The following is a 103,171-nucleotide window of genomic DNA, read 5'->3' as shown; positions in this document are numbered from 1 at the left end:
CGCGGCTTTGCCGCGCCGTCAGCGACTGATATCCGTGCCTTTCCGCCCGGCGGCCATACCGCCGATGGCGGCCCAAACACCGCGTTGCGGGTTTGGCATCAGATTGGCGGGCACAGCCCCATAACCGGCCCCGCCTTGCTGCGCGCCGCACAGGCGTCCCAACTTCGCCGGATGGCGAAAACGCCGTGCCCGCAGGGCAGCAAGAACCAAAGGAGCATCCCTCGCCGGGGAGGCGAAATCGCACGCCGTACAGGCGTCCGAAACTCCGCCGGAGGGCGGAACCTCGTGCCCGAAGGGCAACAATGCTAATCAACCCGCGCCGGGAAGGCGCATAAAGCGAAATTACGCCTCCCAACACCTCACGCGCCACCCATCACCCATATCCTTCCATTGCGGCGCTTCCTTGCGGCAAATGTCCTTTGCCTTGGGGCAACGCGGGTGAAAGCGGCATCCGGCGGGCGGAGCCAAGGGGCTTGGCAGCTCGCCTTCCAGCGCGGCAATGGGTTCGCCCCGGCGGCTCCCGGTGGGCATGGCAGCCATGAGAGCCTGCGTATACGGGTGCGCCGCACCGTCAAAGATGGCATCAGTGGGGCCTTCTTCCACAATCTGCCCCAGATACATGACCAGGATATGGCGGCACAGAAATCCCACCACCGCCAGATCGTGCGAAATGAAAAGATAGGCTGGCCCGAACTGCTCCTGCACTTCGCGCAGGAGGTTGAGCGCCTGCGCCTGCACCGAGGCATCGAGTGCGGAAACAGGTTCGTCGCACACAACCACATCTGGCCGGGTGATGAGCGCCCGCGCCACGGCAATGCGCTGTCGCTGCCCCCCGGAAAACTCGTGCGGATAGCGGCGGCCCGTGCCTTCAAGCCCCACGGTAGCCAGCATGGCCTCGGCCTGTGCATGGCGTTCCTCGCGGGAGACGCCGCGCGCCGCCAGCGGCTCCGCCACAGAATTGCCCACAGTGAGCCGGGGATTGAGGGACGAAAAAGGATCCTGAAAAATCATCTGGATGCGCCCGGCGGCCCAACTGTCCGCCCCGGCGGGGGGCAGGAAGCGGCCATCAAGCAGCACCTGCCCCTGAGAAGGGGCCAGCAACCCGCAGGCCAGACGCCCGAGGGTGGATTTGCCGCAGCCGGATTCGCCCACCAGACCAAGGCTTGCGCCCTTGGCGAGGCTCAGGCTAACGCCGTCTACGGCAACCAAAGAGCGCCTTTCGCCGAACAGCCCTCGCCGGATGTCAAACACCCGTGAGACATCCTCCAGCCGCAGCAGGGCGGATGCGGAAGACTGGTCCGGCGCAAGCTGATTCAGCATGTTTTGCCCGTCACGCCTGCGGAGCTGAAAGTCGCCATGTCGTTGTACACGGAGGCAGCGCAACGCAGCAGGTTATAGGCCACAGCGCCGCCCGTTCCTTCGCCAAGGCGCATGCTCAGGTGCAGCAGCGGATTGTTGCGGGTTTCGCCGCCGGTCAGCTTGGAGAGCGCGCGTACGTGGCCCGGCTCTGCCGAGGCGTGGGAAAGCACGGCGTAGTCGGCAAGCTGGGGGCAGATGTGCAGGCCCGCCACATAGGCCGCGCTGCATATAAAGCCGTCAACCAGCACGGGCAGGCGGCACGAGGCTGCGCCAAGCATCAGCCCGGCCATGAGAACAATTTCAAATCCGCCCAAGGCGGCCAGAATATTGATGGGGTCGTCGCCTTCCAGCATGGAAGCATTGACTGCCAGCGCGCGGCGCACGATTTCGGTCTTGTGGCGCACCATGTCGGGGTCCGCGCCAGCGCCGGGGCCGGTCATCTGCTCGGGGTCAAAGTGCAGCAAGGCGCAGTACAGGGCCGTGCCTGCCGTGCTGTTGGCAATGCCCATTTCGCCCACGCCGAGGCAGCGGTAGCCATTATTCGCAAGCTGGTGCGCCAGTTCCACGCCCATGCGCAGCCCCTTGAGGCATGTTTCGCGGCTCATGGCCGGGCCCTGGCTCATATCTGCGGTGCCGTCGCCCAGACGGCGCTCAATGAGGATGGAGTGCGGCTCATAGGGGCCGCCATCGCAGCCTGCGTCCACCACGCGCAGATCCATGCCCGAGGTCTTGCACAGAACATTGACCGCCGCGCCGTTGTTGAAAAAGTTTTGCACCATCTGGCGCGTCACGGCCTTGGGAAAAGGCGAAACGCCCTGATCGGCAACGCCGTGGTCGCCAGCAACAGTAAGCATGATGGCAGGGCTGACGCTGATGGGCGCTTGCCCGCCGCTCATGGCGTAGAGCCTCTGGGCGAGGTCTTCGAGGCGGCCAAGGCTGCCCTGCGGTTTGGTGAGGTCATCCAGATGAGCCTGGGCATCGTCCAGGTCTTTCTGAAGAAGGGGCGCAATGCGCAGGCCGGGCAAAATCAATTCCAACAGGTCGGATTGAGTGGTTTTCATGCCGCTTATTTATCCTTAACAAGGGGCGTGCGCAAGACGGGACGGCTCGCCGCTGTGCGGAGTAAATCCATTTGGGGGCCTTTACGATCGCGTCAACGTGCTTATGTTAGCGACGAGGTAAGGAATTTATATGAAAATCAGACCCATCTATATACAAAAAAATCTGCCTTGCCGTGGGAGTTCGCGCCGCAGACGGGTAGAAGAGGCGGCAGTTGAGGGAAGTTTTGCCCTGCGCCTGTTTTTTTTGATGCTGGCAGCGGCGCTGCTGCTGTGCACACCTTCTCGGGCTGGGGCCGTGGCGGCGGACAGCCCCCGCATGACCCCTGTGGTGCGCGCCGTGCAGGCAGTTGCCCCGGCGGTTGTGAACATAACGAGCACACATATTGTTGAAGGGCAGCGGCTTTCGCCCCTTGAGCAGTTTTTCGGACCGGGCTTTCCCGGCTTGCCGGGTTTTGATATGCCCGGCGGGCGTAAAGTGCGGCAAAAGCGCGTCAGCCTTGGTTCTGGCGTCATTGTAGACGGAGAAAAAGGCCTTGTGCTCACCAACGCGCATGTTATCGCGGGTGGGGACGAAGTCATGGTGCATCTGCTGGACGGCAGGGAATTTCCCGCCGCCGTCAAAGGGGCTGACCCGGATTTTGACATTGCCGTGCTCCAGATCAAGGGAGCGTCAAAGCTGCCTGCCGTAAAGCTCGGCGATTCAGGCGACATCATGCCGGGCGAGACCGTCATCGCCATCGGCAATCCCTTTGGTTTCAACCATACCGTCACCACGGGCGTGGTTTCTGCCCTTGGGCGCACTATCCGCAACAAGGACGGCGCGTTCACCGACCTTGTGCAGACTGACGCGGCCATTAACCCCGGCAACAGCGGCGGCCCGCTGCTGAACATCGAGGGGGTGCTCATAGGCATCAATACGGCCGTGGATGCACGCGCCGAGGGCATCGGTTTTGCAATCCCCATCAACAAGGCCCGCCGCGTCATGCACGACCTCATGAGCGCAGGCCGCGTGGCCCCGCTCTGGCTGGGCCTTGATTTGCAGGATGTGGACGGGCAAACGGCCATGGCCCTGGGCCTCAAAGATGCCGGCGGCGTGCTGGTTACGGCGGTGTTTCCCGGTTCTCCCGCTGCCAAGGTGGGCATAGCGCCCGGTGACATACTTGAAACCATAAATTCTTCACCTGTGCGCGACAGGCGCGATTATCTGGATATTTTGCGCAACCAGACAGCCGGAACCCCCTTGCGGCTGCAACTGCTGCGTGAGGGCGGGCAGTTGAAGATCGAGGCTACCCCCGAACCCTTTGGCGATGTGGAGGCCCGCGCCCTGCTGGAGCGTCGCTGGGGATTCAGCGCAGCGCAAACTGCGCAGGGCGTGGTGGTGCGGCAGGCCAGGGCAGACGGCCCGGCATCTTTTTTGCGTCAGGGCGACCACATAACAGCGGTGGGCGCTGCCGAAACCAGAACCATGGAAGATTTTTTACAGGCTTTCAGAAGAGAGCGCATGTCCGGGCAGATTTTGTTGCAGGTTGTGCGCAACGGCAAAGGCTATTACGCGCGTCTTGTGCCATAAGGCTCATAGGCGTTTTGTAACCAGTTGTTGAGGCAAAATATTTTTTAAAAAACTTTTCCGCCTGCACTGGAGCGGGGCTTGATATTCCTGTAGTTGTTGCACGGTTGGCTATTTTCCAGCCGACACTTGACAGGGTGGATGCCTAAAGCTATCCATTGCACAAGCGGAATTTAGCCGCTTGAAAAATCAAGCAAGTCAATGCAAATTTGGAGGACACCATGGGTTATAATGTTAATGTTGACGTTGACAAGTGCGTGGGCTGTGGCGAATGCGTGGACGTGTGCCCCGTTGAAGTTTACGAAATCAAGGACGGCAAGTCCGAAGCCGTGAACGCCGAAGAATGCCTGGGCTGCGAATCCTGTGTGGAAGTTTGCGAAGTCAGCGCTATCACCGTTGAAGAAAACTAGGAATTGCAGGGGTGCCCAAGCGGCATTCCCTTGCTGATTCTGCCGAGTTTTCATTGTGCCGCCCGGCGCGCACGCGCCAGGCGGCATTTTCATAAGGCACAGGCCGCTTTGACGCCAGAGCATCCTGACTTTGAGAATGTGCATTCTTAAAGTTTCAAGACGCCCGCTAAGGCGCTTATCAGCGCATACAAACCGCGCTCACGCCTCTGTGGCGGACGTCTGCTCACGCAGCCGCCAGGGCGATTTCTGTGTGAAATCGCCTGTTCTCCCTCATGTCTTCCGCACTACCGCAGGATAACCATGATCCCTGATCTGAGCTCTATTTTTACCCGCTATGAAACATTGCGGGCCGAAGTTGACGACCTTTTCGGCAGGGTGCGCGGGGCCTTTCCCCAGTGCGTAGTCTGCAAGGAAGGCTGTAGCGATTGTTGCCACGCGCTTTTTGATCTTTCCCTTGTTGAAGCCATGTACATCAACAAGGCATTTGAGGCCGCCTTTGGTTACGGGCCGCAGCGCTCCGCCATTCTTGAGCGCGCTTCTGATCTGGACCGCCGCGCCACGCGCATCAAGCGCGAGCTGTACCGGGCGGAAAAAGACGGCGAAAGCCCCGAGGCCATCATGGAACGCGCTGCTCAGATCAAGCTGCGCTGCCCTCTGCTGGATGATAATAACCAATGCCTGCTGTACCACGCCCGGCCCATTACCTGCCGCGTGTACGGCGTGCCCACGGCCATTGCCGGGCAGGGGCATGTGTGCGGTTTTTCCGCCTTTGAAAAGGGCAAGCCATACCCCACCATCCATATGGACAAGATCCAGAACAGGCTTGAAGACCTGAGCAGGGATGTGGCCACAACAGTGCAGAGCCGCTTTAAAGAACTGCACGACGTGTATGTGCCTTTGTCCATGGCTCTGCTAACCCGCTACGATGAGGCCTATCTGGGTATTGGCCCGGCCAAGAAAGAAGAGGCCTGATCGGGCGTGAAAGGAGTTTGAAATGTACGGCAGCATTCCCGCCACCGTCTTTCGCGATGGAACGCCGCAGCAGCTTACGGATGAGCAGGAAGGTCTCAAGCGCGAAATTTATGAGCGCATGAATCCGCGCCGTCGTAAATTTGTGGACCGCATCGGCTATGAAAACTGGGATCCTTTCCAGAAGCCCAATGAGCCGCTTGATATGCGGACAGATGTGTCCAAGCGCACCACGCAGCAGCTGGTCAACGAATTTCTGAAAGACGCGGCCCAAAAAGGGCCGTATGGCAAGGCCTACAGCAAGGGCGCTACCGAATGCGCCCTCGGCGTGGTCAATAAGGACGAAAAGTACATGGGCATTTTTGATTTTTGCCGATGGTACTATGATCTTTTGAAAAAAGAGGGGCACATAGCATGAAAGCTCGCTACGATGACCTGGATGAATACATTGCCGATCTGAAGGCGGAAATCGCCCAGAACGAGCAGTGCGCTACCCATTACTACAATCTTGGTCTGGCCCTGCTGACCAAGCGCGACTTTGTGGCTGCTGAAGAAGCCCTGCTGAACGCGGTGCGCAATTCGCCGCATCTGGCGGAAGCCTACGTGCAGCTTGGCGGCATTTGCCTTGAACGCGGCGATCTCGACGGCTGCCTGCGCTATAATGAGGAAGCCGCCAACTGCCGCGCCAAATTCCCGGTGCCGTGGGGCAACATTGCCTTTGTGCACCTGCAACGCGGCGAGCCCGACAAGGCCATCACGGCCCTGAACAAGGCCCTCAAGTGGGATCCCAATTTTGTGCAGGCCCGGAATGCGCTTTCCACCGCCTATTATATGAAGGGCGACTTTGCGGCTTGCGAAACGGCCTGCAAGGAAGTGATCAAGCTGCAGCCCGGTTTTGCCCCGGCCTGGAACAATCTGGCGTTGGCGCAGTTTGAAATGGAACAGTACGCCGATGCCGCAGAATCCGCCAAAAAGGCGCAGGCTCTGGGTTTTGAAGTGCCGGAAGGCTTTCTTGAAGAGCTTAAGGCCAAGGGCGTCTAACTCGCACCCCGTGCAATGAATATCCGTCAGGGCCGCTGGAGAAATCCGGCGGCCCTGACTGTTTTTCTGGGGGCCGAGTATTGTTCAAAGTCAGCACTGCAAAACAAAAAGCCCACCGGCATATGTCGATGGGCTTTGAACGCACATAAATTTTGTCTCAGGCGGTGTCGCCGTCCGTAAGCTCACTGCACAGGGCCGCGCCATTGCTCACGCCCGCCAGCGCAACCTGAAAGGCCTCCACGTGTTCGGCGGGCAATCGCAGTTGCAATCTGGCCTCAGCCTGATAGTCTTCACTTTCAAGGCGGGCTTCGTAGGTTGGCAACATGCGGCGCAGGGCATCAAGGTGTGCGTAGGCAACCGTAAGCTGCAAACTGGTTTCCGGCACTCGCTGCCTCACGGGCAGGTCGGCCAGATTTTCGCGTACACTGTCCTGATAGGCCCGCACAAGGCCGCCGGTGCCAAGCTTGACGCCGCCAAACCAGCGGCTCACCACTACGCACAATTCGCCGATGCCGCTGTGCAGCACAATTTGCAGCATGGGCCTGCCAGCTGTGCCGTGAGGTTCTCCATCGTCAGACGAGCCGATCTGCGCCGTGTTCCCCGGCGCGCCAGCGGCATATGCCCAGCAGTTATGCGTTGCATCGGCGTGCTGGCGGCGTACCTGTTCCACAAAGGCCCGCGCTGTTGCCGCATCCGGCGTATGGGCGCACTGGGCCAGAAAGCGGCTGCGGCGGATAACGATTTCTGTGCTGTGCGGGTGTTGGGGCGCAACATCAGGCACGGCATAGCGCGTCATTCGTCGTCACCGCATCTTCTACAGGCGGCGCGCTGGGCGTCGTTCAGAGGTGGGCAGAATTCGCGTATGCAGTCTTTTGCATTGGGGTAGCGCAGGGTCAGCTCTTCCGGCTGACCGAGGCGCAGGTCTTCCATGTCAAAGCCCGGTGAAACCGTGCAGCCCACAAGCGCAAACTCGCTGCCTGGCGCAGGCGTTGCGCCAAACCAGCAGCCGCCGGGAATGGTAAACTGCACGTGTTGCCCCGCCATAATATTCGGGCCAAGAATCACTTCGCGCGGTTGCCCGTGGGTATCAATACAGGCCAGGCGCAAGGGGCCGCCAAGGTGGAAATGCCACAGTTCATCCTGCCGGATGCGGTGCAAACGCGAATATTGCCCCTGCTCAAGCAGAAAAAGAATGGCTGTAGATACGGGTCTTGGCCCTATAAAACCACAGGGCATTTCATCCGCCGTAAGAATTTGCGGAGCTTCGTATGTGCGGTGATAGAACCCCCCTTCGGGGTGGGGCCGCATGCCGAAATGGGATATGATTTCTTGGGCGTTCATAGGTTCCTTTTAGCTTGTCACAGCGTTCTGCGCAACGGTATCAAGGGCTAAAGGGCGGGCCTGTAAAAATAATTTTTTGTAAAAAACTGCTTTACAAGGCAGCAAGAATTCTTTAATTAGGAATTGTTCCTGATAAAAATACCAACTTCATTGAGGAGAATACCAATGAGCACCACACAAGAAAATTTGATGGCGGCCTTTGCCGGCGAATCCCAGGCCAACCGCAAGTACCTTGCCTTTGCTGTCGCTGCCGACAAGGAAGGCATGCATCAGGTTGCCAAGCTGTTCCGCGCTGCTGCGGCTGCTGAAACCGTTCACGCTCATGCCCACCTCAAGAATGCTGGCAAAATCGGCAACACCATGGCCAACCTCAAGTCGGCCATCGAAGGTGAAACCTATGAATTCACCACCATGTATCCCGACATGATCAAGCAGGCCCAGGCCGAAGGCCAGAGCGCAGTTGCCAAGTATTTTGACTTTGCCAATCAGGTGGAAGAAATTCACGCCAAGCTCTACAAAAAGGCTCTGGAAAATCCCGCCGCTCTGCCCGCCACCGATTATTACGTGTGCAAGGTTTGCGGCTATACCCACGAAGGCCCCTGCGATGCATGTCCTGTGTGCGGCGGCGGCGCGGCTGCTTTCTTCAAGGTTGAAGACTAGCTCTGCCTTTGCGGCGCATGGCGGCACATTGCGGATAAAATTCGCATAAACGGGCTTGACGCAGGCTGGCAATAGCCGTTCTGCCTGAAGGTCTGGCATGTCTCGATGCGCTCGATATGCGCCGGAGCAAACTGATATGTTGATGCAGCAGTTTCTCCGGCGCATGTTGCATGGAGAGTGGGGCAGTGTTTCGGCGCTTGCGGAAATGTGAGCGTCCGCACCTTTGCGGAGTGGCCTGCAAGGCGCAAAACGCGCCTTTTTGATTTGCAATTTAGCTCGAAAAGGGGCACTATCCGGCTGGTGCGCGGCCCCTCCATTGGCTGGCGTTGCAGCACCCCCTGCGTTGCGGCTTTTTGGGCTTGCGGCGCTGTCTTCGTTCATTACGTCCGCGTGGAGATCGTTGTTATGCGTCTTCTTGTCCGTCTTAGCCTTCTTGTGCTTCTGCTTGCTGTGGGCGGCATGGTCGCCCTGCCGGGCACTCCCCAGTGCGCCGAAAAAAAGGAAACGTCCAAGGAAGCCCCCAGTAAGTTTGATGCGCTCAAGCGCTTCAGCCAGGTTCTTGATCTGGTGGAGCGTTATTACGTGCGTGATGTGACGCAGGGCGACCTTATCAATGGCGCAGTCAAAGGCATGCTTCAGGGCCTTGACCCGCACTCCACCTTTATGAACGCCGAAGAATACAAAGAAATGCAGGAGACCACTTCCGGCGAATTCTTTGGTATTGGCATAGAAATTTCCATGGAGAACGGTCAGGTTACGGTGGTGACTCCCATTGAGGACACCCCCGCCTACCGGGCCGGGCTCAAATCTGGCGATATTATTCTGTCCATCAACGGGCAGCCCGCACAGGAACTCTCGTTGCAGGAAGTTGTTTCCCGCATCCGTGGCCCCAAGGGCTCGGAGGTGGAGCTTGCCATCCTGCACAGCGATGCCAAGGCCCCGCAGACTGTCCGCCTTGTGCGCGATGCCATTCCGCTTATCAGCGTGAAGTCCAAGAAGCTCGAGGACGGGTATTACTGGATTCGCCTCACGCGTTTTTCTGAGCGCACCACAGAAGAGCTGCGCGACGCCCTTAAGGCGGCAGAAAAGGAAACCAAGAATTCCGGCGGCATCAAGGGCATTGTGCTTGATCTGCGCAACAACCCCGGCGGGCTGCTTGATCAGGCTGTAAGTGTTTCTGACACGTTCCTCGACAAGGGCGTCATCGTTTCCATCAAGGGACGGCGCGACAATACCGACCGCGTGTACGAAGCCAAAAAGCAGGGCGACGATATCCACGCCCCCATGGTTGTGCTGATCAACGCTGGTTCCGCCTCCGCCTCTGAAATCGTGGCTGGCGCTCTGCGCGACCAGAAGCGCGCCCTCACTGTGGGCGAACGTTCTTTCGGCAAGGGATCAGTGCAGAATATTATTCCGCTCTCTGACGGCTCCGGCCTCAAACTTACGGTTGCCCTGTACTACACGCCCAACGGCAGCTCCATTCAGGCCGAAGGCGTTGTGCCTGATGTGGAAGTGCCGTTTGAAGCCCCCCGCACGGACGACAAGGATAACTCCCGTCTTATGGTGCGCGAGCAGGATCTGAACCGTCATATTGAAAACGGCAAGGACAAAAAATCTTCCAAGGCCAAGAACGGCAAGGAAGATGCCGCCGAACAGCTCGCGCGCGACAACCAGTTGCGCATGGCCCTGCAAATGGTCAAGAGCCTCCCCAAGATGCGGGAAATCAGGAATTAACCCCGTAACCGCGTAAGGCGGGCGGGCAGGAATAAACAGGGTGTTGCCTTTGCGCGACACAAAGTTATCAGACAGCCTTCTGGCCGGGCCCTTGCGGTTCGCCGGGGGGCTGTCTGCGTCTGCACAGCTTGCCGTGGGCGGCTTGCTGTGGCTTTTATGTAGCTTGGCCATATCCTGCTGGGTTTATTGGCAACTGGAAGCCCCGGCCCAGAAGCAGTCGACTGCGTCAGGCGCGGCTTTGCCCTTTGCTGTTGCCCACAAATCCGCAGGTGCACATGCCAGTGGGCCGGGTTTTGACAGGGCGCTGGCTCTGGAATGTGTGGACGCGCTGCTTGCGCGCACGCTCCCGCTGGCCTTGCCTCAGGCGCAGTGGCAGCAGCTTCCTTTGCAAGAAAATTTGCCTGTCGAAACTTCGCAATTGCCCTCCGGGGCAACCATTCCTCCCATTTCCACCACTTCCGCCGGGCAGGCGGCATATGCCGCTACATCTGCAGGCACGGCGGATCTGCGGCAGTTCATCGTCAGCGGCCCATGCGCGCCGCTGCGTCTTGGGCTGGCTCTGCTTCAGGGGCTGCGCGATCAAAATCCTGTTCTGGAAAGGGCAGGAGTGCGCGCCGAGGTGCGCTGGACGCCACAAGGAACCCTTGAAGTCCTACTCAATCATCTGGTATACTATGTTGTTAACTTCCCTGGTCGGGAGGGGCAGCTTTCAGATTTGGCACAACCTCTGCCGCCGGAGACCCTGGCTATTGTCATTGATGACATGGGCCAGAAGCTCGAATCCGCAGAAGCTCTTTCCTCGCTGCCATTCCCGGTGACTCTGGCCATCTGGCCCAGGTCGCCTCATGCGCAGGAAACCGCCGTGATTGCGGCATCCCGGCGGCTTGATTGCCTCTTGCACCAGCCCATGGAGGCCCTGCCACGGGCCATGCATGGCAGGCCGGACCCTGGCCCCGGAGCGCTGCTCACCAGTATGAGCGCGCAGGAGCTGCAGACGGTGCTTGAGGAAAATCTGCGGATTTTACCCTCGGTTGTTGGCCTCAACAACCACATGGGGTCAGCTTTTACTGGTGATATTTCGTTGTGCAGAGCACTGTGCAGTATGCTTGGCGGGCGAGGGCTCGCCGTGCTCGACAGTGTGACGCGCCCAGACCCCCATCTGGCACTTGCAGCCAGAGAAGCGGGGCTGGTCAGCCTTGCACGCGATGTTTTTCTGGATACGCGCCGCGACACTGCGGCCATTCTGTCTGCGCTGGACGCGGCGGCAGCCCGCGCCCGTGCTCAAGGCATGGCTGTGGCCATTGGCCATCCTTATCCTGAAACCCTGCGCGCTCTGCGCGACTGGCAGGACAAGGACGGCGTGGCGGTGGTGCCCTTGCGGCGCATACTCTGGAAACTGGCCCAGGATGGAGCCGCCGTTGCGGCGCGTTCGTATCCTGCTAACAACAACATGGAAAAGGAGTAAGCATGCAATCCACTTTCGCCATTATCAAGCCTGACGCAGTTTCGCGCAATCTGACCGGGGAAATTCTGGCTGCCATGGAAGCTTCCGGCCTCAAAATAGTGGCTCTCAAGCGTTTGCGCCTTTCCAAGGCCCAGGCTGCGGGCTTTTATGCCGTCCACAGCGAGCGCCCCTTTTTTGACAGCCTGACCGACTACATGTCTTCCGGCCCGGTGGTTTGCGTTGTATTGCGCGGCGAAGACGCGGTGCCCCGCTGGCGCGCCCTCATGGGGGCCACCAATCCGGCTCAGGCAGAGCCCGGCACCCTGCGTCACAAGTATGGCCAAAGCCTGGAAGCCAATGCTGTTCACGGCTCGGACGCCGCTGAAACCGCGGCTTTTGAAATAGGCTACTTCTTCAGCGGACTGGAAATCACGGAGTAATATTATGGCGCTCAAAATCGGCTGTGTCGGATGCGGCAACATGGGCGGGGCCATCATGGCCGGGCTTGCCCGCAAGGGCGGCTACGAACTGTGCGGTTTCAACAGAACCGCTGCACGCATGCGCCCGCTTGAAGAGCTTGGCGTGCGCGTGATGGAAAGCCCCCGGGCTGTGGCGCAGGCCGCCGACGTGCTGGTGCTGGGCGTTAAACCCTATCAGGCGGCAGAGGTGCTTGCGCAGATGCGCCCAGGGCTGACAGCCGGGAAAACCCTGGTTTCCGTTGCTGCGGGCGTGAGCCTCCAGCGCCTCACCGAGGCGGTTGAAGGGCGTTGCCCAGTGGTGCGCTGCATGCCCAATACCCCGGCCCTTGTGGGTATGGGCGTGTTCGCCCTCTGCTTTGACGATCCTGATCTGCCCGAAACCAGCAAGGCCGACATTCAGGCTTTGTTCGGCGCGTTGGGCGTGTGCGTGGAACTGCCGGAAAGCAAGTTCACAGCGTTCACAGCTCTTATCGGAGCAGGGCCTGCCTATGTGTTTGCCATGATGCAGGGGCTGGTGCAGGCTGGCGTTACACTTGGTTTTCAGCACAAGGAATCGCGCGAGATGGTCACGGCCCTTTTTGGCGGATGCGCCAAAATGGCCGAGCAGAGCACCTCGCCCATCATGCAGTTGCGTGACGATGTCTGCTCCCCCGGCGGAGTGACCATCGCGGGCGTGAACGTGCTTGACCGCGCAGGCCTTGCAGGTCTGCTGGTGGAATCCGTGCTGGCCGCCAACGCGCGCGGCAAGGAAATGGAAAGCTGAGGCCCTGCGCCTGCCGTTGGCCTGTCGTTTGCTAGTACGCCTGACAGGGGATGGAAATAAAAAGTCGGCTGTTGTTGAACAACAGCCGACTTTTCTGTTTGCAAATGATGGTGTCGGGGCGGCGTGGGCCACCCGGTCATGCCCTAATGATCCAGGCGGATGTCCAGGGTGTGACCATCTTTTGAAAGCGTGAACTTGGGCTGAATCTTGCCCGTCAGGTCAATGACAATGCGTGTTTTGTCATCGCTCTTGCCAATGCGCACGTTGGTCACCGCAGGGTTCTTGGGTACGCCGGGCGCCTTGACCTGCCACTTGCCGTCCAGGTCAATAACCAGACGTTCAGGGCCGCTGAGTTGCATATTTTTGTAGACAATGGGCGCAGCACCCACGAGGCGCACTGTTGCGCCCTTGTCGCGCGCAAGAACCACAAACTTGGTGATGTTCTTGTGCTGCGGCGCGGCCTTGGCGGCTTTCTCCTTCGCGGGTTCTGCCGCTGGTGCTGTTTTTTCCGTGACAGGGGTCACAGGCTTGGGCTGCACCACTGGTTTGGCAACGGCTGGCTGGGGTTCGGCAGCGGCTACATTGCTTGTCGGGGCGCTCTTTTCCTCCGGCTTCAGGCTGGGGATGGGCGCGCGGGCCGGGGCTTCGCCGCTGGCGTTGAGATCAGGAATGCCGCTCGGGGTCTGCGGGGGCAGATGCAGGGAAGGAGACGTGGCGGACTGGTTGCCAGCATCGGCGGGCGGGGCCGCATCCGGGGAGGTGACAGGCGCGATAATGCCTGCGGGGTTTGCTGGTTCAGGCTTGCGCATGCGTTCATTGAGCATGATAAGCGCCATGCCCAGAACACACACTGCCACAAGAAGACCGAGAATTACTTTGTTCATGCCAAAAGGCTCCTGCCAATGACTTGGGTTGGAACAGCGGCTCAGCGCTGGGGCGTGGGCTTGCCAGCGCTGCGCGTCCGTTTGAGTTCGCGGATGTGTTCCAACAGCTTGAAGTAGAGAGGCTCTCCGCTGGACATGCTCAAAGCCGTGCCGATGTGGGTGGCGGCTTCGTCATACAGGCCAAGCGAACAGAGAATGCGCGCCAGGTTGAAGTGGGCGTGATCGTCCTCGGGGGCCAGTTCCACTGCCTTGCGTGAAAAAAGCAGGGCGAGGTCGGGCTGGGAATTCTGGCGCAGACGTACGCCAAAATCACGGAACATATGCTTGTGGGCGGGTATGATGCCGTCCTTGGTCTGCGCCAACTGCTCAAGGGCAAGCAGTGCTGCCTTGCGCTCGCGCGGGCGTTTGAGGCGCAGCAATGTCTGGCGAAAAGTCTCCCGCAGCTTTGACTCCACCATCTTGGCCTTGCGGGCGGCTTCAAGGTCGTAGGCCCTCTTGGGCGCGGCAGCGGCAGCTGGCGCTGGGCCTTCGTCATAGTGAACAGCGGTGACGCCGGTGGCGGTACGGGAAGGAAAGGGAATAAGCCCCATGTCGGGCAGCTCGGGGGCCACTTCCACCGATTCGGGCAGTTTGGCCTTTGAAAGCGTCTGGAGCGGCGTACTCCCAGCTTTGGCTTTGGGTGCTCCAGCCTTGCGGGCAGGTTGTGCTGCCGCAGCATCCGGTTGTTGGGGGGCTGGCGCGGGCGGGGCAGATTCAAAATGGCTGAGATCCGGCGTAATCACCGGCATAGCCAAAATATTATGCTCTGCCTTGAATGACTGGGAAAAGGTTTTTGCGTTTATGCGCTCCACTTCTGTCACAGGCTGGAACGCGGCGTTGAGTTCCTGCACCGCAAAGGCTCCGTCTGGAAGCTCCCAGACGAAGTAGTGCGTTTTGCTGCGGCTCTCTGTCCAGTCGGCAGAGAATGAGAAGACGCCAGAAAATTTTGAGCGACGCATGTGCAAAATGTACATTATTTGCGTCGAATAGCAAGATTCGCTTCTGGCCTTTACGGGGCCGGGTCTTTGGGCTAGCATAACCCCATGCACGAAATGTCCATAGCACAAAGCCTGTTGCAGATGGCTGAGGATGAAATAGCCCGTCAGGGCTGCACTCGTCTGGAAGTTGTGAACGTCACGTACGGTTCGCTTTCTGGTGTTGTGCCCGAGTCGCTGCAATTCTGCTTTGAAGTCATGGTGCAGGGTACCCCGCACGAAGGCGCGCGCCTGGAGCTTACCGAGCTTCCGCTACGGCTGCGCTGCTCCGCATGCGGTAAAGTTTTTGGCGGGGAGGGGCAGGATGCTCTCTGGCTGCCGTGTCCCGATTGCGGCGAGCAGTTCGGACATGTGGTTGAGCAGGGCAGGGAACTCTATCTCAACCGTCTGGAAGCCAGCTAACCCTTTTGCCCTCTGGCTCTCCAGGGGGCCGGTTTGCTCCTTTCACTGCCGTCTTTGCCTTTTCTTATCTTTCTGGCTCATGACCACGCCGTACCGACGGCAAGCAAGGAGAATTGAATGCAAATTCCTGTGGTTCGCAATGTATTGGAAGCCAACGAAAAAATGGCCGATAACGTGCGTCGGCTGCTTACCGAAAAGGGAATATTGTCGCTGAATCTCATCAGCTCGCCTGGCGCGGGTAAAACCACCCTGCTGGAACGCACCCTGAGCGATCTGGCCGGAGAATTCCGCATGGCGGTGGTGGAAGGCGACCTCCAGACAGATAACGATGCCCGCCGCGTTGCCGCCACAGGCGCGCAGGCCGTGCAGATCAATACAGACGGCGGCTGTCACCTCGACAGCAACATGATCCTTACCTCGCTGGAAAGCCTTGACCTCACCGGCGTGGATATCCTTTTTATTGAAAACGTGGGCAACCTTGTGTGCCCTGTGGAATTTGATTGCGGCGAAGACGCCAAGGTCGCCCTGTTGAGCGTTGCCGAAGGTGACGACAAGCCGGAAAAGTACCCCCTGCTGTTCAACCTTGCCAAGGCAATGGTGCTCAACAAGGTCGACCTGCTGCCCTACGTGGATTTTGACCTTGCGCGCGCCCGCAATTTTGCCACAAAGCTCAATAAAGATCTGGATATCTTTGAGGTTTCCTGCCGCAAAGGCGATGGCCTTGAAGGCTGGTACAACTGGCTGCGGAACATGCGCGCCGCCAAGAAGGAAGGCAGGCTTTAAACAGCCCCGGCCTGACACAGAAAATTCAAAAAGGCATCCCCGGCTCTTGGCTGAGGATGCCTTTTTACGTTCAGACCGTCCGCTGACAGGCTCTGGAATATTCTATCGGTAATTTATCTTGATTCTTCGCTTTCCTGATAGGCGGCAACATCCACCACAAGATTTTTTGAAGCCGGGCGCAGGGTGATGGTGAACAGCTGCACATCGCTGCTCGGGGCATCGGCATCCGCAAGCTTGGGCAGCATTTCTGTGGGAGCGAGCATGATGGTGGCTTCGCCCTTGCTGGCAGACATGAAATACTCAAGCACCTGCCGCAGCATGTCCTTTTGCTTGTTCAGATCCATGGACGGCATTTGGGTAAAGTTGATATCCAGCCCCGGCAATTCAGCCTGCCATGGGCTGTATTTTTGCTCGTAAAGGGCGCTCAGCAGTTTGTCCAGGGTTTCCTGATCCAGCTTGCGGCGCAGTTCCATGTGGTCAAGCACAAGGGGAGTCTTGCTTGAAGGCTTTTCCCCGCGCTGGGCAGGCTCGAGCCGCGCGGCCCAGACCATACCCGCAAAGCCAAGGCTGGCAAGCACGGCATCGTTGTCGTCACGTTGCGGCGTGGCGCTCAGCAGAGTGCAAACGTCCTTCATGGGCATACCGGGGCGAAAACGGTCAAGCGCGCAGACCGGGCCAGCATCCGGCCCCGGCAGCAGGCTTTGCGCTTCGCCGGTCAGGCGTTGCTGTTCTCCCTTGGAAATGGCGAGTTCCAGCACGGGTTTTTCGCTCATGCGCAGGGTCACGCTTTGCGCCTTGGCCAGCGGCACATCTTTGAAAATCCACAGGGCAAGGCCTGTGTCCACGCGCAGGTTGGTGACCGCGCCGGGGTTTTCAATGTCGTCCCGCCCGGCGGGAGGCATGTCGAACCGCACAAAATGCATACTGCGGCCAGTCTGAAAGCCCATGCTCAGAATATCCTCGCCTGTGGCGTTGATGATGGTGAGGATTTGCGGTTCAGGGCCGGGTTTTGCTATATGGGCGGCAGAGGCCGCGCCAGCAATGATCGCTCCGGCCAGCACAAGACAGATGGCCGCGTATATGCGAAGAAACCATACATCCTTGGTCATGGCGTACTCCATGTTTGTAACTTGTGCCAGCATGATAGCAGAGCGCAGGGCAGGCCCGCAAGCGGCCACGGAAGCTCTGGTTGCAAAAGACTATATAGGGCAGTGTTTGCAATGATCTGTCGTGCAGATTACCGGCGTACTTTACGCCAGCGCCATGCATTGATATGGTTGCCCGCGCCGACGTTCTTTCTGTCCCTCCCTGCGCACGATTATCGCAGCAAACCCCAACATCCGGAGATTCCATGCCTCCTGCTACCCGTCAGCCTTCATCCGATCAGGCAAATGATAAAAAATGCCTGTGCCTGCGCCCTTCGTCCTTGCTGGCGGCAGGCTTTCTGGTGGTGGCGGCAGTGGTGTTGGCATACCTTGGCGGGGTTATGAGCGGCAGGGCTTACTGGAAGGCCCACCCGCAACCCACTGCGGTCAGGTCGGGCTCGTCTGCGGCAAGCGCCCCTTCATCCGCGACCACGCCGGACGATGACCCGCATGCCGTGGACGGCGATCAAGCCTCCAGCGCGGATGCGGGAGCAAGCGAACCCAAACAAAAAGTGCTGGCCGCCGAGGAACTGCGTTTTGCCAGAGTGCTGCGTAACGATGCCGCCACGGGTGATGCCCCGCTCAAACCCTTGCCGCCCATGACGCCAGTGCAGCCCAAACCTGCAGGCGTGGCTCAGGCCGGGGTTGCGCCAGCACAGCAAGGTGGTGTGCAAGGTAGCGCGGCAGGGCAGCAGGCGGCTCAAGTCGGCATTGCAAGACCGCAGACCTCTGGAATGTACGATTATGTATTTCAGGTGGGAGCATTCAAGGATGCGGACGCTGTGGACTCTTTGCGTCAGCGTCTGGAGGGCCGGGGAATGCGTACAAAGATGGAGCGCTCGGGTAAACTCTATGTGGTGCTGGTGCTGCTGCGCGGCGATGAGGCCAGGGCCGCAGAGGTGCTGCGCTCCACAGAAGGCATGGGGCTGGGCAAGCCCATACAGCGCAGCCGCAAGCCAGTGCTGCAACAGTAATTTTTTGTCTTTTACCCCGGCCTGCCCCGTGCCGTTTATTGCGCTACGGGCAGAAAACGGGGTTCAATGCTGCCGCGCACGGCATGCCGCAGGGGCAGCATTGCGGGGTTTGATCCCCCGCGCAGCGCGGCCAGCAGGTCTTCTGCCCGGTCAACGTCGCCACTGCACAGCACGGCCATGTATACGCCTGCCTGTTGATCCGCTCCCACAATACAGGCCGTGTCCACTCCCAGCGCGTCTTTTCCTCTGAAAACATACTGGGCATCAGCCCTGCGTAGAGGCTCCCGCACTCCGGCGGCGGCGCGCAGCAATCCTGCCACGTCAGCCGCATCCGGCGGCCCTGCGGTTTTGCCCACCATGATGCGCACATGGACGGCCTCTTCCGGCCCGGTGAGCGCAAGCACCCACGCTCCGGCCAGGGTTGACGGGGCTTCGGCCTGCCAGCCCTGGGGCGCTTCCAGTGAAAACCAGCCGTAGTTCTCGGCCCTTGCGGTCTGCGCTGCTGCCATCAGGGCCAGCCAGATGGCAGCAACGCAGACCGCCCAGATTGCAGGGCGCACTGTGAAATGAAAAGTCATATGAGCCTTTTGCACTGCGTGCTTAGTCGTTCATTTCCACCTTGGGGGGCTGCCAGGTTCCCTTGCCCAGCGGCAGCACGGAGAGCCCTTCGGTTTCAGGCCAATACAGGCGCATTACAAGAAAGATCGGGCCGTCCGGCGCGGGCAGCCAGTTGCTTTCGAACGCTTTGCCAGGGGAATCGCGCTGGATCAGGATGGTAAGCGAGCCATCGGGATTTTTTTTCATGTCCGGCAGCATGGGCGAATTGATCAGGTAGCGGTCAATGGGATTTTTTATGAGCAACTGGGTATTGCCGTCGTACATGGTCACAGACCAGAAAGCCTTGGCCGGAGGGTATTGCCCGGCGGGAATGGTCATGCGGTACTTGTGCTTGCTTCCGTCAAGAGGGCTGCCGTCAGCCAGCGTTTTGGTCATGGGGTACACGGCTTCTTCGGCATCATTGCCGTAAATGCCCGCCTTGGCCCCGGCCGCCCGCATCAGCCAGTCCCCGTTAAAGAACTCCCTGTTGCCAAAGGGAGAACGCATCTTCCAGCCGTTCACGCGAAGCCCCGGCCTTGTGATGGAGGCATCGACCATGCCAGCGCCTTTTTGCAGACCGCGCAGCAGTGCTGCCTGCGTATCCTTGGGCAGGGCATCAAATACAAAGGGTTTGCCTGCGATCACGCCAATACTGGCAAGCTGGGCGCGGATAGCGACTTCTTCCGGCCCGGCCGGGGCAAATTGCAGCGCAAAGGCCAGATAATCAAAAAATTCCGGCTTTACAAAATCCTGCCCGATGTTGGGGAAGGGCGGCATGGGAAGCGCCGGGGGCGGCGTTTGGCCCAAAAAGGCCGAGAGGGGTTTTACGGCGTAGCCTGTCTGGAATTTCAGCACATTTTCAATATCTGCGGGGTTGAACATCTGGGTGCGGAACAGGGCCATGGCAAACTGCGCGTTGGAGCGGAACACGCGCATGCCCGCAGGTGCTGCGCCCTTCCATTCCGGCCCTGCCACAAGATAGCTGCCCCCGCCGTTGCCCGTTGTTCTGCTGCCTATGTAGCCAAAGTTGAAAGTATTGGCGTCCACAAGCTGCACACTGAAATACCGCCCGTCCGTATCCTTCGGCACGGTAATGACCACCGGTTCGGCCCTGAGGTCAAGACAGGCAAAGGAGTAGGGCGTGTCGCTGTTGGGCGTGATGACCACGGTATCCTTGTAGGTGAACACCCGCGCCCCGTTGCGCAGGGCGTTGAAGGGCGCTTTGTACTGCGGGGACTTGGTGTCAACGGAGTATTCGTAGGTGACGGCGTAGTGCATCACTATGGGCAGGCCATAAACAAAACCTTGCGCGGCAATGTTTTCTACCGCAGCGGCATCGGGAAATTCCTTTGGCTGTTGCGCGGCGGGGCTGACCGGGGCGTACAGGATCAAGGTGAGTGCAAACATCGCTGTAACCCTCATAACACTGGCGATGCTGAAAACAGGCGAATGGTTTGTCATGATGTCCCCGGTATAGTTTAAGACGTGTTCCTGGCAGCATTTTGCTGCTTCTTTTGCATGCCCCACAAACTCGCCGAAATCAACTATTGTATTGTATGTGTTGTGCCGCATGGACAAGCCCCCCTCCTCTAGCTATTCTGCCAGGTAGCGGGGCAACTGCCCCGTCATAAAATTATCTGGCGCGGTACTGCTTGCGGTGAATGCAAGCTGGGAGGAATATGACTGTTCCCCGTAAGATTCTGATTTTTTGCGCGGCGCTGGCTGTGCTGTTGCTGGTTGTATTATTGTGGAAGTGGCTGCGGCATGATGGAGATCAGCTTGTGCTGTATGGCAATGTGGATATACGGCAGGTTGACCTGAGCTTTCGCGTTAACGGGCGCATTGCAAAAGTGCTTGTTGACGAAGGCGATGCCGTCGCCCCCGGTCAGGCACTGGCCCGGATTGACGATGATCTGCTGACCCAGCAGCGCGATCAGGCCGCCGCAGAACTTGAAAGGCAGCAGGCCTCCCTGTTGCGTCTTGAGCGCGGCTACCGCGTGGAAGAAATCGCTCAGGCCCGCGCTGCGGTGAGCGGCTCTGCCGCCCTGGCAGAAAACGCGCAAATCAACCTGAACCGCGTGGCGGCCATGCGCGTTTCCAACGCTATTTCGCAAAAAGATCTGGACAACGCCCGCGCCCAGTACAGCGAGGCCAGCGCCAAGCTGCGTTCCAATCAGGACCAGCTGGACATGCTGCTTTCCGGCTACCGGGAAGAGGAAGTTCTGGCGCAAAAGGCCGCTGTTGCCGCTGCTGCCGCAGCCCTCAATCATGCGGAAATCCAGTTGCGCGACGCAGTGCTTGCCGCGCCGCAAAAGGGCATTGTGCTGACCCGCGCCCGCGAGGCCGGGGCCATAGTGCAGGCCGGGCAGACCGTGTACACCCTCACCCTTGCCGACCCCCTGTGGCTGCGGGCCTATGTGGACGAACCCAATCTGGGGCGCGTCAAACCCGGCATGCCTGTGAAGATTCTGGTGGACGCAGCGCCAGGAAAGAGCTTTCCCGGCACGGTGGGCTTTATTTCGCCCACGGCGGAATTTACCCCCAAGACCGTTGAAACGCGCGAGGTGCGCACGGCTCTGGTCTACCGGCTGCGCGTACAGGCGCAGGATCCGGAAAACGTCATGCGGCAGGGCATGCCCGTGACAATTATTTTGCAGGATACGCCCGCGCCATGAGCGACAACGCCGCCGATGCCCAGGCCGTCTGCCTGGAGGGGTTGGTCATGCGCTTCGGCAAGGGGCGCGAGGCCGTCACCGCTCTGGACGGCGTGAACGCGGTCATCCCCGCCGGGCGCATCACCGGGCTGGTGGGGCCTGACGCGGCGGGGAAAACCACGCTCATGCGCATCATGGCGGGTCTTATGCCGCCAAGCGAAGGGCGCGCAAACCTCTTTGGGCAAAGCCCGGCAGAGCTTATGCGCAGCCAGCCCAACAGCATTGGCTACATGCCGCAGCGCTTTGGCCTGTATGAAGATATTTCCGTCATGGCCAACATGCGGCTGCATGCCAGCCTGCGCGGGCTTGAAGGGGCAGAACGCGACCGCGTGTTTGAAAAGTTGCTGGGATTCACGAACCTTGCCCCTTTTACCGAGCGCCTTGCGGGCAGATTGTCTGGCGGCATGAAGCAGAAACTGGGCATCGCCTGCGCTCTGCTAGGGGCGCCGCGCCTGCTGCTGCTTGACGAACCCGGCGTGGGCGTTGACCCGCAGTCGCGCCGTGAACTCTGGCGCATGGTGCAGGATTTGAGCCAGGGAGGCATGACGGTTGTGTGGTCCACCGCCTATCTGGACGAGGCCGAGCGCTGCCCCGGCGTGATCATGCTGGACAGCGGGCGTGTACTGTTTGCCGGGCCGCCGGAGGAACTCACCGCGCGGGCCGAAGGGCGGGTTTTTCTGCTGCGGGCCGATGCGGGAATGCATAAAAAGGAATTGACCCTCTGGACCATGCGCTCGGGCATTGAAGATGCCCTTATTCAGGGCAGCCGCATCCGGCTTGTGCTGGCGGCAAATGCCCCTGACAATCTGCGGCGCGAGGTGTTGGCCCGTGGCGGCGAGGCCGTGGCCCCACGGCTGGAAGACGCCTACATGAGCGCCGTTGGCGGCATCAACCAGAGCCCTTCGCCCTACGGCAAACTGAATGTGTCCCACAACGGCGGCAACCACGCGGGCACTCAGGGCAGTGGCGGTGGCAGCATTGCTCTGGCGCCAGAGGGCGCGGCAGGAGCGCCTCCCTCGGCTGCCGCTTCGTCAGATGCGGCTTCGTCCTTTGCTTCCGCTGATTCCGGCCCGACTTTTTCCATCTTGGCCCGCAACCTCACCAAACGGTTTGGCGCATTTGTGGCGGCGCGCGATATCTCCTTTGATGTGCGGCCCGGTGAAATTTTTGGCCTGCTTGGGCCCAACGGGGCGGGCAAGTCCACCACATTCCGCATGCTCTGCGGGCTTTCGCGCCCCACATCCGGCAGTTGCGCCGTGGACGGGGTAGATCTGCTGCGCGCGGGCAGCGAGGCCCGCTCGCGTCTGGGCTACATGGCGCAGAAGTTTTCGCTGTACCCGGATATTCCCGTGCGTGAAAACATCAATATTTTTGCCGAGCTGTATGGTCTGTCCAAGGAACGGCGCAACGCCCTTTTGCCCGAGCTGGCCGAGGCGCTTGAATTGCAGCCCTATCTGCGCAGCCGCACAGGCTCGCTGCCGCTTGGGCAAAAGCAGCGGCTGGCCCTGCTGTGCGCCACCCTGCACGAGCCGCCCGTGCTGTTTCTTGACGAGCCGACCTCTGGCGTGGACGCGCGCACCCGCCGGGATTTCTGGAAGCACATTTCCGCCATGACCACAGCCGGGGCCGCTGTGCTGGTGACGACCCACTTCATGGAAGAGGCAGAATACTGCGACCGCATCGCGCTGATCTACCGCGGTGCCATGATCAGCATGGGAACACCGGACGAACTCAAGGCATCCTGCACCGAGGTGGAAGACCCCACGCTGGAAGAAGCCTTTATTGCCAACATTGAAAGATACGACAGGGAGCATCCGCAGTAGCAGGCCGCGAGACAGAAGATTTTTTTCGTAAGGTTCTGCTGCCCGATCCACAACAAACGGCCCGGCACACATGCAAAGCAATATCTGGTTACGACAGCTTTTTGCCCTGGTGGGCAAGGAATTTCAGCAGATCGTGCGCGATCCCTCATCCTATCTTGTGGCCGGGGTTTTGCCTTTCATCTTTCTGCTGCTCTTTGGCTACGGCATTACCCTGGATGCGGGCGTGCTGCGGGTGGCTGTGCTGGATCAGAGCGGCGGGCGGCATTCTTTGAGCCTTGCGGCGGATTTTGCCCACTCCCCGTGGTTTGCCACGCGCCCTGTGGGAACCATGGCCGAGGCCGGGCGTATGATGCGCGATTCTGTGGTGCAGGGCATACTGGTGATCCAGCAGGATTTTGACGAGCAGCTTGAGCGCGGCAGTGCCGGGGCCGTGCAGGTGCTCGTGGACGGTTCAGAACCCAATACGGCCCAGTATATCCAGAACTACAGCCAGGGGCTGATTATGGCCTGGCAGCGCACGGCCTTGCCGGATGGCGTTGCAGCAGCGCTGCCCATCAATATTCAGCCGCGCTTCTGGTACAACCCTGCTGCCAAGAGTGTGCAGTTTCTTGTGCCGGGGGCCATAACCGTTATCATGACGCTTATCGGCACACTGTTGACCTCCCTGGTATTTGCCCGCGAGTGGGAACGCGGCACCATGGAGGCCATGTTCGCCACGCCAGTAAGCCGCATGCAACTGCTGCTGGGCAAACTGATTCCGTATTTCTGCATGGGCATGTTCAGCATGGCCCTGTGCGCGGTGGCGGCGGTGACGCTCTTTGCCGTGCCGTTTCGCGGCTCCTTGTGGGTACTTGTGCTCTTGTCGTCCGTATTCATGCTGAGCGCGCTGGGTCAGGGGCTGCTGATTTCCGTAACACTGCGCGGGCAATTGGTGGCGGCTGAAGCGGGATTGTTCTCCGGCTTTTTGCCCGCATTGCTGCTCTCGGGCTTTGTGTTTGACATCAACAGCATGCCGCCCGTGCTTCAGGCCCTGACGCGGCTTTTGCCCGCCAGCTACTTCAATACCTGTTTACGTACCATTTTCCTGACCGGGGACGTGTGGGGCGTGTTTGGCCCCAGCCTGCTGTTCATGGGGCTGCTGGCCTCGGTATTGCTGGGGCTGGTGTACCGCAACCTTGTCAAAAGGCTGGACGCATGATGGTTAGGATAACGCTGCCCCGTCTGAACCTGCGGCGCATGGCGACCATTGTGCGCAAGGAGCTGCTGGTTCTGCTGTGCAACAAGGTTTCGCGCATGCTCATTATTGTGCCGCCGCTCATGCAGATTGTGGTGTTTGGCTGGGCGGCCACCATGGAAGTGCGCAATGTGGATGTGGCCGTGCTCAACCATGACAGCGGCAACTGGAGCCGCGAGATCGTACGCAGGCTACAGGGGTCGCATACCTTCCGCAGCGTGACATTTCTGGATGGCGAGGCGGATATTCGCCCGACTATCGAGCGGCAAAAAGCCCTGTTTGTCATGGTGTTTGATGATGAATTTTCCCGCAGGGTCGATGCAGGTGCGCCAGCGCAGATGCAGGTGATACTTGACGGCAGGCGCTCCAATGCGGCGCAGATTGCCTCCTATTATCTTGAAACCATTGTGCGCGGCATTGGGGAATCCACGCCACGGGGGCAAATGGCGCTCGGCGCTGCAACTGACGCAGGCGGAGCGCCCAAGCTGGATGTGCGCGTGCGCTGCTGGTTCAATCCCAATCTGGAATTTCAGTGGTTCTTTTTGCCCAACCTTATAGGCATGCTGGGCTTTATGCTGGGGCTGGTGGTGACGGGGCTTTCCGTAGCGCGGGAGCGCGAGGTGGGCACCTTTGACCAGTTGCTGGTTTCTCCGGCCACCCCTACGGAGATTGCCCTTGCCAAATTAGTGCCGGGTTGTCTGGTGGGGCTGGTGCACGGCACAATTTTTCTGCTCATATCTATTTTCGGTTTCGGGGTGCCGTTTACCGGCTCTCTGGTGCTGCTCTATGTGGCCATGCTGGTTTTTGCCATGGCTTCGGGCGGGGTGGGGCTGATGGTCTCGTCGTTATCTGCCACGCAGCAGCAGGCCTTTCTGGGGGCCTTTACCGTAGGGGTGCCGTGTATTCTTATTTCCGGCGCGGTTACGCCCGTCATCAACATGCCGCCATTTTTGCAATACGCCAGCCAGCTGAACCCCATGCGGCATTTTACCACCATTGTGCAGGGGGTTTTTCTGAAAGATATCACCGTGGCTGCGGCAGCGGTGAGCCTTGGCAAGATTGCCTGCATCAGCGCGGTGGCTGTGGGCGTTGCCGTGTGGATGTTCAAGCGCAAGGCCTGAGCGGGTGGTCTAAGCGCCCCTCATAAGGCGTGCATAAATCAGGCTGGCCGTGTGCTGCTGACCTCTGGCGTGAAGCTGGTGCAGAATCAGGATGAGGTCAGGCTTCCGGCGGTTTTTTGGCGGAAGATGATTGCGGAGAGCGCGCAGGCAGCGGGGCTGGTTTTTTTGTGGGGGCAACGGTGCTGCGCGGCGTGCGGTGGGCCCTGCCCACGATAAGGGCAATAACAACAATGGAATAGAGATAGCCGGTAAAACCCACAAGCACTGTGGCATTTTTGGCAATCCAGGTTTTAGGCGTAATATCGCCGTAGCCGATGGTGAGGATGGTCACGTAGCTGAAGTAAAACAGGTCGTTGGCCGCTTGGTCGCCCGCGCCCAGCCCTTTGAAAGAACCCGGCTGATGGAACTCGATGGACAGAAACAGAAAATAGCCGCAATAGCCAATGAGCAACAGGCCGCACACCGCAGCGTAGACGATTTTGGTCGTAAACATCTGCGCGTGGGATATCTGCCGGAATACCTCAAACATGATGCTGCCGAAAAAACACAGATAGAGCAGCAGCAATTCCTCTTTCATGGTCTTGATAAAAAACAGATCCATGGCCCGGCCCACAATGAGCAGTGCGCCGAAAAACAGGACAAGCCGCAGAATGCGCGGTTTGAACTCAAAAAGTACAAGAGCAGCAAGCAGCTGGATAGGCAGATAGATTGCCTGCGCCGTGCCCCGGTAGATGTTTTCTGGAAATATGATGTTCAGAATGAACACGCACCACAGCGAGAGCATGAGCAGTTCAAAACGATTTTCGTAAAGTCGGGCGCGCAGTGCTCGTAGTTTCAGCATACTATCCTCATCTCGCGCATACTACAGGTATGAATCTTCTCCGGCAAGAGGGCGCGCGTCCTTATCGCGCAGATATCCGCCGCCCAGGTATCCGCAGCATGGCGTGTGGACAGGCAAGCCGGAGAGCCGTACACTCCGGCATCCTAGGAATGCAATGGAGACTGCCATGCCCCAGAAATTTATCCGGCTTGTTATGCGGGGTTTACCCCTGCTTGTGCTGACGGTTCTGCTTGCAGCGCAGGCGCAGGCCGCGCCCCTGACAACAAAATATTACAGCCTTGATCTGCCCGCGGACTGGGTGGTGGTGAATGGCCCCACCAAGGTGCAGGAAGCCGTGCAGGTTGTGATGGGGCAGAAGGATCACAAAAGTTCTGCGCTCATTATTGTGGGGCCTGCCAATGCTGGCGAGGCCGAGCAGGCCGCCAGGGGCAATGCCAAACGCTTGCAGGGTTCAACGCCTGTTTTTCGCAGCAATGGCCAGTGGGAATTTACTTTTGAGCAGAAGGGCGTGAAGGGCTACGGCATTGTGCGCGAGGATGCGCAGTCCAAGCTTTTGCTCATGCTCGTGATCAGCGGCGATGCGCGCATGGCAAACTTTGTGTACAGCATGCGCGGCCCGTACCGGGCCTTGGTGCCGCAACCGCCGCAGCTTCCCTGATGTGCAGATGTATACAGGTTTTGGCCGTCCGCAGGGGCGGCTTTTTTTGTCTGAAATCTCTGGCAGGCGGGGATATAAAAAAAAGGACTTGCGGATTTCTCCGTAAGTCCTTTGATTCTTTGTGGAGCCCTTGAGCAGGATTGAACTGCTGACCTCATCCTTACCAAGGATGCACTCTACCGACTGAGCTACAAGGGCGTAGCAACGAAGAAAGCTTCTATCCTAACCGTAGGTGATCGTCAAGCATTCCTGCGCAATTTTTTTATTTTTATGAAAAAGCACAGGGTTGGAAGGCCAAAATCACCGGGATTACGCCTTCAGCATGCCGTGGATGGCGCGAAAAAGCGCGCGCCGGGCCTGCGGGGAGGTGTTCTCCGCAGTTTCCTTGCGGGCGGCAAGGGTCATGGTCATGAGTTCATCCTGGCTTGGCAGAGCGGCCTTGCCCGTGGCCTCTGGCTCTTCTGCGTCCTGCTCTGGCAGTGCCCTTGCGGTCAGCAGGGTTGCCACCAGGCCCGCAAGTTCTCCCTGGTCAGCGCTCAGCAGGCGGTCGCGCCACTGCTCTGCCTGATGCAGGGCCGCGGTGGCTGCTGCTGAGACCTCGCGACGGGCATCCAGCATGGCGCGGATGGGCGCGGGGTCAATCTCGCGCATGACGCGGCCAATAAACTGCATCTGGCGGCGGCGGCCTTCGTGGTCGCCTATGCGGGCGTAAAGTTGCAGCGCTTCCCTGAGGTCTGCGGGCAGGTCAAGGTTTTTGACTTCCTGCGGGCCAAGGCGCGTCAGCTCTTCGCCCATGTTTTGCAGGGCAAGGCTCTGGCGTTTTTTTTCAGAGCGGCTGGGCGGCAAGTCAAAGCCTTCCGCCTCGTCGCTGGATTTCCATTGGTACTGTTTTTTGCGCGGCATTGCCTCTCCGTCAGATATAGATGCCCAGCAACACGCCAGCCAGCACGACCGGCGAAATGATGCCGTTGATGGTAAAAAAGGCCGTGTTCACATGGCGCAGATCCTGCGGCTTCATGAGCCTGTGCTCCACAAGCAGCATGACGCTGATGCCGAACCACACCACGTACCATGGCCAGGAAAGCCCGGCGGCAAAGCCCGCCAGCAGCAGAAAGATGGACGTCATGGCGTGCGAAAACGCGGCCAGCGTCAGGGCCGTATCCGGCCCAAAAGAAGCAGGCACGGAATGCAGCTCAAAGGCCACGTCAAAATCCATGTCCTGAAATGCATAGTAAATGTCAAATGCCGCCACCCAAAAGGTAACAGCCCAGAACAGCAGCACAGCCGCAAGGCCAAGGCTTGCGGGATTGACCGAAAGCCAGCCAGCCAGCGGGGCAAGACCCAGCGTCGCGCCCAGCCAGAAGTGGCACAGGGCCGTAAAGCGCTTAAGCAGGCTGTATATGGCCGCAAAGAGCAGCGCAGGCACGGAAAGCCACAGGCAGACAGTGTTCAGCGCCGCGCAGGAGGCAATAAAGATAACTGCCATGAGCGCGCAGAAGGCCCATGTCTGCCCCTTGCTGATAACGCCCGTTACCAGGGGGCGACCCTGTGTGCGCGGGTTGTCGCGGTCAAAGGGCAGATCGGCCAGCCGGTTGAAGGCCATGGCGAATGAGCGCGCCGCGATCATGCTGATGGTCAGAAAAATCAGGCTGCGCGCAGAGGGCAAGCCGCGTGCTGCCAATACCGCCCCTGCCCAGGCGTAGGGCAGCGCAAAAATGGAATGTTCAATCTTGATCATCCGGCAAATGTCGCCAAACTGGCCAAAAGGCGTGGAAAGCCTCATGCCGGAACGCGGAAAAAAGCCCATGTGTTCTCCTTAACCGCCGCAGTCGGCGGGGTCGCCCTGCAATTTGGCAAGGGCGTGGGGCAGGGCGGGCAGTACGGCGGCAAGGTTTTCCACAACGGCCTTGCGGCTGCCCGGCAGGTTGATGATGATGCTTTGCCCCAGTGTGCCCGCTGCCGCGCGCGAAATAACCGCGTGGGGCGTTTTGGCAAGGCTGGCGGCCAGCATGGCCTGAGTAAAGCCCGGCAAGGGCGTATCGAGCAGGGCGGCAGTGGTTTGCGGCGTGATATCACGCGCCGAAAGCCCGGTGCCGCCGGTGGTGCATATAAGGTCAAAACCCTGGCTCAGGGCAAGCTCCGTCAGCAGGGCGCGCAGTTGCGCGGCTTCATCCGGCAGCAAAAATCCCTGGCTGTGGCTCAGCGGCATGGCGGAGCCGACCATTTCAGCAATGGCGGGGCCGCTCAAATCCAGCCGCTGGCCGCGCGCGCCTTTGTCCGACAGGGTTATCCAGGCAAGGCTGTAGCCGGTTTTTCTGGCGGTTACTTCCAGCGGGCCTTCGGGCAGATCCGTCAGAGCAGTCAAAAACAGGCACTGCACCGCGTGGCTCGCCTGCCACGGCTCCTCCCCGTTGCCGCCGGGGGGTGCAGTGTTGGGCGGCAGGGGCATCCAGGCGCGCCCTGTAACCTTGAGCAGGGCTGTGCCGCAGGCCCCGCAAAAGCATGTGCCCACCCGCAGGTGGGGCATTGCCCATGGCTCGGGCATCATGAGGCCGTGGCTGCGGCAAAAATCGGTATCCGTGGCGGCAACAGGCAGCAGGGGCAGACATTGGCCCCGCTTGCAGGCGTGTACGTGCAGCAGGATGTTCATACGTTGCTCCGGGGAACTGGCCGATGGCTGGTATCGGATTGGAGTGGGCAATAGATTATTGTAGCCGTAAGCGCAATGGGTTACAAGTCTGATACGCGCCTGCGTTTGCGCAGCCAGTGAGGCCTTTCGCCTGCGCATGGCGCGTCCGCCGCCCCGGCGGCCCCCCAACGCTGTACGGCAGCGTCATTTCCGTGTATTTTAAGGAGTATCCCCATGAGTACCCGCAGCCAGGATCAGACCCAGGACCTGAAGGTTCTTGGCACAGGCCGCCTTCAGTCCCCGGAGGGCGGCCCCAGCGTAGCCCTGCTGGAGGCCTTTCCCAACTGCTTTCCCCAGCGCCCCTATGTGATCAGCATCAGCTTTCCCGAATTTACCTCGCTCTGCCCGGTGACCGGCCAGCCTGACTGCGGCACCATCACGGTAGAGTACATTCCTGACGAGCTGTGCGTGGAATCCAAGAGCTTCAAGCTCTATATGTTCGCCTTCCGCAATCACCAGTCGTTTATGGAAACCATCACCAACAACGTGCTGGAAGACCTGCGCACCCTGCTCAATCCCTGCTGGTGCCGTGTCAAGGGGCTGTTTGCGCCGCGCGGCGGCACGCGCATCCACGTGTTTGCCGAAACCTTCAAGGACACCATGCCCGAAGAGCAGAACCGCCTTGTGCGTGAAGCCGTGGCTGCGTGGAAGTCCGAACCCGATCCGCACCGCCCGTAGCTGTAACACTTTTGCTTCCGGCGGCACAAGGGCTGTTAAAAGCCTAGCGCCGCCGGAAGTGGAATATCTTTGTTGCAAACAGCTTGCAGGCCACTTGTTTTGACGTGAGCGCGCCCAGAACTGCCGGTGGCGCGCTGCCCTGATTTTTTGCATGGCTGAAACGAGGAACAATGATCGCTTCTGAAAGCGGCTGCGCGCACGGCAAGGGTGGGGAATCCTCCCCGTCTTGCGCTTCTGGCCCTGCCGAGCACGGCCCCGGGCATTCTGGCGGCATTGCGCGCACGGCGGCCCTTTTGGGCGGCTTTGCCCTTGTTTCGCGTGTGCTTGGCCTTTTGCGCGATATGAGCATGGCCTGGCTTGTGGGCGGCGGCGCTGCCGCCGACGCACTGGTGGCTGCCATGCGGCTGCCCCATGTGCTGCGCCGCATGCTGGGCGAAGGCTCGCTTTCCATGACCCTGACGGCAAGCCTTGTGCATCTGGAGCGCATGGGCGCATCGCCCGACCATGCTGTGGGGCCAGAGCGCAGCCGCAGTATGCGCCTGCTGGCCCGCGCTCTGGCCGTGAGGCTTGGCCTTGTGCTGACCCTGCTCACAGTGCTTGGGCTGGTGGCCACCCCATGGCTTACTGATATTCTGGCTCCCGGTTTTTATGGGCCGGAACGGCAGGAGGCCATATACCTGCTGCGCATCTGCCTGCCCTATACGCTGGCGGCGGGCATGGCTGCTCTGGGCATGGCCATTTTGCACAGCCTTGGCGTGTTCTGGCTGCCCGCTGTTTCTCCTGCCCTGTTTAATATTGTCATTCTGTGTTTTGCAGGAGCGGCTGCCTTGGGCCTGCTGCCTGCGGCTCCAGCTCTGGCTGTGGGCATGCTTTGCGGCGGTATTGCGCAATGGCTGGCGCAGTGGCTGGCAGTGCGGCGTTTGCTGCCTTTGCGTAAAGCCGGGCCTGACGAAGGGCCGGATATCGCGCAGGGTAACGCAGGCGGGAACGAATCCTCGCTGCAAAAGCGCGCGGCATCCCTTGCCTGGAACTGCCTTGGCCGTCTGCCCGCGGGCCTGCTTGGGGCATCCGCACCGCAACTTGCCATGCTGGCAGCCATGTCGCTGGCGTCCAGCCTGGGCCGAGGGCAGGTGGCTGCTCTCTACTATGCCGAACGCCTGCTTGAACTGCCCCTTGGACTGGTGGGCGTGTGTCTGGGCATGGCAAGTCTGCCCACATTAAGCCGCCTTGCAGCTGCCAGAGAATTTTCGCTTTTTTCGGATCAGTTGCGCACGGCCCTGCGTTTGACCCTGCTGCTGAGCCTGCCCGCCGCCACAGGATTGTGGGCCGTGGGGCCGCGTCTGGTGGAAGGTCTGCTGCGGCACGGCGCCTTTGGCGACAATGCGGCTTACGAGACAGGTCTCGCCCTGTGGGCCTATTTGCCTGGTCTGCCCGCCTTTGCCGTCAACCGCTCCCTGCTGGCGGCCTGCAACGCGCTGGGCGAGGTGCGGCGCACGGCGGTCAGCGCTGTGTGGGCCGTGGTTGCTACGCTTGCGGTCGGGGCCGCACTGGTCCATAGTCTTTCGGGCAGTCTTGGCGTCATGGCTCCGGCACTGGCCGTAAGCCTTGGCTTGTGGCTGCAATGCGGCTTTTTGCTGTGCATTCTGGGCAGGGCGCTGAAAAAAAGTTCCGCTGGCGCGGCATCCGCCAGCGCATGTCTGCCTTCGGCGTGTGCGGTACTGCGTCAATGTGCCGCTGCTGCGGCCACGGCCCTTGCCGCGTGGCAATTGCTGGAACTGCTGCACGGGCGCGGCATCTGGTTGGGGCTTGCCCTTGCCATTACTGGCGGCGCAACGGCCTGGGCTGTTTGTCTGTTTGTTCTGCGCGATGCTGATGCCCTTGCGGCTGCCAGCGCACTGGCGCACCGTCTGCATGGCAGACCACACCAACAGTAAGGAGCGCGGGGGCGTGGCTCTCGCGGCAAAGCATATGCCCAATATCTCTCACGTTCTGCGACGCAGACTTGCCCTGGCTGCATGGGGGGCGGCCTTGCTGCTGTTCCTGCTGCTTGGCGTCTGGAATGTCAATGAGGACAGGCAGGAGGCGGAAAACCGCCTTGGCAGCGAGGCCGGACGTACCGCAGCGCAACTGGCGGCGCTGCTTTCCCTGCCCGCCTGGGAGCTGGACGAACTGACCGCGCGCACCATTGTTATGGCGGCCATGACCGATGAATCCATTTACGCCATCAAGGTGCAGACACCGCGTGGCATGCTGGAAGGGCAGCGGCGCAACTACCAGTGGGAACCCATTCCCTGGGACGATGAAATTGCGGAAAACAGCGTGCAGGGCATGAATCCGCTCAAGATGGAAGGCCGCCCCGTGGGGTCGGTGGAAGTGTACCTTTCGCCCCGCATTACTGATGAAGACCTGGCCCTGAAGGCCCGGCGGGAAGTGGCGCGTTTTTGCCTTTCCGCCCTGTTTTCAACCCTGGTCTTGCTGGCCCTGTTCTGGCACTGGGGAGATCTGGCGCGGCTGAAAGCTTTGCTGCTGGAGCGTACCGCGCCGCACGGCACTGCGGCGTCCGGCGAACCTGCTGCGGATTCGTCTTCTGTGGCATCCCCGGAGCCAGGCTTTGCAGATATTTTTGAATCAGGCTCCGCTGGTGATAATACAGCCCGCAGTCATGAGGCATCACCGCAGCCAGCCGCAGAGGCGCAGGGCGGAAGCGCCGCGCCCCTGAGCGAAGATATCGCAGCCGGGGCTGTTGTGAGCGCCGAGCTTGGGCGGGCCTTTTTGTTGCGCCGCCCCGAAGCCTGGCGCGTTACGGCGGGCATGTTCGGCAGAACGTTTGCCCCTGCCCCTGATCTACTGCTGCGCCTCTATGCGCTGGAAGATGCCGATAACCTGTGCCGCCTTGGGCGGATTCTTGAAAAAGCAGCGCCCTGCGTGGGCGCGGAGCGGCTGGCCTCTACCGCGCATGCAATGCAGTGGGCCGTGAATGATACAGACGCCGCTTCTGCGGCTCTGGCCGTGGAAGAATGCGTGCTGGCGTTGCGCGAAGTGCTGGGAGCGCTGGAAACACAAACGGCCCGCAAGGAAAGCAAACCCTCGGTGCAAGAGGGCGGAAGATAAGGAGATCATATGGGTTTTTTCTCTGCCATAAAAAAAATGTTCGGCGGCGCGGAAGATGCGGCCAATGCGGCGCATGAAGCGCCCGCAGAAATTAGCGCAGATGCAGGCGCAGCTGGTGTTGCCGCAACTGAATCCCTTGCAGAACCTGCTGCGAAACCTGCGGCAGAAGCCACTGCCCAGCCCTTTGCGGCATCTGCCGCTGATGAGGCCCTGACCCTGCGGCTGCGCGAGGCCGAGCCACGGCTTTCCGTATGGCTTGGCATCGTGCTTGAGGGCGTGGATGAGGCGGGCGACCTGTTGTGGCAGCGTCTGTTCTTTTTGCTGCGGGCCCTTGATGCCCCGGAGGCCGAAGCGCAGAACTTTGTGCGTGATTTTCAGGAATGGCTCGCCCGCATGGATTATCGGCAGGTGGAGGAATTCCGTTCTGAATTGCAGTATCGTCTGGCTCTCGCCCTTGATATGGAAGACGAAGAGGACGAGCGCAACCGCCTGTTTCTCAAGATCAGCCAGGGGCTTTCGCGTACCCGCGAGCAGTTTTCCAAGGGGCTGGACGCGTTGTTTGCCGGGCATGGCGAACTGGACGACGCCTTCTGGGAAGAACTGGAAGAACTTTTTATCATGGCCGATCTTGGCTACGAACCCTCCATTGAACTGGTGGAGCGTCTGAAAGAGCGCGCCCGCAAGGAAAAGGTTACGGAATCCACCAAAGTGCGCCAACTGCTCATGGCCGAAGTGGAAGAGATCTTTCGCGCGCCGCGCCGCATCGCAGCCGTTAACCAGCCCGAAGTTGTGCTGATGATCGGCGTCAACGGCGTGGGCAAGACCACCACCATTGCCAAGCTGGCCCATCGCGACCGCATGCAGGGCAAAAAGGTCATGATTGCCGCCGCCGATACCTTCCGCGCCGCCGCCATTGAGCAGTTGCAGGTCTGGGCCGGGCGCGTGGGGGCGCTGTTCCATGCGCGCACCGCTGGTTCAGACCCTGCCGCCGTGGCTTACGAGGCTATGGACCGTGCGCTTCAGGAAGGTGTGGATGTGCTCTATGTGGACACCGCAGGCCGCTTGCAGACCAAGGTCAACCTGATGGAAGAGCTGAGCAAGATCCGTCAGGTGCTGGGCAAAAAGCATGCGGGCGCGCCGCATCGCTCCATTCTGGTAATCGACGCCACCACCGGGCAGAACGCCCTTTCGCAAACCAAACTGTTCAAGGAAGCTGCGGGCATTGATGAACTCATCATCACCAAGCTCGACGGCACGGCCAAGGGCGGCGTAGCCATTGCCGTTGCCATGCAGCATCACCTGCCCATCACCTATGTGGGCCTTGGCGAAAAAATGGAAGACCTGCGCCCCTTCAGCGGCGAGGATTATGCCCGCGCCCTGCTGGGTGTGAAGGAAGATGCGTAGGCCCAGTCAGGATTCAAACCTGCAATGCCGGCGCAATTGCCGGAAGCGGAGCATGCCATGAGAAGAGCGTTTATCTGTCCGTCCAAGTATGTGCAGGGCGAGAACGAACTGCTCAACCTTGGGTATTTTGTGCGGCAGTACGGCACAAAGGCCTTGCTGGTAGCCACGGAAAGCAGCGTGAACAGGGTGCGCCAGACGCTGGACGCCACAGCGGCCAAATTTGGCGTGACCTTTGTGGAAACGGAATTTCAGGGCGAATGCTCGCGCGTTGAAATCGCCCGTCTTGGTGAGCTGGCGCGTCAGCATTCCTGTCACTGCACCGTGGGGCTTGGCGGCGGCAAGGCGCTGGACACGGCGCGTTGCGTGGCGGCGGGGCAGGGGGTCATTGTGGTGCCCACCACAGCGGCTACGGACGCGCCCACGAGCCATTCTGCGGTGATCTACACGCCAGACGGCGAAATGGAAGACTACGCCTATTTTCCCCGCAATCCCGATGTGGTGCTGATGGATGTTTCCATCATTGCCGCTTCGCCGGTGCGCTATCTGGTGTCGGGCATGGGCGATGCCCTTTCCACCTATTTCGAGGCGCGGGCCAACGTGCGTTCGTGCGCCCCCGTAAACGCGGGACTGCCCTGTGGCGCGCGCACGGGCGACTGCCCCCCGGCCAGAGGGACCCTTGCAGCGCAAGCCCTTGCAGCCACCTGCTACCGCACCCTGCTGGAAGACGGCTACAAGGCCGTGCTGGCCAGTCAGGCCAAGATGGCGACGCCAGCGCTGGAAAACATCATTGAAGCCAACTCCCTGCTTTCCGGCCTGGGCTTTGAGAGCGGCGGTCTGGCGGCAGCCCACGCCATCCATGATGGCCTGACCGCGCTGGAAGAAACTCACACCTACCTGCACGGCGAAAAGGTCGCTTTTGGCACGCTGGTGCAACTGGTGCTGGAAAACGCCCCCACGGAAGAACTGGACGAAGTGCTGGGTTTTTGCACCTCAGTGGGCCTGCCTGTGTGCCTGAGCGATATAGGCATCACGGACATCAGCCCGGAAGCCCTGCGCAAGGTGGCCCGCAAGGCCTGCCTGCCCGAAGAATCCATCCACGCCATGCCCTTTCCCATTACGGAAGAGAGCGTAGCTGCGGCCATTATGGCGGCGGACGCGCTGGGCAATGCATTCAGAAGCTAAAAGCATCCTGAGGCGCACGCCGCCAGGGCTGAAATTGTCAGCAAGAGAAGGGGGATTCCTGCACGGGAATCCCCCTTCTGCGTATTTGCAGGGCAACCCTGAGAAGTCCGATCTCCATTTATCCCCGGCTGCGGTGCATTTTGCCGTTTTTGGGCAAGTGAGGGGGCGTTACTTCACAGCTCAACAAGATATGAAAACCCCCGTTGACTTTCCCCCGCACTGGAAGGTTACGCTGGTCTGAAATAACCATTTGAGCATCTAGCAGGTGCTGAAAATACATCTGAAAGGGTTTGTGGGCCGATATGTATTTTTTGGGGATTGTTTACGTTTAACGCCTGGAGTCGTGTGATGAAAAAAATTTGCCTTGCATTGTTTGTCAGTTGCTTTGTCTTTGCATTTACGCTCAGCCAGTCGGCCAGTGCCGCTACAGAGCTGAAGCACTGGCCTGCACCTGTGAAAGAACAGCTCGACAAGGTGATTGAAAAAAATGCCAATCAGGGCAACTTTGCCGTTTTTGACATGGACAACACGAGCTACCGCTATGATCTGGAAGAATCCCTGCTGGCCTACATGGAAATGAAGGGCGCGCTCTCCCGCGAAAAGCTGCCCCAGGAACTGCGCCTTATTCCCTTCAAGGATACCAAGGACTTCAAGGAAGGTCTGGTCAGCTATTACTACCGTCTGTGCGAAACGGAAGACCTCATCTGCTACCCCTGGGTTGCCCAGGTTTTTGCTGGCTTTACGCTTAAGGAACTCAAGGGCCATGTGGACGGCCTCATGGAATACAAAAAGCCCCTCAAGGCCAAGTATTACAGCGGTGACACCGTGAAAGAAGCCAGCATCAATCCGCCCAAGCCCTTCACCGGCATGCAGGAACTGTACGCCAAGCTGATGGAGAACGGCATCAACGTGTACGTTATGACCGCCGCCAGTGAAGAACTGGTGCGTATGGTGGCCAGCGACCCCAAGTATGGCTACAACGTCAAACCTGAAAATGTCATCGGCGTCACCATGCTGCTCAAGGATCCCGCCAACGGCGCCCTGACCACCTCGCGCCTCCAGATCGAAAAGGGCCAGTACGACCAGAAAAAGAACCTTGATATGCTGCTCACCACCTACCTCATGAATCCCATGACCTGGTACGAAGGCAAAATGGGCACCATCCTCGGCTACATCGACCAGTGGAAAAAGCCCATCATCGTGGGTGGCGACACGCCCATTTCTGACGGTTACATGCTGCTGAACGGCGTGGACGTGGAAAAGGGCGGCGCGCGCGTGTGGATCAACCGCAAAGACAGCGCCATGAAGAAGATGGAAGGCATGTGGACCAAGGCCGCTGCCCGCCAGAAGGAACTGGGTCAGCCCGTCACCGCCGACAAAAACTGGCTTGTGGTCAAGCCCGAAGAAATTCAGTAGCCCAAAGCGCGCTGGCGGTTCCACCGCCTGACGCCGTGATCTGACATTCAGCAGGATATTCCGCCAGATATCCCGCGCAACCTGTCCCGCATCCCTACCCCCCAATAAGTGAGGCCCACACGAAATGGTTCGTGTGGGCCTCATGATTTTAGTCTGCTAAGCTGTGATCAGTGTGCGCTTACTCGGCCTTGAAGGTGAGCTTGTCGTCCGCAGCATCCACAGTGACGCACTGGCCATCGCGGATTCTGCCGCCCACCAGCTCCTTGGCAAGCGGGGTTTCCACAGCCTGCTGCACGTAACGCTTGAGGGGCCGCGCGCCGTACACAGGGTCGTAACCGGCATCGCCAATAAACTTGCGGGCCGCATCAGTAAGCTCAAGCCTGATCTTGCGGTCTTCAAGCCGCTTGCGCAGCCGATTGACCTGAAGATCCACAATGCGGGCGATCTGGTCGCGCCGCAGGGGCAGAAAGACCACGGTTTCGTCCACGCGGTTGAGGAACTCGGGGCGGAAGTGCGCCCGCAGATCCTCCATGACCCTTTCCCTCGCGCCTTCCTTCAGCGTACCGTCGGCAGAGATGCCGTCCAGCAGGTGCATGGAGCCGATGTTGGAGGTCATGATGACTATGCAGTTGCGAAAGTCCACCGTGCGTCCCTGGCTGTCCGTAAGGCGTCCATCATCCAGCAGTTGCAGCAGGGTGTTGAACACATCGGGGTGCGCCTTTTCAATCTCGTCAAACAGAATGACGGAATAGGGCTTGCGGCGCACGGCCTCGGTAAGCTGCCCGCCTTCGTCATAGCCCACGTATCCTGGAGGCGCGCCGATGAGCCGCGACACGGAGTGCTTCTCCATGTATTCGCTCATGTCCAGCCGCACCATGTTGTCTTCCGTATCAAAGAGCGCCTCGGCCAAAGCCTTGGAAAGCTCGGTCTTGCCGACGCCCGTGGGGCCAAGGAAGATGAACGAACCAGTGGGGCGAGCCGGGTCGGAAAGTCCCGCGCGGGCGCGCAGCACGGCATCGGCCACGGCTGTGACGGCCTCATCCTGACCCACCACGCGCTCGTGCAACTGGTCGCCCAGGCGCAGAAGTTTTTCGCGTTCGGATTCAAGCAGGCGCGTTACCGGAATGCCCGTCCATTTGCCCACAATTTCGGCCACGTCGTCGGGGCGCACTTCTTCCTTGAGCAGACGCGGGCCTTCGTGTTCCGAACCAGCGCCGGAAGCGGCGGCCAGCTTCTTTTCCAGCTCAAGCAGTTTGGAGTACTTGAGTTCTGCGGCCTTGTTGAGGTCATAGGCGCGCTCGGCCTGCTCAATGGCAAGCTTGGTCTGCTCGATCTGCTCCTTGATTTCGCGCACATGGTCGATGGAGCCTTTTTCGCTCTCCCACTGTTTGCGCATGTTGGCCTGCTGGGCGCGCAGGTCGGCCAGTTCGTTCTCAAGCTTTTCAAGGCGTTCGCGCGAGGCGGCGTCTGTTTCACGGCGCAGGGCTTCGCGCTCGATTTCAAGCTGCATGACCTTGCGGTTCACTTCGTCCAGATCAGCGGGCAGCGAGTCGATCTCTGTGCGGATCATGGCTGCGGCCTCGTCAATAAGGTCAATGGCCTTGTCCGGCAGCTGACGGTCGGTGATGTAGCGGTGTGAAAGAACCACCGCTTCAACAATGGCAGAGTCGCTGATGCGCACGCCGTGGTGCACCTCGAAACGCTCCTTCAGCCCGCGCAGGATGGAGATGGCGTCTTCCACCGTGGGTTCTTCAACCATGACGGGCTGGAAGCGGCGCTCCAGAGCCGGGTCTTTTTCAATATATTTGCGGTACTCGTCCACCGTGGTTGCGCCGATGCAGTGCAGCTCGCCGCGCGCCAGCATAGGCTTGAGCAGGTTGCCCGCGTCCATGGCCCCTTCTGTTTTGCCCGCGCCCACGATGGTGTGCAGTTCGTCGATGAACAGAATGATCTGTCCCTCGCTCTTTTGCACCTCGTTGAGTACGGCTTTGAGGCGTTCCTCAAACTCGCCGCGGTATTTTGCGCCTGCTATGAGCGCGCCCATATCAAGGGCAAAGAGCTTGCGGCCCTTGAGGCCCTCCGGCACGTCGCCCTTGACGATGCGGAAGGCCAGACCTTCCACAATGGCTGTTTTGCCCACGCCCGCCTCGCCTATGAGCACCGGGTTGTTCTTGGTGCGGCGCGAGAGAATGCGGATAACGCGGCGGATTTCGGAATCGCGGCCAATGACCGGGTCCATTTTGCCCTGACGGGCTGCTTCCACGAGATCGCGGGCATACTTGGTCAGCGCTTCAAAGGTGTCTTCGGGGCTGGCGCTGGTCACGCGCGCGCCGCCGCGCAGCTCTTCCATGGCTGCCACAAAACGGGCGCGGGCGATCTTGTATTCCTTGAAAACTTCGCCAAGGGGCGAGGAGGGCGCAACATCGGTAAGCGCGGCAAACAGGTGGTCAACGCTTACGTATTCGTCCTTCATGCGGTTGGCTTCGTTCTGCGCGTCGCCCAGAATTTTTGCCAGCCGCTGGGTAATCATGATCTTGCTGGGATCCATGCCGCCGCCGGAAACAGAAGGCCGCTTGCGCAGCGCGCCCTCGATGGCAACGCTGAGGGCCTTGGGCTGTACGCCCATCTGTTCCAGAATGCGCGGCACGATGCCGTTTTCCTGCTGTACAAGGGCCAGGGCCAGATGCTCGGCATCCGTCTCCTGATGGCCCATGCCTGCGGCAATGCTCTGGGCCTGCCCCACAGCCTCGCGGGCTTTATCCGTAAATTTGTTGATGTCCATAAGCTTCCTCCACACGCGCCCGCGCTGCGGCGGGCAAAATTTTGTTATTTCTGGCCGGGAGGCTGCATGCTCTCAAACCGGCTATTCGTCTTCAAAATGCTGTAAGCGTTGCACCCTGCGTTCCAGAGAATCTATGCGCTCCAGAAGATCCACAATAATAGTGCCGCCGAGCACGGGCAGCTCAAAGTCGCAGCAGATGCGCTCAAGCTTGCGTACACGGTAGATATCTACATCGCGAAAAAGGAAATCCTGCGCCGCGCTGGTGCGGGCTTCAATCCAGCCAAGGCCCATCAGTTCCTGAAGCCGCTCCGGCGCAATGCCTGTGGCTTCAATGAATTCCTGCCAGACCATGACCGTTGAAGGCACGGGCAGTGAAGGTTTTTTCGGGGTCATGCTCATTTGTGTCCTCCACCAGTAACCGTATCGGTTGCCGCCTGCGGCGGCGCCGCTGGAATATGCATGCAAACCCTGCGCAGCCGCCGGGGGTGTCCGCTGGCGGCTGCCTGATTGTTCCCTACGAGCGGGCCTTGAATGTTGATATCTCGGCCAGCTTGCTCCACAAGTTGCGCTCTTCGTCCGTGATCTCGGCGGGAACCCGAATCATGATCTTTGCCAGCAGGTCGCCCCGCTTGTCGCCAGCGCCCATGCCCTTGCCGCGCAGGCGGAACTTGCGCCCGGAGCTGGAGCCTGCGGGAATCTGCATTTCTACGCTGCCTTCAAGGGTGGGCACTTCAACCCGCGCGCCCAGGGCTGCTTCCCACGGGGCCAGGGCCAGATCGCATTGCAGGTTTTCTCCGTCCACCTTGAAAACATGGTGGGGCAGATAGCGCACCCGCAAAAAGAGGTCGCCCGGCGTGCCGCCCGGCGCAGGGTCGCCCTGTCCGGCGAGGCGCAGTTTAGCCCCTTCGCGGATGCCAGCGGGCACGTTGACCTCAAGAGTCTTTGCGCCAGCGGGCATGTTGATGGACACGGAGCGCGGGCCGCCGCGCAGCACTTCTTCAAGGCTCAGGGCCAGCTCCGCCTCCACATCGCGGCCACGCCGCTGACGGGACGAAAATCCGCCAAAGGGATCAGGGCCGAAATTGGCCCCGCGCCCGCCAGCTTGTCCGCCCATCTGGCTGCCAAAGGGGCCGCCGAACTGAGCGCCGCCGCCATACTGGCCACCGCCGCCAAACAGGGTTTCAAAAAAGTCTGAAAAGCCCGAACCGTCAAAATTTTTGCCGTTGAACGTGAAATGCACATTCTCAAAGCCCGGTTCGCCCTGAAACTGCTGGCCGTGCTGCCAGTTGGGGCCAAGCTGGTCGTACAGTTTGCGCTTTTCCGGGTCTTTGAGCACTTCATAGGCTTCGTTGATTTCCTTAAACTTCTCCTCTGCCTGCTTGTCGCCGGGATTGAGGTCAGGGTGGTATTTGCGGGCCAGCTTTTTGTAAGCCTTGGAGACCTCCTCGGCTGACGCTGCGCGCTCTACTCCCAGAAGTTTGTAATAATCCTTGTACGATACTGCCATGATGCGTGCTCCCCGTCGGGTCGTTTCCTTGACGTGCGTCCAGAATACACCTGTTCGCCACGCCTGCCCATAAAAAGTAAGGTCAGCCAGCGCATCGTCAATAGGCAAATGCCGTGTTTTTGTCTGGCATTACGCGGGGCTTTCCATAAATAACAGCAAAAGCCCCCTGCCGCCCGAAAGGGGACGGCAGGGGGCTGGCATGACAATGAAAGGGAGGCCTACGGCAGTAGCGGGCCGCGTGAGCCGATGGTGTAAAAGTTGCGGCCCATGCGGGAGGCTCCGTTGAGCAGGGTGCCGCTCAGGCCCAGATAGTCCGTTTCGGCGCGCGAGCCAGCAAAGTCGGCGTTGGATGCCGACACAGCCGACTGGTTGCGCAGGCTCCAGGCCTGCATGTCTTGGGCGTGTGCTCTGCTTTGCCCCTGCTGCTCGGCAGAGAGGGCGTCCAGCTCGCCTTTTTCGGCGGTATCAAGGGTTTTATCCAGCGTGGAGCCTGCATCGGTCTGCGCTCCTGATGCCCCGGCCTGCGCGCGTTGCGCACCGATGATGCGGGCAGCCTCCTGCCGTTTGGCCTGTGCCGCTTCGTAACCCGCGCGGCGTTCCTGGCGGGCGGCCTCGTCTGCCGCCTGTGCACTCAGTTCCGCCTGCTGGGCGTTGCGGGCCGCAAGGTCGGACTGGTATTCCGTCTGCTGGCGGCGGGTTTCTGCCTGCTGCACGGCGCTCACGGTTCCGGCTGCTGCCCCGGCGAGGGCAACGGCGGCGCTGATCATGGCGGCTGTGCTGGTTGCTATGGCCATTAGCTGTCCTCCTCGATTGTTCCTGCGGCCTTGGCTGGCGCTGGCGGCAGGGTTTTGTGCCAGATGGTCTCCGTGGGCTGCGCTCCAAGGCGGCGGTAGAGCGCATGGCAGGGTCGGGACGCTGGCGAACTGTACTGCACAAGGCCCACGCCGCGCGCGGCAAGGGCCGACTCCGCGTGGCGCAGCAGGCGCAGGGCAAACAGGCCGCCGCGTGCCCCAGGGGCAAGATACAGCCCGTCCAGAGCCGCCAGCAGAGTTTGCGGGCAGTGCGGGCAAGACACCAGAGTAAAGACGGCATAGCCTGCCAGTGGAGCGCCGGAAGTATTGGAGGTCGCGCCGTGGTCGTCCTCGGCAAGCCCCCGCGCGGCGCTTATGTGCAGCATGCCCAGCCGTTCAAGGCTGGCGTAGCGTTCATGATCAAGTCGGTAACGTTGTGCGCCGTGCAGGGCGGCTTCCACCTCATTCCAGTGGGCGGCGGCGAGTTGTTCCGCTTCTGTGGATACCTGCGAAAATGTTTCTGTTGTTATGGTCAGCATGGATTGCTCCTCCTGCCGCATCAGGCAAAGGTTATGTCCAGCGTGAGCGCAAGTACGCGAAAGGGCAGGGGCCTCTGCTGCACCAGCCAGATGCTGGCTTGATTGTCCCAACCGCCGCTGGGAGCGCACGTGATGTCGCCAGAGAAGGGCTGCACGGCTTCGCCCCAGTGTTCCGGCATAAAGGGCAGGTCGTACAGTTCGTTGCGGCTGGGGCCGTATTGCCCGCCCACGCTGCGGTACAGGCGGAGCGAGCAGGAACCGTAGGCTCGCCCCTGCGCCAGTGTCGTGCCGGAATTGAAGTCGCCCTCCACTGGCAGGGGGGAGAGCACGGATGCATACGGCAGGCCTGCCTGCACCACAGAGGCCGCATAGGGCAGCTCTATGCGCCCACCACGCACCACGCAGCCCTCCACAGGGCTGCCGTCCGCCAGTACGGAAAGCGCGCAGCCTTCCAGATGGTCCAGCCCTTCCACTGTCGACGTTGGCGTATCCGTGCGGATGCCAAGGCCGCAATCCACAAAACAGGCTTCGGCAATGGGCTGGCTGTCCGCCCAGACCGGGGCCAGTCGTTCGAGAAAATAGCGCGTCCGGCCCGCAATGGTGCGGCGCACCACAAGGGCCAGCGCATCGCCGTCCTGATCAGCCACAGTTGCGGCAGAAATGACCTCGCCGTCTGTCACATGGCGCGACCAGCCCCAGATGTCATGCTCCTTCATGTAGGTAAAACCCAGCAGCAGGCCGTCATCGCGCACGCACCAGATGGTTGAGCCGGGGGTCTGCTGATAGGCCCACTGTTTGATGGTGTGCCCCTCAAACAGGTGCGGCGCAAGAATGGAAAGGTCGTTGCCCGAATAGCCGTCTTTTTCCAGAGAATAGAAAAGATCGCGCACTCGCGAGCCGTGGCGCTGCACATGCAGCACCGAGTTGCCGATGATGATGGGCGCAAGCCCCGCGCTGCCCCAGTACGACTGGGCGGTGATGCTGACCTTTTGGGGCGTGATGGCCGATCCATCGCCGCCGCTGGCCTTGTATTCGCTGCCGGAGGTGCCCACCAGAAGATCACCGAAGCTGGCAACCCAGGTTACGGAGTCTATGGAGCCGGAGGCGATGAGGTATTCCACCGGATCGTCATCCTGCAAGGGGCGCGACTTGCGGAAGGATTCAAAATCGCCCGTGCGCGACATGTAAAATGCCTGCGGTGTGCCGGGGGTGGCCGCAAGCACCATGCGCTGCTGGTGAAAGGCCACTACGCCGGGATTGTTGCCGTCAGCAAAAGGATTCCAGTCTTCGCGAGGCGTGTCTGTGGTGTCGGCCTTGTAGTTCTGGTCGCTGAAACTGGTGCCGGAGGCAACGCCGATAAAGCCGAAGTAGCCCGCTTCCTCGCGGTAAACGTTATATTCCGCAGCGCCTTGAACGGCAGGCCAGCTTATGGTTGTGCTGTTGCCCACCACCCAGTCGGAGGGGTGCCGCGCCCCTTTGCATTCCCCTGCTGGCGAAGCGAGGGACTGCCTGCCGTTGGCATCCACCGCCGCCACTTTGTACCGCAGGGTGTAGGAACCGCCGCTGCCGGTAAAGGCCAGCGTGGGTGCGGCGGGGGCGGGCAGGGATGTGTTCAGTTCTACCTGCTCCAGGCTCCAGGTGTAGTTTCCACCCGGAGCATCGCGCCGTACTATTTTGTGCAGCGGATATTTTTGGTGGGCCAGATAGACCACATCGCCCACCTGCGCGTGGCAGAGCGAAAGCAGGTCTTCCGCCGCATAGGGGGGCGTCATGACAGGTGCCGTGGTGAATCCGGCAACTGTAGCAACGCGTAAGGTTTTTTCGGCAAAAACCAGAAGAAAATTTTGGCTTGGATGCGCGCTGAAGGTGAAGGGGAGCAACACGGAATATGCTCCAAGCTCCGCCAGAAAGCGGGTGCCGGGCCGCCGGGCCACGTCGCCATGCAGGCCGGGGAGCATGTTTTCCATGCAGGCAACGCAGTTGCGGTAACGGGAAAGGTCGTACCGGGCCGAGAGTGTGGGTGATATTTCGCCGCCGGTAAAGTTTTGCAGGGCTATGCGCATGACTGTTCCGTCTGCAAAATGCCAGGAGCATCGGGCCAGGGTGTTTCATCACCGCCGCCATCCCACGGTGCGCCGGGCTGTTCGGGCAGGGCGCGAAGTGCGGCCCGGTATGTCTTGACCAGAGCCAGATCGCCCTCGCTGATGGGGTAGTCGGCCAGCAGATACTTGTCGGTAGCTGCAAGACGCACATCACGTGCAGCACGCAGGTTCTCGTACTGCTGTGTTGTCGTGGGGGCAGGGGCAGTCTGTATTTCAAAACCGCCGTCTATAGGCGCCATCATGGCGCAATTATCATTGCACCATTGTGCGGCTGCGGGCGGGTACACCCCTTCAAATTTTTGTCCGATTGCGTACATGGCGCCTCCTTAGTAGCCAGCGGCGTACCAATTGGTATCGATAACAGAAGAGGTTTTTCCAAAATTGAAGCCATAGGGGGTTCTCCACGCAGTGCGGGGATGCCCAGAACTCGGGTCCAAATCAAAGGCATACACATTCAGGACATATGATGCCCCTGCAAAAGGGGTTGGGAATGTTACAGTAAAGCCGGTGGTTCCGGTAACTCCCAGATAGCCGCCCTGTTCTATGAACCCATCGGAATACTTACGGTACCAACTTGTTCCGTTTGTCCATGTGGACACAAGGTATGGAGACCAGGCTGGTCTGTTGCTCATGTCTGCATTGAGCTTGCCTGCAAGGCCCGCCATGTAATTTGCCCAATCGAACACGCTGGCATTGTTCTGCGCGGATGCCAGAACCACAAAATGTCGCAGGCGTATCTGTTCATCGAGTACAGTCGTAATGCCATCTCTGAAAACAGCACTCGACAGCGAAAGGTCTATACCAAGCCCTCTTCCGGCAGAGCTGGTACCACCAGGGGAACTTGTCCACCCAGAACCTTTATAGAATGGGGGGGCCACCTGAGCTGTCTCGGCAAGTGGGGCGAAGTTTGATGAGCCTATGGCAAACAAGGATATTTCGCCTCTTACATTCGGCAACCCGGCCTTATAACTCTTGCCCAGCTCTGCGGCGCTGGCTGCCTGAGTGATGGAATCGCCATTTTTCAGCAGCGGCACCTTGAACTTCTGGGCTGTTGTGTCCAATGCGAACTTGGCACAGTTACCCGTCAAGGCCACTTGGGCGGCAAAGGCGGCATAGGTGCAGGTGAGCAGTTTGCCACCCGCAAGATACGTGTCGTAAAACTCCCTGAACTGTTCACGTGTGTATTCCGCAGCGTCAGCCGGAACAGCGCCGTTGGGCACGTAGCTGTCAGCGCAAAACATGGTTACAACGCTGCCGATCAGAGTTGTGCTGAGGGCGGTGATGCCACCCTCAACCCCATTCAGGCGCGTATCCTGCTGGGTGGCTTTTGCTTCAGCATCTGACAATCGGCTGAGCAAATTGTCCGGCACGGCCTGTTGCGCCGCGTGGGCGGCGGTTTGCGCTGTTTGGGCGCTTGCGGCTGCGCTATCAGCCTGTGCAGTGGCGGCGCTCACACTTGCCTCTGCCGCTTCAGTTACCGTTTGCGCGGCAGTTGCGGCGCTGGTCGCCGCGGCGGCAGCTGAACGCGCGGCTGCGGTGGCGTTTTGAGCTGCTGCATCACGGCTGGAATAGATGGAAGCAACCACTTCTTCCGGCGATTTGTCGCTGGTGGCGGGCATGATGACGGCGCGTGCGAGTTTTTCGTTCAGTTGCTGAAGTTCCGCAGTGGCCTGATCAAGCCCGTCTTCTATAACCTGCGGATCAAATCGCGAAGCGGATATGAGGTCTATGCCCTGCTCAAAGGGCATGTTGCGCACAATGGCGAGCCGCCAGCCTGCGGGCAGGGGGGTTCCATCGTGCAGATAGGTAACAGTGCCGCCGCTCTCGCCTATGTTGGCTGTCCAACCCTGCGCAGGAGAGGTTTCTCCCTTGGGCGATGTGGTGCTGATGTTAAGCTGGTCTGTGCTCCAGACCTTGAAGGCAAAGGGAAAGGACGTTGCTGCGCCATTGCCTTCATACACGGCGCGGCTGGGGCTGTAGGGCAGGGTCATGCCTCGCTCCTTGCGGTTTTTTGCTGTGATTGCGGGTGCACTCAGCGCACGGCAAGCCAGGGGTCTTCCACCGGGCGGTCACTACGTTCGGACGCGGCAGCGCTGCGGGCTGGCGGCAGGCTTGCGGCGTAGAGCTGCTCCAGCTCGGCTGCCTTCTGGCTGCTGCCCTTAAGCAGGGGGGCAGCTATGAGAGCCGCCAGCTTGCGGGCCAGCATGTGCGCGAAGAGATCATCAAAAAGGCGGCTGTTGCGCACATCTTCCGTGTACAGGGCAAGGGCGCGCGCCGCGTCGGTGAGCAGCAGCGAGCCATCGCCCGCCGCATTCTGTGCAAGGCAGAAGGGGCGGGCCGTAATGCCCTCGTGGCGCACCTCGTGCACCTTGAGGCAGTCATCGGGCAGGGCGTAGGCAAAACGGAATTCCGGCGCGTAGCCTTCGGGCAGCGGCACAAGGGCCATCCATGTTCTGCGCTGGGCAAAGCTCCAGGGAAAATCGCGCAGTACCTGTCGCCGGGCGGAATCCCAATACAGACGGCATTGCAGGGCCTCTGGCGTGTTTTCCTGCTCGGAGGCGACACTGCGCGTCCCCAGAAAGCCCAGTGCGCGGTTCCACACGCTTATCTGGCTGATGGTCATGACAGTTCCTGTGATGAAGAGGAGAAAAAGCCTCCGGCCAGCCCCGCAGGGGGCCGGAGGCTGTACGGTGGCGGGGTGTGTTTTAGCCAGCCATGATGGCAGGCTCGTAGGGCAGGTCTTCCTCCCGCGTGAGGGCGGCAAAGATGCGTCCCTTGTTCACGGTTTTACCGTCAACGGGCGTGACGGCGAAGGTCAGGCGCAGCCAGCTTTTGCGCACGCTCTGGGGCAAAAAACGCAGATAGGGGCGCGCGCCAAGACCGAGGCCGGGAGCTTCCACCGGGTTCGGCACAGTCACTGAAGCACCGTGAACGGCAGTCCAGGGGCCGTCGGCGCGATCTGCCTCCTCCATGCAGATGGTGAGGCTTTGCGTTTCAGCCGGGGCAAAAGCTTCGGTAACAGAAAGCCGCAGGGGCATGGGTTCCATGCGCCCGGGAAGCTTCAGGCCGGTAAGGGCCACAGGCTGTCCCGTGGCGTTGGCGGTAAGGGGGCCTTCAAAAAACACGGAATTGCGGTCGATAATAGCCATGAAAACTCCTTTGGCGGAATAGTGGAAGAACAGCGAAAAACCAGGCTGGGTACTGCGTGGAAGCCCCGGCAAGGGCTTCCGCGCGTTACAAAGGATTGTGGTTAGGCCACCACGCCTTCGTTGGAGAGCACGGCATCGCACTGGCGCACAGGGCGACCATGCAGCACGGGCACGGCCTTGGCGTCAAAGAACTCGCCGTACTGCAGCTGCACGTTGCCCGCATCGGAATTCTGCAACTCAAGGGCGGTGAGCACGTCGGCATTGGCGTACCACACGGCCTTCTGGCGCAGGTGCTGGGGCATGAGGTTCTTGGCTTCGATGGTCAGCTTCTGCATATCCACAAAGCCGCTCTGCCCCTTGCGCTTGCCGAGAGAGGCCACGGGCAGGTTTGCGATGCGCACGATGCCGCGCCAGTCGCGCACGGCAAGGCCGCAGCGCCAGTTGTATTTGTCGCCCACCACCTGATATTTGCGGCCGTCCGGGTCCTGAGCCATGTAGGTTTTGAGGTCTTCGTGCGAGAGCCCGCCGTTGCTCTCCTTGGGGTAGACGCCGTGAACCGACTGCGCGCCCCACGAAACAAGCCACAGGGAGGTGCAGCCGCCCTCGTCGCGCCCGCCCGCATCGAGCACGTTTTTGGCGTCCAGCGCGGGGTAGCGCATGGCAAGGCCGTTGAACTCGTCGGGGTTCAGATTGCTGTTGCCGTAAAAGAGGGTGGTGGCCACTTTCTGGCGCATGGCTTCGGCAAAGGCCACGCCTTCGCTCATGCGAAAGGCCTTGTCGCGGCTGCCGTAGAGGCGCAGTTCTTCCACGTCCAGTTCCATGATGGCTTCAAGGATGCCGCAGCCTTCCTTGACCTGGCTCCACTGCGATTTGGAGGGCGGCGTACCCTGATAGAGTCTGCGCCAGTAAACCTCGGGCAGCCCGGTGCGGATGCGGGTGAGGTGGCCGTCGCTCTGGTTGGATTCCATCCAGAGCACATCGTCCATGATGTCGTTGGTTTTGTTCATCAGTTCGATGATCTGCCCGGCCTTGTCGCCACGGTAGAACTGTTCCATCTCGGCCAGGGACACCACCAAACCCATGGAATTAGCCATAATACCCTCGTCTGTTTGCAGGTTGCTCAAGAAATGTTGTTGCTATGACCTGTGATTTGCAGGGGCGTAAATCAGATGCTTCCGCTGCGCGAACTCCAGCCTGCGTACATGCGCTCTTCAAGCGGCGGCATGGAACCTCCTGCCTGTCCCTGCACCAGCCCGTCCTCCATGAGGGCATCGGCAAGACGGTTGAAAAAGCGCAGCACGTCAGGGTTGTTGCCGTAGCCGGTCTGTTCCAGCAGTTGGCCGATGCACTTGCTTTCATCAAACCGGTCAAGAGCAAGCTGGGCGCGGGCAACAGTGGCGGGCAGGTTTGCACCGCCGATCTGCGGGTCTTCCGTGGCCTCCTTGCGCCATTTGTTGACCTGCTCCTGCCACTGGAGGCGCTGGCCTGCCTCATGTTCGCGCAAGCGCTGGGCATAGGGATCTGCCTGCGAATTGGCCTGTTCATTTGATCGAGCGAAATTTTCTGCGCCAGCGGCAGCCTCGGGCGCGGCGGCGGCAGGGGCGGCACCGCCGGTTCCTCCGTTGCTCTGGTCTGCGCCGGAAAAGCCGCTCGCAGAGGAAAAGGCGTTTTCGGCAGTGGAGGAAGCCTCAGAAGGTGTCGAGATCATGAGCGTCGTTCTCCTTGGTTTGCAGCAGTCTGGGCAAATGCCCTGGGTTTGCCTGTTGCATGAGGCGCATAAGGCGCATGCCGATCATGCGTTGGCCCTCGGCGTAGAAAAGGCGTGCGCTTTGGCAGGATTCGGGCGCATTGCCCACATCTTCAGCGCTGAAGTTGCGGCAAAGATGTAGCAGCCAGCGCAGCAATACACGGCCCTGAGGCTGGGCCATCAGACCGTCCACAGCGGCCCGCATGGCGGCATCAAACGTCTGGGCGCGGTGGGCGGTATGCTGCTGCGCCTGCTGTTTGGTTTGTTCCCGCTGCTCCGCCTGTTCATATGGGGCAAAAACATCCATCAACGATGTTCCTCCGGCTTTGCGCCCTGGGGTTCGTCATGCTGCTCCGCTTGCGCCATTGTCGCCTGTCCTGTCGCCGGTGCCATTTTCGTATGTTCAGCGCGGGCAAGGCCGCCCGGCAGGGCGTTGCGCAGCAGCCGCGTGATGCCGTCCAGCACGCTGCCCTGTTTGCCGTCCGGGCCGGAAAGCGGGCTTTGCGAGAGCTGGCGCACCATATCCACCCCCTTGCCAAGGGCTTCTGTGATGGCCTGCGTCTGGGCGGCATCAGCCCTGGCGGCGCGCAATTGCTGGCGTTCCTCCGGCGAGCGCGTGAGGCTCACGGGCAGGCCCAGGCTTTCCGCATAATTATCCAGCAGATGATCCACATTGAGGGTGTCCAGGGCTTCGGGCCACGCGCTGGAAGCCTTGAGGGTCAGGGCCATGTACTGGTCTGCCGCATTGATGCCCACCAGCTTCTGGGCCTGCGCCAGCAGGGATACAAACTCCACGCGCAGGCGGCGGCCCGCCAGCTCGGGCGGGCAGGGGGGCAGCATGTCCAGCTCGCGCATGCACTCGAAGGTGCGATCCATGAGCGGAATGAACAGCTCATCGTGCAGCCGTTCCAGCACCGGGCCAACAAGCACCAGTTTTTCCTCCTCCCGCGCCGCGATTTCGCTGGCTGTTACGCCGCTGCGGCCGTCAAGGATGAGCTTGAACAGGTCGTTGTAGAGTCCTTTGCGTATTTGATCCTGAACCGACTCCATAGCCTTGCGGGCCGTAGCGAGGTCGGGGTTTATCTGCAACAGGGGCGTAGCTGCCTGAGGGCTTTGACCCGGCGCGCTGTCCACGTAGTTGACGCCGCCGGGGGTGAGATCAAGCCCCACGGAGCGCAGGCCCGCAGCCACGCTCATGGGCGGGTCAACCGCCTTGTGGATGGCCTTGAGCGTGGTGACGCCCATCTGTTGCAGCATGCGGCAGTCGGGCAGGGCGTCCATGGCGGGCGAGCGCCCGTACACATCGTTGCCCGCCACATCCCAGCGCGGGCCAAAGCCCGGAAAGGTGCGAAATCCCGAAACCTTGAGGGCATGGCGGTTGCCGTCGCGTCCTTCCAGCCAGTAGACGGAAGCAATCGGCATGCGGCTTGCGTCTGCCAGCCCGTGCTGCGTGTTTTCACGCGGGTACACGGCCTGAATGACGTTGCGCCGCTCCTCGGGATTGCGGCGCGCCGCCTCGCGCAGGGTTTCGGGCAGGGCCGAAGGGCCGAAAGCCTGAACGATCTGGCGCAGGGTCATGGCGCTGCGGCGGAACACCGTGTCCACCCGCCGTGTTGCATCGCAGTCCAGCGCATATTCCCCCGCGCAAAGGGGGATAAAGCGGAACCCGTGCTGCGGATCAGCCAGCTCAAACACAAAGGCCGTGCCAAAGGTGCCCAGTTCGCCATACATGGTGTGCATGGCATTGTAGAAGTTTGACCGCTGGAACACGGTGCGCATCCGGGTGGCGACTTCGTCCAGCCATGCCTGACCGGGGCGGCTGCGGGCCAGATCGGCATCGTCAAGGCTTAGCCGGAACCAAGGCCTTGCCGGACTGGTGAGCCCGCCCTGAAGGCCAGCCGCCAGCGTACGCATGGCCAGAATGCCAGTGGCGTCCACAAGCCCCCGGTTGAGCATGGGGCCTTCTTCCGACGCGTCCACCTGCGGATTCAGGCGGCAGCGCGTGGGCAAAAAATGATCAGCCAGGCTTTGCCATGCTGCGTCCCATGGGGCGCGGCGGCGCAACAGGGCATCATGCCGCCGGGAAAGGGCCTGTACGTCCACAGCATATTGCGCGGTATTCTGGGGCGCAGGCTGCCCCGCAGGCGCGATGCTGTTCTGGATGTGTGCGGTCACGCTACTGCCCCAGCAGGGTTTTGCGCGTTGCATCGGCGCGGTTAAGCGGGCTGGTGTACACAGAGCCGTTGATGCCCGCAGCCTTGGCGGCTTTGTCTTTCTGGTTCTGGCGCGCCGCGGTGGCGGCCTCGGTTACGGGTTTTTCCACTTCCTGCTTGGGAACGGGCGCAACTGCGGGTACATCGGGCGTGCCGCCTCCTCCAAATCCCATGACGTTCTCCTTATGTTGAATGATTGCTGACAAGTCCTGCGGTGTGCAGAGCACCAGTACGCCGTCCACCCATGTCTTTTTGCGGGTATGCAGACATGCGCCGGGTAAGCGCCCGAGCACGCGAAATCCGCAGGCTTCGGCCAGCCTCCAGGCATGGCGGTTGGGGGCCGGGCAAAGCCCCATAACTGCGGCGCAGTCGAGGTTTGCAAAAGCCCAGCTCAAGCCCCCGTGCGCCATGGGCACTGCCAGCCGCGCCCATTGACGAAAGGTGGTGAAATCAAACTCCCACACCCGCCCTCTGCGAGGACTGAACATTGCGCAGGCCAGCAATGGGGCCGGGGTGGAAGCGCAAGCAGAGGCGGGCTCCGGCGGTGGGCTGTAACAGCCCAGCAAGACGCCTCTTTCCGGCGCGGTGATTGATTGCCACTGGGCCAGCGTGGGCTTATGCAGAGAACTCATGGCGCTGGCTGTGAGGCCCTCGGCTTCCATGCGTTCAAAAACGGCATTGCGGGCGTGTTGGTCCACAATGGGGGCGTAGGAAAAGCGCATCAGCGTCCTCCAAAAAAGTCGTAGTCAGTGCGGGCGCGGCGCGCGCCAGAGGCCGTTTCCTGCTGTGGGCGAAAGCCCGTGACTGCGTATCGCAGTGCGTCTGCCGCGTGGCTTGCCCAGTCGTGCAAGGGGCCGGAGCCTGCCTGCGCGGCCTGCGAGCCTTGCCCGGAGCCAGCCTTCCAGCGCCGCCTGTAGGCCCGCAGGGCCTTTACGCCCTGGGCGCAGGCTGCCGCATCAAACCAGAAGCGCGGCAACTGGCGGCGCAGGGCATCTATGCCGTCAGCCAGCGAGAGAGCCGGGGCCAGGGTAAAACGTATGCCCAGTTGGGCGGCGCTTTCCCAGCGGCTCAGCCCGGTGCCCAGTTCGCGCACGCGGATGTCGTGCGGGGCAATGTGAGTGCCGTAAACAAATCCGCGTCCGGCAATGCCCCCATCATGGACATCATGAGCGGCGGCTTCCGCAGTTTCAGCAGGGCGGGCCTTGGCGGCCAGCACCTGCGCGTAATGCGCCAGCCCCTCGCCGGAAGCTTCGTAGTAGTCGAGGATGCGCCAGCAGCCCGAGGGCTCCACCTGAAAAAACCAGATGGCCGTGGCGTCATCCATGCCCAGATCCCATGCTGTATGCACGGGAAGCTCCGGCGCGTGGGGCAGGGGGCGGATGCGCCCCTCGCGTTCTGCTGTATCTAGCAGAGGCGCGTAATAAGCACCGCGCACTGCCGCTGCAAACGAGCATTCAAACTCCTGAAGATATTCGGCCTCGTCCATGCCCCGGCGCGCCGCTGCCAGCTCCTGCTGCGGCAGGTAGCCGGTTTCGGAAGCGGGAAAGCGAAAGCGCGACCAGATGCCTTCTTCATCAGCGCCTGCCTGCTGCCATACGTCATAGAGCAGGTTGTCCGTGCCTTGAGGAGTGCCGCAGAACAGTGCGCGGCCCTGGCGGTCGGCCAGCATGGGGCGCAGCACCTGCGTCCATACCTCGCGGGGCATGTCCGCCGGTTCGTCCAGCACCAGATCATCCAGATACAGGCCGCGCAGGGCTTGCGCGTTTTCCGTTCCCAGCAGGCGTATGCGGCCCCCGGTGGGCAGCACGCAGACAAGCTCGCTTTCCAGAAATCGCGTACCGGGCACTGCCCCGGCAAACTGCTTGCAGTAGTCCCATGCAACCGCCTTAGCCTGCCCCAGAAAGGGCGCGGCATAGGCTGCCCGCCAGTCGTGCTTGCCCACGCGCAATGCCTGGCGCACCAGATCATTGACCGCCGCTACTGTTTTGCCAAAGCGCCTGTGGCAGAGCAGCACGCAGAAGCGGGTGCGCTCCTCATGAAAGCGCCACTGCAAAGGGCGGGGGCAGTAGGGGATGATGTGCGGCGCAGGCTGGGACATGGAAAATATCCTTGTTTTTCAGGAGAAACTGTTAGTTGCTTGAGCCGTATTGCGGCAAAATTTTTTGCACGGGCGGTTTGCCGGATGCACCTGACGGCTTGGATGATGTCCGGGGCGATGCTCCAGATAAATCTGCAGGCAGCCTGCCGGATGCAGCGCTTGGGGGGCCGCCCCACACAACAACCATCCTGGGCGGGGCACCGGGCGAGGTTTCATCGCGCAGGGATCGCAGAATGGCGTGCAGTTCTTTTATTTCTTTGACAATATCTATACTTTTTTCCGCAATATCAGCAGCGCTGAGGGTGCTGGTGAGCAGGTCAAGCCGCTGCCCAAGGCTGTCGAGCAAGGTGGTGTTGCGGCAAGTGCCTTTACGTTTTGCAGGGGGCATCAGTTGCAGCCTCCCGCAGCATCGGTGCCTGTGCGGCAGGCGAAAGCCGCACCACTCTGAGGCACCAGGCGCAGACGGTCTTCCTGCCGCTCAAAGCTGTGCTCAAGCCGCTCAAGCAATCTGTCCAGACCAGAAATGCGCACATTGAGCGCCTGAATTTCACCGCGCAGGGCCGCCAGCTCGTTGTGCAGGCCTGCCATGTCTGCGGTATCGGGGGCGAGCCGCAGGTTTTCTTCTATGGCGCCGAGCCTGCGGGTGGTTGCGGCCTCACGCCGGGTATCGCGCTGAACGTGCAGCAGGTAGTCCTCCTGCCGCACAAAGGCCCGGCGCAGGCTCCACAAGGCCCAGGCAAACAGCCCCTGCACAAGCAAAACAAGCAGGCTTGCCCCTGTGGAAGAAAAAATGTCCATCATTACCGTATCCTCCAGGCCTGTTGACCTGCTCAAAAATAAATTGTCTCAGTGTGTTGCCAGATTGTTGCGAGTCTGGACCGGCCTAAAATCCCAGCCCCAGCATGCCCAACAGCAGGGTCATAATCTGGTTTAGGGCCGAGGGCGGCAGGTGGTCGCACCAGCCCGGAAAAAGCAGGGGAATAATGATGAGCCTCCCCGCAACCTCCCAGCAGAACAACAGGGAGAGCATCCAACCGAGGAAGGAGCGCCACAGCCGCAACATGCTTGCGGGCGCGCCGCCCACCTCAGCCTCGTTGATGCGGCTTTGCGCATCGTTCTGCCGGTTGCGGTCGGGCAGAATTTTGCCCACAGCGCCAGTGATACCGCCCAGCAGATTCCCTAGCAGTGCCCACATGTCAGTTTGCCTCCCGTTCAAGTTCAGCAAGATACTGGGCCAAGGCCTTTACCCTGTTGCGCCAGCCTTCAAGAAACACTTTGAGGGACGGGCGGCGGGCAGCCAGATCACGGTAAAAGGCATCGCGCAGGCGCAGTATCTGCCGGGCGGCAAACCACTGGAGGTTGGCCGATTCCAAGGCTTCGGCCAGTTCTGCCGTGCGCGGGCCGGAAATTCCGTCCTCGGCAATGGGCCGGTAGTGGTCGAGCTGGGCTTCACCAACGGCGTTCATGCCCTGCTGCAACTGGCGCACGGCTCTGGCTGGCCCCATGTTGACAGCACCGTCGTACAGGGCCACTGCCAGAGGCAGGGGCAGGGCGGCGCAGCCAAGGGCATCCCAAAAGTGTTTTTTGAACAGCGCGGCGGCCTGCTGCATGGTGCAGGCGCGGATGTCGTCAGCGTCCACATCGCCGTCCATATCCAGATCAAGGCCGTTGTACGTACAATGGGGGGTGCGTGCAGCGGAGCAGCCATCGCAGCTTCTGTGCTGGCGCAGGCATTCCTGCCGGGCCTGCTGGGCAAGATCCTGCACCCAGCGCAGGGAAACTCCGTACTTGGTCAGACCGCCCGGATCAGCGGGATGGTCTGTGAGGCCGCCTTCCCATCTGGCGGTGAAGGCGTGGGCAGTATCAAACAGATTGGGCATGATGAGGCTCCTTGGCATGATGTGACCGCAATCAGCGGCGTGAGGAGAACATGCCAAAAAGTCGGGCGCGCGTAAGACTGAAAGGATTCAGTAGTGTCAAAAGCGCAGGATGCGTTATTTTTGCGGAATTTTAGCGGAAAATGAGGAGTTTGTGGCAAAAAAAGCCAGCATAAACGCTGGCTTAAATTTTTTAAGGGCAGGCAGTCTGCCGTTTTTGGCTTAATTTACAGCGCATTATCTTGCTTGTGGGCAGAAATTTGCGCGGAATCGCCAAGCATCAGCAGAAGTTTAGCCTGCGGGGGAACGGAACTTTCTTTTTTCAGAATCTGCCATACGCGGCGGTCGGATACGCCGTGACGGCGCGCCAGGCTGGACACCGCAGATGTACTGCTTGAACCGCGCCCTGTGCTGCGTGAGAAACCTTTGACGATCTCATGCTGCCGGAGGCGGGTCATAATCGCTGTGCAGCGAGGTACATACAGGCTTGTGCCGCCAAAGGTCGCCATGAGCTTGCGCAGGCATTTAAGGCCAAGAGTTTTGCGCAGCGGATGCGTTCTGTCCTTGGGCACATTGCGCGGTACGCGTATGCATTGCCCACCAAACGCGTGCAGTACCCCCCAGAATTGTTTCATATCGTTCAGGGCCCTCCATATCTGACGCGCATTGTCGGGCAAGTGGTTGATAAGTTCGCGCCATTGTTCTTCTGTTTCGGCCATATGCAGGGCATGGCCCCATGCGGGATTATTTTTGCGGCGTATACGCGAATCACCCTCTGGGGCAGAGGCTTTTGCCGAAGATTTGGCAGGTTCTGGTTGACTGTTGTCGGGCTTTGCCGGGTCAATGGGCCTATTGGTCATGGCGCGTCTCCACTGTTTGGCAGGCGCGCGCGGATATGTTGATTGCGGGCGATTCTGGCGTTGCGGGCGATATTTGCGGGCGGATACTGGATTGCGCGGAAATTTCCTTATCCATCTGCCAGGACAGAAGACGGAAATGTTCGATGACAAGGCGCAGAATAGGCTGCTGGATGGCGCACTCGCCAGTGTGTAAGGAATCCAGCACAGCGCTCAGGTTAGGGATGTCGTCAAGAAATGCGGACATGCTATGCTCCAGAAATAGGAAATTTAATTTAACGGGCCGTAAAATAGAAAAATCACTATTCGCAGGGATAGTCAAGGAAAAGTTTTATTTATAAGAAAAGTTTTAACAATATGAATTTATTTGCATAAATTTAAAAATTTACAGAAAAAAATGACTTTTTTTAACATAGATTTAAAAGTTTTCTTTGAACTTCAAGGAAAACTTGAAATTACCTAAAAACAAATATAGATGTGTACAAACAGCTCGTTTTTTTTATGAAAAATATGGTCCGCGCTGGTCGGCCATCTACGGCCCCGGCACTTCAGGGCAGCAAACAACAAGGGAAAAACATGAAGAAAGCACAAGCGCCCCTGGTATCAGCTTTTGGCGCGCGTATGCGTCAGCGCAGGGAAAACTTGGGGTTGCACAAGCAGGTACTGGCAGACACAGTGGGGCTGAGCCTGACGACAATTCAGCAATATGAGAACGGGCAGATGCCCAAGGGCAGCCATGCCGTGCGGCTTGCCGATGCCCTTGAGTGTTCGCTGGACTGGCTGCTGGCCGGGCGCGGTGATTGCGGCAACGGTATGGTGCACACGCCTGAAGCGCGGCTTATGATGGTTCCCATGGCCGAGGCCCGGCTCTCTGCCGGGACAGGAAGTTTTGAAACTGGCGGCGAGGTGCTGCGGCACTATGCGTTCAGGTGGGATTTTTTGCGGCGTAAGGGCAACCCTGCGCAAATGGTGCTGTTACGCGTCTCTGGCGACAGCATGCAGCCCCGTATTGTGAACAATGACGTGGTGCTGATAGACCAGAGCCAGCGTGAGCCAGTGCCGGGGCGCATATACGCTGTGGGCGTGGAAGATATGGTCTATCTTAAGGTGCTGGATGCCATGCCGGGCAAGCTTATACTTACGAGCATAAACCCGGATTTCGCCCCTATTGAAGCCGACACCAGCGAGCAACTGGGCGGGCTGGTGCGTATCATCGGCAGGGCCGTATGGGTGGGGCGGGAGCTGGACTGAGCCAATCGGCCCGCATGCGGCCACGGCAGACGCACGCAGGTTTGACCTCGTCTGGAGTGCAGCAGCCGTGCGCGGCAGATATCTACCTCACGAACACTGCCTGGCGTAACAATGCTTGAGCCTTATGGCCGAGGCAACTACGGGGCTGCGATGGGACTGCGACGAGGCCGCCTGCTATCAGTTCTTGAGAGCTACGCTGGGGGCGGCGATTTTATCCATGTCGTATTCGCTGGCAAGGTTGCGGTTCCACGCGCGGATGGCTGCTCCCTGCGACACCGACCACTGCTGCGAGGTTTGCCCGCAAGAACAGACAACGCGCCATACCTCCTGCCTGCGACCAGGGGGAAGCATGGATTCCAGATGGACATTGGTGCCGCCGCATGCAAGGCAGGGGCGGATGGTGTGCGGATCAAGCTCTTTCATATAGGCCACCATACCAGTTTTGAACCGGCATCACAAGGACTGCGGCTGCTAATAAAGAGCACCCATGTGAAAGACGCAGCAAAGAAATATTTTTTTACCGGCTGAGGCATTCTTAACGTTTTGCTGACGTGCATATTTGCAATGTAAGTCCGCACGCGACATGTGGCGCGTTGCAATTTTTTTTAGCACCTTTCTGGAGGAAATATGCGTTATCTGCTCGTTATGATCATGTCTCTCATGCTTGCCGCCCCGGCCTTTGCTGCCAACACCACCGATGCTCCTGCTGCTCCTCACGCTGCTCGCAAGGCCAAGGGCGTGACAAAAGTCGCTCCGGTCGATACGGTAGCCAAGGCATTGGCCGCTGCCAACAAAACCCCTGTGTCCGTTACCGGCACCATCGTGGAACCTGTGCAGGGCAAGAAAAACCGCTATGTTTTTGAAGACGGCACTGGCCGCATGACCGTGGCCCTTGGCAAAAAGGCCGCCGCTGCCGCGCACATTGAAGCGCAGAGCAAGGTTCACCTGACCGGCGTCATGGTGGTCAAGGCTGGCAAAGAGGGCGTGATGGCCGTGCGTAAGGCTGAAATACAGCAGTAGACCGCGAAATTGCGGAAATTTCCCGATGTCCGCAGGCTGCGCCACAGTGCGCGGGCATCGGGAACTGCTTTTAAAATATCTTCTGCCTCCTGCCTTCACTCCCCACAGTACATTAATCCATCCGGCGGCGCAGCCCGGCCTTTCTGGAGAACAGCATGCAAACAGTGCGCCCCGCCCTGTATCTTTTTTTTCTGCTCCTTGCGTTCAGCCTTGTGATCTCCATGGAATCAGCCCCGGTCGCAGCGGGTTTTGAAGGGCCAGGCGTTGCCGCCACAGTAACGCGGGCCGTTGACGTGCTGGGCGCGCAGGATGACGCGCCATGCGTTCTTGAGGGGCATCTGGTGGAAAAGTTGCCCCGGCGCAAGCACCGCTATCTGTTTGAGGATCACAGTGGACAGGTCGTTGTGGAAATCGACAACAAGATTTTTGAGCAACTGACGATCACGCCCAAGGACAAGGTACGCCTGCAAGGGCATGTGGATTGGAACCGCAAACGCCCCAATGAGGTGGAAGTGGATTCCATATCCATCATGGGTTCCATAACGTCAAAGGACCTGCCTGAAACAGCGGCTCCGGCGCAAAAAACTAGCCCCGCAAGGCGCTGATAATGGCCGTTGCCCTTTTGCTTGTGGAGGACAACGAGGATATTCTCGCCAACCTCTATGCCTTTCTGGAGCCGCTGGGCTATGAGCTTGACTGTGCGCGCAACGGCAGAACGGGCCTCGCCATGGCGCTTGGACAGCACTTTGACTGTATTGTGCTGGACATAATGCTGCCCGGCATTGACGGCATAAGCCTGTGCCGCGAACTGCGCGACAAGCACCACAAACACACCCCCATCATCATGCTCACAGCCAGGGATGCCGTGGCTGACCGGGTACAGGGGCTTGAAGCCGGGGCTGACGATTACCTCGTCAAACCCTTTGCCCTCAAGGAGCTTGAAGCCCGCATACGTGCCCTGCTGCGGCGTGGGCGCATGTCTTCCGGCAATACCGCCGATGGCGGCGCTGTGTGGAGATACGCGGATCTGACGTTTAATTCGGGCGAGTACTGGGCCGAGCGGCAGGGCCGCCGCCTGCGCCTGAGCCCCACGGGTTTTCGTATTCTTGATGAACTGATGCGTGCTGCGCCCGGCCTTGTGCGGCGCGAAGACCTGGAGCACGCCCTCTGGGGGGACGACCCGCCGGAAGGCAGCGCCCTGCGTACCCATATTCATGAGCTACGGCGTGAACTGGACAAGCCTTTTGCCGAATCCTTGTTGCACACCGTGCCGCATGTGGGCTACCGTCTGAGCACCGACCCCGGAGACAATGACTGATGCCCCGGCCAGAACCACCGCTTGCAGGCAGCTACGCAGCTGTACCCCGCCGCAGAACCAGCATCCGCCGTCGTCTGCTGGCGGCTTTTGTGTTTCTGGCCCTGATCATGAGCGCGGCCTTGGGCATCGTGGGGCGACTCTCCTTTGATTCGCTGGCAACCTACCTTGTGGGCTGGCATGCAAGGCCCGTGATGGAAGCCTTTATTGAGGCTGAAAAGCGCGCGTGGGAAGCCGAAGACAACGGCGGCGGCAATCTGTATTACGGCGAAGATCTTGCCGTGGTCATGCACTGGCGCTTTCTCGTTGGCAAGCAGGTGCCGCAGCAATGGCAGGAGATGCCGGACGGCCTGCACTTCATCAGCCACATGGAAGAATTTATTCTCATTGAGCGCAGGGATGACGTCATCTATGTGCTCAATGGCGGCACGGGCGCCTTTTTGGCCCTGAAACAGCGTCTGAACCGTATTTTGCTGCTCTGCGCCGTCAGCGGCCTTGCGCTGGCGGTTGTGCTGGCTGTCGTGCTGAGCCGCCGCCTCACTGGGCCGCTCAGCAGGCTCACCACTGCGGTGGAAAGCCGCCCCCCAGAGCGTATGCAGGCCCATGCGCAGGAAACGCCGGACGGCATGGCCCCCATTCCACTGACCGGTCTTGATGACGAGGTGGGCGTATTGGCGCGGGCCATTGCTGCGCGTGAAGAAGCCCTGCAACGGTTTGTTCTGCGCGAAAGCAACTTCACGGGCGATGTGAGCCATGAGTTGCGTACGCCGCTAACCGTCATGCAGGGAGGTCTTGAAATTCTTGAACTGCAACTGCAAGGGCTGCCGCAGGCTGAAAGACTCGCCCCGGTGGTGCAGCGCCTGTTGCGCACCACGGCTCGTATGTCCAATACTGTGCGCACCTTGCTGATGCTGGCCCGCCGCCCCGAAGAAATAGAATTTCAAACGCTGGATTGCAGCGCGTTGCTGTGGGGAATAGTGCGGGAAATGGGGAGGGACGGCCTGTTGCATTGCTCTTCTGCTTCTGACCGCCTGCCCGATCCGGCTCCTGAAATAACCCCTGAATTGGCCTCTGGCCTTGCCAACGCGTCTTCCCTCCAGCCTGTTTCCGGTAGTGATGCAAATCCCCTTGATACTGGCGTACCCGCAGCGTCACGACACCCTGGCAAGAACGCAGCCGGGCGAGGCCCTGAGCAGCGCCGACCGGTAGCCTTGCAAGCTGATATCGCCGCCACTGTACTGGCCCGTGGGCAAAAAGAACTGGCGGCGATCGTGTTTAACAATCTGCTGGACAATGCATGCCAGTATACTGAAAATGGGCGCGCCAGCGTTTCCCTTTGCCAGGGAGAGCTGCTTGTTCGCAATCGCGGGTATATCCCCACCGGCGTTGATATTTTTGCCCGTGGGGTGCGCTGTACCCAAAAAGCAGTCAGCGGGAGCGGACTTGGCCTTTCGCTGGCGCTCAGAGCCTGCGAAAGACTTGGCTGGCGGCTTGATATGGTTTCAGATCCGGCAGACGGCGAAGCTGTCTTTCGTGTAGTATTTCCTCCGATATCTCAGGGAGTTGACATATAATGCCCGGTATTCAATCTCGGCAGAGCATGGCCTCTGCTTTCAGCTTGTTTTCTGGCAAGCGCCGATGGGTGCTGCTTGTGCTGCTGGCAGTGGTGGCGCTGCTGTGCTGGCGTTTATTTTTCAGCGGCAATCAGGCGCGCCGTGGCATGGGTATGGATACGCCGCCGGTGCGGGTTGCTGCCGCCCTCGCTCAGGATGTTCCCCATTTTCTCAATGGCCTGGGCACTGTGCTGCCCTCAAGCGACGTGCTCGTGACCAGCCGTGTGGACGGCCAGTTGCAGCGCTTGCATTTCAAGGAAGGCCAGCAGGTCAAGGCTGGCGACTTGCTGGCGGAGATCGATCCCAGACCTTTTCAGGCCACGCTGGATCAGGCGCGAGGGACTCTTGCCAAGGATCAGGCCCAGCTGGACAATGCCCGTAAGGATCTGGCGCGCTATGCCAAGCTTGCGCAGGGCAACTTTATTGCGACACAGCAGTTTGAAACCCAGCGTGCCCTTGTGCGCCAGTATGAGGGCACGGTAGAGGCCGACAAGGCCGCCGTGGATTCCGCAGCGCTCCAGCTGAACTACAGCCGCATCACGGCCCCCACGTCGGGACGTCTGGGCCTGCGCAATGTGGACGAAGGCAACATGATAAAGGCCTCGGACACCTCCGGTATTGTGCGCATTACCGAGGTCAGCCCCTGTGATGTCGTGTTCACCCTGCCGGAAAGCCAGGTGCCGCTGGTCGTGCAGGCCCTGCGCGCCCACGAGGATGACGTGGATCGTCGTCCCTTGCCTGTTCAGGCCTGGGACAGGGAGCAGAAACGTCAGCTTGACGTGGGCGGGCTGCTTTCGCTGGACAACCAGATTGATCTTTCCACCGGCACGGTAAAGCTCAAGGCGCGTTTTCCCAATACTGAAGGGGCCCTGTACCCCAACCAGTTCGTCAACGCCCGTTTGCAGGTGCGCGTTCTTAAAAATGCCGTCACAGTACCCACCTCGGCGGTGCAGCTGGGGTCGCGCGGGGCTTACGTCTATGTGGCGGCCAAGAACGGCAAGGGGCAGGATGCCGTAACTGTGCGGTCTGTAACCCCCGGCATTGCCACTGACGCCCTGACAGTTATTGATAAGGGCCTTGAACCGGGCGAACAGGTGGTGGTGGACGGGCTTGATCGTCTGCGCGATGGTATTGAAGTGAAAATTGCGGCTTCCGCAGAAACACCCAAGGCACAGCCTGCGGAATAGCAGCCCGGCTTTGCCGGAATGCCCACCGTGTCTTCCACCCCTTCCTGAAGGGGGAGCATCCGCCATATGAACCTATCGCGCATATTCATTTTACGGCCCATCGCCACCTCGCTGCTTATGGTGGCCCTGTTTCTTTCAGGGCTGCTGGGTTACCGCTATCTGCCGGTGGCGGCCCTGCCGCAGATAGATTACCCCACCATTCAGGTCCAGACGCTCTATCCTGGCGCATCGCCTGATGTTATGGCCGCTGTCATCACGGCTCCCCTTGAGCGCCAGTTTGGCCTCATGCCCGGCCTTGTGCAGATGAGTTCCCTTTCCTCCGCCGGTGCCTCGGTGGTGACCCTGCAATTCGACCTCACGCTGGCGCTGGATGTGGCCGAGCAGGAAGTGCAGGCGGCCATCAACGCTGCAAACAATTTGCTGCCCAGTGACCTGCCTTCGCCGCCCATTTACAACAAGGTCAACCCGGCAGACCCCCCGGTTATCACCCTTGCCGTCACCAGCGACGCCATGCCCCTCACCCGGCTGGAAGACCTGGTGGACACACGCATGGCCCAGAAAATTTCGCAGTTGCCCGGCGTGGGCCTTGTGACGCTTTCGGGGGGGCAGCGCCCAGCTGTGCGGGTGCAGGTGAACCCCAAGGCGCTTGCCAATGCGGGCCTTACCCTGGCTGACGTGCGCACGGCCATTTCCAAGGCCAACGTCAACAATGCCAAGGGCAGCTTTGACGGGCCGGAACGGGCCAGCACCATTGATGCCAACGATCAGCTTGCCTCTGCCGATGCCTATGCCGAAGCCATAATCGGTTACAAGGACGGCGGCCCCCTGCGTCTGCGCGATGTAGCCGAGGTGGTGGAGGGCGCGGAAAACGCCCGTCTTGCAGCCTATGTGGCAGGGGAGGGCATGAACTTTCGGCCTGCCATCGTGCTCTCGGTGCAACGCCAGCCAGGAGCCAACGTCATAGACGTTGCGGACAGGGTTTTGCGGCTTCTGCCCGTGCTCAAACAGACCTTGCCCGGCAATGTGGACGTGCGCGTAGTTACAGACCGTACCACCACCATCCGCGCCACGGTGCACGACGTGCAGCTTGAACTGCTGCTGGCTGTGGCGCTGGTGATCTGGGTAATCTGGCTGTTTTTGCGCAATGCCAGAGCGACCATTATTCCCGCTCTGGCTGTGCCGCTTTCGCTGGTGGGCACTCTCGGCGTCATGCATCTTGCCGGGTACTCGCTGAACAATCTCACGCTCATGGCTCTGGTTATCGCCACCGGCTTTGTGGTGGATGACGCCATCGTGGTGATTGAAAATATCTCGCGCTATCTGGAGCAGGGGCAAAAACCCGTGCAAGCCGCCCTGACCGGGGCAGGGCAGATAGGTTTTACCATTATTTCGCTGACCATTTCGCTGGTGGCGGTGCTTATTCCCCTGCTGTTCATGGGGGATGTGGTGGGGCGGCTGTTCCGCGAATTTGCGGTAACGCTGGCCGTGACCATTCTTATTTCTGCGGTTATTTCGCTCACGCTCACGCCCATGCTCTGCGCCATCATGCTGCGGCCAGAGCAGCATGACGGAAGTCATGCGCAGCGGGAAGACGGCAGGTTTTTTACTCGTCTGCTGGCCTGGTATGAAGAAAAACTCGACTGGGTACTGCAACACCAGAGCCTGACTCTGGCGGTGGCGGTGGGAACGCTGGTGCTCACGGTTCTGCTGTACATTGGCGTACCCAAGGGCTTTTTCCCCGTGCAGGATACGGGCGTCATCCAGGGGATGGCCGAAGCGCCGCAGGATACGTCCTTTGAGGCCATGGCCGGGCGGCAACGCCAGTTGGCCGACCTCATACTGCAAGACCCTGCGGTTAAGAGCGTGGTGTTTTTTGTGGGCGTGGACGGCGTCAACCAGAGCATGGGAACTTCGCGCCTTTCGGTGGAACTGAAGCCGCTGGAAGACCGCGATGCCCGCGCGCCTGCCATTGCGCGCCGCATTATGGAAAAATCCACCGCTCTGCCCGGTATGACCCTGTACTTGCAGCCGGTGCAGGATCTGACCATAGAAGACCGCATTTCGCGCACCCAGTACCAGTTTTCAATAGAAGCGCTGGACAGGGATCAGCTGGATCAGTGGCTGCCGCGTGTTGTGAACGCCCTTTCCCAGCGTCCAGAGCTTGAAATGGTCACCAGCGACTATCAGAATCCGGGCCGCATGGCATGGCTGAACATTAACCGTGACGCCGCCGGCCGCCTTGGCATAAGCATGTCGACCATTGACAACGCCCTGTACGATGCCCTTGGGCAGCGGCTTATTTCAACCATTTTCACGCAAACCAACCAGTACAAGGTGGTGCTTGAAACCGCCCCCCGTTTCCGTATGGGGCCGCAGTCCATTGAAAACATCTATGTTTCGGGCGGCGATGGCAAACCCGTGCCGCTCACAAGCCTGGCAACGCTTGAGGAGCGCCCCGTGCGGCTTTCCGTTGCGCGTCAGGGGCAGTTCCCGGTGGCGACCATTTCTTTCAACGTGGCGCGCGGCTCTTCGCTGGGTGCGGCGGTCAAGGCCGTGGAAGAAACCGAAAAAGAACTGGAACTGCCTGCGGCCCTGCGCACCCAGTTGCAGGGCGCTGCCAAGGCCTTCACCACGTCTACGGACAATCAGGTCTGGCTTATTCTGGCCGCTATCATCACCATGTATATCGTGCTGGGCGTGCTGTACGAAAGTTACGTTCACCCCGTCACCATTCTTTCCACCTTGCCGTCTGCGGGCGTGGGGGCATTGCTGGCCTTGATACTGGCAGATATGGATCTTGGCGTGGTGGGCATAATCGGCATCATCCTGCTTATCGGCATCGTCAAGAAAAACGCCATCATGATGATCGACTTTGCCCTGGATGCGGAACGCAACGAAGGCAAGGAACCTCTTGCCGCCATTCGTCAGGCCTGCCTGCTGCGGCTGCGGCCCATCCTCATGACCACAATGGCGGCCCTGCTGGGCGCATTGCCCCTCATGGTCGGCTGGGGCATGGGCGCGGAACTGCGGCGTCCTCTGGGCGTGACCATGGTGGGCGGGCTTATTTTCAGCCAGGCGCTCACCTTGTTCACAACGCCTGTTATCTATCTGTGGTTTGACCGCGTGAGCCGCCGCTTCAAGGGCCATAAGGAAGACAGCGGGGCAGGGCAGGAAGGAACCGCAGCCCGGAGCGATCCCCCGCAAGAGGCACGGCCATGAGTACAGAGCGGCAAGACGCGGAAAATCCGCCTCTGCAAGGCCGTGCTGCTGAACAGGCCGACAATGCCGTCACTCCGATTAGGCCGGAGGCATCTACCCGCCCTGGCCGTGCGAGCAGGCTCAAAGCCCTGCTGGAGCAGGGCCGCAGGCATCGTTTTGGCCCTGAGGCACTGCCAGCCAACCTTTCCGCGCCGTTCATCCGGCGCCCTGTCGCTACGGCCTTATTGACCTTTGCCATTGCCCTTGCGGGCATAGTGGCTTTTGGTCTTTTGCCTGTGGCTCCCCTGCCGCAGGTGGATTTTCCTGTTGTTGTGGTGCGTGCAAAGCTGCCCGGCGCAGGGCCGGAAACCATGGCCGCCACGGTTGCCACACCGTTGGAACGTTCCCTTGGCCGTATTGCTGGCGTGTCGGAAATGACATCCACCAGCTCTCTTTCCAGCACTGAGGTTGTGCTGCAGTTCGATCTTGACCGCAATATTGACGGCGCGGCCAGAGACGTGCAGTCGTCCATCAACGCCGCCCGTTCAAATCTGCCCACCATGCCCTCCAACCCCACCTATCGCAAGGTGAACCCGGCTGGCGCGCCCATCATGATTCTGGCCATTTCGTCTGATGTGTTGACCCGCACCCAGCTGTACGATGCGGCCTCAACTGTGCTGGCGCAAAAGATTTCGCAACTGCCGGGCGTGGGCGAGGTTATTGTGGGCGGCGGCGCGCTGCCCGCAGTGCGCGTGGACGTCATCCCCGATGCCCTCAACCGGGCAGGCCTGACCATGAGCGACGTGCGCACGGCTCTTGCGGCGGCCAATGCCTTTATGCCCAAGGGACAGGTGGACAACGGCGGGCAGTACTGGCTGATTGGCGCAAGCGACCAGCTGCGCAAGGCGGAAGACTATAAACCGCTTATTGTTGCCCGCAGGGCAGACAAAATCATACGCCTCTCGGATGTGGCAGAGATCAAGGACGGCCCGGAAGACGTGCGCGCCATGGCTGTTTCGGACGGCAAACCGGCGGTGCTGCTGATTGTGTTTCGTGCGCCGGGGGCCAACATCATTGAAACCGTTGATCAGGTAAAGGAAATGCTGCCGCAGTTGCGTTCGTGGTTGCCCGAAAGCGCCGACCTGGGCCAGAGGCTCGACCGCTCGCTGACCATCCGTGCCTCGTTACACGAGGTGGAAAAAAGTCTGGCGCTTTCTATGGCGCTGGTGGTGCTGGTAACTTTTTTGTTTTTGCGCAACGGCAGAGCCACGGCCATTCCTGCGGTAGCGGCTCCCGTGTCCTTGCTGGCGACTTTTGGCGTCATGTATCTGTGCGGCTATAGCCTGGATAATCTTTCGCTCATGGCCCTGACTGTTTCTACCGGGTTTGTGGTGGACGACGCCATTGTGGTGCTCGAAAATATCGTGCGACGCCTCGAAATGGGGGAAACTCCCATGCGTGCTGCCTTGCGCGGAGCGCGCGAGGTGGGCTTTACCGTTGTGTCCATTTCCATTTCTCTGGTGGCGGTATTTACGCCCATATTGTTTATGGGCGGGCTTGTAGGGCGTCTGTTCCGCGAATTTTCTGTGGTCCTCACCACGGCGGTGCTGGTTTCGATGGTGGTTTCGCTGACCACCACACCCATGATGAGCGCCATGCTCTTGCGGCCCATGGCACATGAGGATGCCGCCGCCGCGCAGGCCGCCCGCCTGGGCGCGGGTGGGCTTGCGGGCCTGTGGTGGCGTCTGCTGGCCCGTGTGGGCAATTTTTGGGGGCGGCTGCTTTCTGGCATGCAGCGCGGTTATGCCAACACCCTGCCCGTGGTGCTGCGGCACCCGCGCCTGACCATCTGCTCGTTGCTGGTGGTGATTGCCGCCAACGTGTGGATGTATGTTGTTGTGCCAAAAGGCTTTTTTCCGCAGCAAGATACGGGCGTCATCATGGGCGGCATACGTACTGACCAGAGTTCTTCGTTTCAGGCTTCGCAGGCAAAGCTGCGCAAACTTGTAGATGTTATCAGGGCAGACCCGGCGGTGCAGCATGTGTCGGGCAACATTAACAGTGGGCGCGGGGGGGGCGGCGGGGTATTTATCGCCCTGAAACCTCTTTCGGAACGCAAACTCGACGCCATGGCTGTAATCGGGCGGCTGCGCGGCAAGCTTGTCTCCGAGCCGGGCATGCAGATTTTTTTGCAGCCCGCGCAGGACATCATGATGGGCGGTCGTGGTGCGCGCTCGCAATATCAGTACACCTTGCAGGCGGACAACCTGGAAGACCTGCGCACGTGGGGCCGCAAGCTGCAAAGGGCTGTGGCCGCCAACCCGCTGTTCAAGGATGTGGACAGCGATATCGAAGAACGCGGGCTTGAAACTCTGGTCAAGGTGGATCGTGATGCCCTGGCCCGTTACGGCCTGAGCATGAAGGACGTGGACGCCGCCCTTGGCAATGCCTTTGGGCAAAGTCAGGCATCGACCATTTATCAGGATAAAAACCAGTATCATGTAGTGCTGGAATACGGGCCGGACTGGCTGGCCGGTGCCGATGCCCTTGGCAAGGTGCGCCTGCCGGGCGCCAACGGCCTTGTGCCGTTGCTCAGCGTCGCCACGGTGGTTCCCGCTTTTGCGCCCCTTTCTGTGGCGCATCAGGGGCAGTTTGCCGCAGTGACCATCTCTTTCAACCTTGCATCCGGCGTGTCGCTTTCGCAGGCGCAGGAGGCTCTGGCTGCCATCAAGGCGGAACTTGCCATGCCGTCTTCTGTGGTGAGCGGTTTTCAGGGCACGGCAAAAATGTTCAGCGATACCGCGGGCAATCAGGTTGTGCTGGTGCTGGCGGCATTGGCCGCGCTGTATATTGTGCTGGGTATGCTTTATGAAAGCCTCATCCATCCGCTGACGATTCTTTCAACTTTGCCTTCGGCGGGCGGCGGGGCCTTGCTGGCCTTGATGGCCTGCGGCATGGAGTTCAGCGTCATTGCGCTTATCGGCGTGTTGCTGCTCTGCGGCATTGTCAAAAAGAACGCCATCATGATGATCGATTTTGCCCTGGAGGCTTCACGCACACGCAATCTGCCGCCGGATAAAGCGATTTTTGAGGCCTGCATGCTGCGCTTCCGTCCTATCATGATGACCACGGCGGCGGCCATCCTGGGCGCCGTACCCCTGGCTCTTGGGCACGGCGATGGCGCGGAAATCCGTCAGCCCCTGGGAGTCACCATTGTGGGCGGTCTGCTGGTCAGCCAGTTGCTGACGCTCTACACGACCCCAGTGGTCTATCTGTGCCTTGACCGCCTGAGCCGTCGCTTCAACCTCTGGCGCAAAACACGGCGTCGCTCCGTGGCGCAGCAGAATAAGGAATTCATAGTCAAGCCCTAAGTTTTCTGTGCAGCCCCATTGCCCTTTGCCTGCATTTAAGAAAGGATATGGGCATTCCCCCTACCTGACGATCCAGCGAGGAATGTCATGTACCACCACACGCTGCACATTCTGCTGTTCAGTTCTGCCCCTTTGCTGGAGGCTTCGTTGCGCGCTGCCGCGCCGCGTCCCGGTTTTGCCCATATAATTACTGCCGATCATGATCCAGAGACTGACGCTCAGGCCCAATGCGCCGGGGCCGACATTGTGTTGCTGGACGCTCCCCGGCTTGAGTATCTGCCCGCCATGCGCCGCGCTGCCAGATCGAGCGCCCTTTTCATCTTTGCGGGCGAGGCCCAGCCTGGGGCAGAATATCTGCCGCTGCTTGATGATGTATGGCTTGGCCCCGCAAGCAGCACTTTGTGGGACTTTCACGTGGCGCGTCTGCTCGATGCCGTGCGCCAGCACCGGGATCATGACCTCGCAACCCTGCACCTGAACACCGTCATTGACCTGACCACAGACCTCGTGTGGTTCAAGGATGCCAAGGGCGCGCACGTAAAGGTGAACGAAGCCTTTTGCCGTCTTGTGGGCAAAAGCCGCGAGGTTGTTGAGGGGCGCGGGCATTATTTCATATGGGATCTGGAGCCGGAGGAATACGCGCAGGGTGAATTTGTCTGTCTTGAGACGGATCAGATCGTCATGAACTCACGCGAGGTGGGGGTTTTTGACGAGGTGGTCAAAGCCCCGCAGGGCATGCGCCAATTCAAGACGCGTAAGGCTCCCCTGTTCAATGTCGACGGCAGCGTTATGGGAACCGTGGGCATTGCCCGCGATGTGACCGACATTGCCAACATGACTGCGGAGCTTGACCTTGTTTTGCAAAGTATCCCATATGCGGTCATGCTTCTGGATGCGGACAGGCGTATTGTCAATTTTAACGCGCGGTTCAAAAAGCTTTTTGGCATCACCGATACGGAGTACATCATCGGCGAAAAGCGCGAGGTTTTTCGTAAGAGGGCCATTGAGCGCCTGGGCTTTATCCGCAACGGCAAGCACGTCAAAATGCGGTCAGCCGTGGATGGACACGAGCGCATTATTGATATGTACGAGGAGAATATCCTCGACATCTTCAACAATGTGATCGGCATGATCTGTATCTACCGGGATGTTACCCGGCAAAGGCAGATTGAAAAGCGGCTGAAAGAGCGGGCCAATACGGATGAACTGACGGGCCTTTTCAATCGTCATTATTTTTTCAGGCAGATACCTGTTACCTTGCCCTTGGGTGCGGGGCTTGCCTATGTGGATCTGGACAACTTCAAGTATGTCAACGACAGATACGGCCACTATACGGGCGACAAAGCCCTGGTGCTGACAGCCCAGTTGCTGCGCAAACACCTGCGGGGGGCGGTGATCGCCCGCTTGGGCGGGGATGAGTTTGCCGCCTACTTTCCCGAAGGGTGTACGGAAGAAAGCCTGTGCACCTGCGCCAGCGATCTGCTGACCTCCATGATTGAAGCGTATGACGCGCACGAGGCGTATCAGGGGCTTTCGGCCAGCATTGGCGTTGCGCTAGTTGAGGATCAGGGACTTTCGCGCGAAGATCTGGTGCGGCGGGGCGATCTGGCCATGTATACGGCAAAGCGCCTTGGCAAGAGACGTTACTGTTTTTATACAACCAGCCTTGAGTAGCGGGCAGGGCGTTCCCTGTGGAAACGCCGCCGGGCACAGGGCAGACACGGGCCGGATATGGGCCGGATTTGGGTGCAGACCATGCGTATTCCAGCATTTGAGCTAGAAGTGTTTTTTGGCAAATACGAATTTTCCACACCATATCTTCTGGCGCAGTCAGACTGCGAGGCCATGAGTATTGATGCCCTGCTGGGATTGGAGCCGGATGCGGCCTCAGCCCGGCAGGATTTTTTGAACACCAGCCTTGGCTATGGCGAAAACAACGGCAGGCCCGATCTTCGCCGCGCGGTGGCAGGGCTGTACGCGGGTATGCGAGAAGAAAACGTGGTGCTGTTTACCGGCGCGCAGGAGGGCATTTTTGCCTGCATGAACACCCTGCTTGAGCCGGGCGACCATGTGGTGTGCATGTTCCCCGCCTATCAGTCCTTGTATGAGGTGGCCCGGAGCACGGGTTGCCATGTGGACTTCTGGCATCTACGGCAGACGGAGCAGGGCTGGCAGGGAGATATGGATGAACTGGCCGCACTGCTGCGGCCCGACACCAAGGCCATTGTGCTCAATACGCCGAACAATCCCACGGGCTTTACCCTGAACCGGGAACAGACCGACAGGTTGTGCGAGCTGGCCCGTCAGCGTGGAGCCTGGATTTTCTGCGATGAAGTTTACCGGGGATTGGGCTGGAACGCGCCAAGCGTCGGTGCAGAGGGCGCTCCCGGGGCGCAGCAGGCAGGCGACAACGCACCCTGGATCGCAGATGTGTACGAAAAGGGTATTTCACTCGGTGTGCTCAGCAAGGCCTATGGTCTGCCAGGTTTGCGCGTTGGCTGGCTGGCCTGCCGGGACAGCGCACTGATGGAAGGTGTTGCGCGCTACAAAAACTATCTGAGTATTTGCGGGGCAACGCCTTCAGAAGCGTTGGCCCTTGTGGCTCTGCGGCATGGGGAGCATCTGCTGGCAAAAAACCGGGGCATTATCAGCGAGAACCTCAAGACGGCAGACGCTTTTTTTGCCCGCCATGCCCACATGTTTACCTACAACCGCCCTCAGGCTGGCCCCATTGGCTTTCCTCGCATACGGCTCAGCGAGCCTGTGGCGGATTTTTGCGAAAGGCTGGCTCATGAAGCCGGGGTTTTGCTGCTGCCGGGTTCGGTATACGGCATCAAGGAACCGTATTTCCGCATAGGCTATGGCCGTAAAAGTTTTGCGGCCCACCTCGCCCGGTTTGAAGAATGGCTGGTGAAAAAGGGCCTTGCATAAAAATGACTTAAAATGTTTGGGGTTTGCCCCGTCATATGCAACAAACCCCGCAAGGCTTTGCCCTGCGGGGTTTGTTTTCAGAATTGCGGAACAGTGCTGTCTTTGCCTGCGTTGACGGCATCAAGATACCGCGCCCAGGCTTCGCCAATGGCAAAAAGCTTTTCGCGGGGGATTGCCGTGCTGTCATACGTAATCAGTATGGAGCCGCTGACACTGTTGCCTTCCACGGCATGCACACCGCTGATGGCGCTCATTTTCTCGCGGGCCAGCCGCAGAACGCTTTCATGCCGCAGGGCGGGGTGACGTATGCGCACCCTGCCGTCCACAAAACTGCGCACATACCTAAGCAGATGGATGGCGTTCATAATGGAGCTCCTCGCCAGGCAGGCTTTTCGGCAGGTGGGGGCGCATGGCGTTAAGGGCAACACCAAGGGTGGTCAGGTTATGCAGCAGGGCAGAAACGCCCGGCCCAAGCACCATGAACAGGCCGCCCATCAGGAACAGGCTGTTGAGGGTCATTGTGGCCACAAAGTTTCCGTGGATGCGGCGCAGGGTATGATTACCCAACAGGCGGGCGCTGACCAGCCCTTCAAGGCTGGGATGGGTCAGCAGCACGTTGGCAACTTCGCGGGCCAGATCCGTGCCATCGCTCATGGCAACGCCCACATGCGCCGCTGACAGGGCAGGGGCATCGTTGATGCCGTCGCCCACCATGAGCACCTTGCAGCCTTCTGCCGCCAGTTCCTGCACAATGCGGGCTTTGTCAGTGGGTAGCACCTGAGCGCGAAATTCCGTAATGCCCACCTGTGCAGCCACGGCTCTGGCCGTGCGCTCGTCATCGCCTGTCAGCATGAGCACCCGGCGCATGCCAAGGCCGCGCATGGCTTCAACCACTTGTGCCGCTTCGGGCCGCAGGGGGTCTTCAATGGACACCAGGCCAGCAGCCCGCCCATCCTCGCTCATGAACAGCAGGGAACGGCCAAGCTCGGTCTGCTGGCCGATAGCTTCCGCAAGGGGCGAAAGATCAACGCCTTCATCGTGCTCAATGTAGTGGCGGCTGCCCACCCGCATTTTTTTGCCGTGCAGGGTGGAGGCAACGCCGTGCGCCACCACGTATTCCACATGGGCGTGTTCCTCTGCGTGTTGCAGGTCTTCTTCCTCTGCCTTGCGCACAACGGCGCGGGCCACAGGGTGGGGAAAATGTTCTTCAAGGCAGGCCATGATGCGCAGCACTTCGTCCCGTTCAAAGCCAGGGGCCGGGATGACCTCCACAACCTTGGGGCTGGCCTGGGTGAGGGTGCCAGTTTTGTCAAAGACCAGCGTATCAGCTTCGCTCAGGGCCTCAAGATAGCGGCCGCCCTTGATGGCAATGCCGTGGCGCGCGCCTTCGCGCATGGAGGCCAGCACCGCCAGTGGCGTGGCAAGCTTGAGGGCGCACGAGTAGTCCACCAGCAGCACTGAAGATGCACGGCGGAAATCACGGGTGATCAGCCACACAAGCCCGGCAAGGCCAAAGGTAAAGGGTACGGCCAGATCAGCCAGGCGTTCAAACTTGCCCTGCACGCCCGCCTTGAGCGATTCAGACTCTTCAATAAATTTTACAACCTGACGCAGGCGTGTGCCATCGCCCACATGGCGGGCGCGAATCACAAGCCGTCCTTCTTCAAGGGCTGTGCCAGCGTATACAGAAGCCCCTTCTGTGCGGCGCACGCCAAGGGGTTCGCCTGTCATGGACGACTGGTTCACAAGGCCGCAGCCTTCCTCAACCTCGCCGTCAACAGGGATGGAGCCGCCAGCATGCACAACCACAAGGTCGCCCTCGCGCACCTGCGCCAGAGGAACGGAAACTTCAGTGCCGTCCACCAGCAGCCAGACGTTTTCCACGTTCAGGGCAAGGCTTTCGGTCAGCGAAGCCATGGAGCGGCGTCTTGTCCAGTCTTCAAGGGTCTCGCCCAGTCCCAGCAGCAGGGTAAGCATGCTGACCGTGCGGAAGTCGCCCATGATGAGCGATGCGCCAATGGCGGCAGCGTCCAGAACGTCAACGCTCAGGGTGCCGCGCAAAAGCGCGCCCAGACCTTTGAACAAAAAGGGCAGCGCGCCCATGACGCTGTTGAATACGCGCAGGGCCAGCGGCAAAAAGGGGCGCACAAAAACGTAGCGCACCAAGGGCATAAGCCCCTGACCGGGCGAAAGCGCGTTTTCGTAGTGCTGCCCCTGAATATCAAACTGAGCGCCTGCATCAGCCGCACCCACCAGCAGGGTGAGAGCCGTGACGCGCGTTTCTTCGTTGTCATAAAAAATCAGCAGGCTGCCGATCAGGGCATTGGCGCGCACTTCGGTGATGCCCTCGAGCGATTCCAGGGCGCCGGCCAGAGCCTCAATACGACCTTCGCCGAGGCAGCTTGATGCGCGCACGCGCATTCTGCCGGATTCAGGCGTTGTGATGCCACGCAATTCATGAACAATAAAAAAACGCATGCGCGCTCCTTGAAGCGAGGCGGCCTGGGCCGCACTGTCCTGAACGATCCCCTGCATATACGGGGGGATGGAGAGTTTGCGTGCCGCCCGAATGCTCGAGCGGCACTGGCAGCTTCAGCGTCGAAAAGGCGCTGCAAACAACTGCGTGATTAGGCCTCGGTGGCGTCTTTGGAGGTCTTGCGCTTTTCAGCGGCAAGGCGGGCCTCGGCGGTGAGGTCTTCCACATCTTCCTTGATGGCTTCAACCTTGCTCAGCAGGGCGTCTTTCACGTCCATGCCGCGGCTCAAAAGGTCAGTGGCCAGGGGCTTGAAATCCAGCTTGCCCTTGCTTACGGCCACCGCGCCGAGCACACCCAGGGCAACGCCGCCCAAAAACCACAATCCGCACTTCATGCCTTCGTTCATTTTCCTTCTCCTTGCTCTTGTGTGTCCAGATTCGGTCAGCGATTCCAGCATGCGGCAGATGGCCGAATCGAGATAATAGTCCAGCTTCCGTCCGATCGCTCACTTGCGACCGGACGGTAAAACTGGCAGATTTTCAGGGTATGATGCTTAGATAAAAGCTAGCTGGACACGCCGGAAAGGTCAACTTTGATAAAGTCAGCCTCGCTGTTGCGCAGGGAGATGGTTACGCCTGAAAGGCGCAAGGCTACAGGGTCCTTAAGGGGCGCGCGGCCTACAATGGAAACCGTAGTGCCGGGGATAAGACCCATGTCGCGGATGCGACGGTTCATTTCTCCGAGGGCTTCAACGGCTGCAATCTTTCCCTGCTGTCCTACTTGCATCTGACGCAGATTGACAATCTGGCTCATGCGTGCACTCTCTATGTTTGATGCTGGTGGCAAATTTGTTCAATGGTTTTTGACCATTCTGGATAAACAGGACGGGCTGTGACTCCTGCTGTAATCCGCAAAACAACCTTGCCTTCATTACGGTTCTGTGTCAAGAGAAAAGAAAGTCGTTTTCAAATTTGATGACAGATCAGGGCTTTAGTCCTGCAACAAGGAGAGGCCATGTTTCCTCAATATGTAGCACATAGTATGGAAGGGCGGGCGCGCCTGCGCCATCCGGCTCTGGGCGAGGTTGCCGTGCGCAGCTCCGTGCAGGCAGCGCTTGGTAAAGAGCAGGATGTGCTTGAGGTACGGCCCGGTGCTGCCTCCATGCTTCTGCTTCTGAAGCCCGGCGTGGACCTTGCCAGCCTGTGCCAGCGGCTGGAACTGAGCGTACCGATCCTGGCCCGCTCGCAGGCTGAGGTCGCAGCCGAGCTGCGCGCCACGGCACGCGCCCAGCGGTGTGAGCAGTGGCGTAGCAAGGGCGGCGACAAAAGTGCATCTGCAACCAAGGGTTTTTCTTTAGGCAGCAGGGGTGACAAGAGAAATATCCTGGGCATTTCGCAGCGAAAACTCGAAGTTCGGGCCATGCTGGGCGTGGCAGGGGTGTGCCTGGCTTCCGGCCTGTCCGGGCCCAAACCGCTGCATCTACTGGCGGGCCTTGCCTGGGTGTTGATGGCCAGCCGCCACGTGTGGGTTCGGCGTAAGGCTGTTTGATGAAAGCTAGCGTTGAACGTGTGCGAGCTGCATGCGCGCGCTGCGCCGCATTTGCAGGCAAGTGGCTGCTGACGATCTTTGTGGCTGTGGCAGCTTTTGCCCTTGCGGCGCAGGCTCTGGCTCTGGTGCTGGCGGCTCTTGCCCTTTTGGTGATTGCCTTGTGTCTTGCCTCCATGTGCATGCCAGAGGAAAGCCGGGCTGTGTGGGCGTGGATGCGTGACACGCTGGGGCGCTGGAGCGCTGTGGCTGGAACAGATAAGACGGATGGTGCGCAATCGCCCGCTGAACCAATGCAGGGTGAACCTTCGCAGAATGAATCGGTGCAGGCGGCAGGTACTGCCCCGCATGACCCGCAGAGAGGCGCCCCCCGGCGGGAAGAACCATCAAAGTAGCCAGCACCTCTCAGAGAAATCTGTAAATTCGTAGTCAGCCTTGAGCCACGCCGCAGTGCCCTGGTCTGACTGGCGATTGGCGGCACTCTGGCTGACGCGGATCGTCCTCCTTTTGTGGGCCCGCGTTCAGAGCACACCTCAATAACCAGCGTGATCCTGCGGTCAGGCTCATTTTACCAATCTGGCTTTACTGTATCTCAGACAGCAGCACACCCCCGCGATGGCACAATCTGCGGGGGTGTGCTGTTTTGCCGGGACGTTGAGGGTGCGCCCCGGTTAGAGTGCAAAGCCGCTCCGGGCAGCCCTGCACCTGAAGTATCAGACCTGCGCGGTCTCGGCAGCGCCTTCGGGGGCGCTTTCCGTTTCGTGTCGGCCTGCAACAAGGTTGCGGTGTCCTTCAATTATCTTGCCGATGACTTCCGGTTCTGCCAGCGAAGTGGTGTCGCCGATGTCTTCGTAGCTGTCGCCAGCGATCTTGCGCAACATACGGCGGATGATCTTGCCCGAGGTGGTCTTGGGCATGGCGTCCACAAACTGGATGAATTCCGGACTGGCAAGCGCGCCGATGTCGCGGCGCACGGCATCGCGCAGTTTTACGCGCAGTTGCGCGCTCCACGGCACTTCATCCCGCGTAACCACGTAGGCGTAGATGCCTTCGCCCTTGAGGGCGTGGGGCATGGGCACAACTGCGGCTTCTCCCACTTCGGGGCAGGCAGCCAGCACGGCTTCGATTTCTGCCGTGGAGAGCCGGTGCCCCGACACGTTGATGGAGTCGTCCACGCGACCCAGAATCCAGAAGTAGCCGTCCTGATCAACTTCTGCCGCATCTCCTGACGAATAGCAGCCGAAGCGTGAGAAGTAGGACTGGTACTTTTCCTCATCATTATACACGCCCTGCATCATGCCGGGCCAGGGGCGGCGGATGACCAGATGTCCGGCCTTGCTGCCCGCTTCGGCTTCGTCCCCGTCACGCGAGGCTGTGCCGATAACCGCAGCGTCAATGCCGGGCAGGGGCTTGGAGGCCGACCCGGGCTTGAGCTTGGTGGCATAGGGCATGGGAGCGATCATGGCGCCGCCGGTTTCGGTCTGCCACCATGTGTCCACGATGGGCAGCTCGCCGCCGCCGATGTTCTTGTGGTACCACTGCCATGCCTCGGGGTTGATGGGCTCGCCCACGCTGCCGAGAATGCGCAGGCTGCGCAGGTCGTAGCGCTCTGTCCACGCCTCGTTCATGCGCATGAGCGAGCGGATGACCGTGGGCGCGGTATAGAAGATGTTGACCCGGAAGTTCTCTACAATGCGCCAGTAGCGGTCAGGGTATGGCCATGTGGGCACGCCTTCAAACATCAGCGTGGTGGCCCCAAGCGAAAGCGGTCCGTACACGCCATAGGTGTGGCCTGTGATCCAGCCTGCATCTGCCGTGCACCAGTACACATCATCGTCGCGCATGTCGAAGCACCACTGCGTGGAGTGCGCCGCATATGTGAGGTAGCCGCCCGTGGAATGCATGACGCCCGTGGGCTTGCCCGTGCTGCCGCTTGTGTGCAGCAGAAAGAGCGTGTCGTTGGCGTCCATGGGTTCGCAGGGGAAGTCCGGGTTAAGGGTAAAGTCATCAATCAGGTCATGCCACCACACATCGCGGTTGCGCTGCATGTTCACGCCGTCAATACCGGCATGCTTGACCACAACCACGTGCGCCACCGAGGGGCACTTTTCAAGGATGGGGTCAAGATTGGCCTTGAGGGGCTTGAACTTGCCGCCGCGCACCGCCGCGTCCGCCGTGATGACAACGCGAGCTTTGCAACCCTGAATACGGCTGCGAACGCCGCCCTCCGCATAGCCGGAAAAGATGGCCGTGTGGATGGCGCCAATGCGGGCGCATGCGAGCATGGCGATAAAAAGTTCCGGAATCATGGGCATGTACAAAGCCACATGATCGCCCTTGCGGATGCGCAGCGAACTCAAAGCATGTGCAACGCGGCACACTTCAGTATAAAGCATCTGGTAGGTGTAGCAGCGAACGTCTGTTTCTTTTTCGCCCTGCCAGATAAGCGCGGCCTTGTTGCGCCGCCCAGAGATGAGGTGCCTGTCGATACAGTTAAAGGAGGCATTAAGTTTGCCGCCTGTAAACCACTTGTATTTATGGTTTACCTCATCTGCTTCCAGCACTTTGTCCCAGCGTTTGAACCAATGGATCAACTGCGATGCTCGCGCACCCCAAAAGTCGTTGGGGTCTTCCAGTGCGCGGCTGCAGAGAGCGTCATATTCTTCTGGCCCACATACCCATGCAGAAGTTTTGCCGTGCTCAGGTGGAAGATAGCTGCGGTTCTCATTTAACAGCGTTGTGATCCTTTCCTGGGACATGATTAAATCCTCCCTCCTGTGTGTTGCATAGAATTTCTAGAGGTGAAATGATTCCATGGTACAGCACTAAAAATATTTTAGAGAGGCGTCAAGAGCCCGGAATTGATTGATCTTTCAGTCATGCCTGTGCATATTTTCACAAAATGGCATAAAAGGCAACCTAGGATACCAGACTGTGCGGATTGGAACGCCATACCAATTGAAGAAATAATTCACAATTACCGACAAACTTTTTTTTATTTTTCTCAGAGCCATTGGGGAAAGGGCAAAAAGTGCGCTCCGCCATTCAAAACGAATAGGCTGGGGAAAGGGAACTATCCCCCGAAGTTTGCGGTGACTAAGTGCGCAGTGGAAAAAGCGGGATGCGACCACAAGCGTGACTTCGCGGCAGTGACTCACCTGGCAGCGCGGAGCAGGCCCCACAACGTTATGGGCACAAGGTTCTCCGGATTCGTTTGGGGCAAGGGGGCTGGTTGTGAGGCAGTTCTGGTAGGGAAGACAGCCATGACACAGCCAATGGGGCAGCTGTGTCATGGTGGAAAGGGTGTATCTATCAGGCGCAGGGCAGCATGAGGCCCCTGTCCAGCATGACCTGGGCAAGCTGGGTGACAGGCAGGCCCACTACCGTGCTCCAGGAGCCGTCAACGCGCTCAACCAGTACCGCTCCTTGCCCCTGAATGGCATATGCGCCCGCTTTGTCGTGCGGCTCTCCGGTATCCAGATAGGCTTGCAGCAAAGGCTGCGGCCAGTAGTGGAAGAAAACACGGCTGGTGTCGCTGAATGACAGCATGCGAAACGAATCGACACAGCATTCGTCCACATTGGGGCAAGTATTGGTGCTGGCAGACCCTGAGGCTTGTGCAGGGCTAAAGGCTGCATCGGCAGGCAGCAGCAGGCACACTGCGCTGATAACTTCATGCCCGCGACCGTTGAGGCGCTCCAGCATGCGCAATGCATGAGCCGGGTTTTCCGGCTTGCCAAGAATATCGCCGTCCACAGCCACTACGGTATCTGCGGCCAGAATCACCGGCCGCAAGTCCTGACAGGCGATACCTTGCTGGCGAACGGCATGCCCTGATGCCAAGGCCTTGGCAGTAGCAGCGCGCCGGGTATACGCCTCCGGGGATTCACCCAGTTCCGGGCGAGGTTCATCAGCACTGGTGAGGGCCAGACGGAAGGGGATTCCCCATTCGTTTAAAAACTGCCGCCTGCGGGGCGAGGCCGAAGCCAGCAGCAGTTCAAGGCCTGAGGCCATGCGGAACAGCGGGCGCAAAAATGAGGACGAATCGGCGGCAGCCGGGCACGGGGCAATATTGTAGGACATGGTAAAGCCTGATTAGCGCGGTGCGGGAGCGTGACGCAATATTTCGCCGCCCTGCATGTCCAGCACGCAAAAGACGCCGTTTTCTATAAGGCCGTAGGTGCGGGGCGAGCCGCTCTTGGGCAGGGAAAGGGAACCGGGGTTCCAGAAGTGCAGGCCATCAATGGTTTCGCCGCGCGGCACATGGGTATGCCCGCGCAAGAGAACCGTTCCGGGCTTGATGCCGGGGCAGGGAGGGCGCTCGGGCAGGTGGTGCCCGTGGCTGGCAAAAATACTCAGGCCGTCTGCTTCAATCCAGGTGGACTCTGCGACTGCAAAGGGCAAAAGGCACAGATCAACCTCTGCATCGCAGTTGCCGCGCACTGCCATCACCGGGCAGGGCAAGGCCGAAAGATCGGGCATGGTTTGCAGCACGGAGCGGGTGTCATAGCCCTGCGGCAGGGGATTGCGCGGGCCGTGGTAAACCAGATCGCCCAGCAGCACCAGTGCGTCAGGGGTAAGCTCTCTCGCTTTTTCCAGCAAAAAAAGCAGACTTTCAACAGACCCGTGCAGGTCGGAGGCAACAAGCAGGCGCATCAGGCGCATTCCTTGGCAGCAGGGTGTTCCCTGTTCCAGTCTTCAAGAGGAATAGCTTCTTCCACAAGCATGATGGGAATATTGTCGCGCACCGGATAGACCACGCCGCAGGCCTTGCAGGCAAAGGCGGCGACTGAACCGTTGTCTTCCAGCGCCACAAGGTTGCCCAGACATTTGGGGCAAGCCAGAATTTGCAGTAACTCGCGGGTTTCCATAGGCATAAAGAATCCTTCTGTTAATCGTGAGGGGGTATTCTATCTCCAAGCGTCTTCCAGTTCAAGGCTTGCCCCATATTGTCATTTTGCGGTATAATAATTATCCCATGAAAGATAGTATGAAATTCATTGATCTGCACACGCATTCCTCCGCTTCTGACGGTACGGATACACCTGCCCAGCTTGTGGGCAAGGCACATGCCGCAGGCCTTGCCGCAGTGGCAATCACTGACCACGACACTCTGTCTGGCCTTGATGAGGGGCAGCAGACCGGGCGCGAGCTCGGTATTGAGGTTGTGCGCGGTTGCGAAATTTCGACAGGCACGGAACTGGGCGAACTGCACATTCTTGGCCTGTGGCTACCGGAAAATCCCCAGCCTTTGCTGGAAAAACTACGCTGGCTGCGCGAAATGCGCGCAGAGCGCAATGTGGGCATAGTAAAAAAGTTGCAGGATCTCGGCTACGACATCAGCATGGAAGAAGTGCTGGCGGCGGCCAAGGGCGAGAGCGTGGGGCGACCACACATCGCTGCTGTGATGCTGCACAAGGGCTTTGCCAAGGATCCCCGGCAGGTTTTCAAAGAATTTTTGGGCAGCCGGGGCAAGGCGTATCTGCCCAAAACCGTGCTGGAACCTGATGAAAGCGTTCGGTTGCTGGCCTCCATGGGGGCAACGGTATGCCTGGCGCATCCGCTGCTCTGGAAGGCCCCCGCAGGATGGCTGGACTCCATGGTGGCCCGCCTCAAGGAATACGGGCTCAGCGCCATTGAGGCCTATCACAGCGAACACTCCGAAGCCGATGTGCGCACCTGCCTGGCCCTGGCCAAGCGTTTTGACCTTGGCGTTTCCGGCGGATCGGACTATCACGGATCAAACAAGCCCACTATCCGTCTGGGCCAGGGCTACGGGGGCTTGCGCGTCAGCTCGGCTGTACTTGAAGGCTTGAAAGAACGCCGGGACGCTGCCGGCCTCCATATCTGACCGTCCCCCCATCGCCCGCTTGCGGCGGCCAAGTCAAACCGCTTGCGCAATCGGGTCACCCGATGTACAGCGGTTTTCCACACTTATCTGGAAGGCATTGCATGCGTATTCTTCATAAACAGCAACATCTTCCCCCTCTTGAGGGGCCACGGCTTGAGCCGCATCCTTTTCGTGGCGCAGGGGTGCCCCCTGACGAACACGATGGTGCACCGCTTGTTCCTGTTGCCCGACCCGAGCGCGGGTCAGCCGCGCAGGGCACTGCCGCCCCCCACAGAGAAGCCCCTTCGGGCAAGGACGTAGGCACAGAAGCCTTTGAACTGCGCCAGCTTGGCGAAGAGGATTTTGAAGAATTTGAGGCCCTGCTGCGCTACGCCTTTCAGGTCAGCACATCCGAAATGGCCCGTATCGGCTGGTCCGACATGGAGATGAAGCAGTCCAAGATGCCCATATTTGAGGCATCCCACGTCATGGGCTGGTTCTACAAGGGGCATCTTGCCTCGCAGATCGTCATCTACCCGATGGAAGTGAACATCCAGGGCGAAATCTGCAAAATGGGCGGCATCACCGGCGTCGCTACCTATCCCGAATATACGGGGCGCGGGCTGATCCATTCGCTCATTGGCAAAAGCCTTGAATACATGCGCTCACAGCAGCAGATTGTTTCCTACCTCTGCCCCTATTCCATCCCCCTGTACCGCAAGCACGGCTGGGAAATTGTTTCGGACAAGATGACCTTTGCCATCAAGGACACCCAGTTGCCCAAGCGCCACCCCGTGGACGGGCAGATCGAGCGCGTGGACATCGAGTGCGAAGACCTGCACCGCGTTTACAAGTATTTTGCGCTTCAGGAACACGGCGCGCTCATTCGCGGCAAGCTGGAGTGGGAGGAGTACTGGCGCTGGGATTCGGACGACGTCATGGCGGCAGTGTACTACAGCGCCGACGGCAAGCCCCTGGGCTATGTTATCTACTACATTGAGAACGAAGTTTTCAGTATCAAGGAAATGGTCTATCTGAACCAGGAGGCCAAGTACGGCATCTGGAACTACATCAGCGCCCATTTTTCCATGATAACCAAGGTGGAAGGCGCCAATTACACTGGCGAGCCCATTGCCTTTCAGTTTGAAGACAGTGAAATTGACGAGAGCATTCAGCCCTACGCCATGGCGCGCATTGTGGATGTGCAGCGCTTTATCGAACTGTACTCCTTCCAGTTTGAAGACCCCAAGCTGACTCTTGAACTGGAAGTGAGCGATGTCATGGCCCCGTGGAACAACGGCATCTTCCATGTGAGCTGGCGTGACGGGCGTACTTTTTGCGAAAAGGTAAACACCTGGAGCACAGGGCATCGCCTCTCGCTGGATATCAAAACGCTCACAACGATGCTGATGGGATACAAGCGCCCCACCTATCTGTACAACAATGACCGCATTGACATGGACTATCATCTGCTGAAAACGCTGGAGACACTGATCCCGCCGGACAAGCCGTATTTTTCGGATTATTTCTGATTTTCGGGAGTAGGGGCTCGCAGGTTGACACATCTATGGACAGATGGCAGTTGTACGCCGTTCCGTGGATGCATTGTTCTGTTCTTTTGGGTTTCCGCAGGCCGTGCCTTTTTATCCGAGCCCACGCAAAGGAGTATTGGATATGGCATGGTTTGCATTGAGTTTGGCCGTGGTGACCGAGATTTTGTGGGCGCTCAGCCTCAAGTGGGCTTCTACGCTGGGCAACTGGCAGGCCGCGGCAGTGCCCATTGTGCTGAGCTTCGTGAATATGGGCCTGCTGGCACTGGCCATGCGCGGGCTCCCGGCGGGGATGACCTATGCCCTCTGGACAGGCGCAGGCACTGTGGGCGTGGTTCTGGGCGGGGCGCTTTTTTTCGGCGACAAGGTTTCGCTGCCCCAGCTGTTTTTCATCGCCCTTATCATCATCGGCAGCGTAGGGACAAAGTTTTTTTCATCCCAGGCATAGGACTTTTTGCCTGTCGCGCCGCATGATCGGCGCGCTGAAGCATTGTTGCTGCGTACGCACAGAGCATGGAACATAAAAAGGCGGGGTTGTCCCCGCCTTTTGTGTCTCTTGGTATAGCGATCTAATGCAATTACTTGGCTATTTATCCTGCCCGCAGCACTTTTTGTACTTTTTGCCGCTGCCGCAGGGGCAAAGGTCATTGCGGCCAATACGCGGCGCGGCCTTGGCGGGCTTCTTGGGGTCTTCCGAAATGCTGCCGCCGCTGGAGTAAGAAAGCTGCGAATTGCTTTCCTTATGGCGGTATTCCCGCGACACAGGGGAAAGCTGCGGCTCTTCGACCGGCACTTCCACTTCCTGCTGTTCGGGTTCGGCGGCGATAGGCTCAATCTGTACACGAATGCGCGTAAGGGCGCGGAACACGCTTTCGCGAATCTGGAACAGCATGGCCTGGAACATTTCAAAGCCTTCGCGTTTGTATTCCAGCTTGGGATCGCGCTGGCCGTAGCCGCGCAGACCTATGCCGTCGCGCAGGGCGTCCATGTTGCGCAAATGTTCTTTCCAGCAGCGGTCAAGCTCTTCCAGCAGAAAGTAACGCAGAATATCGGCATAGGTGGGGCCGGTTTCCGCCTTGAGCTTGTCAAGAATACCCTGGGCCATAACTTCGGTTTCTTCGCGTTCGGGCAGGCGTGCGCCTTCATCAAGCACTCTGTCGAGGTTGAAGACATCGCGCAGCCGCGCCAGAGCTGCGGCGCGGGCATCGTCCTGACCGTCCACAGGCAGGGATGCCAGCGGGCTGTACACGTCATCCAGCACATCGCTCATGAATTCCTGCAAAACGGGCTCAAGGTCTTCCTCAACCATGAGCTCGCGGCGCAGGGTGTAGATAACTTCGCGCTGCTGGTTCATGACGTTGTCATAATCAAGCAGTGTTTTGCGTATTTCAAAGTGGTGGGCTTCCACACGCTTTTGAGCGCCTTCCACCGCGCGGGTAACCATGGCATTCTCAATGGCTTCGCCATCGCGCAGGCCAAGTTTTTCCATGAGGCCCTTGATACGGTCAGAGCCAAAGAGGCGCATGAGGTCGTCTTCCAGCGAAAGGTAGAAGCGCGAAGAGCCAGGATCGCCCTGACGGCCCGAGCGGCCACGCAGCTGGTTGTCGATGCGGCGGCTTTCGTGCCGTTCTGTGCCAAGAATGTGCAGGCCGCCCAGATCCACAACGCCTTCGCCCAGCATGATGTCCGTACCACGGCCAGCCATGTTGGTGGCAATGGTGACGCGGCCTCTCTGGCCTGCCAGCGCCACAATCTCGGCTTCTTTCTCGTGCTGCTTGGCATTGAGCACGCTGTGCGGAATGCCGAGTTTGCTCAGCCGGTGCGAAAGCATTTCGGACGTTTCAATGGAAATTGTGCCCACAAGCACGGGCTGCTCTTTTTTGTGCAGTTCGGCAATGGCTTCAACAATGGCGTCAAACTTTTCCTGCCGCGAACGGTAGATGAGGTCAGGATAATCCTTGCGAACCATGGGCCTGTTGGGGGGAATGGAGATGACCTCAAGGCTGTAGATCTGATGGAATTCCACAGCTTCGGTATCCGCAGTACCGGTCATGCCCGAAAGCTTGTCGTACAGGCGGAAGTAGTTCTGGAAGGTGATGGAGGCCAGCGTCTGGTTTTCAGCCGCGATGGTGACGTGTTCCTTGGCTTCCAGCGCCTGATGCAGGCCATCTGAATAGCGGCGGCCAGCCATAAGGCGGCCAGTGAATTCGTCAACAATAATTACCTGGTCTTCCTGAACAATATAATCCACATCGCGCTTGAAAATCTGATGCGCCTTGAGCGACTGCATCACATGGTGTTGGGCCGTGATGTTGGCGGGGTCAAAAAGGTTGTCCAGCTTGAGCAGTTCCTCGCACCGGGCCACGCCATCATCGGTGAGCATGGCGGTGCGGGCTTTTTCGTCCACCGTGTAGTGTTCGGCGGTGAGCTGACGGACAATGTCGTCCACCGTGCGGTACATGCCCACCGACTCATCGGAAGCGCCGGAAATGATGAGCGGCGTTCTGGCTTCATCGATGAGGATGGAGTCCACTTCGTCCACAATGGCAAAATTGTGCCCGCGCTGCACCAGCTGGTTGGCGTAGAATTTCATGTTGTCGCGCAGGTAGTCGAAGCCGAATTCATTGTTGGTGCCGTAGGTGATATCCTTGGCGTATTCGGCCTTGCGTTCTTCGTCATCAAGGCCATGCACGATGACGCCCGTAGTCAGGCCCAGAAATTCGTATAGCTGGCCCATCCAGGCCGAGTCGCGTTTGGCAAGGTAATCGTTGACCGTGACCACGTGCACGCCCTTGCCAGACAGGGCGTTGAGCACCACGGGCAGGGTGGCCACCAAGGTTTTGCCTTCGCCGGTTTTCATTTCGGCAATTTTGCCCTTGTGCAGAACCATGCCGCCGACGAGCTGCACGTCATAGTGGCGCATGCCCAGTATGCGGCTTGAGGCCTCGCGCACCAGAGCAAAAACTTCGGGCAGCAGAGCGTCGAGAGTCCTTGTGCCGTCCTGCACTTCCTGACGGTATTGCGCAATGCGTACAGGAAAGTCGGCATCGGCCAGCTGCTGCATTTCAGGCTCGAACGCGTTTATGCGCTGTACCATGGGGTGGAGCTTGCGCAAGTAGCGGTCGTTGGTGCTGCCGAAGATTTTTTTGAAAAGAAAACCAAACATGAAGTCTCCTTACTAGAGCATTTTCACTTTGAAATGCTCGCTTACCGCCTAAGCATCTCTGCTGTCTTCGTTCGTAACGGGAAAAGCAATTCGCGGTGCGGATTTTTCAATATCCACGTGGTGCAAACAAATATTTTCGATCTGATCTGTCTGGCACCATGTCCGGTCGCTTATGCTGCGCAAACACCTGTTTCGGGTGCGCTGCGGAACGTACTGAATGCGCGGTGCCTGGTCCCAAATGGACAATGCACGGCATCCCTTAAAAATAAGACATAACATTGAGGTTGGCAATGCAACGCGGCAAAAATATTATCGGGCAGGAGGCTGCAGAGCGGTGTCAGTGCGCCCATGAGAGCACAGCAGCCACCTTGTTGAATCATTTTTTTGCGCGCTCCAACCCTTGCAGCGCAAGTTTCATATCGGGCTTGAGGGTAAGCGCCGTCTGAAAAAACTGCACAGCCCGGACACGGTCGCCCGACTGTAGAAAAACAGCACCAAAGTTGCAGGCAATGGAGGCGTTGCTCTTGACCATTTCCGGCTCCAGATCCAGAGCCTTCACGAGGTTTGCCTTGGCCTGGATAAAATCCGCGCCTTCGGCAAAGGCCATGCCTACATTATAATAGAGCGTGGAGTCGTCAGGGGCGACCTTGATGGCGCGCTTGTACTCACTGATGGCGTCCTGCCAGCGGCCCTGCCTGCGCAGGCTGATGCCAAGCTGGTTGAACAGGGCCAGATCTTCCCGCCCAAGGCGTTTGCCCTTGGCCTCAAGGCTGCTGCGCAGAAATTTTTCTGCCTTTTCGGGATCACGTTCGCCATAAATACTGGCAATCCGACTTGAGAGGGCGCTGAGGCCGTCGGCAGCTTCTCGGTTCATCTGCACCACTGCTTTTTCAAAAAAGGCCTCGGCCTTTTCCACATCGCCGTTGGCCAGATGGGCCTCACCCAAGCTGACCTTGCGGTTCACGTTAAGAGGCGAGATCGAATCCAGCTTTTCGAGATAGCGCACCTGCTGTGTCACATCGCCAATTTCCGCGTACATTTCAGCAAGGCGCTGAAGCGGGGCGAGGTAGAGATCGGCAGATTTTGCGGCTGATTCATAAGAGATACGTGCTTTGTCGTATTGCTGGGTGGCGCGGAAGATATCGCCCATAACCAGAAATGCCGCGGCGCTGCCAGGCTTGAGCTGCAAAACCTTCTGGCAGGCGGTCAGTGCCAGGTCGTATTTTTTTTGCGCCAACAGCTTTTTTGCCACGTCAATGACCTGCCCTAGCTTGCTTTGCGGCCTGAGGGTAAAAGCCATTTTTTCAATGAGAGTATTGGCAGAAACAGGCTTGGCGATAAAGTTGTCTGCCCCAACTTCGTGGAGCAGCATGAGGCGGTCGCGCTGCACATCGCTTGTGAGCACAATAATTTTAAGCGCTGTGAAGGCCTGCTTGATCTGGCTCACAAGAAAGCTCAGATCCTGCCCTCCGATACTGCGCTCCATAAAGATAAGAGGGGCAGGGTGCCGGGCCAGAATGTCGCGCAGCTCACGCAGCATCATGCGGGGATCTGCAATGGCAGTAAAAATGCTCTGCGCCGTAAGCCCCATCTCTTTGGCCAGGGTTAGGCGCAACTGTGTGCAAAAAGCCTGGTCATCGCTCACAGCCAGGATATGTCCATTCTCATTTGTGATGTAATTTATGACAGTATCTTGGTATGAATTGAGTTTTGCCCTGTTAGCGGCATCAATCATGGACATGGGATCTCCTGAAAATATCGGAACCTAAGATGGCAATTTACTGCACAATAATGGAGGGTGTGCGACAAAAGAGCGTCATCTTGGCAAATTGCCGGAGGGGTGCGGCTCTTGTAGTTTTTGCGAGGCCAGGCGTCAAGAAGTAAGATTGGCGCGGCAAATAACCTGGATGACGTGATAAAAATATTGCAAAAATGGCTTGACGTTCAAGGGGAACTTGGATAGAAAAAATCTCCACGCGATAAGAAGTAATTTTTATCGGCGTTCCCTGGACGGCAGGGAAGGATGGGTTGAGTCCATCCTGATGCACCCAACGTGACCGCAATATTGTGGTTGTAGAGGGTTTTGACATGTGCAGGCGTTACCGAATGCCGGACAATGTCGAGCCGTTCCAGCCCAAAGACGGATCCCACCGCAGCCCCCAGGCCGCGCGTGACCCGGGGCTGTAAGGTAGGGGGATAGCCCCCATTTGGTGACCCTGCGGGACCGCTTGGCCGCTCTTTCTATGGAGTGGCTTAGCCTGGGCGACGCTGGGGAGCATCACGCGGATGATGCAGGCGCGTTCAGGCGTCCAATCTTCCGAATTCTTCCTGAAATTTCAGGCGTGATGCGCGCATTAGCGCAACCCCTTACGTTGCTCCGTTTTCCGTTCCTTGCCAGGGTGAGGTCGGCCCTTCGGGCCATGCTTCATGGCCCGCGTATGCTGTGAAGGAGCCCGCGCTCGTAGCCCAAAGGCCGCGCGGGATGTTTTTGCAAACGGAGTAGGCACAATGACGACAGTTAGCAGCGATCGCATTCGGATCAAGCTCAAAGCCTACGATTACCGCATTCTGGATAAAGCCGTTGCGGAAATCGTGGATACGGCGCGCAATACCGGTGCCGGTGTGGCGGGACCAATTCCCCTGCCCACCAACATTCACAAGTACACCGTGCAGCGTTCCGTGCATGTGGACAAAAAGTCCCGTGAGCAGTTTGAAATGCGCATTCACAAGCGGCTCATGGATATCCTGGAACCCACGCAGCAGACCGTCGACGCGCTGGGCAAGCTTTCGTTGCCCGCCGGTGTGGACGTGGAAATCAAGCTCTAGCGAGAGGCAGTCATGGCTGAGAAAATGGGAATTTTGGGTCGCAAACTTGGTATGACCCGCATATTTGACGGCGCTGGCGCTGCCGTGCCTGTCACGGTGATTGAGGCCGGTCCGTGCCCCGTCACCCAGGTCAAAACTGCGGAGACGGACGGCTACAACGCCGTTCAGATCGCGCTGACCCCCGCTAAGGAAAAGCACAGCACCAAGGCTTTGCAGGGACACTTCGCCAAGGCTGGCAAGGGTCTTTTCCGCCATCTGCGCGAAATCCGCCTTGCGGGTGCGCCGGAGCAGGAGCTGGGTCAGGAACTGACCGTTGAAATTTTCGCCGCAGGCGATACGGTCAAGGTGACCGGCACAAGCATGGGTAAAGGCTACCAGGGGCGCATGCGCCGCTGGAATTTCGCCGGCTCCAAAGATACCCACGGCTGCGAAAAGGTGCACCGCAACAATGGTTCCATTGGTAACAACACCTTTCCTGGCCACGTTTTTAAGGGTCGGAAAATGGCGGGCCATTGGGGCAATGAAACCGTTACGGAAATGGGCCTGACCATCGTTGATGTGCGTCCTGAGGACAACGTCATTCTGGTCAAAGGTTCCGTGCCCGGCCCCAAGAACGGGCTGGTGCTGATCCGCAAGCAGTAGAGGAAGCAGCAATGGCTACCGTGAAAGTATATGACCAGAACAAGCAGGAAAGCGGCGAAATCACGCTGGCTTCCGACGTGTTCGAAATCGAGGTGAGGCCCGAAATCCTCAACCTCGTGGCGCGCGCCCAAATGGCGGCTAAACGTGCCGGCACGCATATGGTAAAGACCCGTGCGCTGGTTTCCGGCGGCGGCGCTAAGCCCTGGAAACAGAAGGGTACGGGCCGTGCACGTTCCGGCTCCAACCGTTCGCCCATTTGGCGCGGTGGTGCCGTTATCTTCGGACCCAGCCCCCGCGATTACAGCTTCAAGGTTAACAGCAAGGTGCGCGCCCTGGCCATGAAGATGGCCCTGTCGAGCCGCCTGGCTGCTGCAACCCTGATGGTGGTCAAGGGTATTGAACTGCCCGAAGCCAAAACCAAGCATTTCGCCAAGGTTGCCGACACGCTGGGCCTTTCCAAGGCTCTCATCGTGGCGCCCGTAGAAGACAGCGCGCTGGTTCGTTCCGCTCGCAATATTCCGGGCCTCACCCTGACCACTGTCGATCGCCTTAGCGTGCTTGAAATCCTCAAGCACAAGCAGCTCGTTCTGCTTGAAGGCGCTATCGAACCTGTTCAGGCGCGTTTCGCAAAGAAGGGGGCGTAAGATGGAAACTACTTCTGTTCTGCTCAAGCCCCTGCTGACCGAAAAGACGACCTTGATCAAGGACGAAGCCCAGCAGGTGGCCTTTATGGTTCACACCCTGGCCAACAAGCTTGAAATCAAGCTGGCCGTGGAAAAGGCTTTTGATGTTAAAGTGGAAGCCGTCAACGTTGTGCGCCGCGCCCCCATGAACAGGGAGCGTCAGGGTCGCGTTGTAGGCCGTAAGCCCGGCTGGAAGAAAGCGTATGTTACGCTGCGCCAGGGCGATAAAATTGAGTTCTTCGAGGGAGTGTAATCATGGCTGTCCGCAAGCTGAAACCGACCTCCGCGGGGCGTCGCTTCCAGACGGTTTCCGACTTTGAGGAAATCACCCGGACGCGCCCTGAGAAGTCGCTCACTGAAGGCCTCACCAAGAAGGCCGGTCGCAACAATCTGGGTCGAGTCACCAGCCGCCGTCGCGGTGGTGGTGTCAAGCGTCTGTACCGTATCATCGATTTCAAGCGCGACAAGGCTGGCGTTGAAGCCACTGTTGCGCACATTGAATACGATCCCAACCGTACCGCCCGTATCGCGCTGCTCCATTATTCGGACGGCGAAAAGCGCTACATCCTCGCTCCGGTTGGCTTGAAACAGGGTGACAAGATCATGTCCGGCATCAACGAGCGCAATGGCGTCGTGGCCGACATCAAGCCCGGCAATGCTTTGCAGATGGCCCGCATCCCTGTGGGTACCATTGTGCACAACATTGAGCTTTACCCCGGCAAGGGCGGCCAGATGTGCCGCGCCGCCGGTACCTATGCCCAGCTGGTCGCCAAGGAAAGCAACTATGCCCTGCTGCGTCTGCCCTCGGGCGAAGTGCGCAAGGTGCTTGCTACCTGCGTGGCTACTGTGGGTCAGGTGGGCAACGTGCATCACGAAACCATCTCTCTGGGCAAAGCTGGCCGCAACCGCTGGCTGGGTCGTCGTCCCAAGGTTCGCGGCGTTGCCATGAACCCGATCGACCACCCCCTGGGCGGTGGCGAAGGCAGAAGCTCTGGTGGCCGTCATCCTGTGTCGCCTTGGGGTATGCCTGCCAAGGGTTACAAGACCCGCGACAAGAAGAAGGCCTCTTCCCGGCTGATCATCAAACGCCGCGGCCAGAAGTAGGAGTAGCTCATGCCGAGATCGTTGAAAAAAGGGCCGTTTGTTGACGGCCATCTGATGAGAAAGGTCGACAGCACCGTGGCCAACAGCGACCGCCGTGTAGTCAAGACCTGGTCGCGCCGCTCGACCATCCTGCCCGAAATGGTGGGACTGACCTTTGCGGTGCACAATGGCAAGAAGTTCGTGCCGGTGTTCGTTACCGAAAACATGGTTGGCCACAAGCTGGGTGAATTCTCGCCCACTCGTACCTTCCATGGGCATGCCGCCGACAAAAAGGCCAAGGCCGGCAAGAAGTAGGGTAGGCATATGGAATCTAAAGCTATTGCAAAATTCCAGCGCGTTTCGCCGCGCAAGACCCGTCTTGTGGCCAAGAACGTGCAGGGTCTTGGAGTGGAGGAGGCTATGAACCTTCTGCGCTTCACGCCCAACAAGCCCGCTGGCGTGCTTTTCGGCGTGCTCAAGAGCGCGTTGGCCAATGCCTCGCAGCTGGGCGGCGTTGATGTGGATGCCATGGTGGTGAAGGAAATCGTGGTGAACGAAGGCCCCACCTGGAAGCGCTTTATGCCCCGGGCTCAGGGCCGGGCGACCAAGATTCACAAGCGCACCAGCCACATCACCGTTATACTCGCAGAAGGGCAGGAATAGGCTATGGGTCAGAAAGTACATCCGTTCGGGTTCCGGCTTGGGTATAACAAGAATTGGCAGTCCCGCTGGTTCAGCAAGAAGGACTACCCTGCCTTTGTCTATGAAGACAGCAAAATCCGCGCGTTCGTGAAGAAGCTCCTGTTTCATGCCGGGGTTTCCAAGATCGAGATCGAACGTGCCGGCGGCAAGGTACGGCTTATCCTTTCCACCGCTCGCCCCGGTATTGTTATCGGCCGCAAGGGTGTGGAAATCGAAAAGCTTCGCAACGATCTTCGTCAGAAGTTCGGCCGCGAGTTCTCTCTTGAAGTGAACGAAATTCGTCGCCCCGAAGTGGACGCCCAGCTGGTGGCCGAGAACATCGCCCAGCAGCTCGAGCGCCGCGTGGCCTTCCGGCGCGCCATGAAGCGTACCGTGTCCATGGCCCGCAAGTTTGGCGGCGAAGGCATCAAGGTAACCTGCGCCGGACGTCTGGCCGGTGCAGAAATCGCCCGTACCGAATGGTACCGCGATGGCCGAGTGCCCTTGCAGACCCTGCGTGCCGACATTGACTACGGTTTTGCCGAAGCGCACACCACCTACGGCATCATTGGTGTCAAGGTGTGGATCTATAAGGGTGAAATCCTTGACAAAGAGGTTGATCAGTAATGCTTGCGCCCAAAAGAGTTAAATTCCGCAAGTGGCAGAAAGGCCGCCTGCGTGGCCTGGCCACCCGCGGCGCCACCATTGCGTTTGGTGATATCGGCCTTAAAACCGTGCAGCATGGCCAGCTTTCCAGCCAGCAGATTGAAGCTGCTCGTATCGCCATGATGCGTCACATCAAGCGTGGCGGCAAAGTGTGGATCCGTGTGTTCCCCGACCGCCCCGTCACGGCCAAGCCTCTGGAAACCCGTCAGGGTTCCGGTAAGGGCGCGCCCGTGGGTTGGTGCGCTCCAGTCAAGCCCGGTCGCGTGCTGTATGAAATCAAGGGCGTGAGCCTTGACCTCGCGCGTGAGGCGCTGACCCGCGCCGCTCACAAGCTGCCCGTTAAGACCATCATTGTGGTGAGGGAGGGCATCTAAATGGCTGCCAAGAAAAAGACCGAAACCGCCGCCCGGCCCGCCGCACAGGATTTGCGCTCCATGAGCGTGGAAGAACTGCGCACGGCTCTTACCGAGCAGCGCCAGGAACTGATGAACGCCCGCTTCAAGCATGCCGCTGCGCAGCTTGAAAAGACTTCCGAACTGAAAGTCATGCGTAAGCAGGTGGCGCGCATCGAGACCGTATTGAACGAAAAGGAACAGAGGGCCTGAACATGCAAGCTCTGGAAGATCGCAAGGGCAGAATGCTGACCGGCATTGTGGTGAGCGACAAGAACGACAAGACCATTGTCGTGCGCGTCGAGACCCTGGTCAAGCATCCTCTGCTTAAGAAGTATGTGAGGCGCCGCAAGAAGTTCACGGCTCATGATCCCATGAACGAATGCGGTATGGGCGACAAGGTTAAAATTGTGGAGTTCCGTCCGCTTTCGCGCAACAAGCGCTGGCATCTGGTCTCCATCATTGAAAAAGCCGTGTAGGGTAGTGCCATGATCCAGGTAGAATCGACGCTTCAGGTGGCCGATAATTCCGGCGCCAAAAAGGTTGCCTGCATCAAGGTGCTGGGCGGTTCACACCGCCGCTACGCCTCGGTGGGCGACATTATCGTGGTTTCCGTTAAGGAAGCAATGCCCCACAGCAAGGTTAAGAAGGGCGATGTTATGAAGGCTGTTATCGTGCGCACCGCTAAAGAAGTGCGTCGCATGGACGGCAGCTACATCAAGTTCGACGGCAACGCCGCTGTGTTGCTCTCCAACCAGGGTGAGCCGGTGGGTACGCGTATCTTTGGCCCCGTGGCCCGTGAGCTGCGCGCCCAGAACTTTATGAAAATTATTTCGCTGGCCCCGGAAGTGCTGTAGGAGACCGTCATGAAAATGTATCGCATCCGCAAGGACGACAAGGTGATGGTAATCGCCGGCAAGGACGCGGGCAAAATCGGCAAGGTGCTGAAGATCCTGCGCAAGAAGGATCGCGTGCTTGTGGAAAAGACCAACATGGTCAAGCGCCACATGCGCCCCAACCCCTATGCCCAGCAGCCTGGCGGTATCGTGGAAAAGGAAATGCCTATCCACGTGTCCAACCTTATGGTTGTCTGCTCTGCCTGCGGCAAGGCCACTCGAGTGGGTTACAAGACCATCGAGTCCGAGGGCAAGGAAAAGAAAGTGCGCTTCTGCAAAAAGTGCAACGAAGTAATGGAATAAGGTGATACGATGACACGCCTTGAAAAGATATATAGAGAGAAGGTGGTTCCGGTACTGCAGAAGGAGTTCAGTTACTCCTCTTCGATGCAACTGCCCGGTATCGAAAAGATCTCTCTGAACATCGGCCTTGGCGCCGCTAGCTCGAACAACAAGCTGATGGAAGAAGCCATGGCGGAACTTACCGCGATTGCTGGCCAGAAAGCTGTGGTTACCCGGGCTAAAAAGTCCATCGCCGCATTTAAGCTGCGCGAAGGCATGCCTATCGGTGTGCGCGTCACCCTGCGCAAGGAACGCATGTGGGACTTTCTGGACAAGCTTATGAACTTTGCCTTGCCCCGAGTGCGTGACTTCCGTGGTATTCCTGACCGCGGTTTCGATGGACGCGGCAATTTCACCCTGGGCATCAAAGAACACACCATCTTCCCCGAACTGGAAGCTGACCGTGTTGAAAACCCCAAGGGCATGAACATCACCATCGTCACCACGGCGGCCACGGACAAAGAAGGCAAGTTCCTTCTCGACCAGCTTGGCATGCCGTTCCGCAAGTAGGAGTTAAGCAATGTCCCGTACTTCTCTGGAAGTAAAGGCCAAGCGCAAGCCTAAGTTCAGCGCCCGCGCCTACAATCGCTGCCCGCTTTGCGGTCGCCCCAGGGCTTTCCTGCGCCAGTTCGGCATCTGCCGTATCTGCTTCCGCAACATGGCCCTTCGTGGTGAACTGCCCGGCGTGCGCAAGTCGAGCTGGTAAAATTTCCGGGTGTGCAAACACCCGGGAGGCGCGCCCTGCGCGCCAGCGGGAAGTGGCGGCATCGTGCCGTCAACCCCGCCCCCAAACTCTCAGGAGCATTCGATGTTGACAGATCCCATTGCGGATATGCTCACGCGCATCCGCAACGCGCATTTGGCCCTGCACAAGGAAGTAAATGTGCCGAGCTCGAAGATGAAGGAATCTTTAGCCGCCATCCTCAAGCAGGAAGGTTACGTCGAAGACGTGGCCGTGGCCGAAAAAAACATTGTTATTACCCTTAAGTACCAGAAGGGAAAGCCCGTCATCAGCGGGCTGAAGCGTGTGAGCACGCCCGGTCGCCGGGTTTATGTTGGCGCGCATAACATCCCCAGGGTGCAGAACGGCCTCGGCATCTGCATTTTGTCCACGTCCAGCGGCGTGCTGGACGGCATGACCGCCCATGAGAAGAAGGTGGGCGGCGAACTTCTGTGCGAAATCTGGTAGGCGGTGCACCATGTCGAGAATAGGTAGACTGCCCGTTGCCGTTCCCAATGGCGTTGAAGTCAAGATCGGAACGGATGTTGTGGAAGTTAAAGGGCCCAAGGGCTCGCTGAGCACCCCTGTCTGCTCTCTGCTCACTTACGAGCAGGCCGATGGTCACGTGACCCTTGGCCGTATAGAAGATACCCGCCAGAGCCGTTCGCAGCACGGCCTGCGCCGTACCCTTATTGCCAACTGCATTGAAGGCGTTACCAAGGGCTTCTCCAAGGGCCTGGAAGTTATCGGTGTCGGTTACCGCGTGGCGGTCAAGGGCAACATTATCGAGCTTTCAGTGGGCTATTCCCACCCTGTGCTCGTTGAACTGCCCGACGGCATCAAGGCCGTGGTTGAAGGTCAGGTTCTGACCCTCTCCGGCATCGACAAGGAACTTGTGGGCGAAATGGCCGCCAAGATTCGCCGCATTCGTAAGCCTGAACCCTACAAGGGCAAGGGCATCAAGTACGTTACCGAGACTATCCGCCGCAAGGTTGGTAAGTCCGGCGGCAAGAAGTAGGGGGGCGCGTCATGAAATACAGCAAGAACGAATCCCGGCAGCGCCGCAAGATCCGTATCCGCAAGAAAGTCAACGGCACCTTTGAGCGCCCGCGTCTGGTTGTGTTCAGGTCCAACCTGCACATCTACGCCCAGATCATCAACGATCTGGACGGCGTGACCCTGGCTGCCGCCTCTACCCTTATGCTTTCCAAGACCGAAGCCGGCATGCACTGCAACAAGAGCGGCGCCGAGATGGTGGGCAAGGAAATTGCCCGGATGGCCAAGGAGAAGAATATCAATCAGGTGGTATTCGATCGCAACGGGTACATTTATCACGGTCGCGTCAAGGCCGTAGCCGACGGCGCCCGCGAAGGCGGCTTGGAGTTCTAATATGCGTCAGGAAAATACTGAAACTCAGCAGAACGAGTTGGGCGAAATCGAAAAGATCGTTTCCCTCAACCGCGTGGCCAAGGTCGTCAAGGGCGGTCGCCGTTTCAGCTTCAGCGCCCTCGTTGTCGTGGGCGATGGCAAGGGCGGCGTGGGCTTCGGTCTGGGCAAGGCCCAGGAAGTGCCTGAAGCACTGCGCAAAGCCACCGAACGCGCTCGCAAGAACCGCGTTCAGGTTGCCCTGGTTGAAGGCACCCTTCCTTATGAAGTGCTCGGTCGTTTCGGCGCCGGTCGCGTCATGCTGAAGCCCGCCTCTGAAGGTACCGGCATCATTGCCGGCGGTGCCGTGCGCGCCGTCATGGAAGCCGTAGGCATCCGCGACGTCCTCGCTAAGGCCATTGGTACCAACAATCCGCACAACGTGCTTCGTGCCACCATGCAGGGCCTCGTTTCCCTGCGCAGCGCCGAAGATGTTTCGGCCCTGCGCGGTAAGAAGCTGGAAGCCCCGAGGAAGTAACCATGGCAGAAATCAAGGTAAAACTCGTGCGTTCGCGCATCGGCTCCACGCCTGCGCAGCGCAAGCTGCTGGACTCCCTTGGCCTCAAGCGCCGCGAGATGGTCAAGACGTTCAAGGATACCCCGGCTATCCGGGGCATTATCGCCAAAGTTCCGCATATGGTTGCCGTTGTTGAGTAACGGCCAAAGGATATACCATGCAACTGCACAATCTGTTTCCTTTTCCGGAAGAGCGTAAGACCCGCCGTCGCGTGGGCCGTGGCTCTGGTTCCGGTCTGGGCTGCACTGCGGGCAAGGGCCACAAAGGGCAGAACGCTCGCGCCGGTGGCGGTGTCCGCCCTGGTTTCGAAGGCGGCCAGATGCCCCTGCAACGCCGTTTGCCCAAGCACGGTTTTAAAAATGCTCCCTTCAAGGTCACCTACGACATCGTCAATCTTGACGCGCTCGTGTCGGCCTTCCCGGGCAAAACCACCATCACCCTTGACGACATGTACGCTCGCGGTATTGTCCGCATGGGCGCGCCCGTGAAAATTCTTTCGCGCGGCGAAGTCTCAGGTGCTCTGTCGGTGGAGGCTCACAAGTTCAGCCAGTCTGCTGCGGAAAAGATCCGTCAGGCCGGCGGTAACGTCACTGAGCTGGAAGCGGTTTCTGCCGCTGAATAATTCAGGTGGCCGCGCGCAAGCGCGGCCTCACGGCTTTCACTGGCGTCATTGCCCGCCGCGAGGCGGGCAATGACGTTGCGCACATACTGCGCCACAGGCGCACAAACGCAACGAGTGTTTCATGGCAGTAGGATCGGCAAACAATATGGCGGGCCAGGCTTCGCTGACCAAACGCATCGGCTGGACCTTCCTGATTTTGTGCTGCTACCGCATTGGCGTTCACGTACCCATTCCGGGCGTTGACGCTTCTGCGCTGGCGTCGTTTTTTCAAAGCATGTCCGGCACGCTTTTCAGCCTGTTCGACATGTTTTCTGGCGGCGGCCTGTCCAACGTCTCGGTGTTCGCTCTGGGCGTCATGCCTTACATTTCGGCAAGCATTATCATCCAGCTTTTGCAGGTGGTCAGCCCCGACGTCAAGCGCATGGCCAAGGAAGAAGGACAGGCGGGACGGCGTAAAATTACGCAGTACACCCGTTACCTCACAGTGCTTATCACCCTGGTGCAAGGCCTTGGCATTGCCGTTGGTCTGGAAAATATGACCAGCCCCGCTGGCGCGCCTGTGGTTCTGGCACCCGGCTGGCATTTCCGTCTTGTGACCATGGCGACCTTTACGGCTGGTTCCGTGCTGGTCATGTGGCTTGGCGAGCAGATCACGGAGCGCGGTATCGGCAACGGTATCTCGCTGATCATTTTCTGCGGTATTGTTGTGGGCATTCCCCGTGGCATCATCCAGTCTGTGGCTCTTATTCAGGCTGGCGACATGAGCATCTTCATGGCAATTGTTATCGTGGTCTTGATGGCTGCGGTTACTGTAGCCATCGTGTTCGTGGAGCGCTCACAGAGAAGAATCCCAATCAGTTACGCCAAGCGTCAGGTTGGGCGTAAAATGTACGGTGGTCAGAACTCGCACCTGCCTTTGCGTCTGAACACGGCGGGCGTTATTCCGCCTATTTTCGCATCTTCTTTGTTGCTGTTTCCTGCTACCATTGGTCAGTTTTCGACCAATCCTTATGTGAAGCAGGCAGCAGAATTCTTCTCGCCGCACGGCGTTGCTTACAACGTCCTGTATGTGGCCTTGATGTTCTTTTTCTGCTATTTCTATACGGCAATCATTTTTGATCCCAAGGATATGGCTGAAAATCTGAAGAAGAACGGCGGGTTCATCCCTGGGATTCGTCCTGGTGAAAAAACCCAGGAATACGTGGACACGGTGCTTTCGCGGCTGACCCTTTCGGGGGCCACCTATATTTCAATAGTCTGCCTGCTGCCCATGCTGCTCATCAGCAACTTCAACGTGCCCTTTTATTTTGGCGGCACGAGTTTGCTGATCCTTGTGGGTGTGGCCATGGACTTCATGAATCAGGTGGAATCACACATGATCTCCAGCCAGTATCAGGGCCTCATGGCCAAGGCGCGGAAGAGCGGCAGGCTTTAGAAAGTTGGGGCAGGCCTCTGGCTTGCCCTCCGCTTTCGCAAGCGCGGATGGTGATTGTATAATGAAAAAATATCACGGCGCATTCATCAAGAATGAAAGGGAAGTGGCCTGCCTGCGGGAAGCAAACCGCATGGTGGCCAACATACTGGATGCCGTGGGCGATATGGTGGAGCCGGGCCTGCCTACCATGCGTCTTGAAGAGTTGGCGCGCGACATGTGCGCCGACTATAAGGTAAAGCCAGCGTTTCTGGGGTACTGCGGTTATCCTTTCGCTCTGTGCTGCTCGGTCAACGAGCAGGTGGTGCATGGTTTTCCTTCTGCGCGGCTGCTTAAGGAAGGCGATATCGTCAGCATCGACATGGGCGTTGTTTATGAAGGTTTTGTGGGCGATGCCGCTCGTACCTTTCCGGTTGGCAAGGTTAGCGACGAAACCCGCAAGCTCATGCGGATAACGGAAGAAAGCCTGTACGTTGGCATTGAACAGGCCCGGGCTGGCAATGATGTCTACGACATCGGCGCAGCTGTTCAGGATTATGTTGAGGCAGCCGGTTTCAATGTTGTGCGACGTTTTGTTGGGCATGGCGTGGGCGCAAAAATGCATGAAAAGCCCGAAGTTCCGAACTTCAGGCCGGGCATGCGTGGGTTGACCTTGCAAAACGGCATGGTCATTGCCATTGAACCCATGGTAACTGTTGGCACTTACGAAGTGGACATTCTGGACGATCAGTGGACCGCCGTGACTCGCGACGGTTTGTGGGCCGCTCACTTTGAACACAGTGTTGCCATAACCCCAAATGGCCCCCAGATTCTTAGCATTTCGGACCGTGGTTTGAACCGGCACACAATTGAAGGTTGACATCAGCGTTAAAGCTGGATAAAGATTTTCGTTCCCGTCCTTATTTTGAGGACTGCGGCCTGTTGTTCTATCGTGGCGAAGCCGCAAGCCGGATCTTTATTTGGTCAATGCAATGGTTTCTTATTGGAGATTGAGGTATGAAAGTAAGACCTTCCGTCAAGAAAATATGCCCCAAGTGTAAGGTTATCCGGCGCAAGGGAGTGCTTCGAGTTATCTGCGAAAACCCCCGGCACAAGCAGCGCCAGGGCTAGGGCAGGAGACTAATTGTGGCGAGAATAGCAGGTGTTGATTTGCCTCGCGGCAAACGGGTGGACATTGCGCTCACCTACATTTATGGCATTGGCCGTACCACGGCCATGAAAATTCTGGATACCACCGGCGTTAACTGGGAGCGTAGTATTGACGACCTCTCTGCTGACGAAGTTAACGAGATCCGTAAGGAACTCGAACAGAACTACAAGGTGGAAGGCGACCTGCGTCGCGAAATCTCCAGCAACATTAAGCGCCTTATGGACATTGGTTGTTTCCGTGGTCTGCGTCACCGTCGCGGTTTGCCCGTGCATGGTCAGCGCACCCATACCAATGCCCGCACCCGTAAGGGACCCCGCCGCGGCGCCGTAGGCAAGAAGAAGTAGCGGTGCGGCTGCGCTTGTCGCAGTTTGTAAAGCGGATGCAGCAATAGTGCTGCCGTGAGGACGAACGGATTTTTCCGCCATTGGCGGAAAAGAATCTGACAAGCTTCCAATTTGAGGTTAGTTATGGCCAGACCCAAGAAAGTGGTCAAGAAAAAGGAAAAGAAGAACGTGCCGGTGGGCATTGCCCACATCCAGGCTTCGTTCAACAACACCATCATTACTTTTACGGATACGCGCGGCAATGCTGTCTCCTGGGCCTCCTCGGGCCAGAGCGGCTTTAAGGGTTCGCGTAAGTCCACCCCTTTTGCTGCGCAGGTTGCCGCTGAAACGGCTGCCCGCAAGGCTCAGGACAACGGCATGCGTACTGTGGGCATCTATGTGAAAGGCCCCGGTTCCGGTCGTGAAGCCGCCATGCGCGCTATTTCGGCTATCGGCTTCAAGGTGGCGTTCATCCGCGACGTTACGCCCATTCCGCACAATGGCTGCCGGCCGCCCAAGCGCCGCCGCGTCTAGTTTGCGCCTAGCGTAAACCGCGCCTAAACCGTAAGAGGTAAAGATAGATGGCTAAATATACTGAAGCCAAGTGCCGCATGTGCCGTCGCGAAGGCTGCAAGCTTTTTCTGAAGGGCGACCGTTGCTTCACTGACAAGTGTGCATACGACCGTCGTCCTTATGCCCCCGGCCAGCATGGCCGCGCGCGCAAAAAGGTCAGCGAATACGCAGTTCAGCTGCGTGAGAAGCAGAAGACCCGCCGCGCGTACGGCATTCTCGAACGCCAGTTCCATGGCTACTTTGAGAAGGCCGAAATGCAGAAGGGTGTTACTGGTACCAACCTGCTCGTTATTCTTGAACGCCGCCTCGACAACGTGGTGTACCGCCTTGGTTTTGCCAACTCGCGCAACCAGGCTCGTCAGCTCGTTCGGCACGGCATTTTCACCCTCAATGGCCGCAAGGTGAACATTCCTTCCTTGCAGATCCGCGTGGGTGACAGCATTGAAGTGCCCGAAAAGAACCGCAAGATTCCGGTGCTCGCTGAAGCTCAGGAAGTCATTGCCCGTCGTGGTTGCCCCGCCTGGCTTGAGGCTGACGGCGCCGCTTTCAAAGGCTCTGTCAAGG

At 59.3% G+C, this 103,171-nt stretch carries 112 protein-coding genes and 1 tRNA gene (1 of these 113 only partly in view); 66 read left to right on the top strand and 47 right to left on the bottom strand.

Annotated features, from left to right (window positions below; genetic code table 11):
* Positions 1-342 precede the first annotated feature (342 nt).
* The gene (locus RDK48_RS06550; RefSeq protein WP_298996309.1) at positions 343-1,320 is read right to left on the bottom strand and encodes an ABC transporter ATP-binding protein; all 978 of its coding nucleotides are present in this window, start codon (positions 1,318-1,320) and stop codon (positions 343-345) included.
* On the bottom strand, positions 1,314-2,420 hold the full coding sequence (gene cobT, locus RDK48_RS06545) for a nicotinate-nucleotide--dimethylbenzimidazole phosphoribosyltransferase (protein ID WP_298996311.1): 1,107 nt from the start codon (positions 2,418-2,420) through the stop codon (positions 1,314-1,316). The genes RDK48_RS06550 and cobT overlap by 7 nt, the downstream gene beginning before the upstream one ends.
* Before the next feature lie 130 nt (positions 2,421-2,550).
* On the opposite strand from cobT, the gene RDK48_RS06540 reads away from it, so the two are divergent.
* From RDK48_RS06540 to RDK48_RS06520, 5 genes are all read left to right on the top strand, one after another.
* On the top strand, positions 2,551-3,990 hold the full coding sequence (locus RDK48_RS06540; RefSeq protein WP_298996312.1) for a trypsin-like peptidase domain-containing protein: 1,440 nt from the start codon (positions 2,551-2,553) through the stop codon (positions 3,988-3,990).
* Between the two features lie 218 nt (positions 3,991-4,208).
* Positions 4,209-4,397: a ferredoxin gene (locus RDK48_RS06535; RefSeq protein ID WP_022658065.1), complete on the top strand. Its 189-nt coding sequence runs from the start codon at positions 4,209-4,211 to the stop codon at positions 4,395-4,397.
* Between the two features lie 300 nt (positions 4,398-4,697).
* On the top strand, positions 4,698-5,369 hold the full coding sequence (locus RDK48_RS06530; RefSeq protein ID WP_298996313.1) for a YkgJ family cysteine cluster protein: 672 nt from the start codon (positions 4,698-4,700) through the stop codon (positions 5,367-5,369).
* Between the two features lie 22 nt (positions 5,370-5,391).
* Positions 5,392-5,784 carry a hypothetical protein gene (locus RDK48_RS06525; protein ID WP_298996314.1) on the top strand — a complete coding sequence of 131 codons (393 nt, stop codon included), beginning with the start codon at positions 5,392-5,394 and terminating at the stop codon, positions 5,782-5,784.
* Positions 5,781-6,407, top strand: a complete 627-nt coding sequence (locus RDK48_RS06520) for a tetratricopeptide repeat protein (RefSeq protein ID WP_298996315.1) — start codon at positions 5,781-5,783, stop codon at positions 6,405-6,407. Before RDK48_RS06525 ends, RDK48_RS06520 begins: the two co-directional genes overlap by 4 nt.
* A gap of 157 nt (positions 6,408-6,564) precedes the next feature.
* Here RDK48_RS06520 and RDK48_RS06515 read toward each other — a convergent pair whose 3' ends face one another.
* Both RDK48_RS06515 and RDK48_RS06510 read right to left on the bottom strand, forming a co-directional pair.
* Positions 6,565-7,203 carry a YigZ family protein gene (locus RDK48_RS06515; RefSeq protein WP_298996317.1) on the bottom strand — a complete coding sequence of 213 codons (639 nt, stop codon included), beginning with the start codon at positions 7,201-7,203 and terminating at the stop codon, positions 6,565-6,567.
* Positions 7,200-7,748: a cupin domain-containing protein gene (locus tag RDK48_RS06510; protein WP_227118648.1), complete on the bottom strand. Its 549-nt coding sequence runs from the start codon at positions 7,746-7,748 to the stop codon at positions 7,200-7,202. Before RDK48_RS06510 ends, RDK48_RS06515 begins: the two co-directional genes overlap by 4 nt.
* A 165-nt stretch (positions 7,749-7,913) precedes the next feature.
* Here RDK48_RS06510 and RDK48_RS06505 point away from each other — a divergent pair, with 165 nt between their 5' ends.
* The 5 genes from RDK48_RS06505 (at position 7,914) to proC (ending at position 12,828) form a co-directional block, all read left to right on the top strand.
* A complete protein-coding gene (locus RDK48_RS06505; protein WP_209818839.1) occupies positions 7,914-8,408 on the top strand; it encodes a rubrerythrin family protein in 495 nt (164 codons plus the stop codon).
* A gap of 405 nt (positions 8,409-8,813) precedes the next feature.
* Positions 8,814-10,142 (top strand): S41 family peptidase, encoded by a 1,329-nt coding sequence (locus RDK48_RS06500; protein WP_298996321.1) that lies wholly within the window; start codon positions 8,814-8,816, stop codon positions 10,140-10,142.
* A 238-nt stretch (positions 10,143-10,380) separates the two neighbouring features.
* Complete coding sequence (locus RDK48_RS06495) at positions 10,381-11,607, top strand: divergent polysaccharide deacetylase family protein (RefSeq protein WP_298996323.1); 1,227 nt, start codon at positions 10,381-10,383, stop codon at positions 11,605-11,607.
* A gap of 2 nt (positions 11,608-11,609) precedes the next feature.
* Positions 11,610-12,026, top strand: a complete 417-nt coding sequence (gene ndk / locus RDK48_RS06490) for a nucleoside-diphosphate kinase (RefSeq protein WP_192112524.1) — start codon at positions 11,610-11,612, stop codon at positions 12,024-12,026.
* 4 nt (positions 12,027-12,030) lie between these two features.
* Positions 12,031-12,828, top strand: a complete 798-nt coding sequence (gene proC / locus RDK48_RS06485) for a pyrroline-5-carboxylate reductase (RefSeq protein WP_298996325.1) — start codon at positions 12,031-12,033, stop codon at positions 12,826-12,828.
* 143 nt (positions 12,829-12,971) lie between these two features.
* Here the strand turns inward: proC and RDK48_RS06480 are convergent, their stop codons facing one another.
* Both RDK48_RS06480 and RDK48_RS06475 read right to left on the bottom strand, forming a co-directional pair.
* Positions 12,972-13,712 (bottom strand): AMIN domain-containing protein, encoded by a 741-nt coding sequence (locus RDK48_RS06480; protein WP_298996327.1) that lies wholly within the window; start codon positions 13,710-13,712, stop codon positions 12,972-12,974.
* Positions 13,713-13,753: 41 nt separating this feature from the next.
* Positions 13,754-14,710 carry a tetratricopeptide repeat protein gene (locus RDK48_RS06475; protein WP_298996328.1) on the bottom strand — a complete coding sequence of 319 codons (957 nt, stop codon included), beginning with the start codon at positions 14,708-14,710 and terminating at the stop codon, positions 13,754-13,756.
* Positions 14,711-14,794: 84 nt separating this feature from the next.
* Between RDK48_RS06475 and RDK48_RS06470 the strand changes: the two genes are divergently transcribed.
* Together RDK48_RS06470 and hypB are read left to right on the top strand one after the other, a co-directional pair.
* Complete coding sequence (locus RDK48_RS06470) at positions 14,795-15,148, top strand: hydrogenase maturation nickel metallochaperone HypA (protein ID WP_022658078.1); 354 nt, start codon at positions 14,795-14,797, stop codon at positions 15,146-15,148.
* A 117-nt stretch (positions 15,149-15,265) separates the two neighbouring features.
* A complete protein-coding gene (hypB, locus tag RDK48_RS06465; RefSeq protein ID WP_298996331.1) occupies positions 15,266-15,931 on the top strand; it encodes a hydrogenase nickel incorporation protein HypB in 666 nt (221 codons plus the stop codon).
* A gap of 113 nt (positions 15,932-16,044) precedes the next feature.
* Here hypB and RDK48_RS06460 read toward each other — a convergent pair whose 3' ends face one another.
* Complete coding sequence (locus RDK48_RS06460) at positions 16,045-17,040, bottom strand: peptidoglycan glycosyltransferase (RefSeq protein ID WP_298996333.1); 996 nt, start codon at positions 17,038-17,040, stop codon at positions 16,045-16,047.
* A 242-nt stretch (positions 17,041-17,282) separates the two neighbouring features.
* Here RDK48_RS06460 and RDK48_RS06455 point away from each other — a divergent pair, with 242 nt between their 5' ends.
* A complete protein-coding gene (locus RDK48_RS06455) occupies positions 17,283-18,050 on the top strand; it encodes an SPOR domain-containing protein (RefSeq protein WP_298996335.1) in 768 nt (255 codons plus the stop codon).
* 35 nt (positions 18,051-18,085) lie between these two features.
* Here RDK48_RS06455 and RDK48_RS06450 read toward each other — a convergent pair whose 3' ends face one another.
* Both RDK48_RS06450 and RDK48_RS06445 read right to left on the bottom strand, forming a co-directional pair.
* Positions 18,086-18,628 carry a hypothetical protein gene (locus RDK48_RS06450; protein WP_298996337.1) on the bottom strand — a complete coding sequence of 181 codons (543 nt, stop codon included), beginning with the start codon at positions 18,626-18,628 and terminating at the stop codon, positions 18,086-18,088.
* A gap of 22 nt (positions 18,629-18,650) precedes the next feature.
* A complete protein-coding gene (locus RDK48_RS06445) occupies positions 18,651-20,108 on the bottom strand; it encodes a DUF1254 domain-containing protein (RefSeq protein WP_298996339.1) in 1,458 nt (485 codons plus the stop codon).
* A 218-nt stretch (positions 20,109-20,326) separates the two neighbouring features.
* Between RDK48_RS06445 and RDK48_RS06440 the strand changes: the two genes are divergently transcribed.
* The 4 genes from RDK48_RS06440 to RDK48_RS06425 all read left to right on the top strand — a co-directional run bounded on the left by RDK48_RS06440 (position 20,327) and on the right by RDK48_RS06425 (position 25,539).
* Positions 20,327-21,322: an efflux RND transporter periplasmic adaptor subunit gene (locus RDK48_RS06440; protein ID WP_298996341.1), complete on the top strand. Its 996-nt coding sequence runs from the start codon at positions 20,327-20,329 to the stop codon at positions 21,320-21,322.
* On the top strand, positions 21,319-23,184 hold the full coding sequence (locus RDK48_RS06435; protein WP_298996343.1) for an ATP-binding cassette domain-containing protein: 1,866 nt from the start codon (positions 21,319-21,321) through the stop codon (positions 23,182-23,184). Before RDK48_RS06440 ends, RDK48_RS06435 begins: the two co-directional genes overlap by 4 nt.
* A gap of 70 nt (positions 23,185-23,254) precedes the next feature.
* A complete protein-coding gene (locus tag RDK48_RS06430; RefSeq protein WP_298996345.1) occupies positions 23,255-24,382 on the top strand; it encodes an ABC transporter permease in 1,128 nt (375 codons plus the stop codon).
* A complete protein-coding gene (locus RDK48_RS06425; RefSeq protein WP_298996348.1) occupies positions 24,379-25,539 on the top strand; it encodes an ABC transporter permease in 1,161 nt (386 codons plus the stop codon). The genes RDK48_RS06430 and RDK48_RS06425 overlap by 4 nt, the downstream gene beginning before the upstream one ends.
* Positions 25,540-25,636: 97 nt before the next feature.
* Here the strand turns inward: RDK48_RS06425 and RDK48_RS06420 are convergent, their stop codons facing one another.
* The gene (locus tag RDK48_RS06420) at positions 25,637-26,380 is read right to left on the bottom strand and encodes a potassium channel family protein (RefSeq protein ID WP_298996351.1); all 744 of its coding nucleotides are present in this window, start codon (positions 26,378-26,380) and stop codon (positions 25,637-25,639) included.
* Between the two features lie 166 nt (positions 26,381-26,546).
* Here RDK48_RS06420 and RDK48_RS06415 point away from each other — a divergent pair, with 166 nt between their 5' ends.
* Positions 26,547-27,038 (top strand): hypothetical protein, encoded by a 492-nt coding sequence (locus RDK48_RS06415; RefSeq protein ID WP_245170839.1) that lies wholly within the window; start codon positions 26,547-26,549, stop codon positions 27,036-27,038.
* Between the two features lie 122 nt (positions 27,039-27,160).
* Here RDK48_RS06415 and RDK48_RS06410 read toward each other — a convergent pair.
* From RDK48_RS06410 to RDK48_RS06395, 4 genes are all read right to left on the bottom strand, one after another.
* Positions 27,161-27,236 (bottom strand) — tRNA-Thr (locus RDK48_RS06410).
* 111 nt (positions 27,237-27,347) lie between these two features.
* On the bottom strand, positions 27,348-27,941 hold the full coding sequence (gene yjgA, locus RDK48_RS06405; protein WP_298996372.1) for a ribosome biogenesis factor YjgA: 594 nt from the start codon (positions 27,939-27,941) through the stop codon (positions 27,348-27,350).
* A gap of 10 nt (positions 27,942-27,951) precedes the next feature.
* Entirely contained in the window at positions 27,952-28,845 is an 894-nt protein-coding gene (locus RDK48_RS06400; protein WP_298996375.1) for a UbiA-like polyprenyltransferase, read from the bottom strand.
* 9 nt (positions 28,846-28,854) lie between these two features.
* Entirely contained in the window at positions 28,855-29,688 is an 834-nt protein-coding gene (locus RDK48_RS06395) for a MogA/MoaB family molybdenum cofactor biosynthesis protein (RefSeq protein ID WP_298996378.1), read from the bottom strand.
* A 213-nt stretch (positions 29,689-29,901) separates the two neighbouring features.
* Here RDK48_RS06395 and queF point away from each other — a divergent pair, with 213 nt between their 5' ends.
* The 6 genes from queF to RDK48_RS06365 all read left to right on the top strand — a co-directional run bounded on the left by queF (position 29,902) and on the right by RDK48_RS06365 (position 37,518).
* On the top strand, positions 29,902-30,405 hold the full coding sequence (queF, locus tag RDK48_RS06390) for a preQ(1) synthase (protein ID WP_192113672.1): 504 nt from the start codon (positions 29,902-29,904) through the stop codon (positions 30,403-30,405).
* Positions 30,406-30,575: 170 nt separating this feature from the next.
* Positions 30,576-32,339: a murein biosynthesis integral membrane protein MurJ gene (gene murJ, locus RDK48_RS06385; protein ID WP_298996382.1), complete on the top strand. Its 1,764-nt coding sequence runs from the start codon at positions 30,576-30,578 to the stop codon at positions 32,337-32,339.
* A 34-nt stretch (positions 32,340-32,373) separates the two neighbouring features.
* Positions 32,374-33,516 carry a hypothetical protein gene (locus RDK48_RS06380; protein WP_298996385.1) on the top strand — a complete coding sequence of 381 codons (1,143 nt, stop codon included), beginning with the start codon at positions 32,374-32,376 and terminating at the stop codon, positions 33,514-33,516.
* 9 nt (positions 33,517-33,525) lie between these two features.
* Positions 33,526-34,920, top strand: a complete 1,395-nt coding sequence (ftsY, locus tag RDK48_RS06375) for a signal recognition particle-docking protein FtsY (protein ID WP_298996387.1) — start codon at positions 33,526-33,528, stop codon at positions 34,918-34,920.
* 57 nt (positions 34,921-34,977) lie between these two features.
* Positions 34,978-36,102 carry a glycerol dehydrogenase gene (locus RDK48_RS06370; RefSeq protein ID WP_298996390.1) on the top strand — a complete coding sequence of 375 codons (1,125 nt, stop codon included), beginning with the start codon at positions 34,978-34,980 and terminating at the stop codon, positions 36,100-36,102.
* Between the two features lie 348 nt (positions 36,103-36,450).
* Entirely contained in the window at positions 36,451-37,518 is a 1,068-nt protein-coding gene (locus RDK48_RS06365) for a hypothetical protein (RefSeq protein WP_298996393.1), read from the top strand.
* 178 nt (positions 37,519-37,696) lie between these two features.
* Here RDK48_RS06365 and clpB read toward each other — a convergent pair whose 3' ends face one another.
* From clpB to RDK48_RS06255, 22 genes are all read right to left on the bottom strand, one after another.
* A complete protein-coding gene (gene clpB / locus RDK48_RS06360) occupies positions 37,697-40,300 on the bottom strand; it encodes an ATP-dependent chaperone ClpB (protein WP_298996396.1) in 2,604 nt (867 codons plus the stop codon).
* 81 nt (positions 40,301-40,381) lie between these two features.
* A complete protein-coding gene (locus RDK48_RS06355) occupies positions 40,382-40,699 on the bottom strand; it encodes a chaperone modulator CbpM (protein ID WP_192113666.1) in 318 nt (105 codons plus the stop codon).
* Positions 40,700-40,814: 115 nt separating this feature from the next.
* Positions 40,815-41,807, bottom strand: coding sequence for a J domain-containing protein (locus tag RDK48_RS06350; RefSeq protein ID WP_298996400.1), 993 nt, complete (start codon positions 41,805-41,807; stop codon positions 40,815-40,817).
* A gap of 218 nt (positions 41,808-42,025) precedes the next feature.
* Positions 42,026-42,601, bottom strand: a complete 576-nt coding sequence (locus RDK48_RS06345; protein WP_298996403.1) for a hypothetical protein — start codon at positions 42,599-42,601, stop codon at positions 42,026-42,028.
* Positions 42,601-43,137 carry a GNAT family N-acetyltransferase gene (locus RDK48_RS06340; protein ID WP_298996405.1) on the bottom strand — a complete coding sequence of 179 codons (537 nt, stop codon included), beginning with the start codon at positions 43,135-43,137 and terminating at the stop codon, positions 42,601-42,603. The genes RDK48_RS06345 and RDK48_RS06340 overlap by 1 nt, the downstream gene beginning before the upstream one ends.
* Positions 43,138-43,157: 20 nt before the next feature.
* Positions 43,158-45,200 carry a hypothetical protein gene (locus RDK48_RS06335; protein ID WP_298996407.1) on the bottom strand — a complete coding sequence of 681 codons (2,043 nt, stop codon included), beginning with the start codon at positions 45,198-45,200 and terminating at the stop codon, positions 43,158-43,160.
* Complete coding sequence (locus RDK48_RS06330; protein WP_298996409.1) at positions 45,191-45,556, bottom strand: phage tail assembly chaperone; 366 nt, start codon at positions 45,554-45,556, stop codon at positions 45,191-45,193. Before RDK48_RS06330 ends, RDK48_RS06335 begins: the two co-directional genes overlap by 10 nt.
* A 9-nt stretch (positions 45,557-45,565) precedes the next feature.
* On the bottom strand, positions 45,566-47,230 hold the full coding sequence (locus tag RDK48_RS06325) for a hypothetical protein (RefSeq protein ID WP_298996411.1): 1,665 nt from the start codon (positions 47,228-47,230) through the stop codon (positions 45,566-45,568).
* A gap of 41 nt (positions 47,231-47,271) precedes the next feature.
* Positions 47,272-47,862, bottom strand: a complete 591-nt coding sequence (locus RDK48_RS06320; protein ID WP_240824040.1) for a hypothetical protein — start codon at positions 47,860-47,862, stop codon at positions 47,272-47,274.
* A gap of 82 nt (positions 47,863-47,944) precedes the next feature.
* On the bottom strand, positions 47,945-48,388 hold the full coding sequence (locus tag RDK48_RS06315) for a hypothetical protein (protein ID WP_298996414.1): 444 nt from the start codon (positions 48,386-48,388) through the stop codon (positions 47,945-47,947).
* A 101-nt stretch (positions 48,389-48,489) separates the two neighbouring features.
* Positions 48,490-49,482, bottom strand: coding sequence for a major capsid protein (locus tag RDK48_RS06310; RefSeq protein ID WP_298996415.1), 993 nt, complete (start codon positions 49,480-49,482; stop codon positions 48,490-48,492).
* Positions 49,483-49,553: 71 nt separating this feature from the next.
* Positions 49,554-50,096, bottom strand: coding sequence for a hypothetical protein (locus RDK48_RS06305; protein ID WP_298996418.1), 543 nt, complete (start codon positions 50,094-50,096; stop codon positions 49,554-49,556).
* Entirely contained in the window at positions 50,077-50,442 is a 366-nt protein-coding gene (locus tag RDK48_RS06300; protein WP_298996419.1) for a hypothetical protein, read from the bottom strand. Before RDK48_RS06300 ends, RDK48_RS06305 begins: the two co-directional genes overlap by 20 nt.
* On the bottom strand, positions 50,442-52,310 hold the full coding sequence (locus RDK48_RS06295) for a portal protein (RefSeq protein WP_298996421.1): 1,869 nt from the start codon (positions 52,308-52,310) through the stop codon (positions 50,442-50,444). The genes RDK48_RS06300 and RDK48_RS06295 overlap by 1 nt, the downstream gene beginning before the upstream one ends.
* A 1-nt stretch (position 52,311) precedes the next feature.
* Entirely contained in the window at positions 52,312-53,070 is a 759-nt protein-coding gene (locus tag RDK48_RS06290; RefSeq protein WP_298996424.1) for a GNAT family N-acetyltransferase, read from the bottom strand.
* Complete coding sequence (locus RDK48_RS06285) at positions 53,070-54,446, bottom strand: terminase large subunit domain-containing protein (RefSeq protein WP_298996427.1); 1,377 nt, start codon at positions 54,444-54,446, stop codon at positions 53,070-53,072. The genes RDK48_RS06290 and RDK48_RS06285 overlap by 1 nt, the downstream gene beginning before the upstream one ends.
* A gap of 31 nt (positions 54,447-54,477) precedes the next feature.
* Positions 54,478-54,834 carry a hypothetical protein gene (locus RDK48_RS06280; protein WP_298996430.1) on the bottom strand — a complete coding sequence of 119 codons (357 nt, stop codon included), beginning with the start codon at positions 54,832-54,834 and terminating at the stop codon, positions 54,478-54,480.
* Positions 54,834-55,247, bottom strand: a complete 414-nt coding sequence (locus tag RDK48_RS06275) for a hypothetical protein (RefSeq protein ID WP_298996433.1) — start codon at positions 55,245-55,247, stop codon at positions 54,834-54,836. The genes RDK48_RS06280 and RDK48_RS06275 overlap by 1 nt, the downstream gene beginning before the upstream one ends.
* 82 nt (positions 55,248-55,329) lie before the next feature.
* A complete protein-coding gene (locus RDK48_RS06270; protein ID WP_022658116.1) occupies positions 55,330-55,641 on the bottom strand; it encodes a hypothetical protein in 312 nt (103 codons plus the stop codon).
* 1 nt (position 55,642) lies between these two features.
* A complete protein-coding gene (locus RDK48_RS06265; protein ID WP_298996438.1) occupies positions 55,643-56,326 on the bottom strand; it encodes a glycoside hydrolase family 108 protein in 684 nt (227 codons plus the stop codon).
* A gap of 224 nt (positions 56,327-56,550) precedes the next feature.
* Positions 56,551-57,183 (bottom strand): Mor transcription activator family protein, encoded by a 633-nt coding sequence (locus RDK48_RS06260; RefSeq protein WP_298996440.1) that lies wholly within the window; start codon positions 57,181-57,183, stop codon positions 56,551-56,553.
* A complete protein-coding gene (locus tag RDK48_RS06255; protein WP_298996443.1) occupies positions 57,173-57,427 on the bottom strand; it encodes a hypothetical protein in 255 nt (84 codons plus the stop codon). Before RDK48_RS06255 ends, RDK48_RS06260 begins: the two co-directional genes overlap by 11 nt.
* 329 nt (positions 57,428-57,756) lie before the next feature.
* On the opposite strand from RDK48_RS06255, the gene RDK48_RS06250 reads away from it, so the two are divergent.
* Positions 57,757-58,431: a S24 family peptidase gene (locus RDK48_RS06250; protein WP_022658120.1), complete on the top strand. Its 675-nt coding sequence runs from the start codon at positions 57,757-57,759 to the stop codon at positions 58,429-58,431.
* 177 nt (positions 58,432-58,608) lie between these two features.
* Here RDK48_RS06250 and RDK48_RS06245 read toward each other — a convergent pair whose 3' ends face one another.
* Positions 58,609-58,854 (bottom strand): hypothetical protein, encoded by a 246-nt coding sequence (locus RDK48_RS06245; RefSeq protein WP_298996448.1) that lies wholly within the window; start codon positions 58,852-58,854, stop codon positions 58,609-58,611.
* A 204-nt stretch (positions 58,855-59,058) separates the two neighbouring features.
* Between RDK48_RS06245 and RDK48_RS06240 the strand changes: the two genes are divergently transcribed.
* The 9 genes from RDK48_RS06240 to RDK48_RS06200 all read left to right on the top strand — a co-directional run bounded on the left by RDK48_RS06240 (position 59,059) and on the right by RDK48_RS06200 (position 73,066).
* Entirely contained in the window at positions 59,059-59,451 is a 393-nt protein-coding gene (locus RDK48_RS06240; RefSeq protein ID WP_298996451.1) for a NirD/YgiW/YdeI family stress tolerance protein, read from the top strand.
* 155 nt (positions 59,452-59,606) lie between these two features.
* Positions 59,607-60,056 carry a NirD/YgiW/YdeI family stress tolerance protein gene (locus tag RDK48_RS06235; protein ID WP_298996454.1) on the top strand — a complete coding sequence of 150 codons (450 nt, stop codon included), beginning with the start codon at positions 59,607-59,609 and terminating at the stop codon, positions 60,054-60,056.
* Positions 60,057-60,058: 2 nt separating this feature from the next.
* Positions 60,059-60,769, top strand: a complete 711-nt coding sequence (locus RDK48_RS06230) for a response regulator transcription factor (RefSeq protein WP_298996457.1) — start codon at positions 60,059-60,061, stop codon at positions 60,767-60,769.
* Positions 60,769-62,340 (top strand): HAMP domain-containing sensor histidine kinase, encoded by a 1,572-nt coding sequence (locus RDK48_RS06225; protein WP_298996459.1) that lies wholly within the window; start codon positions 60,769-60,771, stop codon positions 62,338-62,340. The genes RDK48_RS06230 and RDK48_RS06225 overlap by 1 nt, the downstream gene beginning before the upstream one ends.
* Entirely contained in the window at positions 62,340-63,566 is a 1,227-nt protein-coding gene (locus RDK48_RS06220) for an MdtA/MuxA family multidrug efflux RND transporter periplasmic adaptor subunit (RefSeq protein ID WP_298996461.1), read from the top strand. The genes RDK48_RS06225 and RDK48_RS06220 overlap by 1 nt, the downstream gene beginning before the upstream one ends.
* A gap of 66 nt (positions 63,567-63,632) precedes the next feature.
* On the top strand, positions 63,633-66,785 hold the full coding sequence (locus tag RDK48_RS06215; RefSeq protein ID WP_298996463.1) for an MdtB/MuxB family multidrug efflux RND transporter permease subunit: 3,153 nt from the start codon (positions 63,633-63,635) through the stop codon (positions 66,783-66,785).
* Positions 66,782-70,135, top strand: coding sequence for an efflux RND transporter permease subunit (locus RDK48_RS06210; protein WP_298996465.1), 3,354 nt, complete (start codon positions 66,782-66,784; stop codon positions 70,133-70,135). Before RDK48_RS06215 ends, RDK48_RS06210 begins: the two co-directional genes overlap by 4 nt.
* An 87-nt stretch (positions 70,136-70,222) precedes the next feature.
* A complete protein-coding gene (locus RDK48_RS06205; RefSeq protein WP_298996467.1) occupies positions 70,223-71,809 on the top strand; it encodes a sensor domain-containing diguanylate cyclase in 1,587 nt (528 codons plus the stop codon).
* An 81-nt stretch (positions 71,810-71,890) separates the two neighbouring features.
* Positions 71,891-73,066 (top strand): aminotransferase class I/II-fold pyridoxal phosphate-dependent enzyme, encoded by a 1,176-nt coding sequence (locus tag RDK48_RS06200; RefSeq protein WP_298996469.1) that lies wholly within the window; start codon positions 71,891-71,893, stop codon positions 73,064-73,066.
* A gap of 77 nt (positions 73,067-73,143) precedes the next feature.
* Here the strand turns inward: RDK48_RS06200 and RDK48_RS06195 are convergent, their stop codons facing one another.
* The 4 genes from RDK48_RS06195 to RDK48_RS06180 all read right to left on the bottom strand — a co-directional run bounded on the left by RDK48_RS06195 (position 73,144) and on the right by RDK48_RS06180 (position 76,355).
* Positions 73,144-73,431, bottom strand: a complete 288-nt coding sequence (locus RDK48_RS06195) for an HMA2 domain-containing protein (RefSeq protein WP_298996470.1) — start codon at positions 73,429-73,431, stop codon at positions 73,144-73,146.
* Complete coding sequence (locus RDK48_RS06190) at positions 73,409-75,544, bottom strand: heavy metal translocating P-type ATPase (RefSeq protein ID WP_298996471.1); 2,136 nt, start codon at positions 75,542-75,544, stop codon at positions 73,409-73,411. The genes RDK48_RS06195 and RDK48_RS06190 overlap by 23 nt, the downstream gene beginning before the upstream one ends.
* Before the next feature lie 149 nt (positions 75,545-75,693).
* Positions 75,694-75,948 (bottom strand): hypothetical protein, encoded by a 255-nt coding sequence (locus tag RDK48_RS06185; RefSeq protein ID WP_298996472.1) that lies wholly within the window; start codon positions 75,946-75,948, stop codon positions 75,694-75,696.
* Between the two features lie 158 nt (positions 75,949-76,106).
* Positions 76,107-76,355: a FeoA family protein gene (locus tag RDK48_RS06180; protein WP_240824083.1), complete on the bottom strand. Its 249-nt coding sequence runs from the start codon at positions 76,353-76,355 to the stop codon at positions 76,107-76,109.
* 201 nt (positions 76,356-76,556) lie between these two features.
* Here RDK48_RS06180 and RDK48_RS06175 point away from each other — a divergent pair, with 201 nt between their 5' ends.
* Together RDK48_RS06175 and RDK48_RS06170 are read left to right on the top strand one after the other, a co-directional pair.
* The gene (locus tag RDK48_RS06175) at positions 76,557-77,090 is read left to right on the top strand and encodes a hypothetical protein (protein ID WP_298996477.1); all 534 of its coding nucleotides are present in this window, start codon (positions 76,557-76,559) and stop codon (positions 77,088-77,090) included.
* Positions 77,090-77,482 carry a hypothetical protein gene (locus RDK48_RS06170; RefSeq protein ID WP_298996479.1) on the top strand — a complete coding sequence of 131 codons (393 nt, stop codon included), beginning with the start codon at positions 77,090-77,092 and terminating at the stop codon, positions 77,480-77,482. Before RDK48_RS06175 ends, RDK48_RS06170 begins: the two co-directional genes overlap by 1 nt.
* Positions 77,483-77,800: 318 nt before the next feature.
* Here RDK48_RS06170 and acs read toward each other — a convergent pair whose 3' ends face one another.
* The 4 genes from acs to RDK48_RS06150 all read right to left on the bottom strand — a co-directional run bounded on the left by acs (position 77,801) and on the right by RDK48_RS06150 (position 81,964).
* Entirely contained in the window at positions 77,801-79,846 is a 2,046-nt protein-coding gene (acs, locus tag RDK48_RS06165) for an acetate--CoA ligase (RefSeq protein ID WP_291446271.1), read from the bottom strand.
* A gap of 553 nt (positions 79,847-80,399) precedes the next feature.
* On the bottom strand, positions 80,400-81,170 hold the full coding sequence (locus RDK48_RS06160) for a Maf family nucleotide pyrophosphatase (protein WP_298996484.1): 771 nt from the start codon (positions 81,168-81,170) through the stop codon (positions 80,400-80,402).
* A 12-nt stretch (positions 81,171-81,182) separates the two neighbouring features.
* On the bottom strand, positions 81,183-81,743 hold the full coding sequence (gene yfcE, locus RDK48_RS06155) for a phosphodiesterase (protein ID WP_298996487.1): 561 nt from the start codon (positions 81,741-81,743) through the stop codon (positions 81,183-81,185).
* Positions 81,743-81,964 carry a Trm112 family protein gene (locus RDK48_RS06150; RefSeq protein ID WP_022658140.1) on the bottom strand — a complete coding sequence of 74 codons (222 nt, stop codon included), beginning with the start codon at positions 81,962-81,964 and terminating at the stop codon, positions 81,743-81,745. The genes yfcE and RDK48_RS06150 overlap by 1 nt, the downstream gene beginning before the upstream one ends.
* 113 nt (positions 81,965-82,077) lie before the next feature.
* Between RDK48_RS06150 and RDK48_RS06145 the strand changes: the two genes are divergently transcribed.
* The 3 genes from RDK48_RS06145 (at position 82,078) to RDK48_RS06135 (ending at position 84,915) form a co-directional block, all read left to right on the top strand.
* Positions 82,078-82,938 (top strand): PHP domain-containing protein, encoded by an 861-nt coding sequence (locus RDK48_RS06145; RefSeq protein ID WP_298996490.1) that lies wholly within the window; start codon positions 82,078-82,080, stop codon positions 82,936-82,938.
* Between the two features lie 101 nt (positions 82,939-83,039).
* On the top strand, positions 83,040-84,449 hold the full coding sequence (gene eis / locus RDK48_RS06140) for an enhanced intracellular survival protein Eis (RefSeq protein ID WP_240824093.1): 1,410 nt from the start codon (positions 83,040-83,042) through the stop codon (positions 84,447-84,449).
* 142 nt (positions 84,450-84,591) lie between these two features.
* The gene (locus RDK48_RS06135; protein ID WP_298996494.1) at positions 84,592-84,915 is read left to right on the top strand and encodes a multidrug efflux SMR transporter; all 324 of its coding nucleotides are present in this window, start codon (positions 84,592-84,594) and stop codon (positions 84,913-84,915) included.
* 138 nt (positions 84,916-85,053) lie between these two features.
* Here RDK48_RS06135 and secA read toward each other — a convergent pair whose 3' ends face one another.
* Positions 85,054-87,633, bottom strand: coding sequence for a preprotein translocase subunit SecA (secA, locus tag RDK48_RS06130; protein ID WP_298996496.1), 2,580 nt, complete (start codon positions 87,631-87,633; stop codon positions 85,054-85,056).
* Positions 87,634-88,009: 376 nt separating this feature from the next.
* Positions 88,010-89,374 carry a tetratricopeptide repeat protein gene (locus RDK48_RS06125; protein WP_298996498.1) on the bottom strand — a complete coding sequence of 455 codons (1,365 nt, stop codon included), beginning with the start codon at positions 89,372-89,374 and terminating at the stop codon, positions 88,010-88,012.
* Positions 89,375-90,141: 767 nt separating this feature from the next.
* Here RDK48_RS06125 and rpsJ point away from each other — a divergent pair.
* The 27 genes from rpsJ to rpsD form a co-directional block, all read left to right on the top strand.
* Entirely contained in the window at positions 90,142-90,459 is a 318-nt protein-coding gene (gene rpsJ, locus RDK48_RS06120; protein ID WP_022658146.1) for a 30S ribosomal protein S10, read from the top strand.
* A 12-nt stretch (positions 90,460-90,471) separates the two neighbouring features.
* Entirely contained in the window at positions 90,472-91,101 is a 630-nt protein-coding gene (gene rplC, locus RDK48_RS06115; protein WP_022658147.1) for a 50S ribosomal protein L3, read from the top strand.
* 11 nt (positions 91,102-91,112) lie between these two features.
* On the top strand, positions 91,113-91,745 hold the full coding sequence (gene rplD / locus RDK48_RS06110; protein WP_298996501.1) for a 50S ribosomal protein L4: 633 nt from the start codon (positions 91,113-91,115) through the stop codon (positions 91,743-91,745).
* Between the two features lies 1 nt (position 91,746).
* Positions 91,747-92,037: a 50S ribosomal protein L23 gene (gene rplW, locus RDK48_RS06105; RefSeq protein WP_022658149.1), complete on the top strand. Its 291-nt coding sequence runs from the start codon at positions 91,747-91,749 to the stop codon at positions 92,035-92,037.
* A gap of 2 nt (positions 92,038-92,039) precedes the next feature.
* Positions 92,040-92,888, top strand: coding sequence for a 50S ribosomal protein L2 (gene rplB, locus RDK48_RS06100; protein WP_298996503.1), 849 nt, complete (start codon positions 92,040-92,042; stop codon positions 92,886-92,888).
* Between the two features lie 9 nt (positions 92,889-92,897).
* Complete coding sequence (gene rpsS / locus RDK48_RS06095; RefSeq protein ID WP_298996505.1) at positions 92,898-93,182, top strand: 30S ribosomal protein S19; 285 nt, start codon at positions 92,898-92,900, stop codon at positions 93,180-93,182.
* 9 nt (positions 93,183-93,191) lie between these two features.
* Positions 93,192-93,530 carry a 50S ribosomal protein L22 gene (gene rplV / locus RDK48_RS06090; protein WP_022658152.1) on the top strand — a complete coding sequence of 113 codons (339 nt, stop codon included), beginning with the start codon at positions 93,192-93,194 and terminating at the stop codon, positions 93,528-93,530.
* Positions 93,531-93,533: 3 nt separating this feature from the next.
* On the top strand, positions 93,534-94,175 hold the full coding sequence (gene rpsC, locus RDK48_RS06085; RefSeq protein ID WP_022658153.1) for a 30S ribosomal protein S3: 642 nt from the start codon (positions 93,534-93,536) through the stop codon (positions 94,173-94,175).
* Positions 94,175-94,588 (top strand): 50S ribosomal protein L16, encoded by a 414-nt coding sequence (rplP, locus tag RDK48_RS06080; protein ID WP_022658154.1) that lies wholly within the window; start codon positions 94,175-94,177, stop codon positions 94,586-94,588. The genes rpsC and rplP overlap by 1 nt, the downstream gene beginning before the upstream one ends.
* Positions 94,589-94,819, top strand: a complete 231-nt coding sequence (gene rpmC / locus RDK48_RS06075) for a 50S ribosomal protein L29 (RefSeq protein WP_298996508.1) — start codon at positions 94,589-94,591, stop codon at positions 94,817-94,819. It begins immediately after the preceding gene.
* A 2-nt stretch (positions 94,820-94,821) separates the two neighbouring features.
* Positions 94,822-95,085, top strand: a complete 264-nt coding sequence (gene rpsQ / locus RDK48_RS06070; RefSeq protein WP_022658156.1) for a 30S ribosomal protein S17 — start codon at positions 94,822-94,824, stop codon at positions 95,083-95,085.
* Positions 95,086-95,094: 9 nt separating this feature from the next.
* Complete coding sequence (gene rplN, locus RDK48_RS06065) at positions 95,095-95,463, top strand: 50S ribosomal protein L14 (protein ID WP_022658157.1); 369 nt, start codon at positions 95,095-95,097, stop codon at positions 95,461-95,463.
* A gap of 9 nt (positions 95,464-95,472) precedes the next feature.
* Complete coding sequence (gene rplX / locus RDK48_RS06060; RefSeq protein WP_022658158.1) at positions 95,473-95,805, top strand: 50S ribosomal protein L24; 333 nt, start codon at positions 95,473-95,475, stop codon at positions 95,803-95,805.
* Positions 95,806-95,814: 9 nt separating this feature from the next.
* Complete coding sequence (rplE, locus tag RDK48_RS06055; protein WP_022658159.1) at positions 95,815-96,354, top strand: 50S ribosomal protein L5; 540 nt, start codon at positions 95,815-95,817, stop codon at positions 96,352-96,354.
* Positions 96,355-96,364: 10 nt separating this feature from the next.
* Complete coding sequence (locus tag RDK48_RS06050) at positions 96,365-96,550, top strand: type Z 30S ribosomal protein S14 (RefSeq protein WP_012624307.1); 186 nt, start codon at positions 96,365-96,367, stop codon at positions 96,548-96,550.
* A 102-nt stretch (positions 96,551-96,652) separates the two neighbouring features.
* Positions 96,653-97,033 (top strand): 30S ribosomal protein S8, encoded by a 381-nt coding sequence (rpsH, locus tag RDK48_RS06045; protein WP_022658160.1) that lies wholly within the window; start codon positions 96,653-96,655, stop codon positions 97,031-97,033.
* A gap of 10 nt (positions 97,034-97,043) precedes the next feature.
* The gene (gene rplF, locus RDK48_RS06040; protein WP_298996513.1) at positions 97,044-97,583 is read left to right on the top strand and encodes a 50S ribosomal protein L6; all 540 of its coding nucleotides are present in this window, start codon (positions 97,044-97,046) and stop codon (positions 97,581-97,583) included.
* 11 nt (positions 97,584-97,594) lie between these two features.
* A complete protein-coding gene (rplR, locus tag RDK48_RS06035) occupies positions 97,595-97,954 on the top strand; it encodes a 50S ribosomal protein L18 (protein WP_298996516.1) in 360 nt (119 codons plus the stop codon).
* A gap of 1 nt (position 97,955) precedes the next feature.
* Positions 97,956-98,468 carry a 30S ribosomal protein S5 gene (rpsE, locus tag RDK48_RS06030; protein WP_022658163.1) on the top strand — a complete coding sequence of 171 codons (513 nt, stop codon included), beginning with the start codon at positions 97,956-97,958 and terminating at the stop codon, positions 98,466-98,468.
* Between the two features lie 2 nt (positions 98,469-98,470).
* Positions 98,471-98,647 carry a 50S ribosomal protein L30 gene (rpmD, locus tag RDK48_RS06025; protein WP_022658164.1) on the top strand — a complete coding sequence of 59 codons (177 nt, stop codon included), beginning with the start codon at positions 98,471-98,473 and terminating at the stop codon, positions 98,645-98,647.
* Positions 98,648-98,664: 17 nt separating this feature from the next.
* Positions 98,665-99,129 carry a 50S ribosomal protein L15 gene (rplO, locus tag RDK48_RS06020; protein ID WP_298996519.1) on the top strand — a complete coding sequence of 155 codons (465 nt, stop codon included), beginning with the start codon at positions 98,665-98,667 and terminating at the stop codon, positions 99,127-99,129.
* A 121-nt stretch (positions 99,130-99,250) separates the two neighbouring features.
* Positions 99,251-100,564 carry a preprotein translocase subunit SecY gene (gene secY / locus RDK48_RS06015; protein WP_298996522.1) on the top strand — a complete coding sequence of 438 codons (1,314 nt, stop codon included), beginning with the start codon at positions 99,251-99,253 and terminating at the stop codon, positions 100,562-100,564.
* 61 nt (positions 100,565-100,625) lie between these two features.
* Positions 100,626-101,420, top strand: a complete 795-nt coding sequence (map, locus tag RDK48_RS06010; protein WP_298996525.1) for a type I methionyl aminopeptidase — start codon at positions 100,626-100,628, stop codon at positions 101,418-101,420.
* Positions 101,421-101,557: 137 nt separating this feature from the next.
* Positions 101,558-101,671: a 50S ribosomal protein L36 gene (gene rpmJ / locus RDK48_RS06005; protein WP_005027799.1), complete on the top strand. Its 114-nt coding sequence runs from the start codon at positions 101,558-101,560 to the stop codon at positions 101,669-101,671.
* A gap of 15 nt (positions 101,672-101,686) precedes the next feature.
* Positions 101,687-102,055, top strand: a complete 369-nt coding sequence (rpsM, locus tag RDK48_RS06000; protein ID WP_022658169.1) for a 30S ribosomal protein S13 — start codon at positions 101,687-101,689, stop codon at positions 102,053-102,055.
* Positions 102,056-102,178: 123 nt separating this feature from the next.
* Complete coding sequence (gene rpsK / locus RDK48_RS05995) at positions 102,179-102,568, top strand: 30S ribosomal protein S11 (RefSeq protein WP_136399285.1); 390 nt, start codon at positions 102,179-102,181, stop codon at positions 102,566-102,568.
* Between the two features lie 47 nt (positions 102,569-102,615).
* Positions 102,616-103,171, top strand: partial view of a 30S ribosomal protein S4 gene (gene rpsD, locus RDK48_RS05990; RefSeq protein WP_298996530.1) — the 5' portion only. 71 nt of this gene lie beyond the right edge of the window; only the first 556 of its 627 coding nucleotides appear in the window; the start codon lies at positions 102,616-102,618; its stop codon lies off the right edge, out of view.

The sequence above is a fragment of the uncultured Desulfovibrio sp. genome (assembly GCF_902477725.1).
GTDB lineage: Bacteria > Desulfobacterota > Desulfovibrionia > Desulfovibrionales > Desulfovibrionaceae > Desulfovibrio.
The sequence above is the reverse complement of the archived record's forward strand: the minus strand, read 5'-3'. Positions and strand labels throughout refer to the sequence as shown.

Coding starts and splice junctions, on each gene's coding strand:
- RDK48_RS06320 (WP_240824040.1), bottom strand. CDS start 47,862: ATGACCATCAGCCAGATAAGCGTGTGGAACCGCGCACTGGGCTTTCTG.
- secY (WP_298996522.1), top strand. CDS start 99,251: ATGGCAGTAGGATCGGCAAACAATATGGCGGGCCAGGCTTCGCTGACC.
- rpsK (WP_136399285.1), top strand. CDS start 102,179: ATGGCCAGACCCAAGAAAGTGGTCAAGAAAAAGGAAAAGAAGAACGTG.
- RDK48_RS06420 (WP_298996351.1), bottom strand. CDS start 26,380: ATGCTGAAACTACGAGCACTGCGCGCCCGACTTTACGAAAATCGTTTT.
- RDK48_RS06190 (WP_298996471.1), bottom strand. CDS start 75,544: ATGCGTTTTTTTATTGTTCATGAATTGCGTGGCATCACAACGCCTGAA.
- acs (WP_291446271.1), bottom strand. CDS start 79,846: ATGTCCCAGGAAAGGATCACAACGCTGTTAAATGAGAACCGCAGCTAT.
- RDK48_RS06440 (WP_298996341.1), top strand. CDS start 20,327: ATGACTGTTCCCCGTAAGATTCTGATTTTTTGCGCGGCGCTGGCTGTG.
- rpsJ (WP_022658146.1), top strand. CDS start 90,142: ATGACGACAGTTAGCAGCGATCGCATTCGGATCAAGCTCAAAGCCTAC.
- RDK48_RS06135 (WP_298996494.1), top strand. CDS start 84,592: ATGGCATGGTTTGCATTGAGTTTGGCCGTGGTGACCGAGATTTTGTGG.
- rplD (WP_298996501.1), top strand. CDS start 91,113: ATGGCTACCGTGAAAGTATATGACCAGAACAAGCAGGAAAGCGGCGAA.
- RDK48_RS06380 (WP_298996385.1), top strand. CDS start 32,374: ATGCCCAATATCTCTCACGTTCTGCGACGCAGACTTGCCCTGGCTGCA.
- RDK48_RS06525 (WP_298996314.1), top strand. CDS start 5,392: ATGTACGGCAGCATTCCCGCCACCGTCTTTCGCGATGGAACGCCGCAG.
- RDK48_RS06325 (WP_298996411.1), bottom strand. CDS start 47,230: ATGACCCTGCCCTACAGCCCCAGCCGCGCCGTGTATGAAGGCAATGGC.
- RDK48_RS06480 (WP_298996327.1), bottom strand. CDS start 13,712: ATGAACAAAGTAATTCTCGGTCTTCTTGTGGCAGTGTGTGTTCTGGGC.
- RDK48_RS06400 (WP_298996375.1), bottom strand. CDS start 28,845: ATGGGCTTTTTTCCGCGTTCCGGCATGAGGCTTTCCACGCCTTTTGGC.
- RDK48_RS06235 (WP_298996454.1), top strand. CDS start 59,607: ATGCAAACAGTGCGCCCCGCCCTGTATCTTTTTTTTCTGCTCCTTGCG.
- RDK48_RS06180 (WP_240824083.1), bottom strand. CDS start 76,355: ATGAGCCAGATTGTCAATCTGCGTCAGATGCAAGTAGGACAGCAGGGA.
- RDK48_RS06220 (WP_298996461.1), top strand. CDS start 62,340: ATGCCCGGTATTCAATCTCGGCAGAGCATGGCCTCTGCTTTCAGCTTG.
- RDK48_RS06335 (WP_298996407.1), bottom strand. CDS start 45,200: ATGCGCATAGCCCTGCAAAACTTTACCGGCGGCGAAATATCACCCACA.
- RDK48_RS06240 (WP_298996451.1), top strand. CDS start 59,059: ATGCGTTATCTGCTCGTTATGATCATGTCTCTCATGCTTGCCGCCCCG.
- rpsC (WP_022658153.1), top strand. CDS start 93,534: ATGGGTCAGAAAGTACATCCGTTCGGGTTCCGGCTTGGGTATAACAAG.
- RDK48_RS06430 (WP_298996345.1), top strand. CDS start 23,255: ATGCAAAGCAATATCTGGTTACGACAGCTTTTTGCCCTGGTGGGCAAG.
- RDK48_RS06500 (WP_298996321.1), top strand. CDS start 8,814: ATGCGTCTTCTTGTCCGTCTTAGCCTTCTTGTGCTTCTGCTTGCTGTG.
- RDK48_RS06520 (WP_298996315.1), top strand. CDS start 5,781: ATGAAAGCTCGCTACGATGACCTGGATGAATACATTGCCGATCTGAAG.
- RDK48_RS06530 (WP_298996313.1), top strand. CDS start 4,698: ATGATCCCTGATCTGAGCTCTATTTTTACCCGCTATGAAACATTGCGG.
- RDK48_RS06255 (WP_298996443.1), bottom strand. CDS start 57,427: ATGTCCGCATTTCTTGACGACATCCCTAACCTGAGCGCTGTGCTGGAT.
- RDK48_RS06540 (WP_298996312.1), top strand. CDS start 2,551: ATGAAAATCAGACCCATCTATATACAAAAAAATCTGCCTTGCCGTGGG.
- RDK48_RS06225 (WP_298996459.1), top strand. CDS start 60,769: ATGCCCCGGCCAGAACCACCGCTTGCAGGCAGCTACGCAGCTGTACCC.
- RDK48_RS06175 (WP_298996477.1), top strand. CDS start 76,557: ATGTTTCCTCAATATGTAGCACATAGTATGGAAGGGCGGGCGCGCCTG.
- proC (WP_298996325.1), top strand. CDS start 12,031: ATGGCGCTCAAAATCGGCTGTGTCGGATGCGGCAACATGGGCGGGGCC.
- RDK48_RS06395 (WP_298996378.1), bottom strand. CDS start 29,688: ATGAACATCCTGCTGCACGTACACGCCTGCAAGCGGGGCCAATGTCTG.
- RDK48_RS06210 (WP_298996465.1), top strand. CDS start 66,782: ATGAGTACAGAGCGGCAAGACGCGGAAAATCCGCCTCTGCAAGGCCGT.
- RDK48_RS06275 (WP_298996433.1), bottom strand. CDS start 55,247: ATGATGGACATTTTTTCTTCCACAGGGGCAAGCCTGCTTGTTTTGCTT.
- RDK48_RS06350 (WP_298996400.1), bottom strand. CDS start 41,807: ATGGCAGTATCGTACAAGGATTATTACAAACTTCTGGGAGTAGAGCGC.
- clpB (WP_298996396.1), bottom strand. CDS start 40,300: ATGGACATCAACAAATTTACGGATAAAGCCCGCGAGGCTGTGGGGCAG.
- map (WP_298996525.1), top strand. CDS start 100,626: ATGAAAAAATATCACGGCGCATTCATCAAGAATGAAAGGGAAGTGGCC.
- RDK48_RS06215 (WP_298996463.1), top strand. CDS start 63,633: ATGAACCTATCGCGCATATTCATTTTACGGCCCATCGCCACCTCGCTG.
- RDK48_RS06345 (WP_298996403.1), bottom strand. CDS start 42,601: ATGGCCATAGCAACCAGCACAGCCGCCATGATCAGCGCCGCCGTTGCC.
- RDK48_RS06470 (WP_022658078.1), top strand. CDS start 14,795: ATGCACGAAATGTCCATAGCACAAAGCCTGTTGCAGATGGCTGAGGAT.
- rplW (WP_022658149.1), top strand. CDS start 91,747: ATGGAAACTACTTCTGTTCTGCTCAAGCCCCTGCTGACCGAAAAGACG.
- rplE (WP_022658159.1), top strand. CDS start 95,815: ATGACACGCCTTGAAAAGATATATAGAGAGAAGGTGGTTCCGGTACTG.
- RDK48_RS06450 (WP_298996337.1), bottom strand. CDS start 18,628: ATGACTTTTCATTTCACAGTGCGCCCTGCAATCTGGGCGGTCTGCGTT.
- rpsH (WP_022658160.1), top strand. CDS start 96,653: ATGTTGACAGATCCCATTGCGGATATGCTCACGCGCATCCGCAACGCG.
- cobT (WP_298996311.1), bottom strand. CDS start 2,420: ATGAAAACCACTCAATCCGACCTGTTGGAATTGATTTTGCCCGGCCTG.
- hypB (WP_298996331.1), top strand. CDS start 15,266: ATGCAAATTCCTGTGGTTCGCAATGTATTGGAAGCCAACGAAAAAATG.
- RDK48_RS06195 (WP_298996470.1), bottom strand. CDS start 73,431: ATGAACGCCATCCATCTGCTTAGGTATGTGCGCAGTTTTGTGGACGGC.
- RDK48_RS06250 (WP_022658120.1), top strand. CDS start 57,757: ATGAAGAAAGCACAAGCGCCCCTGGTATCAGCTTTTGGCGCGCGTATG.
- RDK48_RS06475 (WP_298996328.1), bottom strand. CDS start 14,710: ATGCGTCGCTCAAAATTTTCTGGCGTCTTCTCATTCTCTGCCGACTGG.
- rpsS (WP_298996505.1), top strand. CDS start 92,898: ATGCCGAGATCGTTGAAAAAAGGGCCGTTTGTTGACGGCCATCTGATG.
- ndk (WP_192112524.1), top strand. CDS start 11,610: ATGCAATCCACTTTCGCCATTATCAAGCCTGACGCAGTTTCGCGCAAT.
- RDK48_RS06125 (WP_298996498.1), bottom strand. CDS start 89,374: ATGTCCATGATTGATGCCGCTAACAGGGCAAAACTCAATTCATACCAA.
- rpmD (WP_022658164.1), top strand. CDS start 98,471: ATGGCAGAAATCAAGGTAAAACTCGTGCGTTCGCGCATCGGCTCCACG.
- RDK48_RS06460 (WP_298996333.1), bottom strand. CDS start 17,040: ATGACCAAGGATGTATGGTTTCTTCGCATATACGCGGCCATCTGTCTT.
- RDK48_RS06245 (WP_298996448.1), bottom strand. CDS start 58,854: ATGAAAGAGCTTGATCCGCACACCATCCGCCCCTGCCTTGCATGCGGC.
- RDK48_RS06455 (WP_298996335.1), top strand. CDS start 17,283: ATGCCTCCTGCTACCCGTCAGCCTTCATCCGATCAGGCAAATGATAAA.
- RDK48_RS06305 (WP_298996418.1), bottom strand. CDS start 50,096: ATGATCTCGACACCTTCTGAGGCTTCCTCCACTGCCGAAAACGCCTTT.
- rplP (WP_022658154.1), top strand. CDS start 94,175: ATGCTTGCGCCCAAAAGAGTTAAATTCCGCAAGTGGCAGAAAGGCCGC.
- RDK48_RS06205 (WP_298996467.1), top strand. CDS start 70,223: ATGTACCACCACACGCTGCACATTCTGCTGTTCAGTTCTGCCCCTTTG.
- secA (WP_298996496.1), bottom strand. CDS start 87,633: ATGTTTGGTTTTCTTTTCAAAAAAATCTTCGGCAGCACCAACGACCGC.
- RDK48_RS06445 (WP_298996339.1), bottom strand. CDS start 20,108: ATGACAAACCATTCGCCTGTTTTCAGCATCGCCAGTGTTATGAGGGTT.
- RDK48_RS06365 (WP_298996393.1), top strand. CDS start 36,451: ATGAAAAAAATTTGCCTTGCATTGTTTGTCAGTTGCTTTGTCTTTGCA.
- RDK48_RS06200 (WP_298996469.1), top strand. CDS start 71,891: ATGCGTATTCCAGCATTTGAGCTAGAAGTGTTTTTTGGCAAATACGAA.
- RDK48_RS06315 (WP_298996414.1), bottom strand. CDS start 48,388: ATGGCTATTATCGACCGCAATTCCGTGTTTTTTGAAGGCCCCCTTACC.
- rplR (WP_298996516.1), top strand. CDS start 97,595: ATGAAATACAGCAAGAACGAATCCCGGCAGCGCCGCAAGATCCGTATC.
- ftsY (WP_298996387.1), top strand. CDS start 33,526: ATGGGTTTTTTCTCTGCCATAAAAAAAATGTTCGGCGGCGCGGAAGAT.
- rpsQ (WP_022658156.1), top strand. CDS start 94,822: ATGCAAGCTCTGGAAGATCGCAAGGGCAGAATGCTGACCGGCATTGTG.
- rplN (WP_022658157.1), top strand. CDS start 95,095: ATGATCCAGGTAGAATCGACGCTTCAGGTGGCCGATAATTCCGGCGCC.
- RDK48_RS06300 (WP_298996419.1), bottom strand. CDS start 50,442: ATGGATGTTTTTGCCCCATATGAACAGGCGGAGCAGCGGGAACAAACC.
- RDK48_RS06505 (WP_209818839.1), top strand. CDS start 7,914: ATGAGCACCACACAAGAAAATTTGATGGCGGCCTTTGCCGGCGAATCC.
- RDK48_RS06355 (WP_192113666.1), bottom strand. CDS start 40,699: ATGAGCATGACCCCGAAAAAACCTTCACTGCCCGTGCCTTCAACGGTC.
- RDK48_RS06425 (WP_298996348.1), top strand. CDS start 24,379: ATGATGGTTAGGATAACGCTGCCCCGTCTGAACCTGCGGCGCATGGCG.
- RDK48_RS06185 (WP_298996472.1), bottom strand. CDS start 75,948: ATGAACGAAGGCATGAAGTGCGGATTGTGGTTTTTGGGCGGCGTTGCC.
- rplV (WP_022658152.1), top strand. CDS start 93,192: ATGGAATCTAAAGCTATTGCAAAATTCCAGCGCGTTTCGCCGCGCAAG.
- rplO (WP_298996519.1), top strand. CDS start 98,665: ATGCAACTGCACAATCTGTTTCCTTTTCCGGAAGAGCGTAAGACCCGC.
- RDK48_RS06550 (WP_298996309.1), bottom strand. CDS start 1,320: ATGCTGAATCAGCTTGCGCCGGACCAGTCTTCCGCATCCGCCCTGCTG.
- RDK48_RS06050 (WP_012624307.1), top strand. CDS start 96,365: ATGTCCCGTACTTCTCTGGAAGTAAAGGCCAAGCGCAAGCCTAAGTTC.
- murJ (WP_298996382.1), top strand. CDS start 30,576: ATGATCGCTTCTGAAAGCGGCTGCGCGCACGGCAAGGGTGGGGAATCC.
- RDK48_RS06230 (WP_298996457.1), top strand. CDS start 60,059: ATGGCCGTTGCCCTTTTGCTTGTGGAGGACAACGAGGATATTCTCGCC.
- RDK48_RS06535 (WP_022658065.1), top strand. CDS start 4,209: ATGGGTTATAATGTTAATGTTGACGTTGACAAGTGCGTGGGCTGTGGC.
- RDK48_RS06370 (WP_298996390.1), top strand. CDS start 34,978: ATGAGAAGAGCGTTTATCTGTCCGTCCAAGTATGTGCAGGGCGAGAAC.
- eis (WP_240824093.1), top strand. CDS start 83,040: ATGCGTATTCTTCATAAACAGCAACATCTTCCCCCTCTTGAGGGGCCA.
- queF (WP_192113672.1), top strand. CDS start 29,902: ATGAGTACCCGCAGCCAGGATCAGACCCAGGACCTGAAGGTTCTTGGC.
- rplB (WP_298996503.1), top strand. CDS start 92,040: ATGGCTGTCCGCAAGCTGAAACCGACCTCCGCGGGGCGTCGCTTCCAG.
- RDK48_RS06340 (WP_298996405.1), bottom strand. CDS start 43,137: ATGCTGACCATAACAACAGAAACATTTTCGCAGGTATCCACAGAAGCG.
- rpmC (WP_298996508.1), top strand. CDS start 94,589: ATGGCTGCCAAGAAAAAGACCGAAACCGCCGCCCGGCCCGCCGCACAG.
- RDK48_RS06290 (WP_298996424.1), bottom strand. CDS start 53,070: ATGCGCTTTTCCTACGCCCCCATTGTGGACCAACACGCCCGCAATGCC.
- yjgA (WP_298996372.1), bottom strand. CDS start 27,941: ATGCCGCGCAAAAAACAGTACCAATGGAAATCCAGCGACGAGGCGGAA.
- rplC (WP_022658147.1), top strand. CDS start 90,472: ATGGCTGAGAAAATGGGAATTTTGGGTCGCAAACTTGGTATGACCCGC.
- RDK48_RS06435 (WP_298996343.1), top strand. CDS start 21,319: ATGAGCGACAACGCCGCCGATGCCCAGGCCGTCTGCCTGGAGGGGTTG.
- rplF (WP_298996513.1), top strand. CDS start 97,044: ATGTCGAGAATAGGTAGACTGCCCGTTGCCGTTCCCAATGGCGTTGAA.
- rplX (WP_022658158.1), top strand. CDS start 95,473: ATGAAAATGTATCGCATCCGCAAGGACGACAAGGTGATGGTAATCGCC.
- rpsE (WP_022658163.1), top strand. CDS start 97,956: ATGCGTCAGGAAAATACTGAAACTCAGCAGAACGAGTTGGGCGAAATC.
- rpmJ (WP_005027799.1), top strand. CDS start 101,558: ATGAAAGTAAGACCTTCCGTCAAGAAAATATGCCCCAAGTGTAAGGTT.
- RDK48_RS06150 (WP_022658140.1), bottom strand. CDS start 81,964: ATGCCTATGGAAACCCGCGAGTTACTGCAAATTCTGGCTTGCCCCAAA.
- RDK48_RS06415 (WP_245170839.1), top strand. CDS start 26,547: ATGCCCCAGAAATTTATCCGGCTTGTTATGCGGGGTTTACCCCTGCTT.
- RDK48_RS06285 (WP_298996427.1), bottom strand. CDS start 54,446: ATGTCCCAGCCTGCGCCGCACATCATCCCCTACTGCCCCCGCCCTTTG.
- RDK48_RS06270 (WP_022658116.1), bottom strand. CDS start 55,641: ATGTGGGCACTGCTAGGGAATCTGCTGGGCGGTATCACTGGCGCTGTG.
- RDK48_RS06145 (WP_298996490.1), top strand. CDS start 82,078: ATGAAATTCATTGATCTGCACACGCATTCCTCCGCTTCTGACGGTACG.
- RDK48_RS06310 (WP_298996415.1), bottom strand. CDS start 49,482: ATGGCTAATTCCATGGGTTTGGTGGTGTCCCTGGCCGAGATGGAACAG.
- RDK48_RS06515 (WP_298996317.1), bottom strand. CDS start 7,203: ATGACGCGCTATGCCGTGCCTGATGTTGCGCCCCAACACCCGCACAGC.
- RDK48_RS06510 (WP_227118648.1), bottom strand. CDS start 7,748: ATGAACGCCCAAGAAATCATATCCCATTTCGGCATGCGGCCCCACCCC.
- RDK48_RS06280 (WP_298996430.1), bottom strand. CDS start 54,834: ATGCCCCCTGCAAAACGTAAAGGCACTTGCCGCAACACCACCTTGCTC.
- yfcE (WP_298996487.1), bottom strand. CDS start 81,743: ATGCGCCTGCTTGTTGCCTCCGACCTGCACGGGTCTGTTGAAAGTCTG.
- RDK48_RS06260 (WP_298996440.1), bottom strand. CDS start 57,183: ATGACCAATAGGCCCATTGACCCGGCAAAGCCCGACAACAGTCAACCA.
- RDK48_RS06330 (WP_298996409.1), bottom strand. CDS start 45,556: ATGTACGCAATCGGACAAAAATTTGAAGGGGTGTACCCGCCCGCAGCC.
- RDK48_RS06160 (WP_298996484.1), bottom strand. CDS start 81,170: ATGTCCTACAATATTGCCCCGTGCCCGGCTGCCGCCGATTCGTCCTCA.
- RDK48_RS06170 (WP_298996479.1), top strand. CDS start 77,090: ATGAAAGCTAGCGTTGAACGTGTGCGAGCTGCATGCGCGCGCTGCGCC.
- RDK48_RS06265 (WP_298996438.1), bottom strand. CDS start 56,326: ATGCCCAATCTGTTTGATACTGCCCACGCCTTCACCGCCAGATGGGAA.